This window comes from Streptomyces sp. NPDC039480, from assembly GCF_055597165.1.
Genome location: NZ_JBVITX010000009.1, coordinates 283,834 through 396,634, shown reverse-complemented (window position 1 = coordinate 396,634; position 112,801 = coordinate 283,834). Strand labels below are relative to the sequence as shown.

Here is a 112,801-nt window from a genome sequence, read left to right as displayed (position 1 = left end):
CCGCAGCATGATGTTGCGGTGCATGCGCTCGCGGCGCAGGTCCAGGAAGCGGTACTCCAGGCGCCGCTCCTCGTTCACGCCGTCCTCGGCGTTGATCGTGAAGGGGAGGGGGCCCGCGGCGCCGAGCACCTCGACCTCGCTCGCCTCGATCTCGATCTCGCCGGTGGGCAGCTCCGGGTTCACGTTGTCGGCGCCGCGCGAGACGACCTTGCCGTCGACGCGGACGACCGTCTCCTTGGAGAGCTTGTCGAGCGTCTCGGCGGCGGGCGTGCCCGGACGGGCCACCAGCTGCGTGATGCCGTAGTGATCGCGGAGATCGATGAAGAGAATGCCGCCCAGGTCTCGGCGATTGTGCAGCCAGCCGCTCAGCCGGACGTCGGTGCCGACGTCAGAGGCGCGGAGCTCGCCGCAGGTGTGGGACCTGTACCGATGCATCGTCGTTCATCCAGTCTTCGCGAATAGGGGAGAGAGCAGACCCTCACAAGGCTACCGCCCGGCCGAGGATCGGTTTCCGGATATCTCCGGGGGCCACCCGCCCGGGGGCAGGTTGCCGCCGGGTTCGGTGGCGCCTTGCCTGTACATCTTCCTAAAGTGGGTCAATGCGCACCGACGATCCCCTTCTGCAGGTGGGGGATGAATCCCTGCCACCCGTACGGGACGTCCTGGCCGCCATCGCGACCGGCCTTTGGCGCTGGGACAACGCATCCGGGACCGTCACGCTCGACGCCGAGGCGGCCCGGCTCCTCGGTCTGCCCGCACGCGCCCAGACCCTGTCGGAGGCGGGCGTACGCTCCCGCTTCCACCCCGTCGACTGGAACGAGATCTACGGAACCGTCCAGCTCGCCGTCGCCGAGGGCACCCTCGCCGAGGCCCGGCTGCGGATCATGGACGAGACGGGGCGCCGGGTCCTGCGCACCGTGCGCAGCCGCTCCAAGCCCGTCATGCACGGGGCGACCGAGGCGTACGAACTGGTCGGCACCCTGCAAGAGGTGACCGAGCCCGCGCCGGGCACCGCCGCCCGCACCCCCGTCACCGGCGACTGGCGCCGCTCCCGCGAGGCGTTCCTGCTGGACGCGGGGCGGGCGCTCGCCGAGGCGCGCTCCACGGAAGAGGTGCTGCGGGTTGCCGCCGGGCTCTCCATGCCGGGGTTCTCGCCGGACGGGCTCGCGGTCTTCGGGGTGGAGGGCGAGCGGCTGACGATCATCGGGCACCACGGGCACCAGCCCGGCGACGACGGGCCCTTCTCGGCGATGCCGCTGGACACCGACTATCCGGCCGCGGAGGTGGTGCGCACCGGCCGCGCCGTCTACCTCTCCTCCCCGGAGGACTACCGCAGGCGCTATCCCGCCTCCTGGCCGCTGGCCAGCCGCTTCGAGCGGCAGTCGTGGGCGTTCCTGCCGCTGACCGTCGCGGGCCGCACGATGGGCGCGTGGATGGCCGCGTTCACGTATCCGGTGTCGTTCACGCCGGACGAGCGGTCCGTCCTGACGACGGTGGCGCGGATGCTGGCGCAGGCCCTGTCGCGGGCCGGGGTCGCGGAGTCCGAGCGGGAGCTCACGGAGGGCCTGCAGCGCTCCATGCTGCCGATGCTCGGCCCGCAGATCCCGGGGATGAGCGTGGCGGCCCGCTATGTGCCGACCGGCGGCGGGCTTCAGGTGGGCGGCGACTGGTACGACATGATTCCGCTGCCCAGCGGCCGTATCGCCTTCGTCATCGGCGACGTGCAGGGGCACGATGTGCGCGCGGCGGGTCTGATGGGGCAGTTGCGGATCGCCCTGCGCGCGTATGCCTCGGAGGGGCACCGGCCGGACGCCGTCCTCTCGCGGGCGACGCGCTTCCTGTCGGGGATCACCGAGTCCATCACCTTCGGGTCCAGCGGCACGGGCGCCGACACGGCCACGGAGTACGACCCGCGCTTCGCGACCTGCCTGTACGTGGAGGCCGACCCGGCGACCGGCGTCCTGGAGATGGCCCGCGCCGGGCATCCCGAGCCCGCGATACGCATGGGTGACGGAACGGTTCTGCAGCGGCCCACCGCGGGTGGGCTGCCGCTCGGCATCGACCCGGACGCCGACTATCCGACGACCCGGCTCGTCCTGGAGCCCGGCGAGACCATGCTGATCTGCACCGACGGCCTCATCGAGACCGGGGGCCACGACCTGGACAGCGGCTGGTCGCGGATCCGGTCGATCCTGGAGGAGTACCCGGGCGAGGACGCGGGCGAGGGCGAGTCCGGCGGCCTGGAGCAGCTCGCCGACTCGCTCGTGCAGGCCGTGCACGGGCCGTCGTCGCATCACACGACGGGTCCGCTCGCCGATCGCCGCGAGGACGACATAGCGATACTGCTGCTGAGCCGCACGAGCCGGCCCGAGCAGCGCACGGATGCGCGTCGGACGGTCCTGACCATCGCCCAGGCCGAGCCGGAGCGCATCGCGGGGGCCCGCAGGCATCTGCGGGACCTGCTGCACGACTGGGCGGACGACGACCAGGTCGACTCGGCGGTCCTGATGGTCTCCGAGATGCTCACGAATGTGCTCGTGCACACGGATGGGGACGCCCTGATGGTCGCCGAGGTCACCGGGGAGCCGGGGGGTCGGCGGTTGCGGGCGGAGGTGGCGGACGGCAGCGATGATCTGCCGCATAAGCGGCAGCCGGGGGAGCTTGCGTCTTCGGGGCGTGGGCTTGTTCTGATGGAGTTGCTCGCGGGGGCGTGGGGGGTGGATCCGCGGGGCGACGGGAAGAGTATTTGGTTCGAGCTTTATGAGGGGGAGGGGGAGGGTGGGGTGGGGTAGCGGTGTCGTTGTTGGGTGCGGCGTCGTTGGGGGTGTTCGCGCAGTTCCCCGCGCCCCTGAACCGGCGCCGTTGTTGCCTGCGGCACCGCTGTGGTTGCTCGCGCAGTTCCCCGCGCCCCTGAAACAGCGCCGTTGCTGCCTGCGGCACCGCTGTGGTTGCTCGCGCAGTTCCCCGCGCCCCTGAAACAGCGCCGTTGTTAGCTGCGGCGGCGCTGTGGGTGTTCGCGCAGTTCCCCGCGCCCCTTGCGGGGCGCTATGGCGTGGCGGTGTAGGTGCCTCGCAGTTCTGAGGCGATTCCGAAAGCTGCGGCCGTCAGGGGGACCGCCAGGAGCATGCCCAGGATGCCGGCGACCGAGGCTCCTGCTGTGATTGCCAGCATTACTACCGCCGGGTGCATCTGGACCGTGCGGCTCTGGATCATGGGCTGGAGGATGTGGCCTTCGAGGACCTGGACCGCCAGGACCACGCCGAGTGCCCATAGAGCGATCACGACACCCCGGTCGGCCAGGGCGACCAGGACGGCGACGGCGCCGGACAGGAACGCCCCGAGGTAGGGGATGTAGGCGCCGACGAAGACGAGTGCGCCGAGGCCCAATGCGCCGGGGACGCCGAGGATCAGCAGGCCGACGGTGATGCAGATGGCGTCGATGAACGCGATGATCGTCGTGCCGCGCATGAAGCCCTCGATGGCCTCGAAGGCGCGGCGGGCCATGGCCTCGATGATGCCGGCGGTATTGCCGGGGGCGAGAGTGCGCAGCGTGGTCATCGCGCGGTCGGAGTCCCGCAGGAAGAAGAAGACGAGCAGCAGGGCGAGGACGGCCATCGCCATCATCTCGCCGACCGTGCTGATGCCGCTGATCACCCCGGACGCGGCGGTCCCGCCGAACTTCCCGAAGAGCTCCTTGGCGTTGGACGCCATGTCGTCGAGCGAGGTGCCCGCCGCCCCGAAGTACTTGGACAGGTCGGTCGCGGCCTGCTTGAGCGAGGCGATGATCTGGTCGCCGCTGTCGATCAGCGCCTTGACCACGATGTAGGTGGCCCCGCCGACGACGGCGACGACGGCCGCGCAGGTCAGCCCGGCGGCGAGCGACCGCTGGACCTTCATCCTGAGCAGGCGCCGGTAGAGCGGCCCGAGGAGCGCGGTGCCGAGGAGCGCGAGGAGGACGGGTGTCACGGCCGTCTTGAACGTGACGCAGAGCCAGATCCCCACGGCCGCCACGCCGGTGACGAGGAGGACGACGACGCACCAGGCGGCGGTGCGGCGCGCGGGCTCGGGCAGGAGGGTGCTCACCCCTCCTACCCGAACACGGCGTCACCGGCCGCGCGAGTTATGTACGGCCAGGGACGGGACCTACATGCCGTGCACTGCGGGGACGGAGCCCAGCCGGCCCCTCTGGAAGTCCTCGAAGGCCTGCTGCAGCTCGGCCTGACTGTTCATCACGAACGGTCCGTAGTGAGCCATCGGCTCCCGGATCGGCTGCCCGCCGAGCAGCACGATCTCCAGGTCGGGGGCGTGCGCGTCCTGCTTCTCGTCCGCGCGGACGGTCAGCGAGGACCCGGCGCCGAAGACCGCGGTCTGCCCCATGTGGACCGGGCGGCGCTCGGCACCAACTGTGCCGCGCCCGGCGAGGACGTACGCGAGTCCGTTGAAGCCCTCGCGCCAGGGCAGCGTCACCTCGGCGCCGGGCCGCACGGTCGCGTGGATCATCGTGATCGGCGTGTGCGTGATGCCGGGACCCTCGTGCCCGTCGAGCTCACCGGCGATGACGCGGAGCAGCGCGCCGCCGTCGGGCGTGGAGAGCAGCTGGACCTGGCCGCCGCGGATGTCCTGGTAGCGGGGGTCCATCATCTTGTCCTTGGCCGGCAGGTTCACCCACAGCTGGAGGCCGTGGAAGAGACCGCCGGACATGACGAGCTCCTCGGGCGGCGCCTCGATGTGCAGGAGGCCGCTGCCGGCCGTCATCCACTGGGTGTCGCCGTTGCGGATGGTGCCGCCGCCACCGTTGGAGTCCTGGTGCACAAACGTTCCGTCGATCAGGTACGTGACCGTCTCGAAGCCGCGGTGCGGGTGCCAGGGCGTGCCCTTCGGCTCACCCGCCTCGTACTCCACCTCGCCCATCTGGTCCATCATGATGAACGGGTCGAGGTACTTGTAGTTGATCCCCGCGAAGGCCCGGCGCACCGGGAACCCCTCGCCCTCGAAGCCGCTCGGCGCCGTGGTCACGGCGAGCACGGGGCGCGGCGTCGCGTCGGCGGGCGCCACCACTCGGGGCAGGGTCAGCGGGTTCTCGACAGTCACTGCAGGCATGGTCGGTACCTCCTCGTTCACTGACTTTAGTTGAACGTAGAACTTTCTGCCACTCACAACGAACGGAGCCCGGAGGGCATTCCCTCCGGGCTCCGGTGCTGGCCAGAAACGATCTACGGACTACCCGTACATACGGCGCATCGCGAAGTCGACCATCTGCTCCACGGCCTTCGCGTCGAAGACCATGCGGTGCTCGCCCTCCATGTCGAGGACGAAGCCGTACCCGGTCGGGAGCAGGTCGATGACCTCCGCGCCGGTGATGACGAAGTACTTGGAGTCCTTGCCCGCGTACCTGCGCAGCTCCTTGAGGGAGGTGAACATCGGGATCACGGGCTGCTGGGTGTTGTGCAGGGCGAGGAAGCCGGGGTTGTCACCGCGCGGGCAGTAGACCTTCGACGTGGCGAAGATCTGCTGGAAGTCCTCGGCGGACATCGACCCCGTCGTGAAGGCCCGCACGGCGTCCGCGAGGGACGGCGGCGAGGGCTCGGGGTAGAGCGGAGGCTGCTGGCCGTAGCCACCGCCGGGCATGCCCTGCATCTGCTGCGGCGGCGGCTGCGCGCCCGGCGGGGCGTACTGCTGCTGGGCGCCGGGATTCTGGTCGTAGCCGTACATGCGCGTAAGCGTACTGAGTCACGGACATCACAGATGGCCGCTTAGGGGTTGCGTCTTATTACCGACGGGTAGCATCATCGTAGCTACTTGCTGGTATTCATCCACTTTCCTGCTTACGGAGCCTTCGCCATGGGCCACTACAAGTCGAATCTCCGCGACATCGAGTTCAACCTCTTCGAGGTGCTCGGCCGCGACAAGCTGTACGGCACCGGCCCGTTCGCGGAGATGGACGTCGACACCGCCAAGAGCATCCTCGACGAGCTCCGCCGCCTCGCGGAGAACGAGTTGGCCGAGTCCTTCGAGGACGCCGACCGCAACCCGCCGGTCTTCGACCCGGCGACGAACACCGCGCCCGTCCCGGCGTCCTTCAAGAAGAGCTACCAGGCCTTCATGGACTCCGAGTACTGGCGCCTCGGCCTGCCCGAGGAGATCGGCGGCACGACCTCCCCGCGCTCCCTGATCTGGGCGTACGCGGAGCTGCTGCTCGGCTCGAACCCGGCGGTCTGGATGTACTCGTCCGGTCCCGCGTTCGCCGGCATCCTGCACGCCGAGGGCAACGAGGCGCAGAAGAAGATCGCGCAGATCGCCGTCGAGAAGCAGTGGGGCTCGACGATGGTCCTGACCGAGCCGGACGCCGGTTCGGACGTGGGCGCGGGCCGCACGAAGGCCGTGCAGCAGGAGGACGGCTCCTGGCACATCGAGGGCGTGAAGCGCTTCATCACGTCCGGTGAGCACGACATGTCGGAGAACATCCTCCACTACGTCCTCGCCCGCCCCGAGGGCGCGGGCCCCGGCACCAAGGGCCTCTCCCTCTTCCTCGTACCGAAGTACGAGTTCGACTGGGAGACCGGCGAGCTGGGCGAGCGCAACGGCGTCTACGCCACGAACGTCGAGCACAAGATGGGCCTCAAGGCGTCCAACACGTGCGAGATGACGTTCGGCGACCAGCACCCCGCCAAGGGCTGGCTGATCGGCGACAAGCACGACGGCATCCGCCAGATGTTCATGATCATCGAGTTCGCCCGCATGATGGTCGGCACGAAGGCCATCGCGACGCTCTCGACGGGCTACCTGAACGCCCTTGAGTACGCCAAGGAGCGCGTCCAGGGCCCCGACCTGGCCCAGTTCATGGACAAGACGGCCCCCAAGGTCACCATCACGCACCACCCGGACGTCCGCCGCTCGCTGATGACGCAGAAGGCGTACGCGGAGGGCATGCGCGCCCTGGTCCTGCACACCGCGGCCGTCCAGGACGAGATCCAGGTCAAGGAGGCGGCGGGCGAGGACGCGTCTTCGCTGATCGCCCTGAACGACCTGCTCCTGCCCATAGTGAAGGGCTACGGCTCCGAGAAGTCGTACGAGCTGCTGGCCCAGTCGCTCCAGACGTTCGGCGGCTCGGGGTACCTCCAGGAGTACCCGATCGAGCAGTACATCCGGGACGCCAAGATCGACACCCTCTACGAGGGCACCACGGCGATCCAGGGCCAGGACTACTTCTTCCGGAAGATCGTCCGCAACCAGGGCGCCGCGCTGAACGGCCTCGCCGAGGAGATCAAGAAGTTCCTCGCGGTCGGCACGGGCGGCGAGACGCTGGCCGGCGCCCGCGAGGAGCTGGCCAAGGCCGCCGTCGAGCTGGAGGCCATCGTCGGCGTCATGCTGACCGACCTCGCGGCCACGGAGAAGGACGTGAAGTCCATCTACAAGGTGGGCCTGAACACGACCCGCCTCCTGATGGTCTCGGGCGACGTAGTCGTCGGCTACCTGCTGCTTCGGGGCGCCGCAGTGGCCGCCGAGAAGCTGGCCACGGCCTCCGCGAAGGACAAGACCTTCTACGAGGGCAAGATCGCGGCCGCGAAGTTCTTCGCCACGAACGTCCTCCCGACCGTCGCCACGGAGCGGAAGCTCGCCGAGGGCGTGGAGCTGGACCTGATGGAGCTGGACGAGGCGGCGTTCTAGTTCGACCTGCTTCGACCAGACTTCTCTCGCACGTCAGCGCGATGCCGCCACCTGATCCTTTCGGGTGGCGGCATCGCCGTATGGGCTGGGTACGCTGAGTAAGTGGCCGAGGATCCCGTCCATGGGAGGAACCATGACCGCCGAGGCATTGCCCGACTCGCAGCACCGGCAGCCGGAAGGTTCCAGCCGTCGGCAGCCGAGCCGTTCCAAATGGCCGGTCCCGCCCCCGGACGGCTACACCGTGGACGACTTCTTCGCACTTGACGACCTCCCGCCGCACACCGAGCTGATCGACGGGAGCCTGGTCTTCGTGAGTCCGCAGCGCGATTTCCACACGCTGGTGATGTACCTGCTGGAGCACGGCCTGCGTCGCAGCCTCCCGGAACATCTGCGGGCGCGCCGCGAGATGGCCGTGGTGCTGGGAAAACGCAACGCTCCTGAACCTGACCTCGTCCTGGTCAAGGCGGAGGCCGTCAAGAGCCGTCGGTCGACCCGTTTCGCAGCAGCGGACGTGGTCCTTGCCGTTGAGGTCGTCTCCCCCGACTCCGAAGACCGCGACCGCGACACCAAACCGCACAAATACGCCGCAGCAGGCATTCCTCACTTCTGGCGCGTGGAGATGGAGGGCGAAGACGATCTGCCCGCCGTCTACACATACCAGCACGACACCGTGACCGGGGCGTACCTCTCCACCGGCGTTCATCACGACCGCCTCAAGCTGTCCGTCCCGTACGACATCGACATCGACCTCACCGAGATCGACCGCCTCTGATCGCCCCGCCACCCGAGTGGCGACGCCATTAGGCTGGCTGGCATGCGCACACCCTCCGGGCCCTTCGACCGTGGCCACACCGAAGACCTCATGACCTTCCTCGCGGCGAGCCCCACGCCGTACCACGCCGTGGCGAGCGCCGCCGAGCGGCTGGAGAAGGCCGGTTTCCGGCAGGTCGAGGAGACCGAAGCCTGGGACGGCACGACCGGCGGGAAGTACGTCCTGCGGGGCGGCGCCATCGTCGCCTGGTACGTCCCCGAGGGTGCCGCCGCGCACACCCCCTTCCGGATCGTCGGCGCCCACACCGACTCCCCGAACCTGCGCGTGAAGCCGCAGCCCGACGCCGGCGCCCACGGCTGGCGGCAGGTCGCCGTGGAGATCTACGGCGGCCCGCTCCTCAACTCCTGGCTCGACCGGGACCTCGGCCTCGCCGGACGCCTCTCGCTGCGCGACGGCACCACTCGGCTCGTGAACATCGACCGGCCCCTCCTTCGCGTGCCCCAACTGGCCATCCACATGGACCGGTCCGTGCACACCGAGGGGCTCAAGCTCGACAAGCAGAAGCACATGCAGCCCATCTGGGGACTCGGCGACGACGTCCACGAGGGCGACCTGATCCGCTTCCTGGAGGACGAGACCGGGCTCGGCGAGGGCGACGTCACCGGCTGGGACCTCATGACGTACGCCGTCGAGGCGCCCGCCTTCCTCGGCCGCGACCGCGAACTGCTCGCGGGCCCCCGCATGGACAACCTCCTGTCCGTGCACTCCGCAACCGCCGCCCTCACCGCCGTCGCCGCCCAGGACGAGCTGCCGTACATCCCCGTCCTCGCCGCCTTCGACCACGAGGAGAACGGCTCGCAGTCCGACACCGGCGCCGACGGCCCGCTGCTCGGCAGCGTCCTGGAGCGGTCCGTGTTCGCGCGCGGCGGTTCGTACGAGGACCGGGCGCGGGCCTTCGCCGGCACCGTCTGCCTCTCCTCCGACACCGGCCACGCCGTCCACCCCAACTACGCGGAGCGGCACGACCCGACGCACCACCCCCGCGCCAACGGCGGCCCGATCCTCAAGGTGAACGTCAACAACCGCTACGCCACGGACGGTTCGGGCCGCGCCGTGTTCGCCGCCGCGTGCGAGAAGGCGGGCGTCCCCTTCCAGTCGTTCGTCTCCAACAACGCGATGCCGTGCGGCACCACCATCGGCCCGATCACCGCCGCCCGGCACGGCATCAAGACCGTCGACATCGGCGTCGCGATCCTCTCCATGCACAGCGTGCGCGAGCTGTGCGGCGCGGACGACCCGCACATGCTGGCCAACGCGCTGGTGGCGTTCCTGGAAGGCTGACCTTCCGAATGGCTGTGTGGCTGCAACGCACCCGGGTACACGGTGACTTCGTAGCCACTACAGCAGGGAGGCGGTCCTCATGGGCCTGGGCGGATGCATCATTCTGATCGCCGCGGGTGCCATCCTCACGTTCGCGACCGACTGGGAGATGGAGGGGGTCAACCTCACCGTCGCCGGAGTCATCATGATGGCCGTGGGGCTCATCGGTGTCGCCGTCTTCACCAGCATCGCCCGGCGCAGGCGGGCGGTCGTCCCGCCGGTCGCGCCCACCACCACCGTGGTCGACCCGGAGCAGCAGCACCGCGGCTACTGACATGTCCGCTCTGCGGCGATTCGGGGTAGTCATGGCGCCATGAGACTTCTCGTGCGCGACCGTGTCTTCGGCATCGGTGACGACTACTGGATCGAGGACGACAGGGGCCGCAAGGTCTTCCTCGTCGACGGCAAGGCGATGCGCCTGCGTGACACCTTCGAGCTGAAGGACACGCAGGGCAGAGTCCTCATCGACATCCACGCCAAGATGCTCGCCCTGCGCGACACGATGGTCATCGAGCGGGCCGGCGAGCCGCTCGCCACGGTGAAGCGCAAGCGCCTGTCACTGCTGCGCAACCACTACCGCGTCGAACTGGTCGACGGCACCGAGCTGGACGTCAGCGGCAAGATCCTCGACCGCGAGTTCGCCATCGAGTACGAGGGTGAACTCCTCGCCGACATCTCGCGCCGGTGGTTCCGCGTCCGCGAGACGTACGGCCTCCACATCACCCGCGACGACGCCGACCCCGCACTGCTCCTGGCCGTGGCGGTCTGCGTGATCCGCCTGGCGGAGAAGGAGCGGGGCGACGACTGACTCCAGAGGCCCGCGCCCAGCCACGACGCACCCGCAGCCCCGAACAAGACGGCACCCCCCACGGCGCGTGGGTATCCGTGACTCAGAGACGACGCGGCGGCGCCTGCCCCAAAAGGCGATCCTTCAACGCCGGAAACTGCTCCCGCGTCGCCAAGACCTTCCCGAGGTCGAGATCGACGGTGAGGACCTCCTCACCACCCCCCGCCTCGGCGAGCACCTCACCCCACGGATCGACGACGACACTGTGCCCGGCCTGCGGCACCCCCGCATGCGTCCCACCCGTACCGCACGCCAGGACGTACACCTGGTCCTCGACCGCCCGCGCCCGCGCGAACAGCAGCCAGTGCTCCCGCCGCCGCTCCGGCCACCCCGCCGGCACCACGAACATCTCGGCGCCCGCGTCGACCAGCCCCCGGAAGAGCTCGGGAAAGCGCAGGTCGTAGCAGGTCGCGAGGCCCAGCGTGGCGTCCGGCGTGCGGACCGTCACCAGCTCCGAGCCGGCCCCCATCAGGACGGCCTCGCCCTTGTCGAAGCCGAAGCGGTGGATCTTCCGGTAGGCGGCGGCGAGCTCACCGGCCGGGGAGAAGACGAGGGAGGTGTTGTAGAGCGGTCCTTCCGGGTCCCGCTCGGGGATCGAGCCCGCGTGCAGCCAGACGCCCGCGTCGCTCGCCGCCTTCGACATGGCCTCGTACGTCGGGCCCTCCAGCGGCTCCGCCTCGCTCGCGAAGGACTCGTAGGCGAAGGCGCCCGTGGTCCACAGTTCGGGGAGGACGACGAGGTCCGGACGCTCCCGGTCGGCGACCTCACGTACCAGCGAAGCGACCCGCGCCCGGCGGGAATTGACCGGTTCGCCCTCGTCTACGGCGATCTGGATGAGAGAGGCGCGCACACTACCACCGTCCTGGCATTCGAGCTGTCAATGCAGGCCTACGATCGTCACACGAAAGCACTGCCGGGGTGCCCGTGGGCAGCGTAACTTAGCTGACCAGACACCCACCGCCCGCGTACGACCGTCGAGGGGTCCCGTGAGTCTCCATCCCAGCCTGCAAACCTACGCCGACGCCTGGACGCATTCCGTGGAAGCGATATCCGAGCTGGTGGCGCCGCTCGCCGAGGGAGAGTGGAACTGGGCCACCCCCTGCCCCGGCTGGTCGGTGCGCGACATCGTCTCCCATGTCATAGGCCTCGACTGCGAGATGCTGGGCGACCCCCGTCCGATCCACACCCTGCCCCGGGACCTGTTCCACGTGCAGACCGAGGGCCAGCGGTACATGGAGATGCAGGTCGACGTGCGGCGCCACCACACCGCGCCGGAGATGACCTCCGAGCTGGAGTACACGATCATCCGCCGCACGCGCCAGCTGCGGAACGAGTCGCGGGACCCGAGCACCAAGATCCGCGGCCCGCTCGGCTCCGAGCAGACCCTCGAACTGGCCATGCGGCTGCGCGCGTTCGACGTGTGGGTGCACGAGCAGGATCTGCGCACCACGCTGCGCAAGCCGGGCAACCTCGACTCCCCCGGTGCGTACGTCGCCCGGGACATGCTCCTCCTGGGGCTCCCCAAGGTCGTCGCGAAGAAGGCGGGCGCGCCCGCGAACTCGGCGGTCGTCTTCGACGTGAGCGGGCCCGTCGAGTTCCTGCGCACGGTCCGCGTGGACGCCGAGGGCAAGGGCACCGTCGACGGCGCCCCCTCGCTCGGCCCGCTCGCCACCTTCGGCCTCGACTGGGAGACGTACTTCAGGCTGGCCTGCGGGCGCGTGTCGTACGCGGCGGTCGCCGACCGGATCAAGGTCGAGGGCGACCACGAACTGGCTGACGCCATCCTGCGGGACTTCGCGGTCACGCCGTGACCGGTTCGCCCCCTGCTTCACGCCGGGACGTGCACGGCCTCGACCCGGCTGGCGACGAGCTGTTCCTGCTCCCTGCGCACCGCCCGCGACTTGAGCCGCAGGATCTGGCAGAGCCCGAACGCCTCCAGCACGAACACCGCGGAGAACGCGATCCGGTAGTTGTCGCCGGTCGCGTCGAGCAGTACGCCGATCGCGAGCAGCGTCGTCATGGAGGCGACGAACCCGCCCATGTTGGTGATGCCCGACGCCGTGCCCTGCCGCTCCGGCGGGTTCGCGGGCCGCGCGAAGTCGAAGCCGATCATGGAGGCGGGGCCGCAGGCGCCGAGGACCGCGCACAGGACGATCAGCAGCCACATCGGGGCGTGGTCGCCCGGGTAGACGAGCGTGGCGCCCCAGGCGGCCGCCGTCGTCCCGATGGTGCCGAGCGCCAGCGGGAGGCGCGCGGCGTGGTGCCGGGCCACGATCTGGCCGTAGACGAGGCCGATGACCATGTTGGACAGCACGACGAGCGTGAGCAGTTCACCGGCCGCCGCCCGGGACAGGCCCTGCGCCTCGACGAGGAACGGCAGGCCCCACAGCAGCAGGAACACCATCGCGGGGAACTGCGTGGTGAAGTGCACCCACAGGCCGAGCCGGGTGCCGGGCTCCCGCCAGGACAGGGCGATCTGCTTGCGCACGAAGGCCGCGCCGCTGTGCCGCGCCGGCTCCGGTTCGTGCCCCTCGGGATGGTCCTTCAGGAACAGCGTGAGCAGGACGAGGACGACGACACCGCAGAGCGCGCTGCCCGCGAACGCCGCGGTCCAGCCGACGGAGTGCAGCAGCCGGGCCAGGACGAGGGTCGACACGAGGTTGCCCGCCATGCCGACGAGGCCCGCGAGCTGCGCGACCATCGGGCCGCGCCGGGCCGGGAACCAGCGCGTGCCGAGCCGCAGGACGCTGATGAAGGTCAGCGCGTCGCCGCAGCCGAGCAGGGCACGGGACGCGAGCGCCATCGCGTACGAGGGGGAGAACGCGAAGCCGAGCTGGCCGATCGTGAAGAGGACCACGCCGATGGTCAGCACCTTCTTGGTGCCGAGCCGGTCGACCATGAGGCCGACGGGTATCTGCATGCCCGCGTAGACGAGCAGCTGGAGTATGGAGAAGGTCGACAGCGCCGACGCGTTGACGTGGAAGCGGTCCGCGGCGTCCAGCCCGGCGACGCCGAGCGAGGTCCGGAAGATGACGGCGACGAAGTAGACGGCCACGCCGATGGACCAGACGAGGACGGCCTTCCTGCCGCCGACGGGGTCTCCCCCAGCTCCCCCAGAGCTTGGGGAAGGGTCGCCGGGAAGGGGCTCGGGGCGGGCGGCGGAGCTCATCGGACCTCGCCCCGCGCCAGGTTCTGGAACCAGCCGACGTGCCGGGTGACCACGGCGACCGCCGCCTCCGCGTCGCCGCGGCGCAGCGCGTCGAGGATCTCCTCGTGCTCGGCGAGCGTCTTGGCGATCCGGTCGGGGTGCGAGTGCATCACGGCGACGCCCATCCGCAGCTGCCGGTCCCGCAGCTGGTCGTAGAGGCGCGACAGGATGTCGTTGCCGCCGCTGCGGACGATCTCCGCGTGGAAGCAGCGGTCGGTGACGGCGGCCTCCGCGAGCTCGCCGGCGGCGGCCTGCGTGCGCTGCCGGGCCAGGAGCTCCTCCAGGCGGCCGATCAGCCCCGCGGGCGCGGGCACCGCCTTGCGCACCGAGTGCGTCTCGACGAGCAGCCGCGTCTCGACGACGTCCGCGATCTCCTGGGCGGAGACCGGCAGGACGAGCGCGCCCTTCTTCGGGTAGAGCCGCAGCAGCCCCTCCACCTCCAGCTTCAGGAGCGCCTCGCGCACCGGGGTGCGGGAGACCCCCACGGCCTCGGCGAGCTCGCCCTCGGTGAGGAGCGTGCCGCCCTCGTAACGGCGTTCGAGGACGGCCTGCTTGACGTGCGTGTAGACCCGCTCGGCGGCGGGCGGGGGCTTGATGGAGGTGACGGAGGTCAGAGGCGTGATCGCGGCGGCCGGCATGCGCACAGCATAGATACAACAGGTATACGCCGGAATCCCCCGTCCACATGACGGGCACCCGTCACGGGAACGGTGGGTACCCGCCCCGGGATTGGTGGGCACCCGTCCCGGAACGGTGGGCACCCGCCCCGGAATTCACGGCCGTTTCGGCACATCCATCCGGCCCTCTCACTCGTCTACTGAGTGAGCGGCACCCTCATGTCAGCCGCAGCCCATGGGCATTTGGAGTACTTGACTTGAATACCGGCATTAAGGGCGTACGTCGCGCATCAGCCGTCCTCGTCACGACGAGCGCGATACTGGCCGGCGGCGCCCTCACCACCCCGGCGGCCCACGCGGCCGCACCCCCGAAGCCGTCCATCGTCGCCAAGGGCGGCTATGTGATGAACAACGGCAACGGGAAGACCCTCTTCACCAAGTCCGCCGACACCCGTCGTTCCACCGGTTCGACGACGAAGATCATGACGGCGCGTGTGGTGCTCGGCCAGCGGAACCTCAACCTGGATTCCAAGGTCAAGGTCGAGAAGGCCTACAGCGACTACATCGTCCGCAACAACTACGCCTCGTCGGCCCGCCTGATCGTCGGCGACAAGGTCACCGTCCGCCAGCTCCTGTACGGGCTGATGCTGCCGTCCGGCTGCGACGCCGCGTACGCGCTCGCGGACAAGTTCGGCAAGGGCACCACCCGTGCCGCCCGCGTGAAGAACTTCATCGGCCAGATGAACTCGACGGCCAGGTCCCTCGGCCTGTCCAACACGCACTTCGACTCGTTCGACGGCATCGGGCACGGCGCGAACTACTCGACGCCGCGCGACCTGACGAAGCTCGCGAGCAACGCGATGAAGTACTCCACGTTCCGCACGGTCGTGAAGACGAAGTCGACGACGCAGAAGGTCACCACGAAGTCCGGTGGCTACCGCAACATGTCGTGGTCGAACACGAACAACCTCCTCGGCTCCTACCGCGGCACCATCGGCGTGAAGACGGGCTCCGGCCCGGAGGCGAAGTACTGCCTCGTCTTCGCGGCGACCCGCAACGGCAAGACGGTCGTCGGCACGGTCCTGACCTCTTCCTCGCTGAACAACCGCACCGCGGACGCGAAGAAGCTCCTGGACTACGGCTTCAAGGTGGCGTGACACCACGAAGAACGTGAAGGGGCCTGCCGCGTGATCGCGGCAGGCCCCTTCTCGTGCGTCCTTACGACGTCCGTCCCTATGCCCAGGTCATGAGCCGCTTCGGCTGCTCCAGGATCGCCGCCACGTCGGCGAGCACCTTGGATCCCAGCTCCCCGTCCACCAGGCGGTGGTCGAAGGACAGCGCCAGCGTCGTCACCTGGCGGGGCTTGACCTTGCCCTTGTGGACCCACGGCTGGAGCTTGATCGCGCCGACCGCGAGGATCGCGGACTCGCCCGGATTCAGGATCGGGGTGCCCGTGTCGACGCCGAAGACGCCGACGTTCGTGATCGTCACCGTGCCGCCCTGCATGGCCGCGGGCGAGGTCTTGCCCGTCCGCGCCGTGCCGACCAACTCGCCGAGCGCCTCGGCCAGTTCGGGCAGGGTCTTCGCGTGCGCGTCCTTGATGTTCGGCACGATCAGACCGCGCGGGGTGGCCGCGGCGATGCCGAGGTTCACATAGTGCTTCTGGACGATCTCCTGATTGGCCTCGTCCCAGGCGGCGTTGATGTCGGGATTCCGCCTGATCGCGACCAGCAGGGCCTTGGAGATGAGCAGCAGCGGATTGACCCGCAGGCCGTCGAAGGCCTTGTCCTGCTTGAGCTCCTCGACCAGCTTCATGGTCCGCGTCACGTCGATCGTCACGAACTCCGTGACGTGCGGCGCCGTGAACGCCGATTCGACCATCGCCTGCGCGGTGACCTTGCGGACGCCCTTGACCGGGATACGGGTCTCGCGGGCGGCGTCGCCGCTCACCACGGGAGCGGGAGCGGCCGCGGGCGCGGGCACCGACGCCGGCGCGGCCGTCGGCGCGGGCGCCTCCGTCACCACCGGCTGCGGGGCCGGGGCCACCGCCGCGTGCACGTCCTCGCGGGTGATGATCCCGTCGGGACCGGACGGCGTGACCGTCGTCAGGTCCACGCCGAGGTCCTTGGCGAGCTTGCGGACGGGGGGCTTGGCGAGCGGCCGGGCACCGCCGTGCCCGTTCAGGGACGGTGACTGCGGTGCCGGGACGGCCGGAGCCGGATCGGCCGCAGGAGCGGCGGGCGCCTCCGTCGCGGCGGGCTTGCGGGCGCGTCGCTTGGTGGAGGACTCGGCGACCCCGTAACCGACCAGTACGGGCTTGCGGCCCTGCGGGGCGTCGGCCTCGGACTCGGCGGCCTCGGGCTCGGGGGCCCGCACCGGCTCCTGCACCGGCGTCGGCTCGGGCACCGCCGCCTGCTCGGGCGCCGCCGAGGCACCCGCGCCGCCCGACACGTCCACCGCGATGATCACCTGGCCGACGTCGACCGTGGTGCCCTCCGGGAACCGGAGCTCGCGTACGACACCGTTGAACGGAATGGGGAGCTCGACCGCGGCCTTCGCCGTCTCGACCTCGCACACCACCTGGCCGTCGGTGACGGTGTCGCCCACCGCCACGTACCACTTGAGGATCTCCGCCTCGGTGAGTCCCTCGCCCACGTCGGGCATCTTGAACTCGGCAAGAGCTGTGTCTGTCATCGTCGTCACGACCCTCTCCCCCTCAGTACGCCAGCGAGCGGTCGACGGCGTCGAGCACCCTGTCGAGGCCCGGCAGGTACTCCTCCTCGAGCCGCGCCGGCGGATACGGCGCGTGATAGCCGCCGACCCTGAGCACGGGCGCCTCCAGGTGGTAGAAGCACCGCTCGGTGATGCGCGCCGCGATCTCCGCGCCCGTGCCCAGGAAGACCGGGGCCTCGTGCACGACGACGAGCCGCCGCGTCTTCTCGACCGAGGCCTGCACGGTGTCGAAGTCGATCGGCGACATGGAGCGCAGGTCCACGACCTCCAGGGACTTGCCCTCCTCCTCGGCGGCCGCGGCCGCCTCCAGGCAGACCTTCACCATCGGGCCGTACGCCGCGAGCGTGAGGTCGCTGCCCTCGCGGGCGACGACGGCCTTGTGCAGGGGGCCGGGGAAGGCGTCCTTGTCGACCTCGCTCTTGTCCCAGTACCGCCGCTTCGGCTCGAAGAAGATCACCGGGTCGTCGCTCTGGATGGCCTGCTGCATCATCCAGTAGGCATCCGCCGAGTTCGACGGAGAGACCACCTTCAGGCCCGCCACGTGCGCGAAGAGCGCCTCGGGCGACTCGCTGTGGTGCTCGACCGCGCCGATCCCGCCGCCGTACGGAATGCGGATGACGACCGGCATCTTGATCTTGCCGAGCGCGCGGGCGTGCATCTTCGCGAGCTGGGTGACGATCTGGTCGTACGCCGGGAAGACGAAGCCGTCGAACTGGATCTCCACCACCGGGCGGTACCCGCGCAGCGCGAGGCCGATGGCAGTGCCGACGATGCCGGACTCGGCGAGCGGGGTGTCGATGACCCGCTCCTCGCCGAAGTCCTTCTGCAGCCCGTCCGTGACGCGGAAGACGCCGCCGAGCTTGCCGACGTCCTCACCCATGATGAGGACCTTCGGGTCGTTCTCCAGCGCGGTGCGCAGCGATTCGTTGATCGCCTTGGCGATGGGAAGTTTCTGGACAGCCATGGTTACTTGCCCTCCCCGCCCGCGGGGGCGTCCGCGAACGACGCCTGATAGGCGGCGAACTGGGCGCGCTCCTCGTCCACGAGCGCGTGCCCGTCCGCATAGGCGTTCTCGAAGATCGCCATCAGATCCGGATCCGGCATCGCCCGCACCACCTCTCGCACTCGCTTGCCCAACGCTTCGCTCTCGTCGTCGAGTTCCGCGAAAAATCCCTCATCCGCGTGACCTTCGGACTCGAGGTAGGCCCGCAGCCGCAGAATCGGGTCCTTGGCCTCCCAGGCCACCCGCTCGTCGTCGTTGCGGTACTTGCTCGGGTCGTCGGACGTGGTGTGCGCGCCCATGCGGTAGGTGAACGCCTCGATCAGCGCCGGGCCCTCGCCCGCGCGCGCCCGCTCCAGCGCCCACTTGGTGACCGCGAGACAGGCCAGCACGTCATTGCCGTCGACCCGCACACCGGGGAAGCCGTAGCCCTGCGCGCGCTGGTAGAGCGGCACCCGGGTCTGCTTCTCGGTGGGCTCGGAGATCGCCCACTGGTTGTTCTGGCAGAAGAACACGACCGGGGCGTTGTAGACCGCGGAGAAGGTGAACGATTCGGCCACGTCGCCCTGGCTGGAAGCGCCGTCTCCGAAGTACGCGATCACGGCCGAGTCCGCGCCGTCCTTGGCCACGCCCATCGCGTAGCCGGTGGCGTGCAGGGTCTGCGAGCCGATGACGATCGTGTACAGGTGGAAATTGTTGCTGTTCGGGTCCCAGCCGCCGTTGTTCACGCCGCGGAACATGCCGAGCAGGTTCGTCGGGTCGACCCCGCGGCACCAGGCGACCCCGTGCTCGCGGTACGTGGGGAACACGTAGTCGTCGTCGCGGGTGGCCCGGCCGGAACCGATCTGGGCGGCCTCCTGGCCGAGCAGCGAGGCCCACAGGCCCAGCTCGCCCTGGCGCTGGAGGGAGGTGGCCTCGGCGTCGAAGCGGCGGGTGAGGACCATGTCGCGGTAGAGCCCGCGCAGTTCCTCGGCGGTGATGTCGGCGACGTACGCGTCGTACACCGCGTTCTTCGCGTTCTTGACCCGCTTGCCCTCGGGCGTCAGCAGTTGTACGAGCTCGGGCTCCGTGCTTTTCTGCGGCGCGGGCTTCTTGGCGCTTGCGCGCTTGCCGCCGCTCGTCGTGCTGCGGCGCGGTTTGCGCGCGGCGGTGCTCTCCACGGTCACGTGTGCTCCTCCGTCGGTCCGGCCCCCGGGGTTACCGGGAAAGCCAGTACGGCTCGCCTGGTCCGTGCCCGCGCACGGGGTGGGTGCGACTCAGCCGGGAAACAGGCGTGACAGGTGTCCCGGCGAACGCCCTGCACAAAGCACGTTACCCAGTGCGTCCCAATTCTGTGAAACCCCATCTGACCTGCGAATTTGCTTGGATTTCCAAGTATCCGACTGCTTGGATTTCCGAGTAAATCGAGAAAGTCGGGAACACTTCCTGGTCACAGCACTGATCACAGCCTGGCAGGGGGCCGGAACACCGGCACGTTATCCCGGCCACCCCGGGCATTGGAAGGGTTCCGCCCGGGCACCCGAAGAGATCGTGTGTGAGACTGGCTCCGTGCGCGAAGACGGAAAAATTACGGTTTTCCTCCTCGACGACCATGAAGTGGTCCGCCGTGGAGTCCATGAGCTGCTCTCCGTGGAGTCCGACATCGAGGTCGTCGGCGAGGCCGGCACCGCGGCAGACGCCCTGGTCAGGATCCCCGCGACCCGGCCCGACGTGGCCGTGCTCGACGTGCGCCTGCCGGACGGCAGCGGTGTGGAGGTGTGCCGCGAGATCCGTTCGCAGAACGAGGACATCAAGTGTCTGATGCTCACCTCGTTCGCCGACGACGAGGCCCTCTTCGACGCGATCATGGCCGGTGCCTCCGGATATGTCCTCAAGGCGATCCGCGGCAATGAGCTCCTCAGCGCCGTGCGGGACGTCGCCGCCGGCAAGTCCCTGCTCGACCCCGTCGCCACGGCCCGGGTCCTGGAGCGGCTGCGCGACGGCAACAACGCCAAGGGCGACGACCGTCTCGCCAACCTCACCGACCAGGAGCGGAAGATCCTCGACCTGATCGGCGAGGGTCTGACCAACCGCGTGATCGGCGAGCGGCTGCACCTGGCCGAGAAGACGATCAAGAATTACGTCTCCAGCCTGCTGTCCAAGCTGGGCATGGAGCGCCGCTCCCAGGCGGCCGCCTATGTGGCGCGCATGCAGGCGGAGAAGCAGCACTGAGCAGGTGACCCGGCGGGTCGGACGGCTTGGCCAGGGACTTACGTCCCCGGTTCATGAGGGCGGGGTCCTCTTTTCCTGCGCCCCGCCCGTGAACCATGGTGGGGAAATGCCCACCGATGACGAGCTCGCCCTCGAACTGCTCGGCCGCACCGACTACGGCCGAGTGGCGACCAGCATGCGCGCGCTGCCCTTCCTCGCGGCGTCCCGGCACATCGTGGTGGACCGGAAGGTGCTGCTCCGCATGCACCGTGGATACGGCTACCACCAGGCCTGCGCCGGCAGCGTCGTCGCGTACGGCGCGGACAACCTCAATACGACGACCGTGCGCGACCTCCGCTGGACCGTGCAGCTCGTCGGCCTCTGCGAGGCGGTCGAGCCGACCGCGGCGGAACTGGAGCTCTTCGGCCGCGGGCCGCGCTTCGTGGACGGCGAACTCTTCGACCCGGTCTACCTGCGCATCGAGCCGCAGTTCTGCACGGTCCACACCCTGCGGGCGGGCGAGGACCGGCACCTTCAGCACGTGCTGTAGACCCCGGGCCGCCGCAGGGGGTCAGAGACCGCCGCCCCCGTTGTCGCCCCCGCCGTTCTCGGCACCCTCGTCGTCGCCCTCCGGCGGCGTCGGGTCCTGGGAGGGCTCCGTCGGGTCCTGGGTGGGCGTCGTCGGGTCCTCGGTGGGCTGCGTCGGATCCTGGGTGGGCTGCGTCGGGTCGTCGGTCGGCCGGGACGGGTTGCCCGTCGGTCCTGTCGGGTTGGTCGGCTGGTTCGTCGGCGGGTCGTAGTCCGTCTCGCCGCCGGTGCCGGTGCCCGGGTCCGCCGTCTCGTCCGACGTCTTCTCGTCCGCGCTCTTGCTCGGCTCCTTCGACTGCGACTGCTTCGTCGCGGGAGTCTTCGGCGGGTCCTTCTTCTCCTTGTTGTCGGTCGCGCTCAGCGCGAACGCGACGCCCACCGCGATCGCGATGATCGCGAGCACGACGAAGAGCAGCATCTTGCCGCGGCCGCCCCTGCCGCCGCGCGGCCCGCCGTCGAAGCCGCCGTCGTCGCCCGGCGGACGCAGCATGGGGCTCGGGATCTGCGCGGTCCCGGAGTCCGGGTGCGCCATCGCGGTGGTGCCCGCGACGCCCATGGCGGGGGTGCGGCCGCCCTCGTGCGTCTCGACGGGCCCGGTGTTCCAGGTGCCCGTGTGGCTGCCCTGCTCGTTCAGCATCTGGAGCCCGTACTGGACGAGGCCGCGCATCTCCTCGGCGGTCTGGAACCGGTCGTCCGGGTCCTTCGCGAGGGAGCGCATGACGAGCCCGTCCAGCTCCGGCGGCGCCGCGTCCGAGACCTCGGACGGCGGCACGGCCTGGTCCTGGACGTGCTGGTAGACCACGGAGAGCGGCGTCTCACCGGTGAACGGGGGCCGCAGCGCGAGCAGCTCGTAGAGGAGACAGCCGGTCGCGTACAGGTCGGACCGGTGGTCGACGGCCTTGCCGAGCGCCTGCTCGGGCGACAGGTACTGGGGCGTGCCCATGACCATGCCGGTCTGCGTCATCGTCGACTGCGCACCGTGCAGGGCGCGCGCGATGCCGAAGTCCATCACCTTCACCGCACCGGTGTTGGTGATGATCACGTTCGCGGGCTTGATGTCGCGGTGCACGATGCCGTGCTGGTGCGAATACGCCAGCGCCTCGAGCACACCCGACACGATGATCAGAGCCTGCTCCGGACCCGGCGCCTCCGCGTTGAGCAGCAGCTCGCGGATCGTCCGGCCCTCGACGATCTCCATGACGATGTACGGGACGACGCTCGGCCCGACGACGTCTTCACCGGAGTCGTACACCGCGACCACGGCGTGGTGGTTGAGACCGGCGACGGACTGCGCCTCGCGCGTGAAACGGGCCTTGGAGACCGGGTCCTCGGCGAGGTCGGAGCGGAGCAGCTTGACCGCGACCGTACGCCCGAGACGTACGTCCTCGGCGGCGAAGACCTCGGCCATGCCGCCCCGGCCGAGTCTGTGCGTCAGCCGGTACCGGCCGTCACCCACAAGCCCGCCGTTGCCCCACAATTCAGGCGCGTCTGACATACCGCCGCCAGTCGCCTCGGGGTCGGACGGGCCCTGAGCGCGCTGCGTCTGTGCCATCAGTCCTCGCCGTCGTTTCTGGTCGTGGTACTTGGTACTGAGTACGTCGCGGTACGGGGTACTCCGACGGGCCACGCTACAGCCTTCGCGCCACCCGCCGGTTCGAGGTGGACCGGACATCAAAGCCGTCCCCGGGTCCCGCGCGCAAACTTGTAACGCTTCCGAGACGCTTCTTGCGCGTACGGTCACGGAACGGGCACCGAGCTTGACGCGTCATCGTCCTCGGGCAGACTTGGCCTGGAATAGCGGTTATCGATCACCAGCCGCGGAGCCGTCCGGCGGCCGCGCCAATGGGGGACGCACGAGATGAGCAGCCAGGACGGCGCACAGGGGCGGTACGCGGGGCGTTCGCTGGCCGGTGGCCGCTACCAACTGCGCGATCTGCTCGGCGAGGGCGGCATGGCGTCGGTGCACCTCGCCTACGACACCGTGCTCGACCGCCACGTGGCGATCAAGACGCTGCACACCGAGCTCGGCCGTGAACAGTCCTTCCGCGAGCGCTTCCGCCGCGAGGCCCAGTCGGTGGCGAAGCTCACTCACACGAACATCGTGTCGGTCTTCGACACCGGTGAGGACGACCTCGACGGCACGACCATGCCGTACATCGTCATGGAGTACGTCGAGGGCAAGCCGCTCGGCTCCGTGCTCGACGCGTCCGTCACGCAGTTCGGCGCGATGCCCACCGACCAGGCTCTGAAGATCACCGCCGATGTGCTGGCCGCGCTGGAGATCAGCCACGAGATGGGCCTGGTCCACCGCGACATCAAGCCGGGCAACGTCATGATGACCAAGCGCAACGTCGTGAAGGTCATGGACTTCGGCATCGCCCGTGCCATGCAGTCCGGCGTCACCTCCATGACGCAGACCGGCATGGTCGTCGGCACCCCGCAGTACCTCTCCCCGGAGCAGGCGCTCGGCCGCGGCGTCGACGCGCGCTCCGACCTGTACTCCGTCGGCATCATGCTGTTCCAGCTGACCACCGGCCGGCTGCCGTTCGAGGCGGACTCGCCGCTGGCCATCGCGTACGCGCACGTCCAGGAGGAGCCGGTCGCCCCCTCCTCGATCAACCGTTCCCTGCCGCCCGCGGTGGACGCGATCGTCGCCCGCGCGCTGAAGAAGAACCCGAACGAGCGCTTCCCGACCGCCGAGGCCATGCGCGACGAGTGCCTGCGCGTCGCCCAGTCCTTCCAGGCGGCGGCCCCCAGCATCGTGCCGGGCGCGCAGACGTCGAGCGGCGCGGGCGTCGGTTCCGCGGTGTTCCCGCCGGTCGACGCCTCGCTGCCGCAGCAGACCGGCGGCGTCCAGACGCCGTACCAGCCGGGTCAGCCGGGACAGCAGGGGCAGTCGGGGCAGTACGGCCCGTCGACGCCGACGCCCGCGCCGACCCCGACGCCCGGTTACGGCTACCCGCAGCAGGGCGGCTACCAGACCCCCTCGCCCACCAACGCGTACGCCCCGCAGCAGGGCGCGCACACCCCGCCGCCGTACAACATCTCGCCGCAGCCGGCCACGGCGACGTCCCCGTCCTCGGGCGGCCGAGGTGGCGGCAAGCGCAAGAACATGCCGGTGATCGTCGGCTCGATCGTCGTCGCCCTCCTCGCCATCGGCGGCCTGATCACCGCCGTCTCGCTCAGCGGCGGTGACGACGGCGGCAAGGAAGCCTCCGACGACAAGTCGAAGCAGCCGGTGGCGGGGCACAAGGGCCCCAACCGGAACATGACGATGGAAACCGACGAGTGCACCGAGCCCGACGTGGGCTACAACGACGAGGAAAAGATCAAGGTCCCGGACTTCACGTTCAAGGACTGGCAGTCCGCCCTCTCGTGCCTGCAGGCGGCCGGCTGGAGCTTCGACAAGCGCAAGGTCGACGAGAACGCCTACGGCGAGGACACGATCATGCGGCAGACCCCGAAGGAAGGCACGGAGGTCGACCCGAAGGGCCTGGAGATCCAGTTCGACGTCTCGACGGGCAACCCGGCGTAGCGCGGGTTCCGCTCACTCTTCTACGCCGAGGGGCTCGGTACGCGGGATGCGTACCGAGCCCCTCGGCGTAGCTGTTCGTGCGTGTGCACCGAGCCCCTCGGCGTCACTGTTCGGACGTGCGGGCGGGTGGGCCGACTACAGGTACGGGCCTCCCGTGCGGCCCGCGATGCCGCCGCTCTCGTCCTCGTCGTCGCCGCCACCCACACCCGGCGGCAGCGCCCTGCGCATCGACTCCAGCTGGGCCCGCGCCGCCATCTGCTGCGCGAACAGCGTCGTCTGAATCCCGTGGAAGAGGCCTTCCAGCCAGCCGACCAGCTGAGCCTGCGCGATCCGCAGCTCCGCGTCGCTCGGCGTCGCCTCCTCGGTGAAGGGCAGGGAGAGCCGCTCCAGCTCCTCGACCAGCTCGGGGGCGAGGCCGTCCTCCAGCTCCTTGACCGAGCTCGCGTGGATCTCCTTGAGGCGGACCCGGCTCGCCTCGTCGAGAGGAGCCGCCCGCACCTCCTCGAGCAGCTGCTTGATCATGCTGCCGATGCGCATCACCTTGGCCGGCTGTTCGACCATCTCCGTCACCGGGACCTCGCGGGATTCGTCGTCTCCGCCACCACCGAGAGCCATTCCGTCCTGGCCCACGACCAGGACCTGGGGGCTCTCCGGCGACCGTTCGTTCCTCGGCATCTCCATGCCGCCATTCTCTCGCACGCGTACATCACACATCGGTGGTGCCCCCGTTCGGGACTGATCCACCCTCAGCCGCGGCGCAGCCGCAGCCCGAGGAAGCCGAGGCCGAGGCCGATGAGGACCAGGCCCGCGCCGAGGGGCAGGACGCGGAGGTTCGGCAGGACGGGCCCGACGGGCGGCTGTCCCGCGGGCTCGAACGCAGAGTCCCGGTGCGCCGCCGGAGTCGGCATCGGCTGCTGCGGGGGCGGGGGGATCCGGGGCGGGGTGTAGGGGCGGGGCGGCAGGTCGGGGGGCAGCGGCTGGGCCCGCCCGGGCCGCTCACGGCCCTCGCCCGGACGGCTCCCGGCACGGGACGTCTCGTCGACGCTGGTGACGGGGCGCCGGGGCGGGGCGTCGGCCGCGTACGAGACGAGGCCGGGGAAGACCGCCGCCAGGACCGCGCAGAGCGCCGCGACGAGGAGGATGGGGCGGACGGGGCGACGGATCGCCCAGGAAGCCTGCATCGAGCTGACCCCCTCCCGCTGCCGGGTCGCCGAGATCAAGGCCGGGCCGCCGAGATCAAGAAGGATCACTGCATCAGCATCAAGCGTCACATGGCGCTATGAATCCGGCATCTCGACCCGGCGACCCGGCATCTCGGCACGGCGACCCGGCGCCCCGGCATCTCGGCACGGCGACCCAGCATCTCGGCACGGCGACCGAGGGCACTTGGCCTTGCGGCCAAGGGGCTACCGGGTGAGGAGCACCTTGCCGATGTGGCTGCTCTCCTCCAGGACCCGGTGCGCCGCCGCCGCGTCGCTCATCGGCACCGTCCGGTCGACGATGGGCCGCACATGGCCCCCGCCGATCAGCGGCCACACGTGCTCCCGCACCGCCGCGACGATGGACGCCTTCTCGGCGGCCGGGCGACCGCGCAGGGAGGTCGCGGTGACGGCGCCCCGCTTGTTGAGGAGCGCGCCGATGTTCAGCTCGCCCTTGGCGCCGCCCTGCATGCCGATGATGGCGAGCCTGCCGTTGACGGCGAGGGCCTTGACGTTCCGGTCCAGGTACTTCGCGCCCATGTTGTCGAGGATGACGTCCGCGCCCGCCCCGCCCGTGGCCCGCTCGATCTCCTCGACGAAGTCCTGCTCGCGGTAGTTGATGAGGACGTCCGCCCCGAGATCACCGCAGAACGCGAGCTTCTCCTTGGTGCCCGCCGTCACGGCGACCTTCGCGCCGACGGCCTTGGCGAGCTGGATCGCCATGGTGCCGATGCCGCTGGAACCACCGTGCGCCAGCAGCGTCTCGCCCGGCCGCAGGTGGGCGATCATGAAGACGTTGGACCAGACCGTCGAGGTCACCTCGGGCAGCGCGGCCGCCGTGACGAGGTCGACGCCATCGGGCACGGGCATCAGCTGACCGGCAGGCACGACGACCCGCTCCGCGTATCCGCCGCCGGAGAGCAGCGCGCACACCTCGTCGCCGACCGCCCAGCCGGAGACGCCGGGGCCAAGCGCGGCGATCCGGCCCGAGCACTCAAGGCCGGGATACGGGGAGGCGCCGGGCGGCGGGTTGTAGAACCCCTGCCGCTGCAGCAGATCGGCGCGGTTCACAGCGCTCGCCACCACGTCGACGAGCACCTCGCCCTCACCGGGCACGGGGTCGGACACCTCGGCCCAGACGAGCGCTTCAGGACCACCGGGTTCGGGAATCGTGATCGCATACATACGGCCGAGGCTACTCGCGTCGCCCACTCCCGCATTCGGCACGCACCCGTCGGCGTCGGGGCGTGGCGGGCCGTGGCCGGTCGGTGGCAGGGCAGCGGCAGGTCGGTGGCAGTGGCTTCGGTCCGGGGCGGCCGTGGTGGCCGTGGTGGCCGTAGTGGCCATGTCAGTTCGGTGGCAGGGGCTTCAGGTCCGGGGCGACCGTCGTGCCGGGGGAGGCGCGGACGATGGTGATCAGACGGTCCGTCAACTGCAGCTTGCCGACCGCCGGATCGTCGTAACCGAGGACCCGGTGCCCGCGTACGACGCTCACCACCAGGTCGTCCGTCTCCCGCACGCTGCGGCCCACCTCGGCCTTTATCACCGGCCGCTCGACGAGATCGAGCCCGCTGCCCTGCTGGATCAGGTCCTCCATGACCATGCCCGCGCTCGGGCTGAGCACGGAGAGCCCGAGCAGCCGCCCCGCCGCACTGGCGCTGGTGATCACGGCGTCCGCGCCGGACTGGCGGAGCAGCGGCGCGTTCTCCTCCTCGCGGACCGCCGCCACGATCTTCGCCCCGCGGTTCAGCTGACGCGCGGTGAGGGCGACCAGCACCGCCGTGTCGTCGCGCTGGGTCGCGATGATGATCTGGCGGGCCCGCTGCACCTCGGCGCGGAGCAGCACGTCGCTGCGCGTCGCGTCGCCGATGACGCCCGCGTACCCCTCCGCCGTGGCCGCGTCGACGACCTTCGCGCTGGGGTCGACGACCACGATCTGGTCCGGCTTCAGGCCGGTGGCGCAGACGGTCTGGATCGCGGAGCGACCCTTCGTACCGAAGCCGACGACAACAGTGTGTTCACGCAAGTTGGACCTCCAGCGGGACAGACGCCATTCCTCGCGCGTCCGTTCCGTGAGCACTTCGAGGGTGGTGCCGACCAGGATGATCAGGAAGAGCACGCGCAGGGGCGTGATCAGGAGGATGTTGGTGAGCCGGGCACTGTCGCTGTACGGGACGATGTCGCCGTAACCGGTGGTGGAGAGCGTGACCGTCGCGTAGTACGCGGAGTCGAGGAAGTCGACGTGCTGGTCCGAGTTGTCGTGGTACCCGCTGCGGTCCATCCATACGAGGAACGTCGTCAGGGCGAGCACCAACAGCGCCATCGCGAGACGCCGGGTGACCTGCCGCAACGGCCGTACGACCGCACGCTGGGGCAGTTTGATCCGGTAGGTCGCGTGGTGCTCGTCGGGGTGACGCGCGATGGCGTCATGCCCGGGAAGTTTCACGTGAAACGCTCCTCGCCGTCGTCTACGGCTGCTTCGGCTCCGGTACGGGAGCGGGTGCCAGTTGTGGTGCCGGGCCCGTCCACTTCGACCGGCCCACCGTACAAATCGGTGTCCACACCCGTGCCCACATCCGGCACCGCCCATGGCAGGTCCAGGACCTCCAACTCCTGTCCCCTGCGCGCCCCGCCGGGCGGCACGACCGCGAGCCCGTCGGCCGCCGCGATGCCGCGCAGCATCGCCGGACCGTTGAAGTGCAGCGGCACGGCCAGGTCGCCGCGCAGCGCGACGGGGACGAGGCGGGTGTCGTACGGGTGCCCTTGGACGGCGTCGCGCACGGGCGCGGTGTACGTCGAGGGGCCGCCGCAGCCGGACACGCGCCCGGAGAGCGTGCGGAGCAGGGGCTCGGCGAGGGTCAGCAGCCCGGACACGGCGGCGAGCGGGTTCCCTGGCAGACCGACGAGGTGCTGTCCCGGCCGGATACGGGCCAGCAGCATGGGGTGCCCGGGCCGCACCGCGACCCCGTCCACGAGCAGGTCGGCACCGATGCGGCGCAGGGTGGGGTGCACGTGGTCGACCGGTCCCGACGCGGTGCCGCCCGTCGTGACGATCAGCTCGGCGGTGGACGCCGTGATCGCCCGGTGCAGGGCTTCGGCGTCGTCCCCGAGGCGCCGGACAGCGGTCACTTCGGCACCGAGGGAGTGCAGCCAGGGCGGCAGCATGGGGCCGAGCGCGTCCCGGATGAGGCCGTCGTGAGGGAGGCCCTCCGTCAGCAACTCGTCGCCCAGGACCAGGACTTCGGCGCGAGGCCTGCGGACCACCGGCAGCGTGTCGTACCCGGCGGCGGCGGCCAGGCCGAGCACGGCGGGCGTCACCAGGGCGCCGGCCGGCAGCAGGTGGTCTCCGGAGCGGCACTCCTGGCCGCGCGGACGGATGTCCTGGCCGGGGACGACCGCGCGCAGGGCGTGGAGCTTGCCCTTGTCGTCGGTCCGGCCGTGCTCGCTGCGCAGCACCGCGGTGGCGTCCTGCGGGATGCGGGCGCCCGTGGCGATGCGCACGGCCTCTCCGTCGGTGAGCGCCTCGGGGCGGCCGTGCCCGGCGAGGATGCCGTCGGCCCGGCCGTCGGCCCGTACGTGCCAGGGGCCCGGGCCCGCGACGACCCAGCCGTCCATGGCGGAGGTGTCGAAGGACGGCAGGTCCGTCAGGGCGGTGAGCGGCGCGGCGAGGATCAGACCGAGGGCCCGGCCCAGGGGGGCGGGGACGGGCTCGCTCCCGGGGCGGGGGACGGCCCGCTCGGCACGGGCGCGAGCGGCGGGCCAGGGTGTGATGTCGCGGTGTTTGGTGTCGCCGGGGGTGGTGGGGGCGGGGGTGGTGGGGTCGGCGGACCGGGAGGCGGGGGTGGATGCGGCCGACCATGGCCCTGAGGCGGACTCGGGCCTCGGGCTCGACCCTGGTCCCGGCCCCGGCCCCGGTCCTGGCCCCCGCCCCGGGGGTGACGCTGATGCCGATGCGGAGGGCGAGGCCGATGCCGGCGCAGCGGAGGCTGCCTGGGAGGCGGAGGCCGAACGGAAAGCGGCGTCGGCGTGCCCGGCGCGGTCCCCGTTCACCAGGGCAAGCGCCTCTTCGAGCTCGGCGTCCGGCGCGGGCTGCCCGGTCATCCGGCGTCCGGAGGCGTATGGGAGGGGTCGGGCTTCGCGTCCTGCCGGTCCTCGTCCGCCCAGCGGGCCGCGAGCGCCACGGCCTTGCGCGTCGCCTCGGCCACCGCCTCCGCGCCGTCGGCCGCGCCACCCGTGGCGGAGGCCCGCGCGGCCGCCTGCGCCGCCGCGTATCCGACGAGGAAGGTGGTCAGCGGTGCCGCCGGCCTGGCCACACCGTGCGCGGCGTCGCGAGCGAGGTCGAGGAGGGCGCCGGTGTCGACGTCCAGCTCGATGCCCAGCTCGTCCTTGACTGCGGAAATCCATTCATCCAACACGTTGCCATGCTCCCTGATGCGCGCCCGGGCGGTGGCGATGTCGTCCCAGGTGTCGCAGTCGAAAGCGGCGACGGGATCGGCGACCCGCGTGAGGGCGAGCCGAGCGGTGAGCCGCCGCAACGGCAGCCCGACGAGCGCACGGGTCTCCCTGTGAGGATCAGCGGCGTTCCCGGCGTGAGCGGTGTTCCCGGCCTCAGTGACGTGGGCGGCGTCAGCGGCGTTCCCGACGTGAGCGGCGTGGGCGGCGTTCCCGACGTGAGCGGCGTCAGCGGCGTCAGCGGCGTCAGCGGCGTTCCCGGCGTGAGCGGCGACAGCAGCGTGAGCGGCGTCATGTGCGATCGCCGCGATCTCCCGCCGGAGGGCGTCCCGCCGATAGGCCGCGACGAGCGGCTGGTCACGGCCGTCGGGGTCGGTGAGGACCGCCCCGTCCGCGCCGCTCTCGTCGAGGGCGGCGAGCAGGCCTCGTACGGTCTCCGCGCCCAGGAACGGCAGGTCGGCGGAGAGCACCACCACGCGCTCCGCCACGGTGTGCCGGAGCCCCGCGTCGAGCGCGGCCAGAGGGCCGCCGCCCGCGGGCTCCTCGCGCGCCCACACCACGGGCCGCCCGGTCGGCCTCGGCGCGGCCACGACGACGGTGGTCCAGGCACCGGAACAGGCGGCCAGGACACGGTCGATCAACGTCCGGCCCCCGACCCGCACCCCCGGCTTGTCCGCACCGCCGAGCCGCGCGGCGCCGCCCCCGGCGAGCACCACGGCGTCGTACGGCCCGGCCTCGGCGTACGGCCGGGCCTCGGCGTAGGGCCCGGCCTCGTTTGTGGTCACCCTCCGAGTATGGGCGCACGAAGGATCATTGACACCCCTGAAAAAAGCCCTAGGGGAAAGGCGCTTGCGTCACGCGGACGCAAGGCCTGCTCACACCGACCGCAACAACACCGCCGGCTGCTCGACACAGTCCGCCACATAGCGCAGGAACCCGCCCGCCGTACCGCCGTCGCACACCCGGTGGTCGAAGGTGAGCGACAGCTGCACCACGTGCCGAACCGCCAACTCCCCCTGGTGTACCCACGGCTTGGGCACGATCCGACCCACACCGAGCATGGCCGCCTCGGGGTGGTTGATGATCGGCGTGGAACCGTCGACCCCGAACACCCCGTAGTTGTTGAGCGTGAAGGTCCCTCCGGTGAGCTCACCGGGGGTCAGCGAGCCCGCCCGCGCGCACTCCGTGAGCCGGATCAACTCCGCGTTGATCGACTCCGTCGACCGCGACTGGGAGTGCCGCACCACGGGAACGACCAGCCCCCGCTGGGTCTGCGCGGCGAAGCCGAGGTGGATGTCGGCGAACTGCCGCACCTCCCTCGCCTCCATGTCCACCGAGGAGTTGAGCTGGGGGAAGCGGGTCAGCGCGGCGACGCTGATACGGGCGAACAACGCCAGCAGCGACACCTTCTGGCTGCCGTCGCGTTCCGTCATCGCCGCGTTCATCGCCTTGCGGGCCGCCAGCAGCTCCGTCGCGTCGGCGTCGACCCAGCAGGTCGCCTCCGGTATCTCGCGTCGGCTGCGGGCCATCTTGTCCGCGACCAGGCCCCGGATACCGGTCAGCGGGTGACGGGATTCGAGGCCCGCCTTAAGCGGCTCCTCACCTGCCTCCACCTGGCGGCGCGCCTCGGCCCGCTTCGCGCGGATCTGCTCGTCGTCCTCACGGACCGCCGCCTTGGTCACTGCGGTCCTGTTGGCGGCGATGGCCGACTCGACATCGGCCCGCGTGATCAGCCCGTCCGGGCCCGAACCCACCAGGTGCCGCAGCTCGACCCCGTTCTCCCGCGCCAACTTCCGTACGAGAGGAGAGATCACCGGAACGGGCCCGTCCGAGGGGACCGAACCTGCCGGGGAAACCGAACCGTCCAGGACCTCGACCTGGGACGGCTCAGGTGAAGCGGAGTGCACCGCCTGCACCGGCTGGACAGGCCGGACCCTCCTGCGGCGCGCCGGCGCCGCCCCCGTGCCGTACCCGACCAGCACGTTCCCCGAGGACTCCTCGGCGGCCGTCTGCAGTGCCCGCTCGGCGGGCTCCTCCGGAGCCCGGGACCCGACCGCCTCCGCCGGAGCACCCACCGCCACCGTCAACAGCGGTGCCCCTACCGGCAGTTCCACGCCCTCCTCGCCGAAGCGAGCCGTGACCACGCCTCCGTAGGGGCATGGCACCTCGACCATCGCCTTGGCCGTCTCGACCTCGACGACCGGCTGGTCCACGGCGACGACGTCACCGACCTCGACGAGCCAGCGGACGATCTCCGCCTCGGTCAGCCCTTCCCCGAGGTCGGGCAGTTTGAATTCCATACTGTTCACATCAAGAGCAGGGGCCATCAGCTTTCCGCCTCCCACTGGAGCCGCGCGACCGCGTCCAGGATCCGGTCGACACCGGGCAGATGGTGCTTCTCCAGCATGGGCGGCGGATACGGGATGTCGAAGCCCGCGACCCGCAGGACCGGCGCCTCCAGGTGGTGGAAGCACCGCTCGGTGACCCGCGCGGCGATCTCACCGCCGGGGCCGCCGAAGCCCCCCGACTCGTGCACGACGACCGCCCGACCCGTGCGCCGCACGGATGCGGCGACCGTCTCGTCGTCGAAGGGCACGAGGGAGCGCAGGTCGACCACTTCGAGGTCCCAGCCCTCGGCGCGGGCGGCCTCGGCCGCCTCCAAGCAGACGGGCACGGACGGGCCGTACGTGATGAGCGTGGCGCTGCGCCCGGTGCGCCGCACGACCGCGCGGCCTATCGGTTCAACGCTCTGCGGTGCCTCCGGGTTCCAGTCGGCCTTGGACCAGTACAGGCGCTTCGGCTCCAGGAAGACGACGGGGTCGTCGGAGGCGATGGAGGCGCGCAGCAGGCCGTAGGCGTCGGAGACCGTGGCCGGCGTGACGACATGGAGGCCCGGTGTCGCGATGTAGTACGCCTCGGAGGAATCGCTGTGGTGCTCGACGCCGCCGATGCCGCCCCCGTAGGGCACGCGGACGGTGATGGGCAGCGGCATCGCGCCGCGCGTGCGGTTCCGCATCCGCGCCACGTGGGAGATCAGCTGCTCGAAGGCGGGATACGCGAAGGCATCGAACTGCATTTCGACGACGGGCCGCAGGCCGTACATCGCCATGCCGACCGCCGTGCCGAGAATGCCCGCCTCGGCCAGCGGCGTGTCCGTGCAGCGGTCCTCGCCGAACTCCTTGGCGAGCCCGTCGGTGACCCTGAAGACACCGCCGAGCGCTCCCACGTCCTCTCCGAGGACGTGCACGGACGGGTCCGCGGCCATGGAGTCCCGCAGCGCGCGCCCGAGCGCCTGCGCCATGGTGGCCGGTTTGGTGGCGGGCCTCGCCGCGACCGTGGTCATCGCGTTTCCTCCTGGGCGTCTTCCGAGGCCACTTCCAGTTCGGCCCGCAACTGCGCCGCCTGCTCGCGCAGTTGCGTGGTCTGCTCGGCGTAGACGTGCGTGAAGAGGTCCATCGGGTCGAGCGTGGGGTCCTGGTTCATGCGTTCGCGCAGGTCGGCCGCCATGGCCTCGGCGTCGTCGCTCGTCTGCCGCTTCGTCTCGTCGTCCAGGAGTCCGCGCTCCGTCAACTCCCGCTCCAGGAGCAGGATCGGGTCGTGGTCACGCCAGGCGTCGACGTCGGTGTCCTGGCGGTAACGCGTGGCATCGTCGGCGTTCGTATGGGCTTCCATGCGGTACGTCACGGCCTCGACGAGCGTCGGACCACCGCCCCGCCGCGCGCGGGAGACCGCTTCGCTCAGGACTTCGTGCATCGCCGCCGCGTCGTTGCCGTCCACCAGGCGTCCCGGCATGCCGTACCCCACGGCCTTGTGGGCGAGGGAGGGGGCGGCGGTCTGCTTGGCGAGCGGCACGGAGATCGCGAAGCCGTTGTTCTGCACGAGGAAGACCACGGGGGCCTGCCACACCGCCGCGAAGTTCAGTGCCTCGTGGAAGTCGCCCTCACTGGTGCCGCCGTCGCCGACCATGGCGAGCGCGACGACGTCGTCGCCCTTGAGCCGGGCGGCGTGCGCGAGTCCCACGGCGTGCGGGAGCTGCGTCGCGAGAGGCGTGCTCAGGGGCGCTATGCGGTGCTCGCGCGGGTCGTACCCGGTGTGCCAGTCGCCGCGCAGCAGCGTCAGCGCGTCCGCGGGGTCGAGGCCGCGGGCGACGACGGCGAGCGTGTCCCGGTAACTGGGGAAGAGCCAGTCCCGCTCCTCCAGAACGAGCGCCGCGGCGACCTCGCACGCCTCCTGACCGGTGCTGGAGGGGTAGACCGCCAGCCTGCCCTGCTTCGTCAGGGCGGTCGCCTGGGTGTTGTAGCGACGGCCGCGCACCAGTTCCCCGTAGAGACGGCGCAGCAGCCCCGGGTCGGCCTTCTCGGCGGCCTGGGTGCCGAGGACGCGGTACGGCTCCGCATCCGGCAGCAGCGGCGCGGGGTCGGTCCTGGGCTGCCAAGCGGGGGGCGGGGCGGGCCGGTAGGCACCCCGCTGCTCCATGACCGTCATGACGGCACCTCCTGGGGAAGCGGTCTCCTCGTGGGAGTGGGCAAACGAGGCGCGCCGACGTGATGCGCCTCACCTACCGATTGTTCGGTCGACGGCACATTTTGGCTACAGGCACCTCCAGGCTGTGGACAAACGGTTCTGCACAGCCTGGGATGGACGCAGTACGTCCATGGTAGGGAGGCGGGGGGACATGGCATCTGAACGAATGGCCGACGGCCACGACGGCGCGCTCCCGGAGCCCCGCATTCCTGAACCGCGGCCCTCCGAGCGTTCCTCCGAGACCCGTGCCCCAGAGCCCCGCGTCCCCGAACCGGCGATCCCGGATCCCCGCCCCCTGGACGCCATAGACCGCGACATCCTGCAGATCCTGCACACGGACGGTCGCGCGTCGATACGTTCCGTGGCCGAGCGCGTCCATGTGTCCCGGGCCAACGCGTACGCGCGCATCAACCGCCTCATCGACGACGGCGTCATCCGGGGTTTCGGCGCGCGGATCAACCACGAGCGCGCCGGTCAGGGCGCGTCCGCGTACATCACGCTCAAGATCGTCCAGAACACTTGGCGCACGGTGCGCGAGCATCTGCGCGCGCTCCCCGGGGCCTCCCACATCGCGCTCGTCAGCGGCGACTTCGATGTCCTGCTCCTGGTGCACACGCCGGACAACCGCGCACTGCGGGAGCTGGTGCTCACCCGGCTGCAGTCCATCCCCGAAGTGCTCAGCACCCGTACGTTGCTGGTCTTCGAGGAGGACGACATGGAGCCGGACGGCTGACTCTGTCGGCGGTCGGGGCTCAGCGGTCGGCGCGCAGCCCCGCGAACGCCAACTGCACCACCGCGTCGGCGATCTGCTCGCCATTGGCGGCGCCCCGGCTCTCCGGCCGGTACCACTCCACGATGGAGTTGATCATTCCGAAGAGCAGCCTGGTGGCCAGCCGCAGGTCGCCGTCGGAGCGCAGGTCACCGTCCGCGGCGGCCTCCTTGAGCAGCTCGGCCACCTGCTGGTCGAACTCCCTGCGCCGCTCCATGGCCCACCGCTCGGTGTCCGTGTTGCCGCGCACCCGCAGCAGCAGCGTCACATAGGGCAGCTCGGCGACCAGCACCTCCACGGTGCGGCGCGTGACGTACTCCAGGCGCTCCACCGCACTGCCCACGCGCGCGTGCTCCTCGGCGAGGATGCCGAAGAGCCCGTCGAGGGCCCGGCTCACCGCACGGCGCAGCAGCTCCTCCTTGCCCGCCACGTGGTGGTAGATCGACGACTTGGAGATGCCGGCCGCCTTGGAGAGGTGCTCCATGGAGGTGCCGTCGTAGCCGCGTTCGTTGAAGACCCGGACGGCCACGCTCAGCAGCGTCTCCGGGGTGTACGTGTCCCGCCGGACGGTGGTCATGAGTACTCCTCTCGCACGGCCTGGCGCCGCAGTGCCTGGGAGGGCGCGTAACGCCCGGTGGGGTACTCGTCGTGCAGGGCGTCGAGCGCCTCGGCCACGCGGTACGTGGTGAGGCGGCCGCCCCATTCGATGGGTCCGAGCGGGTAGTTGACGCCGAGGCGCATGGCGGTGTCGATGTCCTCGGCGTCCGCCACCTCGCGCCCGACGGCGTCGAGGGCGAAGTCGACGAGCATCCACACTGTGCGGGCCACGATCATCCCCGGGGTGTGCCCGATGACGCTGACCTTCTTGCCGAGCGCCTGGAAGAGGCCGATCGCCTCCTTCAGAGATCGCTCGCTCACCCTGCTCGACGGGGCGAGGGCGATCCTCGTCGCGGTGCGGTAGTCCAGGGCGAGGTCGAAGTGGATCGTGGGCTCCGCCGCGACGTCGGCGGCCGTACCGTCGGCGAGGGCCAGCCGTGTGCCGTCAGGGAGCTCGATGAACCCTGGGTAGCTCGGCACACCCTTGCCGCGGCCGACCCGTACGCCCGCCGCCCCCATCAGGTCGATCAGCGCGTCCGCCGGGAACAGATCACCGTGCACGGCGACAGACGCCGGGGCCTTCTCCGGCGGCGCGGTGTGCGGTTCCACGCGCGGGGCGTCGTCTCCGTACGCGTACCAGCCCTGCCCGGACTTCCGCCCGAGACGGCGCGACTCGACAAGGCGGCGCTGCGCCAGCGAAGGCGTGAACTTGGGGTCCGTGTGGAAGGCCTCCCACACGGAGCGCGTGACGGCTTCGTTGACGTCCTGGCCGATGAGGTCGGTGAGCTCGAAGGGCCCCATCTTGAAGCCGCCGCACTCGCGCAGGACGGCGTCGATCGTGGCCGGGTCGGCGACCCGCTCCTCGTACAGGCGCAGCGCCTCGGCGTAGAAGGGCCGCGCGATGCGGTTGACGATGAAGCCGGGGGTGTCCGCGCAGCGCACCGGGGTCTTGCCCCAGGCCTTCGCGGTCTCGTACGCGCGCGTGGCCGCCGACTCGTCCGTCGCGAAGCCGCTGACGACCTCGACGAGGGGCAGCAGGGGCGCCGGGTTGAAGAAGTGCAGGCCGACGAAGCGGCCCGGTGCGCGCAGGGCGCCCGCGATGGCGGTCACGGAGAGGGACGAGGTGTTGGTGGCCAGCAGACAGCCCTCGGCGACGACGTCCTCGAGGTCTTGGAAGAGCCGCTGCTTGACGTCCAGTTGCTCCAGGACCGCCTCGACGACGAGGCCGCAGTCGGCGAGCTCCGCGAGGCTCTCGGCGGGAACGAGCCTGGCACCGGCCGCGGCACGGTCCTCGGCCGTGAGCCGGCCCTTCTCGACGAGCCGGTCCAGACGGGCCCCGATCGCCTCGGCAGCCGCCTGAGCGCGGTCGGGCACGGCGTCGTACAGCCGCACGGGGTGGCCCGCGACCAGGGCGACCTGAGCGATGCCCTGCCCCATGGTTCCGGTACCGACCACGGCAACGGCGCTGCTGAGCTCGAGTGCTGTCATGCTCGCGATCCTCCCGCACGGCCCGTCGGCCGCAGGGTTCGGGGGTGGCCGCGAAGAAGTTGTCCACAGGTTCGGCGGACCCCCTTGTCCCGACCGATCGTTCGGTTACTCTAGCTCTGTCAGAGCGTTCCTGCCCACCGTCCCTGCCCAGCTCGCCAGCTCGACGAAGAGCTGCCCGAGGAGGAGTTGGTCCCGTCATGGCCGCCGAAGTCACCGCGCACCAGCTGATCGCCAAGCACCGGCCCACCCTCGACCAGGCGCTGGAGACCATCCGCACGCGTGCGTACTGGTCCCCCCACCCCGAGCACCCGAAGGCGTACGGGGACGGCAGCCTGAGCCTCCCCGAAGGAAAGGCCGCCTTCGACGCCCTCCAGGGCACCCGCTTCGACCTCGACCAGCCCGGCACGGACGACTGGGTGGGCGGGGAAGTCTCTCCGTACGGCCCGGAGTTGGGGATCACCTATCCCCACCCGGACATCGACACCCTGCTCCCCGCCATGCGTGCCGGAATGCGCGCCTGGCGCGACGCGGGCGCGGAAGTGCGCGCGATGGTCTGCCTGGAGATCCTGTCGCGCATCAGCGCCCGTACGCACGAGTTCGCGCACGCGGTCATGCACACCAGCGGCCAGGCCTTCATGATGGCCTTCCAGGCGGGCGGCCCGCACGCCCAGGACCGCGGCCTCGAAGCAGTCGCTTATGCGTACGTCGAGCAGACCCGCACCCCCGACGCCGCCGAGTGGACCAAGCCCCAGGGCAAGCGCGACCCGATCGCGCTGAACAAGCGGTTCACGCCCGTCGCCCGCGGCATCTCGCTCATGATCGGCTGCAACACCTTCCCGACGTGGAACGGCTATCCGGGCCTCTTCGCCTCGCTCGCCACCGGCAACCCCGTCCTGGTCAAGCCCCACCCGCGCGCGGTGCTGCCCCTGGCGCTCACCGTGCGGATCGCCCGCGAGGTCCTCGCCGAGTCGGGCTTCGACCCGAACCTCGTCTGTCTGGCCGTCGAGCGACCCGGTGAGGGCATCGCCAAGACACTCGCCGTGCGCCCCGAAATCAAGATCATCGACTACACGGGATCGACGTCGTTCGGCGACTGGCTGGAGGCCAACGCCCGCCAGGCGCAGGTCTACACGGAAAAGGCCGGGGTCAACACGGTCGTCGTCGAGTCGACCGACAACTACAAGGGAATGCTGGCCAACCTCGCCTTCTCCCTGTCCCTGTACAGCGGCCAGATGTGCACCACCCCGCAGAACCTGCTCATCCCGCGCGACGGCATCGAGACGGACGCCGGCCCCAAGTCGTACGACGACGTGGTGGCGGACATCGCCTCCTCGGTGACCGGCCTCCTCGGCGACGACGCCCGGGCGAACGGCGTCCTCGGCGCGCTGGTCAACCCCGACGTGAAGGCGCGCCTGGAAGCAGCCGCAGGCCTCGGCGAGGTCGCTCTCCCCTCACGGGAGATCGTCAACCCCGAGTTCCCGGACGCCGTGGTGCGTACGCCCGTGATCGTCAAGCTGGACGGCGCCAAGCCGGACGCCGAGGCTGCCTACCTGAGCGAGTGCTTCGGACCGGTCTCCTTCGCGGTCGCCGTCGACTCCGCGACGGACGCGGTGGAGCTGCTGCGCCGCACGGTGCGCGACAAGGGAGCGATGACCGTCGGGGCGTACACGACGTCGGAGGAGATCTCCGCCGCCGTGGAGGAGACCTGCCTCGAAGAGTGCGCCCAGCTGTCCCTGAACCTCACGGGCGGCGTCTATGTGAACCAGACAGCGGCGTTCTCGGACTTCCACGGCTCGGGCGGCAACCCCGCGGCGAACGCCACGCTGTGCGACGGCGCGTTCGTCGCCAACCGCTTCCGGGTGGTGGAGATCCGCAAGGACGCGTGACGCATGGCATGCGATGCGTGAGCGCGTGACGCGTGAGCTCTGACGCGTGGCGGGTTCAGGCCTCCGGCCCAGGAGGCCTGCCCGCCGACCAGTGGAAGAGCGCCATGCCGACGCTCGTCGCCAGGTTGTAGCTGGAGACCTGGGGGCGCATCGGCAGGGACACCAGCTGATCCGCGCGCTCCCGCAGTGCGGCCGACAGGCCGCTGCGCTCGGACCCGAAGGCGAGCACGGCGTCGTCCGGAAGCTTCAGCCCCCTGATGTCCACGCCCTCCGCGTCGAGCGCGAACACCGGGCCCGGCGGCAGCTCGGCCACGTCCACGCGCTCCACGGCGGTCGCGAAGTGCAGACCCGCACCGCCCCGCACGACCGTGGGGTGCCAGGGGTCGAGCGTGCCGGTCGTGACGACGCCGGTCGCCCCGAACCCCGCGGCGAGCCGGATCACTGCGCCCGCGTTGCCCAGATTGCGCGGGTCGTCGAGCACGACGACCGGCGTCGGCCTGGGCGTACGCCCCAGTGTTTCGAGGTTCTCCGCCCGGGAGGGGCGCACCGCCAGGGCGGCCACCGCCGTGGGATGCAGCCGCGGCACGAGGGCGCGCAGCCGCTCGTCCGGGACCTGCGCAAGGAGCGCGTCGAGCGCGTCCTTCACGTCCGGCGCCAGCTCGTCGGCGAGCGCCAGGACGGCGGTCCGGTCACTGGTCAGCGCGACCGGTACGCGCGCGCCGAAGCGCAGCGCATGCTTGATCGCGTGGAAACCGTCGAGCAACACGGAGTTGTCGGCGAGCCCATGCCAAGCGCGTACGGCGCCGTCGGGGTCCACCCCATCCGTCCTGTTCATGGAGTGAAGCCTACGCGCGCGTGCTCGGTGGGCTCCTCGCCCCGCTTCCCGCCCTGGGAGCGCGGATCCGGCACGGCATCCTTGAGAGACCTGCCGGATCCGACAGACCTGACAGCCCGCAGACGGGAAACCACCCCTCCACGCGCGCGTGCCGCCCAACCGCCCAGCCGCCGCAGGAACGACGTCGGCAGGAACACCGCGTCGGCCGCGATCATCGCGAGCGAGAAGAACGGCAGCCCCAGGACGACCGCGATCACCGCGTGTTCGACGATCATGACCGCCAGCAGGACGTTCTTGACCCGGCGGTTGAAGAGGGTGAAGGGGAAGGCCACCTGCACGGCGACCGTCCCGTACGTCACCAGCAGCACCATGATGCCGCTGGAGGAGAGCACTTCGGAGAGGGCGGGCCACGGGGAGAAGTAGTCGAGGTTCAGCGGGTAGTAGACGGCCGTGCCGTCCTGCCAGCGGCTGCCCTGGATCTTGTACCAGCCGGCCGTCGCATAGATCAGACAGGCCTCGACCATGATCACCAGAAGCCCCGCGTTGTGGGCCAGATTCGCCACGACGTCGAGGAGCTTGCGCAGCTCGCTCCGCGGAGCCCGCTGCCCCACGGCCCACCACAGGCCGTGCACCAGCCACATCCCCCAGAAGAACAGCAGCCACCCGCCGCTGAGCTCCCCCATGAACGTCACGGTCGACAGCCCGAGCCCGAAGACCCACCACAGAGCGGCCCCCACCCGGTCGACCGGCACGGTCGCGTCCTCCGCGTCCTCCGCGGCCGCCACGCGCGCGCGTGCACGTACGCGTGCCGCACGCCGCGCGTCCAGCGACCAGACCTGGCCGCACCGGGTGAAGACCAAGTAGGTGGCCATCAGGTGGATGACGTTGTCGCCGCCGTCCCCCATGAAGATGCTGCGGTTCTGCAGCGACAGGACGCCGACCATGAAGAGCACGGACATCGCGCGCGTGTGCCAGCCGAGCAGCAGCAGGGCGCTGCCGACGACCGCCAGCGCGTAGACGATCTCGAACCAGACCTGCCCGCCCGACCACATCAGGGCGGTGAAGGCGCCGTTGCTCGCGATGAGCTGCTGCGCCATGTCCCAGCTCCAGGGGCCGTCGGGCCCGTACAGCTCATGACGGTGGGGGAGTTCGCGCAGCAGGAAGAACAGCCAGGTGGCGGCGAACCCGATGCGGATCACAGCGGTCTGGTACGGACCGAGGGCGAACCCGGTCACCTTGTCGATGCCCAGCGTCTTGCTGCGGCCCAGCGTCTTGCCGTGGCTCACGGTCGGTGGGCGTTCGAAGCGGATCACCGGTTCATCCCCTCCGCATGCGCACGCACGCGGTCCCGCTCATCGGCGGGCTGAGGGGCGTCGGCGAGCGGAAGATCATCGGGCTTCACCGACCACCAGGGGAGCACCCGGTAGGCCGGTTTGAGGGAGACCTTCTCGTCGCTCCACTTCGGCGGCCGCACGTTGGTGGTCTTCGAGCGCAGTTGCACGCGCGCTATCTCGTCGCCCTTGCCGCCCGGCTCCTCCCGGTCGAGCCGCATGTACGCGATGCGGCGGATGTAGCGCTCGGAGAGCTGGCCCCGCAGGCCGACGGGACGATTCTGCGAGTCGTGCGAGCCCACATAGAAGTCCCAGGCCCGTCGGAGTTCGTTCTGCTGCGTGTGACTGGGCAACAGGCTTCCGTCGATGCCGGCGCCGTCCTCGGCGGAGAGTTCGTACCAGTCCGTGGTCCGTACGCCCCCTTCGGCCGTACGGAGCTCGGCGCGGGCCTGCACCGCGACGTTCTGCTGCAACGGGTTGGGCGCGAACAGCTTCCAGTTCTGCTCGAACTCGGGGTAGATCCACTCGTCGATCACGTCCCCGTGCTGCTTGGTGAGCGTGTTCGACGGTGCGACGTGGAGGAAGAGCATCCCTATGTGGACGCAGGCGGCCACCGCGACGACCACCAGGGCACACGCGGCGGCGATCTGATACCCGAGCCTGAGTCCGGCGATCCCGGGCTCGGCCGATTCCGGCTCGGGCTCGGCCGATTCCGGCTCGGGCTCGCCGGGCCCGGCGGCCTCGCCGCCCGGACCCTTGTCGTACCCGTCCATTCCGCCCCGTTCCCCGTTCCCGCACCGAACCCTGCCGCCGGAACGGTACTCAGGCCCGACCGTCACGCACAGCGTCCGTGAAGTTATCCACAGGGTTGACACCTTATGGCGGAGGGCCGCACCATTGAATTCAACGAACCGAACGATCGGTCGGGCGGTTCGCTCAGGGTCGAGGGGGCCGAGAGATGCCGACAGCAGCCGCACACCAGGCGGCGGGGACGGAGCCGGACAAGGCCGTGCCCGCCGCGGACTCCACCGCGCGCACGGCGGAGCACCAGGCCGCCTTCGACGCGGCGGTCGCCGCCGACGAGCGCATCGAGCCACGCGACTGGATGCCGGACGCCTATCGCGCGTCCCTGGTCCGCCAGATCGCCCAGCACGCGCACTCCGAGATCATCGGCATGCAGCCGGAGGCCAACTGGATCACGCGCGCCCCCTCCCTGCGGCGCAAGGCGATCCTCATGGCCAAGGTGCAGGACGAGGCCGGCCACGGCCTGTATCTGTACAGCGCGGCCGAAACCCTCGGCACCAGCCGCGACGAGCTGCTCGACAAACTGCACTCCGGCCGCCAGAAGTACTCGTCGATCTTCAACTACCCCACGCTGACCTGGGCGGACGTCGGCGCGATCGGCTGGCTCGTGGACGGCGCCGCGATCACCAACCAGGTCCCCCTGTGCCGCTGTTCGTACGGTCCGTACGCACGCGCGATGGTCCGCGTCTGCAAGGAGGAATCCTTCCACCAGCGCCAGGGTTACGAGTCGTTGCTCGCCCTCAGCCGCGGCACCCAGGCCCAGCACGACATGGCGCAGGACGCGGTGAACCGCTGGTGGTGGCCCTCCCTGATGATGTTCGGCCCGCCCGACGACGAGTCCTCGCACTCCGAGCAGTCCATGACGTGGAAGATCAAGCGCCACTCGAACGACGAGCTGCGCCAGCGCTTCGTGGACATCTGCGTCCCCCAGGCCGAATCGCTCGGCCTGACACTCCCCGACCCGGACCTCGTGTGGAACGACTCCCGGGGGCACTACGACTTCGGCCCCATCGACTGGACCGAGTTCTGGGACGTCCTCAAGGGCAACGGCCCCTGCAACGACCAGCGCATCACCCAGCGCCGGCGCGCACACGAAGAAGGCGCCTGGGTCAGGCAAGCCGCCGCGGCGTACGCCGAGAAGCAGGCGCCCGGCAAGCAGGGCACCACCCACCACACCCCCGGCACGCCCGGCGACCCCGCACAGCACGGAGAGGCGACAGCATGAGCAGCTCGACCGACTGGCCACTGTGGGAGGTGTTCGTCCGCTCCCGTCGCGGCCTCTCCCACACCCACGCGGGCAGCCTGCACGCGCCGGACGCCGAGATGGCCCTGCGCAACGCCCGCGACCTGTACACCCGCAGGAGCGAAGGCGTCTCCATCTGGGTCGTGCCGTCCACCGAGATCACCGCCTCCTCGCCGGATGAGAAGGACTCCTTCTTCGAACCGGCCGGTGACAAGCCCTACCGCCATCCGACGTTCTACGAGATCCCGGAAGGGGTGAAGCACCTGTGACCGCCACCCCGACCCCCGCCCCCACCGCGGCCGACGCCAACGCCGACACCGCAGCCGCGCCCCTCCCCCCCCTGGCCCTCGGCGACGACGCACTCGTGCTCTCCCACCGTCTGGGGGAGTGGGCAGGACACGCACCGGTCCTCGAAGAGGAGGTCGCCCTGGCGAACATCGCCCTCGACCTGCTCGGCCAGGCCCGCATCCTGCTCTCCACCGTCGGCGACGAGGACGAGTTGGCGTACCTCCGCGAGGAGCGCGCCTTCCGCAACCTCCAACTGGTCGAACAGCCGAACGGCGACTTCGCGCACACCATCGCCCGCCAGCTCTACTTCTCCACCTATCAAACCCTGCTGTACGGCCAGTTGGCCGCGGGAGACGGCGAGTTCGCCCCCTTGGCCGCGAAGGCCGTCAAGGAAGTGGCCTATCACCAGGACCATGCCGAGCAGTGGACCCTGCGGCTCGGCGACGGCACACAGGAGAGCCACGAGCGCATGCAGCGCGGTCTCGACGCGCTGTGGCGGTTCACCGGCGAGATGTTCCAGCCGGTCCCCGGCCTGGACGCCGACTGGCAGACAATGCGGGACAGCTGGACCACCTCGGTGACGGCGGTCATCGAGCGGGCGACCCTGACCGTGCCCGCAGGACCCCAGTCCGGCGCGTGGACGGCGGGCGCCGGCCGGCAGGGCCTGCACACCGAGCCGTTCGGCCGGATGCTCGCCGAAATGCAGCACCTGCACCGCAGCCACCCGGGGGCGTCATGGTGACGACCGCGCCCACCGCGCTGGAGGCGGAGCTCCTGGCCCTCGCGGGCTCGGTGCCCGACCCCGAGCTGCCCGTGCTGACGCTGGGCGAGCTGGGCGTGGTGCGCGGCGTCCGGATCCTCGCCCCCGGCAAGGTCGCCGTCGAGCTGACCCCCACGTACACGGGCTGCCCGGCGATAGAGGCCATGTCCGCCGACATCGAGCAGGTGCTGCGCGACCGGGGCATGGTCGACGTCGCGGTGCGGACGGTCCTGTCCCCCGCCTGGTCGACGGACGACATCAGCGCCGAGGGCCGCCGCAAGCTCGCCGAGTTCGGCATAGCGCCCCCGCGCTCCCACACGGCGGACGGCCCCGTCCCCCTGAGCCTGTCGATCCGCTGCCCGCACTGCGGCTCGACCGACACCGAACTGCTCAGCCGCTTCTCCTCCACGGCCTGCAAGGCACTGCGCCGCTGCGTCTCCTGCCGCGAACCCTTCGACCACTTCAAGGAGTTGTGATGGCCCGCTTCCACCCGCTCCGGGTCGCGGCGGTCGACCGGCTCACCGACGACTCCGTGACGCTGACATTCGCCGTGCCGCCACCGCTCCGCGAGGAGTACCGCTTCGCGCCCGGCCAGCACCTCGCCATCCGCCGCTTCGTCGACGGCACGGAGATCCGGCGTACGTACTCGATCTGCTCCTCCGCCCCGCCCCCCGAGTCCCCGGCGGGCCCCGCCGCCCTGCGCGTCGGAGTGCGCCTCGTCGAGGACGGCGCCTTCTCCACGTACGCCTTCAAGGAAGTCGCCATCGGCGACGAGCTGGAGGTCATGACCCCGGCCGGCCGCTTCACCCTCGATCCCGCCCCGGGCCGCTATGCGGCGGTCGTCGGCGGCAGCGGCATCACCCCGGTGCTCTCGATCGTCACGACGCTCCTGGAGCGCGAGCCGAAGGCGGACTTCTGCCTCATACGCAGCGATCGCACCGCCGCCTCGACGATGTTCCTCGAAGAGGTCGCCGACCTGAAGGACCGCTGGCCCGACCGGTTCCAGCTGGTGACCGTGCTCTCCCGGGAGGAGCAGCAGGCGGGTCTCGGTTCCGGACGGCTCGACGAGGAGCGGCTGTCGACGCTTCTGCCCGCGCTGTTGCCGGTGTCGGACATCGAGGGATGGTTCCTGTGCGGGCCGTTCGGACTGGTGCAGGGGGCGGGGCGGACGCTGCGCGGCCTCGGCGTCCCGCGCAGCCGCATACACGAAGAGATCTTCCACGTGGACGACGCGGGCGTACCCACCACACCCCCGGTCCCGGCGCCCGCGCACAGCACGATGACAGCGACCCTCGACGGCCGCTCGGGCACCTGGCCCGTGCTGGAAGGCGAAACCCTCCTCGAAACGGTGCTGCGCAACCGTGCCGACGCGCCCTACGCCTGCAAGGGCGGGGTCTGCGGCACATGCCGGGCGTTCTGTGTCTCCGGCGAAGTGCGGATGGACCGTAACTTCGCGTTGGAGCCGGAAGAGACGGAGGCCGGTTATGTGCTGGCCTGCCAGTCCCGTCCGGCGACGGACACGGTGGAGCTGGACTTCGACCGCTGACCCTGCCTGCCCTGGCGTGAACCGGGTCGGCCCAGGCCCGCACACGCTGTCGCACAGTGCCTCGCCGCGATGCCCCGCCGCGCCTGTTCCCTTCCGATAGAACCTGTTCTATCTTGACGGCCCGTCAGATACAGGGTCGGCCGGGGCACGGGAGGACGGACAGTGGACTTCACCTTCACCGAGGAACAGCAGGCCGTGGTCGAGGCGGCGAAGGCCCTCTTCGCCGACGTCGTGCCGGACGGAGTGCAGAGCCCCGCCCGCACCCCCGGCGCCGTCGCGGAGGACTTCGACCGCGCTCTGTGGTCCCGGCTCGCCGACGCCGATCTCCTGGGCGTGCTCATCGACTCCGAGCACGGCGGCGTGGGCCTGGACCCCATCGCCCTGTGCCTGGTCCTGCGCGAGTCCGCGAAGGTACTGGCACGGGTGCCGCTCCTGGAGAGCAGCGCCGCCGCGTCCGCCGTACAGGCCCATGGCGGGACCGAGTTGAGGCGGAAAATTCTCCCTGCGGCCGCCCGTGGTGACCTCGTCCTGACGGTCGCCGCCCACGGCCGCACCGGACACGACCCGGCCGAGCTGGCCGTCACCGCGCAGCGCGACGGCGACAGCTGGGTCCTGGACGGCCTCCAGACAGGCGTGCCCTGGGTGCAGAACGCCGACCTCGTCGTCGTCCCCGCCCACACACCGGAAGGACACACCGTCCTCACGCTCGTCCCCCGCGGCCACGAGGGCCTGACCGTCGCGGAGCAGATCTCCACCAGCGGCGAACGCCTCGGCGAACTCCACCTGGAAGCCGCCCGCGTCGCCGCCTCCGACGTCATCGAGGCCGACGGAGCCTGGGACCGGCTCCGTGACCTGCTTGCCACCGGGACCTGCGCGCTCGCCCTCGGCCTCGGCGAGGGCGTCCTCCGCATGACCGGCGAATACACCAGCAAGCGTGAGCAGTTCGGCCATCCCGTGGCCACGTTCCAGGCGGTGGCCGTGCAGGCCGCCGACCGCTACATCGACCTGCGCGCGATGGAGGTCACCCTCTGGCAGGCCGCCTGGCGCGTCAGCTCAAGCGCGGACAGCACCCTGCCCGTGGCGGGAGACGTGGCCGTCGCCAAGATCTGGGCCTCGGACGGCGTACGAAGGGTCGTGCAGACGGCCCAGCACCTGCACGGCGGCTTCGGCGCCGACACGGACTACCCCCTGCACCGCTATCACGCCTGGGCCAAGCAGCTGGAGCTCTCCCTCGGCCCGGCGGCGGCACACGAGGAGGCACTGGGCGACCTCCTGGCCGCCCACGCACTGGGCTGAGCACCCGGCTCGCTCACCGAAGTCCCTCAGACAACGGTGCCCGGCTGGCCCTTGTCGTCGACGACGGGGCGCCCGGCGGCCGCCCACGCCTCCATGCCGCCCGCGACGTTCACCGCGTCGATGCCCTGCTGTCCGAGGTACATGGTGACCTGGGCGGAGCGTCCGCCCGACCGGCAGATCACGTTGACCTTGCCGTCCTGCGGAGCCGCCTCGGTCAACTCGCCGTACCGGGACACGAACTCACTCATCGGAATGTGCAGCGCGCCCGCGGCGTGACCTGCCTGCCATTCCTCGTCCTCCCGGACGTCCAGCAGAAAGTCACCGCTCGCGAGGTCGTCGATGCCGACCGTGGGCACCTGAGATCCGAAAACCATGCCCCCGACGCTACCCGACAGGCAGCGCCGTCAGTCCCGCAGTCGCGCCAGCTCGGCCTCGCGCTCGGCGACCTGGGCGAGCAGCTGCTCGGCGATCTCGTCGAGCAGCGTGTCCGGGTCGTCGGGAGCGAGCCGCAGCATCCCGCCGATCGCGCTCTCCTCCAGCTCCTTGGCGAGGACCGACAGGAGCTCCTTGCGCTGGGCCAGCCATTCGAGCCTGGCGTACAGCTCCTCGCTCCGGGTCAGCCGCTGCTCCTCGGGCACCGGACCCGCGGCCCACTCCTCGGACAGCTCCCGCAGCATCACCTCGTCACCGCGGGCATAGGCGGCGTTGACGCGCGTGATGAACTCCTCGCGCCGCTGCCGCTCACCCTCCTCCTGCGCCAGGTCCGGATGCGCCTTGCGGGCCAGCTCGCGGTAGAGCTTGCGGGCCTCCTCGCCGGGACGCACCCGCTGCGGCGGCCGCACCGACTGATCGGTGAGCATCGAGGCGGCCTCGGGGTAGAGCCCCTCGCCGTCCATCCAGCCGTGGAACAGCTCCTCGACGCCGGGCATCGGCATCACCCGGGCCCGCGCCTCCTCCGCCTTGCGCCGGTCCTCGGGGTCGCCGGTGCGGGCGGCGGTGGCCTCGGCGATCTGCGCGTCGAGCTCGTCGAGCCGGGCGTACATCGGGCCGAGCTTCTGATGGTGCAGGCGGGAGAAGTTCTCCACCTCCACACGGAAGGTCTCCAGCGCGATCTCGTACTCGATCAACGCCTGCTCGGCAGCGCGCACAGCCTTCTCGAGCCGCTCCTCGGGCCGCCCCACAGAAGGACGCTCTTGAGCGCCCGGCTGTTCCTGAGCGGCAGACTGCTCCTCAGCGGCGGACTGCTCCCCGGCTGCCCCCTCCCGGGAACCCGCCTCGGCCCGCTCCTTGAGCCGCGCCTTCAGCTGGTCCTTGAGCCGCCCTTCAGGGCCCGCCTGCCGCACTCCCTCTCGGGGAGTCTCAGGAGTCTCGGGCTGCGTCGGCTCGGCTTCCGGGATCGTCACTCGTCCAGCGTAGGCCACGGGGCGCCCCGCCCATGAAACCCGCACCGCCCAGCCCTGAGCGCGCCCGCTTCACACCCCCGTCTCCGCCGCCAGCCGCCCCTCCTTGACCGCCCTCACGAGCAGCGCGTGATCCGCCTCCGTGCGGTCCGCGTACGCCGTCGCGAACCGCGCCATCGCCTCGTCCAGCTCCTCGTTCTTGCCGCAGTACCCCGCTATGAGGCGCGGGTCCGCGCTGTGCGCGTGCGCGCGGGCCAGCAGGGCGCCGGTCATACGGCCGTAGTCGTCCAGCTGGTCGGCGGCCAGCGCGGCCGGGTCGACGCTGCCCTTGCGGTTCCTGAACTGCCGTACCTGGAAAGGCAGTCCGCCGATCGTCGTCCACCCGAGCAAGAAGTCGCTCACGACCTGCATCCGCTTCTGCCCGAGCACCACCCGGTGCCCTTCGTGCATGGTCTCCGGAGCCTTGAACCCGGCCGCCGGCAGATGCGGCAGCAGGGCGGAAGGCCTCGCCTCCTTGACCTGCAGCACCAGCGGCTCGCCCCGGTGGTCCAGCAGCAGCACCACATACGAGCGGAGCCCGACACTGCCCGTGCCGACGACGCGGAACGCCACGTCCTGGATCGCGTACCGCGCGAGCAGCGGCAGCCTGTCCTCGGTCAGCGTGTCCAGATACTCCCCGAGTGAGGCGGCCACCGAGGCGGCCTCCGCGTCCGGCACACGCCGCAGTACGGGCGGAGCGTCGACGAACCGCCGCCCCTCGGAGCCGTCACTGCCCTCGACGGGCTCCGTCGCCTTCGCCGCGAAGCGGGCGCTCGTGTTCTGCCGGGCCTTCTCGGAGACCCGCTCCAAGGTGCCGAGGAGATCACGCGCGTCCGTGTGCGAGACCAGCTCCTCGTCCGCGATGGCGTTCCACGCGTCGAGGACGGGGAGCTTGGCGAGGAGCCGCATCGTGCGGCGGTAGGCCCCGACGGCGTCCAGCGCCGCCTCCTCGCAGTCGTCCTCTCCCGCACCCGCTTCGCGTCCCGCGAGCACCAGGGAGACGGCCAGCCGCTTGAGGTCCCACTCCCAGGGGCCGTGCACCGTCTCGTCGAAGTCGTTCAGGTCGATGACGAGACCGCCGCGCGCGTCCCCGTAGAGCCCGAAGTTCGCCGCGTGCGCGTCGCCGCATATCTGCGCGCCGATACCGGACAGCGGGGTGCGCGCGAGGTCGTACGCCATGAGTCCCGCGGAGCCCCGCAGGAACGCTAAGGGCGAGGCGGCCATCCTGCCGACCCGGATCGGCGTGAGCTCGGGGAGCCGGCTGCGACTGGACTCCTCCACGGCGGCCACGGGGTCCGGCCGCCCGCCGTCCACCGCGAACTCCGCGTGCGCGGAGCGGGGCACCTGCCGGCGGAGCGCCTTGCCCTCTGCCTTCGGCGACCCTTGCGCGGGCCACTCGGCGAAGCCCGCCACTCGCGGCAGCCGCTCACTCCGCCGCCCCGGCCGCTCACGCTGCCCCGACGACCCCTGCCCCTGCGACTCCCGCTCCCGCTGCCCGGGAACCTTCCCGTCGAGCTCCACCACGCCCATCGCCCCCGCCGGCTGTCGGCCAATCCCAGATCCGGCCTCGACCGTACCGCCGCTCGCCGAACGCCGTGAGGGCCTGTGGATAACTTCGGTGACATACATCACCGCACCACGCCACGCCCGCGACATAGGCCTCATTCGCCCGCGACATACGCCTCAAAGGCACAAAAAAGAAGCGGCCCCCTTCCGGACTTTCGTCCGGAGGAGGACCGCTTCCTCGTGGTGCGCGAGGGGGGAGTTGAACCCCCACGCCCTTGCGGGCACTGGAACCTGAATCCAGCGCGTCTGCCTATTCCGCCACCCGCGCATGGGTGTTGTCTTTGGGTCTCTCACTGTGTGGTGCGAGCGCCTGCCGACATCCAGAAGATTAGCACGCTGCAGCGGGTGGATTCACATCCGTTCGGGGCGGGCACCTGGCCTCAGAAGCTTCGCCCCGGCCCCGGCCGGGTCCCACCCGCCCCTCGGGCCGAATCAGTCGCGCCCCGCACCCAGGCCACGTCTTCACCCGCCCCGGCCGCGCTCGCCGAGGTCCACAGCCAGGTGCGGGACACTGGCTTTGGGCCCCCTCTACGATCCGTTGTAAAAGGAGGCTCGAGCAGACGTCCCGAGCAGCTGCCCGTACGGGGTTCCCGGGGCCACAGATCAGGGTCCCGTCAGGGGTCCTGCGAGGATCCTTGGACGCCGGCGCGGGCATGCCTTGTGAGAGGCGACACTCGTCGACTGGGCGGACAGGGGGAACCAGCCGATTTCCCGGCGCGTGGATACGATCAGTAAGCAGTACCAGGATGACTACGACGGAGGAGGTGCCCCATGGGAGTCCTGAAGAAGTTCGAGCAGCGACTCGAAGGTCTGGTCAACGGCACCTTCGCCAAGGTGTTCAAGTCCGAGGTCCAGCCTGTCGAGATCGCCGGCGCACTCCAGCGGGAGTGCGACAACAACGCGACGATCTGGAACCGCGAGCGGACCGTCGTCCCCAATGACTTCATCGTGGAGCTCAGCGCCCCCGACTTCGAGCGCCTGAGTCCGTACTCGGGCCAGCTCGGCGACGAGCTCTCCAGCATGGTGCGCGACTACGCGAAGCAGCAGCGCTACAGCTTCATGGGCCCCATCAAGGTCCACCTGGAGAAGGCCGAGGACCTCGATACCGGTCTCTACCGCGTGCGCAGCCGCACACTCGCCTCCAGCAGCTCCCAGGGGCCCGAGCCCGCCTCGGCGGGCCCCGGCGGCCTGACGGCCCCCGGCCGTGGCGCGGGCGGCGGTGCGGGCGCGGCCGGCGGTTACGGCTACCCGCAGCCCCCCTCAGGAGCTCCCGGCGGCGCGCCTCCCATGCCTGCCGCTCCACCGCCGGGCGCGGGTCGCCCCGGTGGCCAGTCCCCGGCTCCGACCAGGCCCCCGGGCCCCGGTGCCGGACCACTTCCGGGCGCCCAGGTGCGGCGCTGGATCGAGATCAACGGCAATCGCCATCAGATCTCCCGCCCGACGCTGGTGCTGGGACGCAGCACCGACGCCGATGTGCGGATCGACGACCCCGGCGTATCCCGTCGGCACTGTGAGATCCGGACCGGAACGCCCTCGACGATCCAGGATCTCGGGTCTACCAACGGCATCGTGGTAGACGGGCAGCACACCACCCGCGCTACGCTCCGCGACGGCTCGCGGATCGTCGTGGGTCAAACCACCATCGTTTACCGGCAAGCCGAAGGGTGAAGCGGGGGCAATGTCAGAGCTGACCCTGACGGTCATGCGGCTAGGTTTTCTAGCTGTTCTGTGGCTGTTCGTGATCGTGGCCGTCCAGGTCATCCGCAGCGACCTGTTCGGAACGCGCGTCACACAGCGCGGTTCGCGGCGGGAGCGGCCCCAGCAGGCCGCCCGCCAGCAACAGGCCGCACCTCCTCAGCAGCGCCAGCAGCAGAGCGGTGGAGGCCGCCAGCGGCGCGGCGCCCCCAGCAAGCTCGTCGTCTCCGAGGGCATCCTCGCCGGGACGACGGTCGCGCTGCAGGGGCAGACCATCACGCTCGGCCGGGCGCACGACTCCACCATCGTCCTGGACGACGACTACGCCTCCAGCAGGCATGCCAGGATCTACCCGGACCGTGACGGCCAGTGGATCGTCGAGGATCTCGGGTCCACCAACGGCACGTATCTCGACCGGACCCGACTCACCACCCCGACGCCCGTTCCGCTGGGCGCGCCGATCCGCATCGGCAAGACCGTCATCGAGCTGCGGAAGTAGTACTACGTCATGACAGAGCGCGAGCGGAGCGAGCGAGCCGGAACGGCTGTCCAGGCACTGGACGCCGGCGCGCTCCCGACCGGAGGGTGGGCACCGTGCGGATGTACCCGGAGCCGACGGGCGAGGTGCGCATGAGTCTGTCTTTGCGCTTCGCCGCCGGATCGCACAAAGGCATGATCCGGGAGGGGAACGAGGACTCCGGTTACGCCGGCCCGCGTCTCCTCGCGATCGCCGACGGCATGGGGGGCCAGGCCGCGGGCGAGGTGGCGAGCTCCGAGGTCATCTCGACGCTCGTCACCCTCGACGACGACGTGCCGGGCTCGGACATCCTGACGTCCCTGGGCACCGCCGTGCAGCGGGCCAACGACCAGCTGCGCATGATGGTCGAGGAGGACCCCCAGCTCGAGGGCATGGGGACCACCCTGACCGCCCTCCTGTGGACCGGCCAGCGCCTCGGTCTCGTCCACGTCGGCGACTCGCGCGCGTACCTCCTGCGGGACGGCGTCCTCACGCAGATCACCCAGGACCACACCTGGGTGCAGCGCCTCGTCGACGAGGGCCGCATCACCGAGGAAGAGGCCACCACCCACCCGCAGAGGTCCCTCCTCATGCGCGCGCTGGGCAGCGGCGACCACGTCGAGCCCGACCTGTCGATCCGGGAAGTCCGCGCCGGTGACCGGTATTTGATCTGCTCGGACGGTCTCTCCGGAGTCGTATCGCACCAGACCATGGAGGACACCCTCGCGTCCTACCAAGGTCCGCAGGAGACCGTGCAGGAGCTCATCCAGCTCGCACTGCGCGGCGGCGGCCCCGACAACATCACGGTGATCATCGCCGACGTCCTGGACATCGACAGCGGTGACACCCTCGCGGGCCAGCTGTCCGACACCCCCGTGGTCGTCGGCGCGGTCGCCGAGAACCAGCTCCAGGCGCAGGACGACGGCGCCATGCAGACCCCCGCGGGACGGGCCTCCGGACTCGGCCGCCCGGTCCCGCCGCAGGCCCCTCACGGGCAGGGTGGCGGCTTCGGCCCGCCCGGCAGCGGCGACACCACGGGGTACGTGCCCGAGGGCAGCTTCGGGGCGTACGACGACGATGACTTCGTGAAGCCCGGCGGCGGCCGCAAGTGGCTCAAAAGATCGCTCTACGGAGCGCTCGCGCTCGCCGTCATCGGCGGCGGTCTCTACGGCGGCTACCGCTGGACGCAGACCCAGTACTACGTGGGCACGAAGGACGAGCACATCGCCCTGTACCGCGGCATCGACCAGGACCTGGCCTGGGTCAGCCTGTCGAAGGTCGAGAAGGACCACCCCGAGATCGAACTCAAGTACCTGCCGCCGTACCAGCGCAAGCAGGTCGAGGGGACGATCCCCGAGGACAATCTCGACGCCGCCCAGAGCAAGATCGAGGAGCTCGGCGTGCAGGCTTCCGCCTGCAAGAAGGACGCCGAGCGCCGCGAGGTCGAGCGCGAGAACAACGCGAAGACCGGCGAAGGTGAAGCGGGCGGCGCGACCGGACTGCGCAAGGCGCCGACCCCGGACCCGACCACGCCCGGCCAGATCACCGAGAACGACCAGAACGACAAGAACAGCACCACCGACAAGAACAAGTCCAAGACCGCACCGACTCCCACACCCGGCCCCAGCCTCTCCGAGGATGAGCAGAAGCTGGTCCCGCTGTGCGGTAAGCAGTAAGCAGCCGTTGGGGGCCTCTGCACGCCATGAGCAGTACTACACACACGTCGACGATCGGCGCGATCGGAGCGCCGAGCAGGCGCAACACCGAGCTCGCGCTGCTCGCGTTCGCGGTCGTCATCCCGCTGTTCGCCTACATCAACGTAGGCCTGGCGCTCGACGGCAAGCTGCCGTCCGGCATGCTCGGCTACGGCCTCGGGCTCGGGCTCCTCGCCGCGGTCGGCCACATCGTGGTCCGCCGTTTCGCGGCCTACGCCGACCCGCTGCTGCTGCCGCTCGGCACGCTGCTCAACGGCCTCGGTCTGGTCGTCATCTGGCGCCTGGACCAGTCCGAGAAACTGCAGCGCCTGGCCAAGCTCGCCACGGGCACGTTCAACCCGTCGGCGCCGAAGCAGCTGATGTTCTCGGCCATCGGCATCGCGCTCTTCGTGGGCGTGCTGATGCTGCTCAAGGACCACCGCGTCCTGCAGCGGTACACGTACATCTCCATGGTGACCGCGCTCTTCCTGCTGCTCCTGCCGCTCGTGCCCGGCCTCGGCCGGAATGTGTTCGGCGCCAAGATCTGGATCAGCGTCGCCGGGTTCTCCATCCAGCCCGGTGAGTTCGCGAAGATCGTCATCGCCATCTTCTTCGCCGGCTATCTCATGGTGAAGCGTGACGCGCTCGCCCTGGCCAGCCGCCGCTTCATGGGCCTGTACCTGCCACGCGGACGCGACCTCGGCCCGATCGTCGTCGTCTGGGCGATGTCCATCCTGATCCTGGTCTTCGAGACCGACCTCGGTACGTCGCTGCTGTTCTTCGGCATGTTCGTCGTGATGCTCTACGTCGCCACGGAGCGCACCAGCTGGATCGTGTTCGGTCTGCTGATGTCCGCGGTCGGTGCGGTCGGCGTGGCCACCTTCGAGCCGCACGTGCAGCAGCGCGTGGACGCCTGGCTGAACCCGTTCGCCCCCGAGACGCTGGCGCAGACGGATCAGATCGCCCAGTCCCTGATGGCGTTCGGCTCCGGCGGTGTCCTCGGCACCGGCCTCGGTCAGGGCAACTCCGACCTCATCGGCTTCGCCGCCAACTCCGACTTCATCCTCGCCACCTTCGGCGAGGAGCTGGGTCTGGCCGGCGTCATGGCCATCCTGCTGATCTACGGCCTGATCGTGGAGCGCGGCGTCCGCACGGCGCTCGCCGCCCGCGACCCGTTCGGCAAGCTCCTCGCGATCGGCCTCTCCGGAGCCTTCGCCATCCAGGTCTTCGTCGTCTCCGGCGGTGTCATGGGTCTCATCCCGCTGACCGGTATGACCATGCCCTTCCTCGCGAACGGCGGTTCGTCCGTGATCGCCAACTGGGCCCTGATCGGCATCCTCATCCGGATCAGCGACACCGCGCGCCGCCCGGCCCCGTCCCCCGCCCCGAACCCCGACGCCGAGATGACCCAGGTGGTCCGACCGTGAACAAGCCCCTGCGCCGGATCGCGATCTTCTGCGGGCTGCTCATCCTCGCCCTGCTCGCCCGGGACAACTGGCTCCAGTACGTCCAGGCCGATTCGCTGGCCAAGCATGAGAAGAACCGCCGCGTCACCATCGAGCGCTACTCCCAGCCGCGCGGCGACATCATCGTCGACGGCAAGCCCATCACCGGCTCCAAGGCCACTCCCGACAGTGACCTGAAGTACAAGCGCACCTGGAAGGACGGGCCCATGTGGGCCCCCGTCACCGGTTACTCCTCGCAGCGCATCGGCGCCAGCCAGCTGGAGAGCATCGACGACGGCATCCTCACCGGCAACGACGACCGGCTCTTCTTCCGCCGCACGCTCGACATGCTGACCGGCGAGAAGAAGGAGGGCGGCAATGTCGTCACGACCCTCAACTCCGCCGCGCAGAAGGCCGCGTACGACGGTCTGAAGGGCCGTGGCAAGGGCGCCGTCGCCGCGATCGACCCGTCGACGGGCGCGATCCTGGCGCTGGCCTCCACGCCCTCGTACGACCCGGGTGACTTCGCGGGCAACACCAACGAAGAGGCCAAGAAGTTCATCAGCCTCGACAAGGACAAGGACAAGCCGCTGGTCAACCGCGCGCTGCGCGAGACCTACCCGCCCGGCTCCACCTTCAAGGTGGTCACGGCGGCGGCCGCCCTGGAGCACGGCCTGTACGACGGCATCGACGAGAAGACGGACTCGCCGCTGCCGTGGACGATGCCGAACACCACGACCCCGCTGAAGAACGAGAACAACATCCCCTGCAAGAACGTCTCGCTGCGTGAGGCGCTGCGCATCTCCTGCAACACCGTCTTCGGCAAGATCGGTTCCGATCTCGGCAAGGACAAGATGCTGGAGACGGCCAAGAAGTTCGGCTTCAACTCCGAGCAGTTCGTCCCGGTCCGGTCGAACGCCTCCAACTTCCCCGAGGAGATGGACAAGCCGCAGACCGCGCTGTCCTCCATCGGCCAGTTCGAGACGGCCACGACGCCTTTGCAGATGGCCATGGTCACCGCGGCGATCGCCAACGACGGCACCCTCATGGAGCCGTACATGGTCAGCGAGCTGCAGGCGCGCAACCTCGACGTCATCGAGAAGCACTCGCCCAAGGAGATGAGCGAGCCGCTCTCGAAGGAGAACGCCCAGAAGCTCCAGGAAATGATGGAGACGGTCGTCAAGACGGGCACCGGAACCAAGGCGCAGATCCCCGGCGTCACTGTCGGAGGCAAGACGGGTACGGCGCAGCACGGCGTCGCCAACAGCGAGAACCCGTACGCCTGGTTCATCTCGTACGCGAAGACGGACTCCGGTTCGCCGGTCGCCGTCGCCGTGGTGGTCGAGGACAGCGATGCCGACCGCGGAGACATCTCCGGTGGTGGCCTCGCGGCGCCCATCGCCAAGGACGTGATGAAGGCAGTCATCGACAGCAAGAAGTGACCCCCGTCACGACCCCTCCACATCGGTGCACGTTGCGGTACCGGTCCGGTATCGGGTGACGGTCGCGGCCGGGTCACGCAAGTGGAGCCGGGTACCGTATGCCCGGACAGCACACCGCCGGACCACACAACGGTGCGGTCGGGACCGACGGAGAGGGCTGGAATAGCTATGGAAGAGCCGCGTCGCCTCGGCGGCCGGTACGAGCTGGGCCAGGTGCTCGGCCGTGGTGGGATGGCGGAGGTCTACCTCGCGCACGACACCCGCCTCGGTCGCACCGTGGCGGTGAAGACGCTGCGAGTCGACCTCGCCCGCGACCCGTCGTTCCAGGCCCGGTTCCGCCGTGAGGCCCAGTCTGCCGCCTCGCTCAACCACCCGGCGATCGTCGCGGTCTACGACACCGGCGAGGACTACGTGGACGGGGTCTCCATCCCGTACATCGTGATGGAGTACGTCGACGGTTCCACCCTGCGCGAGCTCCTGCACTCCGGCCGCAAGCTGCTGCCCGAGCGGGCCATGGAGATGACGATCGGCATCCTCCAGGCCCTGGAGTACTCGCACCGCAACGGCATCGTGCACCGCGACATCAAGCCGGCGAACGTCATGCTGACGCGCAACGGCCAGGTCAAGGTCATGGACTTCGGCATCGCCCGCGCCATGGGCGAGTCCGGCATGACCATGACGCAGACCGCCGCGGTCATCGGCACGGCCCAGTACCTCTCGCCGGAGCAGGCCAAGGGCGAGCAGGTCGACGCCCGTTCGGACCTCTACTCCACCGGCTGTCTCCTCTACGAGCTGCTCACGGTCCGGCCGCCCTTCGTGGGCGACTCCCCGGTCGCGGTGGCCTATCAGCACGTGCGGGAGGAGCCGCAGGCCCCGAGCGTCTTCGACAACGAGATCACGCCCGAGATGGACGCGATCGTCCTCAAGGCGCTCACGAAGGACCCGGACTACCGCTACCAGTCGGCCGACGAGATGCGCGCCGACATCGAGGCCTGCCTCGACGGCCAGCCCGTCGCGGCCACCGCCGCCATGGGCGCGGTCGGCTACGGCGGGGCCGACGGCTACGGAGCCGACCAGCAGACCGCGATGCTCCGCCCGCAGAACGGCGGCGGCCAGACGTCGATGATGCCGCCGGTCAACCCGGACGACGGCTACGACGAGGGCCGCGGCCGCCGCCAGAAGAAGAGCAACACGTCGACGTGGCTGCTCGTCATCGCCGGCATCCTGGTCCTGGTCGGCGCGATCCTCATCGGCAAGTACACGTTCGGCGGGGACGGCGGCGGCGACGGGACCATCAAGGCCCCGAAGCTCATCGGCGAGACCGAGGCCGAGGCGAAGCGGTCCGCGAAGAACGTCGGCCTCGAGTTGGAGGTCGGCGACCGCAAGGCGTGCGCGAAGTACCCGAAGGGTGAGATCTGTTCGCAGGACCCGGGGGTGAACGCCGACGTCAAGAAGGGCGACACCATCACGGTGACCGTCTCGACGGGCACGCCGAAGATCATCGTTCCGGACGTCCAGGGCCTGAGCTACGAAGAAGCCAAGAGCCAGCTCGAGGGCAAGGGCTTCACGAACGTCAAGAGGGAACTGCAGGAGTCCGAGCGGTCCGCAGGCACGGTCATCGGCCAGGACCCGAAGGGCGACAGCAAGGCGGAGAAGAGCGAGACCATCACGCTCACCGTCGCCCAGGAGAAGAAGCTGGTCAGCGTCCCCGACGTGACCGGCCTCGACTACTCGGAAGCCGAGAAGCGGATCAAGGAGAGCGGCTTCACGGCCGCCCGCCTGGACGTCGCCAGTGAGGACGTCGACGAGGGCAAGGTCATCAAGACCACGCCCGCCGCCGGCACGCAGGCCGAGCCCGGCTCCACGGTCAACGTCCAGGTCGCCAAGGAGGCCGAGGAGGCCACCGTGCCGCCCCTGACCGGCCAGAAGCTGAAGGACGCCCGCAAGGCCATCGAGGACGCGGGGCTGACGGTCGGCTCCATCACGGGGCCGCAGGACGACGACGCCCTCGTGGTCCTCTCCACGCCGAACGCCGGTGAGAAGGCGGAGCCGGGCACCGCGGTCAACCTGACCACCGCGGGCGGCGGCGGAGGCAACGGAAACGGTGACAACGGCGGCGGGGACGGTGGGTTCGGCGACATCATCGGCGGCATGTCCGACCGGGACAACCGCGACCACCGTGGCCAGCGGGACGAGTGGGGCGATCCCTTCAGGGACTGACCCCGGCTGAGCCGAGAAGCAGTACGAAGGAGCCCCGGTACCGATCAGCGGTACCGGGGCTCCTTCGTGTGCGCGGGAGGGATTCTGCGTCTGCGCGGGACGGGGCTACTTCAGCTCCGCCGGCGGCGTCCGCTTGCTGTCGACCTTCTCGACCCGCTCCAACTCGCCCCACACGACGTACCGATGGCGTGACGTGTACACCGGCGTGCAGGTCGTCAGCGTGATGTAGCGGCCCGCCTTCTTCCGACCCGACTCCTTCGGGATCGGGTCGAGGACCTTCACGTTGTACTTCGAGGTCTCGGGCAGCGTCGCGTACACCTTGTAGACGTACCACTTGTCCCGGGACTCGAAGACGATCGCGTCGCCCTTCTTGATCTTGTCGATCTTGTGGAACTTCGCGCCGTGGCCGTCGCGGTGCGCGGCCAGCGAGAAGTTGCCCTTCTTGTCCTGGGGAAGGGCCGACTTGACCGGCTTCTTGTAGTAACCCGCGATGCCGTCGTTGAGCAGCTTGCTGTCGGTGCCCGCCTTGACGAGGATCTCACCATCGCCCATCGCGGGTACGTGGAGGAAGCCGATGCCGTCCTTGGTGTCGAGGCCACCCGGACCACGGCCCTCCGCCCAGTGGTCGCGCACCTGGTTGCCCTGCCGGTGCGCCTCGCGGTCCGCAATGACGTTCGTCCACCAGAGCGAGTAGGCGACGAACAGGCCGAGCACGAGGCCCGCGGTGATGAGGAGTTCGCCGAAGACGCTGACCGCCGTGGCGATCGGGCCGCGGCCGCGCCGCCGTGGTGCGGGAGCGGGAGAGGAGGCCGGCGCCTCGGCCTGCTTCTCGTCGTCGGTCGTGGCTGCCACTGGATCTGCCCCGTTCTCACCGTTCTAGTTCACGAGCGCGCTCGGTTTTCCCTTGTCGCGCGGCCGTTCCTCGACCATCTTGCCCCAGACGATCATTCGATACTTACTCGTGAATTCCGGGGTACAGGTGGTCAGTGTGATGTACCGGCCGGGTTTGGTGAAGCCCGAACCCGGCGGGACGGGCCCGATCACGCTCGTGTTGCTGGGCACGGTCTGCGGCAGGATGCTCGCCATCTTGTAGACGAAGTACTTGTCCTGCGTCTCCACGACGATGGGGTCGCCCGGCTCGAGCCGGTTGATGTAGCGGAACGGCTCACCGTGCGTGTTGCGGTGGCCGGCCACCGCGAAGTTGCCCGTCTTGGCGTCCGGCATCGCGGTCTTGGTCGCGCCCTCGTTGTAGTGCCCGACCATGCCGCGGTCGAGGACCTTCTGCTTGTCGATGCCCTCGGCGACCGGCACGACGACGTCGAGCCGCGGAATGTGCAGCAGCGCGAAGCCCTGCCCCGGTTCAAAGGTGCCGGGCTTGCCCTCGCCCTTGGCCCAGCTTTCCTGGAGGTCGTGTTTGGCGCCGTCCGCCTGCTGTTGGGCACGGATGTTCGTCCACCACAGCTGGTACGTCACGAAGAGGAGCATCAGGACGCCGACGGTGATGAAGACCTCGCCGAGCCCCCGGCTGATCACCGCTCCCGGTGACGGCCTGCGGGCACGCTCCGCGCGGCGGGCCTCGACGCGCGTGAGCGGTGCGCCCGGGCGGGGCTCCACGGGGCGCGGGGCCCCCTTCTTGGCGGCCTTGCGGCGGGCGGCCCTGCCCTCTGTGGGGAGGCCGGGGCCCGGTGGTTCCACTATTCGTCGCGTGTCGGCGGTCCGCAGCCCGATCGTCTCGTCGTCCCGGACCGGCTCGTACGGGGGCGGCGTGGGATCCGCGGGCGCGCTGCGGAACCACGGAGACGGGTGCTCCCCCGGGGGCTGATACGAGCCTCCGGAGGAGCCGCGCTCGGGGCCCGGCGCCGTCACGCCGTGGCCCTGCCCACCACCGGGGCGAGCCCGCTCGATCGGGCGACGGCGCCGGTGTCGCCGCACTCCGCCAGCCAGTTGGCGAGCATGAGGTGGCCGTGCTCGGTGAGGACCGACTCGGGATGGAACTGCACGCCTTCGACGGCGTGGTCACGGTGGCGCAGACCCATGATGATGCCGTCCTCCGTACGCGCGGTGACCTCCAGCTCCGCCGGTACGGTGGCGGGCTCGGCGGCCAACGAGTGGTAGCGGGTCGCCGTGAACGGGGACGGCAGGCCCGCGAAGACGCCCTTGCCCTCGTGGCGGACGGACGAGGTCTTGCCGTGCAGGAGCTCCGGGGCGCGGTCCACCACGCCGCCGTACGCCACCGCCATGGACTGCATGCCGAGGCAGACCCCGAAGACGGGCACGCCTGTGGCGGCGCAGTGCCGCACCATCTCGACGCAGACGCCCGCCTGTTCCGGAGTGCCGGGGCCCGGCGACAGCAGGACGCCGTCGAACCCGTCCTGCGCGTGCCGCAGCTCGACCTCGTCGTTGCGCAGCACCTCGCACTCGGCACCCAGCTGATAGAGGTACTGGACGAGGTTGAAGACGAAGCTGTCGTAGTTGTCGACCACGAGAATGCGGCTGCGGCTGCGGGCGCCGCCGGCGGTGCTCACTGGCCGTCCACGGTGACGTCGTTGAAGGGCAGCAGCGGCTCCGCCCACGGGAAGACGTACTGGAACAGCACATAGACCACCGCGAGGACGAGCACCAGGGAAATCAGTGCCCTCATCCATACGTTTCCCGGCAGATGCCGCCAGATCCAGCCGTACATGCCGTCCCTTCCGTCGCGTACGACCCGGCCTCCCGCGCCGTACCGCACCAGACTAACGGCGCAGTGCCTCCGGTTTCCCTGCCTCCACGGGCTGGGTCGCGTCCAGATGCGCCCAGGCGATCAGCCGGTGGCTGTGGCCCCACTCCGGTTCACAGGTCGTAAGCGTGAGGTAACGGCCCGGGCCGTCATAGCCGGACTTGCGCGGCACGGGGTCGATCACGTCGATGTCGCCGGGGAGCGTCTTGTACGGCTTCTTGTCGATGCGGTACGTGAACCAGGTCGCGCCGTCGGTCAGGACGACGGCGTCACCGGGGCGCAGCTTCGGGAAGTCCTTGAAGGGGTCGCCGTAGGTGCGGCGGTGGCCCGCCACGGCGAAGTTGCCCTTCTGGCCGAGGCGGGCGGTGGAGGCGTAGTGGCCGAGGCCCTTCTTGAGGACGTCGGTGCCGGTGCCGTGGAGCACGGGCTTGTTCCACGTGAAACCGAAGCGCGGGATGTACATGACGGCGAAGGCCTTGCCGTTCCTGTAGGGGCCGGGTGCCTGCGGCGAGGTCTCGGTCGGCTTTTCGTCCGTCCCCGTCGAGACCGCACCCTGCGCCCACCGGTCCTGCAGCTCGTCGATCTGGCTGTCCATGGCGTTGTCGGCCTTCACGCCGGTCCAAAATAGGACGTAAGCGACAAAGAGCACGATCAACGTGCCGACGGTGATGCACAGTTCGCTGAACGTCCTGACCATCACCCGCACGGACACAGGACCCCCCAGAGGCGGCTATTCCACGGTCAATCCGCAGTCATCCCGCGGTCATTCCACCGGCTTCGCGTGGTGGAGATCCACTGTGCCCGAGTAACCGGGAAGAGTCACCGCTCCGTCGTCATCCACTTTCCAGCCGAGGCCGTAGGCGTTGACGTACAGCATGTAGTTCTGGATCTCGGGGGACGCCGAGAGGGCGGTCCTGAGCTTGTCGGGGTCGCCGACGGCGGTCACCTTGTACGGCGGGGAGTAGACGCGGCCCTGGAGGATCAGGGTGTTGCCGACGCAGCGCACGGCGCTGGTGGAGATCAGGCGCTGGTCCATGACCTTGATGCCTTCGGCGCCGCCCTGCCAGAGCGCGTTGACCACGGCCTGGAGGTCCTGCTGGTGGATGACCAGGTCGTTGGGCTGCGGCTCGGGGTAGCCGGGGAGCTTGGCGGTGGCGTTGGGCGGGGCGTCGGCGAGGGTGACGGTGATCGCCTTGCCGCTGAGCTTCTTGGTGCCGGCGTTCTCCTCGAGCGCCTTGAGCCGGGCGCTGTCCGCCTTGGTGCCGCCGCCGTCGCGTTCGGCGAGCGATTCGACGTCGTCGCGGAGGGCGCCGTTGGACTCGTCGAGCTTGCCGTTCTTGTGGCTGCGTTCCTGAATGAGGTCGGAGAGTTTCAGCAGGGAGGCGTCGGTACGGATGTTGGTGCCCTTGGCCGTGTTGAAACTGGTGAAGAAGATCAGCCCGGCGAGTGCGAAAACAGCACCCGTAAGCACCCGAACCGGACGCCATCGGGGGCGACGACCGGCACCTTTGTGAGGGTCGGCAGAATTGCTCAACGTACCCTTATCTCCTTCAGCGCCTTGGAAGCACTACGCTAACGGACGCCCGGGGGAGGCTTCAGCTCCTTAGTAGTGCCCCGCCAGGCGCCAGACCACAGTTACCTGCGCGGCCACGCAGCGCATCGACAGGAGAGACCCTCGTGCCGAAGTCACGTATCCGCAAGAAGGCAGACGACTACACTCCGCCGCCCGCCAAGAAGGCGACGACCATCAAGCTGACGAATCGCAGCTGGGTGGCTCCGGTGATGCTCGCGATGTTCCTCATCGGGCTCGCCTGGATCGTCGTCTTCTACGTCACGGACGGCAAGCTGCCGATCGACCCGCTGGGCAACTGGAACATCGTGGTCGGCTTCGGCTTCATCGCGGCCGGCTTCGGCGTCTCCACCCAGTGGAAGTAACCCGCCGGAAGCAAGTCCTGCCCTGAGTTATCCACAGCGCTATCCACATGAGTGGAAAAAGGCTGAAGATCTGTGGATAACCCTCAGCCGGTTGACGCCGGTGTGACTGACCCACCGGGTCTCTCTCCTCGCGTGCCCCTTGTCCTTCCTGGGAAAACCCAGGTCAGTGACAAGGGGCACGGTTGTTCCCCACGGCATGCACAAGATCCGGCACACGCTGTGGACAACCCGGTACGTCAGGTGAGCTCCGCGGTCCGAACGAGGACCATGACCACCGTCGCGACGAGCACCAGCGCACAGCTGCCGTACTGGATGAGGCTCCGCCGCTCGCGGGGCGCGTGGACCATCGCGTAACCGACGATGACGCCCCCGACGAGCCCGCCGACGTGGGCCTGCCAGGCGATGTTGGGCCACCAGAAGGTGATCACCATGTTGATCGCCAGGAGAGCGAGGACCGGCCGCATGTCGTAGTTCAGGCGCCGCATCAGGATGGCGGTCGCGCCGAACAGACCGAAGATCGCTCCGGACGCCCCCACCGAGGGCCGGAACGGCTCTTCGAGGAGATACGTCAGCGCGCTGCCCGCGAGGCCCGAGACCACGTAGAGCGTGAGGTAGCGAACGCGGCCGAGGGCGGCTTCGAGCGGGCCGCCGATCCACCACAGGCTGAGCATGTTGAAGGCGATGTGCATGACGCTGCTGTGCAGGAACATCGCCGTCACGAGGCGGTACCACTGCCCCTCGGCGACGCCCTCGACCGTGCCGAACTCCGGCACGAAGGCCCGCCCCAGCAGATCGAAGCGGTCGGTGAAGCGATCCCCGACAGCGAGCTGCACCAGGAACAGGGCGAGATTCAGCCCGACCAGGATCTTGGTGACCAGGCGCGGGTCGGCGGTGACCGCGCCGCCCGCGACCGTACGCGGCTGGGTGGCCGTCGGCGCGTGACCGGTGCCGGAGCCGGTGCGGACGCATTCGGGGCACTGGAAGCCGACCGAGGCGCTGATCATGCACTCGGGACAGATGGGGCGCTCGCAGCGCGTGCAGCTGATGCCGGTCTCACGGTCCGGATGCCGGTAGCAGCCGGGGAGGCCCGACGCACCCTGTGGCTCCTGCGGGCTGCCTGGCGCCTGGTCCATGGGGTCCCCTCAATCTCCGTACGAAGGCACTGTGACGGCACATGTGGCAACGCGCCGCCCCGCCCTTCCTTACGGATGAGCGGGGCGGTTTGGTTCCCTCGCGAATACGCGCGGTACGCGTGGGTCAGGCGTCGCGGGTCTCGATGACCACGGACTCGATGACCACGTCGTTGACCGGGCGGTCGGTGCGCGGGTTGGTCTGGGCGGCCGCGATGGTGTCCACGACCTTCTTGCTGGCGTCGTTGGTGACCTCGCCGAAGATCGTGTGCTTGCGGGTGAGCCACGCCGTCGGCGCGACAGTCACGAAGAACTGCGAGCCGTTGGTGCCCGGGCCGGCGTTGGCCATCGCCAGCAGGTAGGGCTTGTCGAAGGCGAGGTCGGGGTGGAACTCGTCCTCGAACTCGTAACCCGGACCGCCCGTGCCGTTGCCCAGCGGGTCACCGCCCTGGATCATGAAGCCGCTGATCACGCGGTGGAAGACCGTGCCGTCGTACAGACGGTCCGTCGTTTCCTTGCCGGTCTGCGGGTGAACCCACTTGCGCTCGCCCTGAGCGAGCTCAACAAAGTTCTTGACCGTCTTGGGCGCGTGATTCGGCAGAAGCCGGACCTCGATGTCGCCCTGGTTGGTCTTCAGGGTGGCGTAAAGCTGCTCAGCCACGATCTGCCTTCCGTTGTCTTCTGTGACACCCCGATCCTCGCACGGACCGGATTGGGACGAGTAGCCACCGACTGGGCGCGCGCCGAAGCGATCCATGGCATTGTCGGCCGAGAACTCTTGTTGCACCAATTAGATCGAATTGAACGGAACAGAGATTGGCCGGCGTCAGCTCCCGTGACCCGGATGCCCGCCCTCGCATGCCTTGGAACGATCCGGAAGGCATGATCGCTGAAAGGGTGGAAAGGTGACATACCTATACGCCACCGAGGAGGAGGATCCCGTGACCCGCATCGACAGCGTGCGCGCCGCGACCGGCTCTGCCAAGGACAGCGTGCGTCACGCCGCGGACGCGGTGGCGCCTTACGCCGACACGGCCAAGGACCGGGCCACCCACTACGCCCACGAAGCGCGCGTACGGCTCGCACCCAAGGTGTCCCTTGCCGCCCAGCAGGCCGCTGAGCAAGCCCGTGTCCAGTACAGCGCCCACGTCGCCCCCCGCGTCGAGCAGGCCCGCACGCATGTGCCGCCCAAGGTCGACCACGCCGCGCACGAAGCCGCCGTCCGCACCCGCAAGGCTGCCCGCCAGGCCGCCGACTACTCCAGGCCCCGTATCGAGCAGGCGGTCGCCGTCGCACAGCCCGTGCGCGACGAAGCCGCGTCCCGTGGCACGGCGGCGCTCGCCGCGCTGCGCGGGCAGGTCTCCGCGAAGGAGATCCAGCGCCTGGCCCGCAAGCACCAGCGTCGCGCCAGGGCAGGCCGTCTCGCCAAGAGGCTCGCCGTGGTCGGCATCCTCGCGGGCGGCGCGGTGGCCGCCTGGAAGTGGTGGGACAAGCAGGCCAACCCCGACTGGCTGGTCGAGCCGCCCGCGGCCACGGAGGTCCCTGACAGCACGCCGCTGACCTCCGTCGACGGCAGCGCTCAGGCCGCCCTGGACCCGGAGGTGCAGGCCAAGCAGGCCGAGGCGGAGGCCGACACCAAGGACGGGGACAAGCGGAGCTGACGCCGCGGCCCCGTACACGGTGAGACGCCGTGGGGCGGGGGCCGTCCGGCCTCCCGCCCCGCCGGTGTTTCACGTGAAACAACGCCACGGAGCCGCACTCCGACCCCCTCCGCCCCGCGCCACCCGCGCCGTCGCGGGTTGGTGCCCGCCGAATCGGGAACTGCACCTGGCATGGCTGCGAACGAAAGCTTGAACCACGACGAGGCCCCCGTACTGGAGGCCCTGGAGCGGTACCACGAAGCCGACGAGCTCGCCTTCACGCCGCCCGGCCACAAGCAGGCCCGCGGCGCGGACCCACGGGTCACCAAGGTGCTCGGAGAAGCGGTGTTCCTCGGAGACGTGCTCGCCAGCGGCGGGCTCGACGACCGGCTGAGCCGCCAGCAGATCCTGGAGCGCGCCCAGCGGTTGATGGCCGACGCCGTGCACGCCGAGCACACCTACTTCTCCACGTGCGGCAGCTCCCTGTCGGTCAAGGCGGCCATGCTGACGGTGACCGCGCCGCACCGCCGTCTCCTGGTCGGCCGTGACGCCCACAAGTCCGTCATCGCGGGCCTGATCCTGTCGGGTGTCGAGCCGGTCTGGGTGAGCCCCGCCTGGGACCCCGAGCGTCACCTCGCCCACCCGCCGACGGCCGAGTCGTTCGAGAAAGCCTTCGAGGCCCACCCCGACGCCGACGGCGCCCTGGTCACCAGCCCTACGCCCTACGGCTCCACCGCCGATCTGAACGGCATCGCCGACGTGTGCCACCGGCGCGGCAAGCCCCTCATCGTCGACGAGGCCTGGGGCGCCCACCTGCCCTTCCACGACGAGCTGCCGACCTGGGCGATGGACGCGGGCGCCGACATCTGCGTCACCAGCGTCCACAAGATGGGCAGCGGCCTGGAACAGGGCTCGGTCTTCCACCTCCAGGGCGACCTCATCGACCCCGCCGTCCTCGCTTCCCGGGCCGACCTGCTGGGCACCACCAGCCCCTCCGTCCTGCTCTACGCGGGCCTTGACGGCTGGCGCCGCCAGATGGTCCAGCAGGGCGAGCGGCTCCTCGACGACGCCCTCCGGCTGGCCGCCGACACCCGTGCGGCGATCAATGACATCGACGGCCTGCACGTCGACGGCGCCCAGGACTACTGCGGTCCCGGCCGGGCGGCCGACCTCGACCCCCTGCCCATCGTGATCGACCTCTCCGCGCTGGGGACCACCGGTTACCGCGCCGCCGACTGGCTGCGCACCCGGCACCACATCGACATGCACCTCTTCGACCACCGCAGGATCAGCGCCCAGCTCACCTACGCCGACGACGAGTCCTCCGTCGCGCGCCTCCTGGACGCGCTGCGTGACCTTTCCCGGCACGCCGCCGACCTGACCGACGCACCCGGGGTAGACATCCCCGACCCCGGTGAGCTGCGGATGGAACAGGCATCGCTGCCGCGCGACGCGTACTTCGCGCACCTCGAGGACGTGCCCGTGGAGGAGGCGAAGGGACGCATCGCCGCAGAGATGATCACGCCGTACCCGCCCGGGATCCCCGTGGTCCTGCCAGGCGAGCGCCTGACGGAGCCCGTCCTGAACTACCTGCGCTCGGGCGTACGAGCAGGGATGAACCTCCCGGACGCCGCCGACAGCTCGCTGACCACCGTCCGCGTCACCGCCTGACCATGGGCACGGACCAGGACATCTCGGCCTTCACCGGGCTCACGAACCCTTCCTTGTACGTGGTCACCGCGGTGGCGGACGGGCAGCGCGCGGGCTGCCTGGTCGGCTTCGCGAGCCAGTGCTCACTTCAGCCGGCCCGTTTCGCCGTGTGGCTCTCCAAGGCCAACCACACCTACCGTCTCGCCCGGTCGGCACGCACTCTCGCGGTCCACCTGCTGTCCCGGGACCGGCACGACCTCGCGGAGCGGTTCGGTTCCCTCTGCAGCGACCGGACGGACAAGTTCTCCGACCTGGACTGGCACGAGGGACCGGAAGGGACCGTGATCCTGTCCGACGCCCTCGCCTGGTTCGTCGGACGTGTCCACGACCGATTCGACGGGGGCGACCACGTCGCTTTCGTACTCGACCCGATCGCCGCCCGCACCACGGCCGACACCGACGAACAGCCGCCGCCCCCGTTCGCCCTGGACGACGCGAGCGACATCACCGCCGGCCACCCGGCCTGACGCCCACCCCGACCCGCCCCACCCCGTACGCAAAAAGCCCCTCTGACCAGTGTTTCCACAGGTCAGAGGGGCTTTTCGGATGTGGAGCCTAGGGGAGTCGAACCCGAAATTGTTACCTTCCTGACCTGCGGAAACGCCGGAGAATCGGACATTAAGCCCCGTTTCCATCCTCCTGCGTCCTGCTCCATCCCCCTCGATCAGGCTCCCGTGCTGACGTGTCAGCACGGGCCTGCGGGTCGTTGCCGAAGGGAATCTGGTCCGCCTCCCAACCTGCCCATCCCCTTGCTGCACATGGGAGTTAGGCACTCTCAGGATATCCTCGCAGGTGCAAAGCCCCTGGGCGTGAAACGCGGCCCTCTCGCCGACGTCAGTTCCCGTCGAAAGCGCCATCCGTTGCCCCGTCCGGTCCCTACCTCCGCGCAGGCCGTTCGCGACCGCTGCACCGTCAGGTTAGGGCGCGGGCGACGAGGAGCGCCGACGATCAGGCGCGTTCGGCGCTGAAGTCGTGAGCTGGGCTGCCGCGCCACTCCACCCACCGTCGATCGTCCAAAACGGTCTCAGGGTCGGCGATGCCAGCGCCTTCGAGGAACACGACCAGGTCGCGGTCGCTGTAGGCGACGCCAAGGACCTCGTCCCGGCCGTTCCCGTGCACGGTGACCCTCCGACCACCCGCACTGGTGGGCCGGTGCACGACAATCGGTGCGTTGGTCACGCCTCCCAGCGTGCCCCCGGCTGTTCCGCGGGGCGAGTCGGCCGGGCAGTCAGATGATCTCGGGGCAAGCCCTACGGCGCATCGCCATAGAGGGGCGGAAAGGGAGCTATCTCCCCGTCCGTGTGCACGGTCGTTCTATGCCGCAGCGCTTGAGGCCGCCCGGCTGCGCGGAGCGAGGGTCTGCCCCATCGCCCTCTCGATCGAGATCCGGATGACCACCCGCTCTGGATCGGGTGCCGGCGTGCGCCCGTATCGCTCTCCGTAACGGGCGACGGCGTCCTCGACTGCTGCGGCGTCCGTGCAGACTTCGGCCACTCCTTCGAGAGTTGCCCACCGGCCGCCGTCCACTTGGCACACCGCAACTCGGGCCGCACTACCGCCTGCAAGGACGTTAGCGACCTTCCGGCTAGATTTGCGAGTGATAACTCGCGCCACCCCAGCGGCGGCATCAACCGTCACGCCGACGGGCACAACGTGCGGGCGGCCATCGGGACGCAGAGTGGTCAATGTGCACAGATGGTACTCGCTCCAAAACGCAAGGTAGTCATCCGGCTGGCTCAGTATCGCGTTCGGCATGCCTGAAAGCGTAAAGGCGCCGCTTGTCCGAACTGCCCCAGAGTGACCATGGCCACACCCGCCCTGAGCAGCCGATTAGCCCTTTTCGATGCCCTATGTCGCAAGTCCCTCGACGGGAAAAGTCTCGGATTGATAACGGACTTGCCCTCGCATTCTCGACCTTGAAGCGTCCACGCCAGAACCGAAAATGCCAGCTCAAACCGCATGCCGAAGAAGAGGCCCGGCCGATTTGGCGCGTTTTGCCGGATCGGGGCTACCTGCTAGCTACACGGATCGGCCCTACTTTTTAGGCCACGTCTTGTCTGAGCTGTCACGTACTGTCCAAAGAGGTTCCCGGAGGTTCCGTTCAGGCAGCTCTCCGGGGGCTTCTTGGTGCGTTCGCGTAAGTGACATCCGAGTGGGCGAGTCGATGTGCAGACCAGGCATCCGAGCCTGCTTGACGGCTTGGTGGAGCACTCAGAGATGTTCGACTGCGGTCGTTTCCGGCACCGGGAACTGGACGCCATCGACACGGGCGCGATGCCGCCCGGGCTCGGGGGAGCAATCACTGCCGGTTGAAGGGGATTACTTAATGTGGTCAGAAGGTCGAGACGCGGCGGAGTCGAGGGTGCCTGCGCAGGGCGGGGCCAATCGTGGTCGCCTTGGGCGCTGGCGCACGGCCGCGAATCGGACCGTGGAGGGGGATCTGCACCGCCTGATTCGGCGTGAGCTGCAAGCCCTCGGGGTTACTCCCCCGCTCGACGTCGAAAAGCTCTGTCAGGCGCTCAGTCGACGGCGCGGGCGCCCCCTGTACCTCCGAGAGGCACCGCTGAAGAAGCCCGGGCCCTCGGGCGTCTGGGCTGAGTACGAGGACTACGACGTGATCCTCTACCAGCGGGAAACGACGCGGCTGCATCAAGAGCACATCATCCTGCATGAGGTGGGTCATATCCTCGTAGCGGAGCATGAAGAAGCTTCGGCGAAACCCGCAGGGGCGACGACGGCCGCCGCACCGATGGACGACGCCGACGCGGGGGCAGCGGTCTCTGTTGAGGGTTGGGCCACTCTGTTGCCGGTGTTCGAGCCCGAGGCGATCAAGCGCGTTGCCCATCGGTGCTCGTACGACGACGACGAGGAGTGCTCCGTCGAACTGGTCGCCACCATCGTCCTGGAATGGTCATCCCTGCTGGACGACGCCACCCCGCTCTCGGACGACCCGTCCCTTCGCCGTGTGGAAGCAGCTCTCAGTGACCGGCGAGGATGGCTGTAACCCGTGGAACTGCTACTCCTGGGGCTCGTCGCCGCCCTCGTCTGGAAGCTCTACCAGCTGAAGCGATCCCCCCATGACGCACCCCTGCGTTCTGTCACCCTCTGTCTGTTCTGCGCTGCGCTGTCGTACCCCGTAGCTATGCCCGGCGGCGCGTCCGGTGTCGACACGGTCGCCGGCCACGGGACGGCGAAGCTGATCCAGAACGTGCTGTTGCTTCTGACGGTCTACTTCCTCATGTGCTTCTACCTCTACTCCGCTGCGGACGAGATAGCGGGGCGTCGGCGAGCACGCAGGGAAGCCGTACTCGTCGGGGTCGTCGCGGTCGCGATCACCGTGGCCGCGGAGTCGGTACCGCACGAGGTCTTCGCGGGCAGTTTCAGTACGGCCGACATGACGATTCCGCAGATCGCCTTCTTCTACGGCGGCGCCGGGCTCTACCTCATGTACGCCCTGGGCATGACCTTTCGGTGGACTCGCCGCTACGCCCGCATGTCCCGACGCCCGCACTCCACCGGCCTCTGGATGACGGCGGTCGGCCTGGGGGCGATGGCCGTGGCCTGCGCCATCCGCGCCGTCATCGTCGCCGTTCGTTGGGCCAACGTGGACGTGCCCAACCCGGTCATGGCGGCCGTGGCCTTCCTCCTGGTGGCGTCCATCCTGCTGTTCGCGGCAGGCATCACGTACTCCGGAGCGCGAGCCCGGATCTCCTCCATACGGCTTTGGCTCCGGCATCGGCGTGATCACCGTCGCCTCGCCCCTCTGTGGGAGCTGCTGGCGGAGGCGTACCCCAAGAATGTGTTGAAGCCAGCGTCCCCGGCTGCGCTGGACCGATGGCGGGCCAGAGGCGTGCACAGGCGCTACCACCGCCGCATCGTGGAGATCCGTGACGGTCTGGTGGACATCAGCCCCCACCTGCTCGATGAGGACGAGGACAACGCGGTCCTCAGCATGGACCCCGCCGAGCTTGCTGCCCTGCTTCGCCGAGCCTCGGCGCGGATCGGGGAGGGCGTACCTGCACCGCGTCGCCCGTTCCCCCTCGCCATGGCTCTGGGCAGCGACCGGCAGTCGGATGTGAAACAACTGATTGCGGTGTCTGACGCTCTGCGTGATGCCGCAGGACCCGTACTGGTCAAGGAGACAAGATGTTGATCACCGGAGGACGAGTTCTTGTCGGCTCAGGGACCTACCTGGAAGACGGGGCAGTTCTCATCGAGGGCGACTCGATCACTGCTGTCGGACCGCGCGAACAGATCGTGGAGCGGGCCGGCTCCGACGTTCCCCACTTCGCATTCGACGGAACTGTTCTGCCGGGGCTGATCGACGCGCATGTCCACCTCGCCTTCGACGGCGGCCCTGATCCGGTTTCCACGCTCCAGGGCTCGACAGATGAGGTCCTGTTCGAGGACATGCGCCGTCGTGCGGAACAGCTCCTGCGCAGTGGCGTCACCACGGCCCGCGACCTCGGTGACCGGAGTGGTCTGGCGCTTCGTCTGGCTGCCGAGATCAACGATCGTCGTACGCCGGGGCCAAGGATCGTGTCCGCGGGCACACCCGCGACCACCGTGGGCGGGCATTGCTATTTCCTCGGCGGAGAGGTCTCGGGTGAAGCCGAGATCCGTGACCTCGTCCGTCGCAACCTCGCAGCGGGGGCCGGGGTCATCAAGGCCATGGTCACCGGCGGCGGCCTGACGAAGGACGGCCCCAAGAGCCACCAGTCCCAGTTCACCGCAGAGGAACTGGCCGCCCTGGTGGACGAAGCCCACAAGGCAGGTGTCCCCGTCGCGGCCCACGCGCACGGTGCCGACGGCATTACCGCGGCCGTGGAGGCCGGCGTGGACACGATCGAGCACTGCACGTGGATGACGAGTGGTGGCCTCGACTTCCGGCCGGACGTGGTGCAGCAGATCATCGACCGGGGTATCACAGTCTGCCCGGCGGTCAGCCCTCACTGGCAGATGCTCCCGCGCTTCTTCGGTGAGGAGCGCGCCGCCGCGATGTTCGATCTGGTGCGGCGGATGGCAGACGCTGGCGTACGCCTGGTGGCCGGAACGGACGCTGGAGTGCAGCGGGCGGGCTTTGACGGCCTGGTCCCGGCCCTGACGTTCTACTCCCACCTGGGCCTGGCGAGTACTTCGATCATCGACATGGCGACGTCAGAAGCAGCCACGGCCTTGGGTCTGGGCTCCACGACGGGGCGAATCGCTCCCGGCTACCGCGCGGACCTCCTCCTCGTCGACGGAGACCCGCTTTCGGACCTCGGTGCCCTGAAGGACGTCCGGGCTGTATTCGCCTCCGGCCTGCGCCACGAGCCCAACACAGCCGCAGAGTAAAAGTAGCTGTTCAGTGCCCTGTTCCGGCGACTCCTTGAGTCCCGGGGACGGGGCACTACTCGTTGGCGTCGGGGTCGGCCTTCTTCTCGAACTCGGTCGCGAGATCGTTCAAGATCGAGAGGACGTCGTCCGGCAGGCCCTCCGCGCCAAGGCCGCGGGCCCTGACTCGGCCCACCTTCCCGCTCTTGGCAGCCGACATAAGGCGCAGTCCTTCGTACACCTGGCGGGCGACAGCGTCGTCCGGCTCGAAGTACAGGCGCGTGACGCCAAAGAACTGGGCGAGACCTTCTAGAACGACCGGGGCAGGAGCTTCGGCTTCGTCGGTTCCTGTTCGAAGGGCCTCGACCCTCTCGGCCGTGGTGACCTGCGAACCCGCGTAGGTGTTCACGGCCTTCGCGATCTCCTCGTCTCCAGGCGCCGCCCCCGACGGGTACGAACGCTCCAGGAGAAGGGTGATCTTTTCAGCGAGCGTTCGGGGCGGCGTCTGGACCACCGCAGCGGCGGCAGCCTCGCCCTCCGCCTCTTCGCCCCGAGCCTTGGCCATTGACCGCTCCTGCGCTCGCTTCACCTCGTCCACGGTGACGCGATACGCCTTCGCCAGGTCAGGGAGGTACCTGTCCTTGAGGCGCCGGACGCCATTCTCCGCGCCGGCCACTGGGCCGTCGCTCTTGGTGCCGATGACTGCTGCCATCTCGTACCGGTAGAGGCCGGCGTCGCACCGCAAGTCGGTGAGGTCGGGCAAACCGTCGCGCGGGAACAACTCGTCCAACGGCTTCTTGAGCACTCCAGCCAAGGCGGGCAACTTCTCCTGGTCCGGGACGCTTGCGCCCAGCTCCCACCCCGCCACCGTCGAGTCCGCAGCCCCGAGCGCAGATGCCACATCGGACTGGGAGATCTCGGCGGCTCGACGTACCGCGCGCACACGGGCTCTATCGAAGCGTCGGGCTGGCATCAGACCTCGTTTTTTGGGCGAACCGAAGAAACATCGGAGCGTTGACTTTTTATGGGAACCGCGATAGCTTCAGTTTAGCGAAAAACGAGGGCGTTCGCACCCCCTCTGCCTTCGCTCACCTGCCGTATCCGCCTGAGGACCGGCCTGGTGGAGAGGGGAAATCGCGCACGCCTCGTGCGCTTCCTTCCCCCTCAAAACGCCATCGGCGCCCGAGAGTTCGCACCTCCCGGACGCCAGACAGCTCGTGATCCGCTGCCCCCTACAGGGCCCGCAAGATCACCAACACAGCCACTCCGTGTCCTTTCGCACGGCACTGCGGAGCGGCGTACCACATAGAGGAGTGTCGCATGTCCCCCACTGCGGACTGCAACCCGAAGCCTGGGATCGCTTCGGGACCGGCTGAACGGCTGGCTGCGCAGCTGACGTCCATGCTGCCCCCCGAGGCCGCCGTCGTACATGTCCGTCTCCAGGGCCCCCGGACCCTGTGGCCCCACCTGGGGCTCACCGCCGTGAACGAGCGTGGACATGCACTTCGCGTACCCCGAGCCAAGGCGCTGACCATCGCGCGGTGGATCATCCGCTCGTTCCCGCAGGCCGGGTGGGCAGCCTCCGGCGGCCAGACGTTCGACCTGCGGACGGCTCAGCTGCGCGGGTTGGACGCGTGATGTCGGCCCTCGCACCGGCGAACGCAGGCCCGGCCGCCCTCGGACCCACCGAATTGCAGGGGCTCGCCGCCGTGATGAATCTGCTGGCTCAAGCAGGCGGAATCGATGCTCTGCTGGGCAACCGTCACTCGGAACCTGACGATAAGCGTCTCCACATCGGATATAGCGAAGCGGCCGAACGGCTGAATATTCCGGAAAAGTGGCTGCGCGAGCGGATTTCCAGGCTGCCCCATCGGAAGTTCGGCAAGTTCGTCCAGTTCGCAGAGGAAGACCTCCGCGCGATTTCGGACATGCATTTCGTGAACCCGGGCAGCGAAGCCGAAAAGGAAGGCGCTTCGGCGTTGACTTCGCTTCAGCCTTCCAAGCGTTCGCGCAAGCGTTTCTGACCTCCTCTTGCGTTCGAGCGTTTGAAAGCGCTTGGCGCCGTGAACATCGCGAGACACACATGAGCACTGCCATATACAGTCTCATCGAGGCTGCACGTCAAGGGGATTGGTCTCCTCTTATAGAAGAGTCGAGGAAGGCCCCCGGGAAGCACTGGGCAGAAGAAGCCAGGTGCTCGAACCAGGACATCAACATCTTCGTTCCGCCTGGGGATGGGCCTCGCGAAGATGCCGAGGCCGTGAAGAACAAGCTTGGCACGTCCCTCAACAGGCCACGCAATCTCTGCGCAGCGTGCCCATTGGCCGTGGCCGCTCGATGCCTGGTCGAATCACTCAAGGACGACGACGAGTTCGGTATACGGGCTGGTCTCCTGGCATCGGAGCGGTCCCCACTGCGCGCCGCGTGGCAGCAGCGCGCGAATGAAGAGGCCGTGCAGAGTGCCCTCCAGGGCTGTACCGCGGCTCTCAGCAAGGTCGAGCGGGAAGCCGTAATCGCTCGGTTCGCGACAGACCCGTCACTTGAGCCCTCGGCTGTGGCCCGGGGACTCGGTGTCACTCACGAGTACCTGCTTAAACTCGCGCGCCGCTACCGACAGAAGTCGAAGTCCCGGCCGGCTCCGCTGTCTGCTCACAGCGTTGACGCCGCCTGACGCGCCTCCGTGAGGAAACGATTCTTCTAGCAAGGCCGCCCTTGCAATTCCGGGAGTTCTCCCCATGCCTCAGAATGATCCCGCTGCTTCGCCGTGCCTGAATCTCGGCACTGCGATCCGCGAAATAGCGCCCACGGCCGTCCTCGTGCGCATTTATCCAGTCAGCCGCTCTGTTACCCACCTCTTTGAACCGGACTTTTACCGCATGCTCATTGACCGCCGAATCGAGGACCGAGTGGCACACATGATCCGGCGCACCTTCGGTGACGCTGCCGATTGGCGCCGCGCTCATGATTTCTACCTCCCAACTGAAACGTTGTACCTGACCCCCGAACCACTCCAGAACGGGTACGTCCCAGAAGACGATCGCTCCTTTGGCCTTGCCCAGATTCGTCGTATAGCGATAGTTGGCAGGGATCACTGATGAGCGACATAGCAACCGAACTCGTCTGGTCCCGTTCCAAGTCGCGCAGGGGCTCACGTCTCGTCATGCTCGCACTCGCCCGTAAGGCCGACGACGAGGGCAGGGCCACGCTGACCTTGGACGAGATATCCAGGCTTACCAAACTCACGGCTCGCTCTATAACGAAGTGCCTTGGGGAGCTGGCGACGCTCGGCGAACTGAGCCACCAGCGCGGAGGGGGAGCATCGAACCCCAACAGTTACTCAATACTCCTGTTCAACAAGGGTGCTGCACACCCCACTGATTCAGCGAAAGAACTTCCTACTCCGCTTCCCGAAGCGCCCGGAGAGGGAACAAGGTTCCAGGAAGTATCTTCCCAAAACTCTGCCTTGACGGCTGAAAGTGGGAAGTCTCTGCACGGCGACTTGGAAGTTTCTTCCTCACGTGCACGTGGTGGTAATACTCCCTACGGGAGTATTACCACCACCAAAGAGCAAGCTAGCTTGCCCGGGGCGAGTCGAGAGAACCGGTCTACCAACCAGGACTCGGTCAAGGTGCCGGAGGGCGCCAAAGCTCTGGTAACAGCCATATCGAACGCCGGAATGCTCGTCGGCTGGCGGCTGACCGATTCGGAATGGAATCGGGTAACAGCTCTCGCGGCTCGTTGGGGAAATGACCGGCTGGTCGACATGATCGCGCGCCGGTGGAACGCCGAACGACCGCCGAAGTCGGCCCGCTACCTACTCCGCATCTGGGCGGATCTCCCCTCGCATGCCCCCGTGGCGGCACCGCAGGGAAACGTCGTTCCCCTGCGGCGACAGCCCGGTACCTGGGTGCCATTTCAGCCCTCCGAGCCCAGCGCTTACCAGAACGGATTTTGATCATGGCAGAGCCGGAACGCGTGGGCAGCGCCAGGTCAATGCGCGCCATGGAACGAATACTCGCTGCTAAAGGAATCCAGGTCGTGGCCGATACCCCCGCCAACGAGTCACCGGAACAGAACCCGGGAGACCACGATTGGCACCGCCGTGCTCGGGCCGAATACGCGCTGAACCGCTGGCGGACCGCTACCCCTCCCCGTTTCAGCGACGCTGAAGCGACGATGCCGGAAGTCATCTCCTGGGCCGATCGCGCTCTCGCGAACAACGGCGCCGCTGGCGCTCTCCTCCTCACTGGCCTCACGGGGACGGGCAAAACCCACCAGGCTTACGGAGCCCTGCGGAGGATCGCGGCCGGCGGCCCGGACCGGTACGAGCTGATTGCCGTGAACTCGGCGGACATGTACGGCAACCTGCGCCCCTCACAGGTCATGGGCGCGGCGGAACGGGAGCTGCGGCGGCTCAGCGAAGTGCAGTACCTGCTGCTGGATGACCTCGGTACGGCGAAAACCTCGGAGTGGACCGAGGAGGTGACGTATCGGCTCATCAACTACAGGTACAACCACTGCCTCCCGACGATCATCACGTCCAACCTGCCTGCCAGGGATGAGAACGGGCCGGACCTGACCAACTTCGTCGGCGCTCGGGTGGCCAGTCGCCTGGCCGAAATGGTGACGAGCCTCGTCCCCATGATCGGTGCTGACCGGCGCCGGGGCGGGAGGGCAGCCTGATGCCCGTCCGACTTCGCGGAGCGTCCCAAGACGCCGCAGTGTTGTCCACAGCCTGTGCATACGTCGGGCCCCGTAGTCGCTATGCGAACCCGTTCAAGGTGGGTGACCGGGCTCCGTCCCTGATCGGCCCGCCGATGGACGCGGCGGAGGCCGTGGACCTCTTCGCCGCCACGCTTAGAGGCCCGGTGGGCCGCTGCTACGCCGCCCGGTACGCCCGAGCACTGCGCGGCCTCGACCTCATGTGCACGTGTCCTCTCGACGTGCCGTGCCACGCCGATGTTCTTCTTCGCCTCGCCAACGACTCCGGCGACGGCAACACGATCCGCACCCGCTATGCCCTGGAAGGCCCCCGATGAGTCACCCGATCATGTTCGCTGCGGCCAAGCGCCTCACGACCGCCGAAGAACGGCGCACGGCCGCTCGGGAGAATGCCTTCCGCACCTGGGGCCCGAGGTCCATCACGGCGGCGTCGAAGTACGCGCGCCGCCTCCTGGGCGACGAGGCGGTCACCCTCGACTGGGAGGTCCTGGGGCTCCTGTCCTTCGAAGAACACCTGCAAGCCCTCGCTTCGCTCGACACCGTGGGCGGCCAGCACCTGGAGCTGTACTACACCGACCAAGGTGGCACGGAGCGCATCGTGCTGCGGGTGTCGTGCGTGAGCTGCCCGAGTCAGCACGTGCACGAAGTGACGTCCCTGGAACAGCTCGGACATCTGCTATCCCAGACCCCGGCCTGGCAGTCCATCAACCCGCGTGACGGAGGCAACCTCTGATGTCTCACGCGCACATAACGTCGACGGTGGGCGAACGGCAGGGCGTCTACAACCTCCGCGGGATGACCGCCTGGGACCGCTCCGCGATCATCCTGCTCGGCGCGGCCGGCTTCGCGTTCTCCTACGACGCGCTGCGGCAGATCGCCATTGCGATCCACGCACGGGAGACCCTGAGCTACCTGTTCCCCGTGTTCATCGACGGGTTCATCGCGTACGGCGTCCGGGCGATCGTGCTCCTTCGCCACGAGCGCTTCAGCGCTCGTCTTTACGCCTGGGTTCTCTTCCTCGCGGCCACCGGAGCGAGTCTCGGCGCGAACGCCCTGCACGCCATTACGCTGAACCACGGTCCGCAGGCCGGACGGTCCGCACTGCACCTCACGGACAGCGTCGTCGGCGTGCTGTCGACTCTCGCACCGCTGGCACTGGCAGGCTCCGTACACCTCTACATCCTGATGGCGCGGACCGCCGAAATATCGGTCCGGGACGACACAGGCAGCGGTCCGGGACCGGTCCCCCGAGACCTCTCACCACTCGACAGCTCCGCTGCCCAACCGGAGCTCCGTCCGCTGGAAGCAACGGCGAGGGTGGCCACGCGAACCATCACAGCTCGTCCGTCCGCAGCGGACGACTCTGCCGACACCCGCGTAGACCTGCGGAAACACGAGGCCCCCCAGACCGCGGAGCCGCCTACGGACGAGCCAAGTAGCCATTCGTCCGCAGGTGCGGACGGCGCACGGACGGAGCCGGACCGGACGGACGGACCGCCTGCCACGGTCGCGGACCGCGGGGCGGCCACGACGAACCCGGCGACGGCCGAACCCTCCGCCCCGGCGACGGTCCGCCCCCCTGCGGACGGCGAAAAGTCCCCCGTCCGGGACGGCTCCGACATCCCGGACGACCGGGAGGCCGAGGACGAGTGGCTGGAGGACCTGTTGCCGATCGCACGGGCCGCTTCCGAGAAGGCCGGACGGATCAGTCGTGACGCCGTGAAAGCGGCCGTCCGCGCACACCAGCCGCTCGGCAACGACCGCATGGGCGTACTGCTGGCGCGGCTGAAGGAAGAGGAGGACGAGGCCGCGAAGACACCCGCCGCTGCCTCCAGCGCCCTCTGGTGATCTCATCTCATAGGCGCCCCACGGCCTTTGCGGTTTCTCGCCGTAGAGGCCGTGGACGGCTCGCTTGATCAGGAAGGAATGGCCATGTGGCGACGTCGACAAGGGACGGTTGAAGACGCGGTTCGATCCGACGCTGTGCAAGCAGCGTCCACGCTCGCGCTGCACCTCCAGAACGGTGGTGACTTGGCGCCGATGCGGGTGGACGACCTTCCCCTCGCGGACGGGGAAATCGCCCTTGCGGACGTGACATGCTCGGTCGCCCGCTTCTACGGAACCGACATCGTCGAGCCACGGCCGGCTGGCTACTTCGAGAATCACCCGGCCTTCGGCCGACGCTGGGTGCCCAACCGTCGGCTCGACGCCCGGCGGCTGCGTGAGGCTGAGGCGAGATCTGTGCCGCAGTGGCGCGATCACACGACAGCTCGGGTCGTGCTGACCTCCGCGGGAGTTCGACTCAAGCCGTTCGGGTCGCCTGCCTGGCTGCCGTTCGACCACGCCCTTCTGTCCGAGGTCACCACAGGGCTGCCTGAAGTCGTTCTCTCGTACACCGTGTGCGCGCCGCTGCTCCTCGCCGGGCCGCCCGCGCCATGGCTCGGCGTAGCGATCGCGCATCTGCGCGGCACCACCGCATAGAAACCAAGCCGCCGGAAATCCTCCCCACCCCGGAAGTCGGAACCTAATTCCTAGAATTAGGTTCCGACTTTTTTCTTGATTCGAGTTGTCCGCGAACCCCTGCAAGGATTCAGGCACGGCCAACGCCGCAAGGCACTCCTTGACCAATGGAGACCTATTTACCGGCCGCCCTTTAACCACGCGAGGGGTTGATGACCTTGATATGAGAGACAGCTTCAGTCGCGAACTCGGCTGTGTCAGAGCTGACCGCGACGCAAACGCGCTCGGAGATCAGTGCCGCTCGCACATCTCTAAGTTCCTCGGATAGGACCGCGAGGACCCCGGCCTTATCCTCCAATTCTCCGGCAGAAGCCGGTAATAGCCGCAGGAGTCCCCCCTCCTGCGAAGGGGTGTTGCGGTCCCTCCCCGCCCATACGGGACCGCAACACCCGCCCCCACGATCCCTTCTGCGGGGTCTGCCGAATCGTCGGCGCCACTGCCCTCTGTCCTCGTCAGGCGGAGTTTCCTGCTTTCACAGACGGACACGCACGGCAGTTTCGGCCACCCATCAAACCGATTTCCGCAAGGAGCATTTCCGTGCCTACCACCCGATTTTTGAAGCGCTCCATGCCCATCGCGGTCGGTGCTGCGCTCGCCGTCGCCGCCATGTCTGCCGCCCCGGCCTCCGCAAGCTCCGGGTGGTGGGCCTCCAAGGGCCACGGCGCTGAGGGCTTCTACAACCACGTCGACCGCTCGGTCACCGCATGTGACACCAAGACGGACGGCTACAAGGCGGCGGTGCAGATCCTCGCGAACGACGGCCGGGTGCTCCAAACCGTCACCGACAGCTACAACGACGGCCGTTGCTCCTGGAAGAGGCCGACTCTCTTCGATGGCACGCACAAGATCAGGGTCTGCGTGAAGAAGGGCAAGGCACGCCCCGTGAAGTGCGGCGCCGCCCACACATTCGCTGTCTGACCCTCCCCCCTCCTGCGCACGATTGTGGTTCCCGCATGTCCCGATCCAGCCGTTTCATACCTATATCCACCGCATTGGGGATAGCCAGCTCCCTGGCCGTCCTGTCGACCGGCTGTTCCAGCTCGACAGACCACCCGCCCAAGGCCGCGGCCACACAGCCGCGCTCCGTCTCGGCAGGCATAACAGACACGGCCTCGCCGAGCGCGGCAAGCCCCGCGCCGCCGCCAAGTGCCTCCATCCCGAAGGACATCGAACGCAAAGCGCGGGCCTTCACCACGGCCTACGCCGAGCACGACGCACGCGACGGCAAAGACAAGTCGTACGCCGACGCTGGCGCTCGGGCGGCCCGGCTCGCAGCAGGTGAACTGGTGGGCATTCTCGGCCAGAAGCGGCCGAGCCAGAACACCGCGTGGGCGGCGCTTCGTGCCGAAGAGGCACGGCAGTCGGTCAAGATCACCTCGGTAGTGGTCCCCGACGGCGCACCGGCCGTGACGAAGTCCTCCGCTCTCGTTCGCGTGGGCTACACCCTCACGACGACCCCGCAGTCCGGGCACGCGCGCCGCAGCAACGAACAGCTCGCCCTCCGCCTGGAGCACACCTCCGAGGGCTGGCGCGTCACCGCCCTGCCCTGGGCGTGACGGGGCAGCAATGAACAAGGGCACACAGGCCGGCCTGGGACTCATCACCGCTGCGCTCGTTTCGGGTACTGCCCTGCTGACCACGTTCGGCGGAGCGGATAGCGCCTCCGCACAGCAATCCGGCCCGGGCGGCGGCATCACGACGGACGCCCCCGTTCCTGGTTGGGTTCGCGGACTCATCAACAAGCACGCAGGTGAGTGCCCCCAGGTGACGGCTTCACTCCTGGCAGCTCAGCTCTACACCGAGAGCAACTTCAACTCCGACGCCAAGTCGCCTGTTGGCGCCCTCGGAATCGCACAATTCATGCCCGGGACCTGGGCTGATCACGGCGTGGACGGCGACGGAGACGGGGTCAAGGACATCCGCAACCCCGCCGATGCCATCGCTGCCCAAGCGAAGTACGACTGCACCCTTGCCAAAGAGGTCAAGAACGTGCCAGGCGACTCCACGGACAACATGCTCGCCGCGTACAACGCTGGCGGCGGCGCCGTGATCAAGTACGGAGGCGTCCCGCCGTACTCCGAAACGCGCGACTACGTGCGGAGCATCCGCAAATTGGCCGCGAAGTGGGCCAACGCAGTCCAGCCGGACGCTCCGGCCGGCAAGGGGGCTGCTCGCGCGATCTCCGCCGCGAAGACGGCCCTGGGGACTTGGTACCGATGGGGCGGCAGCTGCGTCATGCCGTACGAGGGTCTGGGCGGGTGCGACTGCTCGTCGCTCACCAAAATGGCCTGGGCCGCATCGGGCGTGAACCTCCCCAGGACCACCTACGACCAGGTGCACGCCGGTGCCGCCGTCAAAAGCGTTTCCCAACTACGCCCTGGCGACCTGCTGTTCAGCGTTCCCGGGAGCGCTGGCCCCGAGCACGTCGGCATGTACATCGGCGACGGCCAGGTCATCGACGCCCCGCACACAGGCGCACAGGTGCGGATCAAGCCGCTCAGCTACTGGAAGCCACAGATCATCGCGATGCGGCACGTCGGCTAATCGCCATAAACCACCTCATTCACCACTTAAACCGCTAAGGGACTGACCATGCACAACCTTCTGTCTGCCGCTGCCGATCCTTCCCTGCACACGACCCTCGCCGCCGGGGCCGATGTCGTCTCGGGCGTTAAGCCTGACTGGGGCCCCTTCTCGAAGCTCGGCGGCACGGCGAAGGTGATTCTTGGCGTCGTCGCGGCCGTCGTCCTCGTCGTCGGCAGTGGCGCCTTTTTGGCAGGCGTCGGGAAGTCCAAGGGCTGGTTCGGCGAAGGTCACAGCACGATGGACAGCTCGCGCGGCAAGGGCATGATGGTCGGCGGTCTGACGGCGGTCTTCCTCGTGGCGAGCTTCGGCACCATCTTCGCCATCACGTACGCCATGGGTGTGTGACCCATGGCATCCCGATTCCGGAGGAGGAACGATTCCTCCGCGACGGCGGCCGGAGCACGCAAGCCGTCGGCGAAACTCTGGGGCATCGCCGCCGGTGGGGCGGCGGTCGTCACCGCGGCCGGGGTGATCGTCAGCCTCGCCACGGGCAATCCGCCCGCCTCTGCCCCCGCCGCGTCAGCGCCCGCGCACTCAGCACCGCAGACGAGCGGAAAGGGCGTTCGTGAGGTGCATGGTGTCCCCGTGGGCTACCCGCACACGGAGGCCGGCGCCAAGGCGGCTGCGGCGAACTTCGTTACGGTAAGCGGCAGTTCCAAGTTCCTCATGGACAAGGAAACTCGACACCGCGCTGTGTCGGTCATGGCGGCCGAGGATGCTGCCGGTGCAGCGACGAAGAAGGCCGACCGCGCTGCGGCTCAAGCAGTCAGCGCGCTTCGGGGGGACAACCCGAAGACCTCGGCTAAGCGGGCCATCGCCCGTACTGGTGTCCTCTCGGCTCACGTCCTGGGCTTCGACGCTCACGGGGCGATGGTCCGGCTATGGACGACGACGGTCCGCGGCAGCACTGGCGGGCATGCGACTCCGAAGGCCGACTTCCAGTCGGTGACGGTCACGCTGACCTGGGAGTCGAACGACTGGAAAATTAAGGACAGTTCGAGCTCAACCGGCCTGGTGGCTCCGATCGACGCCAAGCAGGCGTCCAACGTCGCGAGCGACTTCTCCGACTACGTACCGACCGCTGCAGAAGACCCCGTCCTGAGCGGCGCGGCCGATCAAGATGGCTTCCCCGCGCCGTACGGACACGACGAGCACGGGGCCCGCGCCGCCGCTGTCAGCGCCACCATGCTTTACGGCGACCCTAGGTTCTTCACCGTTGAGGACTGGCGGCATCGGATGCTGAAGGCCACGGCAGCACCGAGCGTTCTGCACTCGGTCACCTCGGAGGCCGATTCGACGGCCCGCCTGGTCATGGAGAACCGCGGGGTCGGTACCGACGGCAAGACTGCCGATGGCACCGAACTGATCACGCGGACGGCAGCGCTCGCCACCCGCACGATCTCCTACTCCGAACAGGCCGCGAGCATCGAGGTATGGACCGCATCGGTGGGCGGGATGGCAGGAAAGGACGAGACACAGCGCCCGCAGGTCGCCTTCCTCCGGATGACCGTGGACCTCATCCGGGACGACGGCACTTGGAAGACCACCGCCGTCACGCCGTCCGAACCGCTCGTACCGTCACCGCCCGCTATGCAGGAGGCCGACCCGGCTGAGGGCTTCGCAGACGTGGGAGGTGCCAGCAATGCGCCTGCGACTGCGTGACGACGCCCCTGGCCTCCTGACCATCGAGCGGGGCACCCCGGGCCGCTGGCGGCGCCGCATCCAGACGGTAGCCATGATCAATGTGGTCATCGGGTTCCTCTTCATCCCGTCCGCGGTCGCCAACCCGTTCTGCCACATCCCGATGGTGTGCGAGGCCAAGGCAGCGATCGACTTCGTCAAGGACCCGCTGGGCTTCCTGCTTCAGAAGTTGACCGAGGCCAACCTTTGGTTCTTGCGCAAGATGCTGGAGCTGATCCAGAACACGACGAAGATCGACCTCACGTCGGCTGGCTTCCTGAAGCAGTACGCCATCATTTTCGCGGCCTCCAGCCTGCTCACCGTGGGCCTGTGGCTGATCGCCGTGGCCAAGCGGGCGGTCCGCGGGGTCGCCGTGACCACTGCGGTCTCCGAGGCGATCGGGTTCCTGCTCCTCCAGTTCGTAGTCAACGCGATGACGCCGGGCGCGATTGCGCTGCTCATGAAGGCCATTGACGAAGTCACCGCCATCTTTGAGCCCTACGCGACCTCGAACTTCAAGCCCTTCCTGGAGAACATCCTCAAGGTGATGGCAGCGAAGCCCTCGGAGGGCGTGGGGCAGCTGCTGGTCGTCAACCTGATCATGATGCTCGGCGCTCTGCTGATGTGGATCGAGCTGCTGATTCGCGGCGCGGCGATCTACGTGGCCGTCGCGCTCGGCCCCATCGTGAACGCCGGGCTGGTGGATCGAGATCTGTGGAACAAGAGCAAGAAGTGGTTCGGTGGCATCTTCGCGATCGGGCTGAGCAAACCCGTACTCTTCGCGCTGCTCGGCCTCGGCGGCGCAGTCCTCAGCGACTCCACGGGCAACATGTCTGACGCGGTCTCCAAGACGCTGATCGGTGCGTTGATCCTCCTCCTCGCTGTCTTCGCGAGCGCCACGCTGTACAAGTGGGTGCCCGCCTTCGGCGACGAGATGGCCCAGCTGCACCACGACCGGAAGACAGCCCAGTCCTCCGGCCCGGCCGCCGCGATCGACGGTCCCGGCCAGCATGCGAACCGTGCGATCAACTCTCACGTACAGGACTCCTTGGTAGGCGGCAGCGCGAAGTCCGCTGGCAGCAAGGCTGCGGGAGCCAAGATGGGCGGCGGGACGGCCGTGGCCGGGCCGGTCGCCGCAGGAGCTGTCGTGGCTAAGGCTGGCGTCGACGTGGCGAAGAACAAGGCCACAAGTTCCCCCGGTATGCAGGGGGCCGACGCTGCCAACGGTGGGTCCGAGCAGCCCCAGAGCCAGCAAGGCAGCCGCGACCACGCCAGTTCATCCGGTGCGCCGGCGGCTGCTCGCGCGGAGGGAGCGACCTCCGACCCGGTCGTCAGCTCCTCTCCCGACTGGTCGGCTGCCAGCAATCACGCAGCTTCCGGACGCCCACCGGGAACCAGCGGAGCCCCGAGTACGGCAAGGCCGCCCTCGCCACAGGCGCCCACTCCGTCGGCGCCCGCCCCGACGCCGCCGCCTCCCGCGCCGACGCCACCGCCTCCCTCCCCTTCTTCTGCATCAGGAACTACCTCGGGCTCCGGGCCCTCGGTCACGCCTCCGCCGCCGTCAAGGCCGTCGGGCGGGCAGGCACCCGGACGGCCGACCCCCAGCAAGGATCAGTGACTGACCCATGTCGACTCGTACGTATCAGTTCGGAAAGCACCGCCCCACGGGGCTGGTGGGCCGCCGCGACCTCGGCGAACAGGTCGTTCTCGGTGGCGGTGCGGCTACCGGCATCCTGTTCGGCTACCTCTTCAGCGGCGTGACGGCCGTCGCCGCGACGTGCCTCGTCGTGCCGGTCCTGCTCGCCCTCGCCATCGTGTACGCCCCGTACCGGCCGAAGGGCACGTCGCAGCGGCGCACGTTCTACCGCTGGTGGCGAATCAACCGTTACCGCCGCAAGGCGCTCCGCCGTACCGGCGGCGTGTGGGTGTCCCCGGCTTTCGAGTCTGGTGTCGGCCGCGACGGCACTCCGCCGGACTCGGCTCTGGCAGAGCCGGAAGGCGTCACAGGCATGACCTGGGTACCGGTCACCGTCCGCGGACAGAAGGCCGTCGTGGTCCTCCAGCCGGAGGCCCGCTGTGTCACGGCCACCCTGGAGATCGCCTCTCCGGGCCTGGGCGGCAAGGAAGTCGGGGAACAGGTCGTCGCCCTGGAGCGGTGGGGCGAACTCCTCGACGCCTTCGGCAACGTCGAGGAGCACCCGGTCAAGCGGATTCAGGTCCTGGCCCGGCAGATGAAGTCCGACCCCTACGCCCATCAGCGGTTCATCTCCCAGCGCGACGAGTCGGCGGCGACGGCCGACGCTCCGCAGTGGCTGAAGGATTCGTACGACGTACTGGCCAACGCCGTGTCGACCTCGGCGGAGGAGCACCGCTACTACATCACCATCCACGCGAATTTCACCCGCGACCTGGCGGCTGAAGGCGCGGCCCGTGGCACCGGTGACGAAGGGGTCGCCGCCGCGATGGCCGCGTACCTGGAAGAGCTGTGGTCCCGGGCGGAGGACGCCGACCTTTCGGTGATCGCGCCCCTGGATGAGGGCCGGATGACCGCGTTCATCCGCAACAGCTACGACCCCGACCATGCCATCTGGGACACCGACCTCCCGCAGGCGCACGCGTTCCCCCGCAACGTCGACGTCCGCAACGGGGCTCACGTCGCCACGCGCGCCGCAGGCTCCACCGACAGTTGGTTCCACGCGACGGCCGCCGTCGTCGGGTGGCCCACCACGCCCGTTGGGCCCGACTTCCTGTCGCCCTTGCTGATCGGGATGCCGGATGTAATCCGAACGATCTCGATCACCCAGCAGCTGGAGCCGAACGACAAGGCTGTGGAACGGATGCTCGCGGAAGACACGAACAACCAGGCCGAAATGCACCGGGACCGTCAGCGCGGCAAGAACATCGATCCCCGCGACCAGATTGCGGCGAGCGCCACCGGATCGCGGGGCATGGCACTGGCCTCGTCGGGCGCGGCAGGCTCCGCCGTCGTCGGCTACATCACCATCTCCTCACGCAGCGCCGAGGAGCTGGAGCGCACGAAGCGCACGACCGCTTCTCGTGCACGCAACGCCCATCTCCGGATCGAATGGCTCGACCTCGAACACGCGCGGGCCTTCGCGACGACCCTCCCGCTGGCCGGAGGCATCAAGTGACTGACCTGCTCGACCTCGCTCCGCTGTCCCCGATGCACGAAACGGCACGCCGCCCGCTCTATACGGAGACGACCACCAGCCAGGCCCTGTACCTGCCCATCGCACCGCCGACCCTCGGGACCGCGGGCGCGATCATCGGCCGGGAGCTGTATTCAGGGAAGGCGTTCATCTACTGCCCGTTCTCGGCGTTCGGTGACGGTCTGCCCGGCGGGAACATGATCGTGATGGGCGATACCGGTCGGGGGAAGTCGGCGCTCACCAAGACCTACACCGCGCGACAGATCCGTCTCGGCCGTCAGGTGGTGGTGCTCGACACCAAGGAGCAGAAGGAGCGGGAAGAAGGGGAGTGGGCGGCGCTCGGCCGCTCGCTGACCGGCAAGGCCCCGGTGAAGTTCGCCCCGGGCGGTGGTCGAGGTGCCTCGTGCATCAACCCGATGGACCCGGCCATCGCGGGCAAGCGGCAGATCGAGCTGGTACGGACGATTGTCGAACTCGGGCTCGGCAAGCCCTTGGACGAGTTCGCCGGCTCCGCTCTGCGCATCGCTATCCGCCGGGCTCACCAGCGGGCGGGCGCTCTCGGGCGCACGCCTGTCCTGGCGGATGTCGCCGCCGCGCTCCGCTCGCCGGAGGAGTCCGACGCCACGGCCAAGCAGCGGACGCAGGATGAACTCCTTGGTGACGGCCTGGAAGCGTCCTACGTGCTGGACCGTCTCTGCGGAAGCGAGGAGGACGCGACCGGCGACCTCACCGGCATGCTCGATGGTCCGACCAGCCTCGGCGTGGATCTCGACGCAGACATGATCGTCTTCGACCTGACGAAGGTCCCGTCCGGCGGCGTCGCCATGACGATCCTCGTCGCCGTCATCAGCGTCTTCCTGGAAGAGGTCTGGCTGCGCCCGCTGTGCGAGTGCGGGACGGAGCCGAGTCAGCACGAACGCGTTGTGGTCGATGCGAACTCTGGCGCCTGGGAGCTCGGGCCGAACCCGGAAGCGAGCTGCCGCCGCTACACCCAGCGCAAGCGCATCCTGGTCTGCGAGGAGGCTTGGCACATCCTCGGGACTCCCCAGCTTGCCAGCCTGCTGGAGAAGTTCCTGAAGTTCGCTCGTGGCTACGGGCTGAGCTGCATCTTCATCGTCCACCACCTGTCGGACATCGACGACAGCCCGGAGACGCAAGCGGCACTGAAGATGGCCGACACCATCGTCATCTACTCGCAGAAGAAATCCGAGGCAGAAGCCACAGTGTCCCGGCTGGGACTGCCGTCCTGGACAGCCGAGCACATCATGCGCCTGCGGCGCGGGATCGCGCTGTGGAAGGTCGGAGAGGTCATCTATCCCGGCGTCCAACACCTTCTGGTCGAAGCCGAGCAGCACCTGTGCTTCTCCTCCGGCTCCATGACCGACCTCACCAGCACCTCCCCGGACACCGAATGAGCAGCTACCGCCACCTCGCCACCGCCAACCCCTTCCACACAGATTCGGAGCGCGCCCCCTCCATGACCATCACCACCGACGAGACCACGCTCCGAGCCGACGAGCACGCGGTGCGACAGGACATTGACCAGTTGCACGCCGATACCCTCGAACTCGCCCGTCGCACGAAGGCACTGGCCACCGTGCTGGACCACGGCGACTACTCGGCCGCCGGTGGCCGCGTCCGTACAGCCGTCACCCACATCTGGCGAGCGGCGGAAGACCTCCACAGTGCCTTTCACACGGCTCCGCCGCGCTGTGCTGGGCCCGAGGCGTCGATGTCCCGGCTCTGTGGCCGGCGGATGCGCTACCTCGCGGCCCGGGTCGCGCGGAGGCCCGAGTAGTGGACCTCGTGCCAAGCGGGATCTCCCTGCCCCTGTACGCCTTCACCGGCCTGTGCGCGGTGGCCCTGGTCACCCTCTGGATTCTGTCGAACCGGGGCCGTCGTAACGCCGGGTTCGCCGCCAAGTCCCAGCTCAAGCGCCAGATGTCGGCCAAGGCGGTGCTGAAGGCCACGGAGATCCGTCCTTCCCTCACCGGCGGTGGAGACCAACCCGCCCGTAAATCAGCGGTACGCCTCGCGAAGGACCGCTCCGCCGGTTCCTGAAGCCCCTCGCCCACATCGTTCCGGAGCACGTCATGCGCCACCCCTTTAACCCTCACGACTTCGGCTACTCGCTGGGGACCTCGCAACGCCCGAAAGGCGTAGAGCTGTGGTCTCGTGCGGACAAGGCATGCCGGGTCATTGGCCCCATGGGCAGCGGGAAGACTCTGCGGTTCTTCGGCCCGACCATCCGCAACTGGGCCGGTCCAGTCCTCGCCACATCGACGAAGCCCGACCTGGTCGAACTGACCCTCGATGCTCGGCGGCGTGACGGCCGCCCGGTCTTGGTCTTCGACCCGCAGAACATCGCTCCCTCCCTCCCGAAGTTCCGTTGGACGCCGATTACCGGCGCTTCCGAAACGGAGGTCGCGATGATGAGGGCCAAAGCGTTCGTCGCCGGTTCTCGGACCCCCGGCTCCGCGGCACAGTCCAGCGAGGGCAGCGCCTTCTACAAGGGGCAGGCGTCCAAGATCCTCGCCGCGTTCTTCCACGCCGCCGCTCTCGACGGTGCAAACCTGGACTGGGTACTGAAGTGGGCCCGCAAGCTGACCGACCCCGCACCGCTCGGCATCCTCAACGCCCACCCCGGCGCCGGCCCCGGCTGGGCCGACATGCTCCGAACCGCCACCACAGGCGACAGCCGTACCGTCGGCAACACAGCCAGCACCCTCGATGCGGCCCTCGAACCCCTCATGCACCAGTCGGTGATCCGTGCTCTGCAAGGAGACGGAGAGGACCCGACGGACTTCCACGAGTTCCTTGAGGCAGAAGGCACCATCTACCTGCTCGGCAAAGATTCGGAAGTGAACAGCGTCGCCCCGCTGACCACGGCGATAGCCGAGGACCTGCTAGACCTCGCGGAGGCTCACGCGATCGCGTCCCCGGCGGGACGCCTCGACCCGACGCTCTTGGCCGCGCTGGATGAGGCACCGAACATCGCACCGATCCCCAGCCTTCGTCAACGCGTCGCTGACGGGCGGGGACGAGGCATCACGGTGATCTACGGCCTTCAGGGATGGGCGTCGGCCCGTGCCCGCTTCGGCGAGGACACCGCGAACGAGCTGGCCTCGTTCACCAACCACGTCGTGGTCTTCGGTGGAGCGAAGGACCCCGTCTTCCTCAAGGACATGTCGGACCTGTGCGGCCAGGTCGAACGGGAGCGCACCACGAAGACGACAACAGGGGGAGACCGCGGGGGCCACTCGACCGCCACACACATGGCTCTGGAACCGGTCCTGCGCGGGGATGAGATCAGGGCTCTCCCCGAAGGTCACGCCCTGGTGCTCGCGGACAACCTTCCGCCTGTCGTGACCCGCCTCGACGGCATGTGGACCTGGGACTCCTGGGCCGAGATCCAAGGTCACGTCCGCGACCTGCGAGCGGCCAACGAGACGGAGCGCTCACGGCAGACCGCAGCGAAGAAGAACCAGGCGAAGGCGCACGCCGCCGCGTGGGCCGGTCGCGAGGAGGCGGCTGCGGCATGACGAATCCCCTTGCCAACTTCGGCCCCTTCCCCGAACCGCCTGCTCTGATCTTGGAATACATCGCGGAGCGAAGCGCAGAGGAGTCCGTAGTCGATGGTCCCGCTCCTTGGGATCTCGGAGCTTTGCCCGCCGAGTTGATCGCGCCGATGCCCGCTTGGCTCGACTCCGTGTGCCGCTGGCTGAACTGGACGTATGCCTGGCAGCCGCAGGACGTCATCCCTCCCTGTTGGACGAAGCACGAGGGTCTGGGGTACGAGATCGCGGCCCTGGCCTTCGCCCGGACTGACGCGTACACAGACGCGGGGTCCACCGTCATCTGGCACGAGCAGTACGACCGGTTCCTCACCCGGATGAACAAGGCCCTGGGAAAGGCTGGCGACGAGTGCCGGGTCGGACGGCACGAAGACCGTCCGGCACGCTTCCAGCTCGCTGCCTGGCCCACTCCGGCGCAGGGAGATGCCGAAGAGGAAGAACCTGCCGGGCGAGTCGAGGAGATGGCCGGATGATGACGGGCCCCGACATGGTCTTCTCGACGGACCCTCGGCATGGACTGGTGGCACGCAGCGGCTGGGAGCAGGAGGAGGCCCGAACCGTGCTCCGCGATCTCGGCTGGGAATGGGAGGCAGACCTACATGCGCTCGTCCCACCGGATGACGTGCCGGAGGCCGATGCCGGTATTCAGGCAGTGGAGGAACTACACCTGCACGGGCACCGCACGGGGTATGCGGTGGGGCCTTACGGCACGATGCGGCTGACCCTGGCTCGTGCGGAGCAGGTGTTCACAAAGGTCACCGGGCAAGGCACTGCTGAGGCTCGGCCTGGCACAACCGATCAGAGTGATCAATCTGCCAGGCCGGAACCGCGGCGATCGGCATATGGCGACGTAGCAGTCTCAGAGGGGCCCGTTTCACGAGACACCCCCGAGCCGCCATCCCCCTAATGAGGGGCCGGTGAGCCGCTGATGACGCAAGCCCCAGCGTGAACCGCGGGGTTGACGCTCACCAGCGTTCGAGGAGCCTGTGGGCCCCTCGAACGCGGAGCGCGGCCTGACTCACTGGCCGGCTTCGGCGGCCAGTCTCGGCGCGATCCGTCCGCATCGAGCGGCGTACTCCTGGAGGTGACGGGCCTCAAACTGCTCGGCGTCCCAGTCCTCATGGCAGACTTCGCCGTCGGGCCAGACGTAGGCGAGCCCGCAGCCGCCGGAGGTCAGCGGTACCTCGCGGAGGTCGTACCGGTCATCCTCGAAGGCGTCGAGAATTGCTCGCTCCCTCTGGCTGAGGTCAGTGAGCAACACGCCGGGCGCCGCAGAGCCGGGAGCTGCTACGAGCCCGGGGTAGACGCGCCCCTCCAGGGCCGCTGCGCGCCACCCCGGCGCGCAGGCCGTCACGCGCTTCGGTATCCGGCCTATCAGAGCTTCGAGTACGGCATCGAACTGAAGAGTCCCGTACACGAACAGGGCCGTGGTGCCCTGCGAGAGGCGGTCCCGGCGAACGGAAGTCGCCGCGACCGGTATGGGCTGGGTGGTTGTCTGGTACATAGCCATTCCGGTCGTCACGAGCTGGGCAAGTACATGGCGTCGTAGGTCGGCGATTCAGGAGCGTGCTTAATCTCCCCCATCACCGTGTACCCCCATCGCAGGTAGGCATCGTGCGCCGGTTGGTTGTCGATGATGCAGGTAAGGGTCGTAGCGCTCTCCGCCCGCCCCGTAATGACCGTGTCGTGGATCTTCCGTCCGAGACCCTGGTTCTGGTAGTCGGGGAGAACCATCAGCTCCCGGAGCCAGAAGACCTGCCCGGCGTCGGCTAGGACCTGGAGCTGTGCCGGCCTCCGGTCGCCGAGGGATGTCCACCAGGGTTTATCGGTGGGCAGGGTGGCGCCGTGCACGAAGCCGATGATCTGACCGTCCCTGCTCGCGGTCACCGTCTCGAAGCCCTCGTTGGCGAACGCGGCCTCCAGGCGCTCGCGGAAAGAAGCGACGGAGAAGAACGGGTCGCCGATGTATGGGGGTGTGTCGTACACCTGGGCGTACACCTCGATCAGCTCATCAGTGATGGCCTTGACCGACGTCCCGTCGTACCGCTGGTACTCCGCATCCACTGGTTGCATCTCTCCTTTGCTGCATCACGCGACGACCGCGCGGATCTCTTCAAGCAGGTCCCCCACCCCGCGGGCACGGCGATGAGGAGCCAGTCCATCGTGGACGATCTTCAACTGCTGGACTGTCCGAGCGGAAGACATGCCCGCGGTCCGGATCAGCCCGATGGCCTTCCTCGTGGCATCAAGACTGTGGTCGATGTCGCCTGCCCCGATGGCAGCGGTCGCGAGTCGGCCGAGGCACATGCCCCTGTTTCGCGAGTGCGCCACGTCTTGGAGCTGTTCGGACTGCGCCAAGAGCTTTTGAGCGCGAGCAGTCTGGCCGAGGTCAAGACGGCACATTCCTTCCAGGCACACCAATTCGGCCTGGTTGAGGAAGGTGGTCCAATCGGGGTCGCGCTCGTCCGTCCCGCGCTCCCACGTCATCCAGGCCCTCTTGATCGCGGACTCGCAGTTGAAGGCGTCGCCTACTCGGGCGTGCCCCTGTGCCTCACGGATCGCCAGAAGCGCCGTGACCCGCGTTGGCGCACTCCACATGTCCGCATGCGTCTGCGCGAGCCGAGCAAAGCGGACCGCTTCCCGGCCCTTGTTCAGGTCTACGGCTTGACGGGCCATGTTGCTCAGGGTCCGGCTGGATAGCTCATCGTCTCCCGTCAGCATCGCGGCATTCAGGGCCTCGGAGAAGTACTGCCGCGCTTCAGTGTGGAAGCCGGCGTCGTAGCTGAACCAGCCAAGGCTGGTGGTGAACTTGCCCGCGAGCGCGTGCAGTTGCTGGCCGAGAGGTTCGTCGTAGATACCTCGGTCGATCATGTGGTGTACCCAGAGCAGGTGAGCCCGCGTCGGACGCCAGAGGCGATTGCCGCCGAACTGCTGGTCCTGCGCGTCCATGTCGTCCGCGGCTTCTCGCAACAGGTCGACTTCGTCCTCGGCGATCTTCCAGTCCGTGGAGCTGGCGGCGTCGGTCGTCGTCTGGGCCAGCCACGGCGGCGGGTCTTGGGCGCCCGCGGCGAGGAACGCACCCTCGGCGGTTACATGTCCGACGAGCGGGGCCGACGTCACGGTGGGTGCAGGGGAAGCGTCGGGAGGCCCTTCTCCGCGCCTTGAGCGGGTCAGCCCAAGCTCCTCGACTGGACGCTGGAAGTACAGCCCCAGGACTAACCGCGTGTCCGGGTGTGGGTACGGACGCGGCCTTGTCTCGCTCTCCCACTTCGACATCTGGCGAACGGTGAAGGTGGGGCGTTTGGAGACCCGCCCTTCGGCAGCGAGCCGTTCCGCCAAGGCGTTGAGGTCGTCCACCGCCTCCGTCTGGGTCCGGTTGCGGCTCTCGCGTAACGCTTTCATCGGGCTGCGGCTCACCGGATACCCCCTTACTGGCTGGTGTCAGCTCACCGTAGCGGTCACCCGGCGGGACGCGTGAGCTGTCGTCAGCAAAAGGGCTGGTGAGGGGAAAGAGGCGTTCAAAAGGGCGGGGGAAAGGGCGGGTAAGGGGCGGCCAAGGTTCCGGCGAAAAGACCTGTTCACTGTCTCGCTCGCCCGGTGCACTAGGTGACGACGGACGCACTGTGCGTACGGACTGCTGACCTGGAGGGCCTATGGAGACCCGCACCGTGACTGGCGAGCACGAGCGCCTGTCCGCGTGGTTCGCCGCGGCGACTCCCGCGCCGGCTGAGTCCATGGCGGCCTGGCGGCTAGCGCCCAAATTCCCCCGTCGACTCTCGACCGGCATCACCTTCGATGTCGTCCTGGCGGACCGCGCGATCGTGGAGCTGGCGTACGAAATTTTGAGCCAGTACAAGCAGACCGTCGGGCCAGCCATCCGCTTCACGAACCTGATGATGGCGGCCGTTCTCGTGCCGCCCGGCACCGCCCCCCGCTGGCACGGCCTGGTCACTGGCTCTTCCTGGCTGGACCGGAAGGCCGTTCCTGTCTGTTTCGGCCCCGGCCACGCGGTCCGCATCCCCGGGATCGCGCCGCTGGCGCAGGGTGTTCCGGTGGAGTGGCTGAAGGAGCCCAGCACGGAGTCCGCTATAGGCGACGTACCCCTGCTCACCAGCCCGGTCCAACTGGTCCGCTGCCTTGCCGAAGCGCGTTCCATCCTCACCCCCGATGACGAGCGGACCCCCCTCAGCAGGGCGGTATCCGCAGTCCGGGCGGTCCTCCGCACCCCCCAGAGGACGTGATGACAACGACTGCCGCACGGCCGCGCCGCGCCCCCCACCGCGACGCCGACCTCCTGAAGTCCACCTTCGAGATCCGGCAGCGACCGCCGGGTGAGCTTCCCGCCCCCGAAGACGGCGAGAAAGTCGGCATCATGAGGCACCTGGCCCGGGACCGCCTGGGTGGTCGCGGCTTGGCCTACGTCGCCGACGACGCGGCCCTGGTCGTCTCCGAACTGCTCACCAACGCCATCGTGCACAGCGGGGGCCAAGAGATCACGCTGATCCTCTCCTACCGAAACGGCCGTTTACGTATCGCCGTGCACGACGGAGTCCCTAATTACCGGCCCGCTCCCAAGCCACCCCGTGACACTGACGAGCATGGCCGCGGCCTCGACATCGTGAAGACGATCGCCGACGGGCGGCAGGGTGCCTGGGGCGTGAGCGACGGCGGTGCCACCATGTGGTGCGAACTGGGTCTGGCGGCGAGCCGATGATGAGTGCCGTTGCACGGTTCCAAGCTGCGCCCCACCAGCCGATGCCGGTCCGGCCCCAGGACCCCACGGTCCTGGCAAGCCCCTGGACACCACCGCTCAACGCGCAGGCCCTCCAGCAAGTGCTAAGCGAGGCACGCGGTTGGGAGCCGGTGGACTGGGATCGCGTGTTCGATGATCTGGACACGGTCCTGGGCGCTGAGGTCAGCCACCACGCTGCGGGGTCGTCGCGGCAGCACCGCATTGAAGTGGTGGTACCCGAGTACGACCACGTCGAGGAACTTGCTCAGCGTTTCCGTGGCGCCCTGATGCAACTCGTGAACCGCGGGGTGCGCGACGAGGCAGACCGCAGGCATCCAGACATCGCGAAGCTGATCGGTCATGCCCGCGCGGTCCGGTCCGAGGAGCTGCCGGGCGATCCGTGGAAGGCTCTGGGGCTGCTGCGAAGGCTGGGACAGGTCACCCTCGACCTGGTCGAGCGCTTAGAACAACTCGATGCAGAGTCGCGGGGATGGTTCGAATGCTGACCGCCGCGAGACGGCCGCGCCACGGCCTTTCCCTGTCCCTCCGCCCCGCCAAAGAAGCGTACGACTACGAGTATTTTCGTAATCGTCTCGCCGACTCTGCGGTACTCGCCGGAGCAGTCGCCGTCTGCGTGTTCCGGGCCCCTCTCCTCGCTGTACCGGTCGGTGGCCAACGTCGCGGCGGTTACATGTCCTTCGACTTGCTGTCGTTGGCGATGGAAGTCCGTCTTCTACTCGCGGACCGTCCCGGCTTTCCGAACCTGCGAGTCACCTGGTCGCCCTACCGCGACACCTGCCACACGGTCGAGTGGGGCGACCCGGCCCCCTCCTGGTGGGAGGACGACACGGTCGCCGGCCGCTTCTACGGCTACAGCGAAGACGCCATCGACGCGTTCGTACGGCGCCGCTCCCAGACCTCCACCGGACCCGAGAGGACGAGCGCCATGTGTGCGCACACCCCGCCGTGCCCTACGGCTGAGGATTCCGACAGGGACGCGGCGCGGCCCCTTGCACACTGGCCTGAGCAGGGGTGGAGCCTGCTGTGCAACGGAACGATCCTCTTTGAGGACACCGGCGAGATACTGCCCAACGGGGAGATCATCGCGCCTCACCGGGCCTTCGCGATCCCTGTGGGAGGCTCCGCGTGAGCACCACAACCGCGATCGCCCCTGTTGTCCCTTACATCACTTGCCGACGCGGTGAGGAAGCCGATGACTTCCTGAGCTTGTGCGCTGGGGCCGGCGAGGATGGCCGGTTGCGCCTTTCCTACGGGTTCGAAGTGCCCGGGGATCGTGATCTTCGCGGTGTCCTGTGGGGCCGAGTCTCGCAATCGATTGGTGACGACCGGCTTCCGGCCGGGCGCCCTCGATGGAAGCTCGTCCACCCGGCACGGCAGCGGGAGACCATGCTCTATCTGCGTTGTCAGGTGTGCGTCGAACGAGCCAGGGCCGTGTGGCACCCGCAGAAGCTCCCGGTTAAGCCCGGTGTGCTGTTCCTGGAGACCGCCGGGCATGACTTCAGCGGCGCGGTGCGGACGGCCCAGCCACCGGTCTGTGTTGAGCACGCTTACCTGGCGGGGCAGCGGTGTCCGCACTTGGTGCGTGAGGGCTACGTGGCGGTTCTGGCGAGACGCTACCGCCTGTACGGCGTGATCGGCACGCCGTATGAGTGGACCGGCCGCGAGGTCAGGGCGTTGGCTGGTGACGACGTGCCGGTTCCGTACGGCGACCCCCGGCTCAAGTGGTTCCTCGCCTCACAGCTCGTCCGCGAGCTGAGCGATTTCGACGTTGTGGACCTGAAGAACCTGGTGCCCGCCGCCTAGACCACCGCCCGGCGGCCCGGATGTGACGGGCCAGGCCGTTGGGCGGTTTACCACCCGGCGCGAGTCTTCGCCGCCGCCACATCAATTTCACCCGCCCGACCCCTCGGCACGCGACGTCGAGTAGGAGCCCAAGAGTGGATAACGTCCCCAACATGACAACCGACTCCCGGCAACTGGACGCCACAACAACGAAGTTGCGCGACACCATGGTGCAGAAGCTCATCGAGGTTGGGGCCGCCCGCAGCCCCCGCGTCGTGGCAGCGTTCCGTGCCGTCCCCCGGCACCTGGCCACTCCTGAGGTGGACGCGGCCAAGACGTACGAGGTCGAAAACGCCACCATCACCAAGACCGACGAGCACGGCGTGGACATCAGCTCAGTGTCGGCCCCCAGGGTTCAGGCCATGCAGATCGAGCAGGCCGACATCGAGCCCGGGATGACCGTGCTGGAGATCGGCTCCGGCGGTCCGAACGCCGCGTATCTCGCGGAGATGGTCGGCGACGAGGGTCACGTCGTCAGCGAGGACATCGACGCCGATGTCACTGCCCGTGCGGAGCGGTTCGTGGAGACCGCCGGGTACCGGAACATCACGGTGGTGACGGGCGACGCCGAGCACGGTGTCCCCGAACACGCGCCGTACGACCGCATCGTTGTCACCGTGCAGGCCGCCGACATCCCACCGTCCTGGATCGAACAGCTCAAGGACGGCGGCCGGCTCGTCGTGCCGCTTCGGATGCGGAGCATGACCCGCACCGTGGCGTTCGTCCGCGACGGTGACCGGCTGGTCAGCGACGGGATCGAGCAGTGCGGCTTCGTGCCGATGCGCGGCGCTGGCGAGAACCGGATGCGTCTGGCCGTTCTCCACGATGAGGAGGGCGCCGAGGTCGCTCTTCGCCTGGACGGTCACCCCGAGCCGGAGACGGAGGCGCTGCGGGACGCGCTCCGCTCCCCGCGGGTGGAGGCATGGTCTGGGGTGACCATCGGTGGCGAGGAGTCGATGGAACACCTGGATCTGTGGCTGACGACCGCCCTGGACAACCTCCCTCTCATGGCGGCCAAGCCCGGGGCGCGGGAGCGTGGCGTCGTGGCTGCGGCTTCGCCGATCGGGCTTCCGACGCTCGTGGACGGTGGCAGCTTCGCCTACCGCCGCTCCCGGCCCACCGATCAGGAGGACCGCTACGAGCTGGGCGCAATCGGTCACGGGCCCAACGGCCAGAAGGTTGCCGAGCGCCTGGTCGAAGAGATCCAGGCGTGGAACAGCGAGCACCGTAATGAGCGAGCACGCATCGAGGTCTACCCGGTGGGGACGCCCGATGACCGACTTCCCGCAGGCCGGGTGATCGACCGGCCGCATACGCGGGTCACCATCTCCTGGCCGTGACGCTACCCGCGACGCTGCCAGGTGGCACCACCAGCACGATCCGCACAGTCCACCGATCCCTCAGACCGAGGAGACAAGCGATGGCACCGCAGATCAGCACGCCCACGCCGCAGACGGCAACCCCGTTCGCGGCTGACTCCGGTTCGGACTTCGACCTGAAGATCGAGACCGTTTCGTCCCTGCCCGTCGTCGGAGCACTTCTGAACGACACCGGCGACGGCTGCACGTCCACCTGCGCGTCCGCCTGCTCGAACAGCACCTGCGGCTGATCCAGCGGCATCCCTCCGGGGTGGGTGGGGCAGGGCGCCCTGCCCCACCCACCCCGGGCACCACACCTGTAAAGGAGGCACAGCCATGTACCAAGCAGTTGACGCGAGCATGATAAGGGCATCGGTGTTCCCGCTGGTGTCCTCGCTGCCCTCCTGCCCTGCTCCCCTCGACGATCCCGCCGCCGACGCAGAGCGCTGCCGCCAGTGGATCGAGCGGGTCTGGGCCGACGGCACCTGCGCCAACGCCATCGAACTCGCCGCACCCGTTTTGGCCGCCACCATCCGCAGGGCCATCGCCGGCACCGTCCGCCGCTCACGCCTGCGGCGCATCGCGCTCTCCCTGACCCGCTACCTCCTGCGCATGCAGTTCCGGGCGACTCCCTTCGGAACGTTCGCCGGGCCCGCCCCGGTACGCCTCGGCCACAGCAGCGCCGTGCGCTGGGGAACGAAGCACGCGGCGTTTGCCCGAGCCGACGCGACGTGGTTGCACGACATCATCACCACCTTGGAGAAGGACCCCGACGTCCTGCGACACCTCCACGTCGTCGCCGACCCGACCTGCACGGTGCGGGGCGCACAGATCACCGTCGCTCACCAGCCCGGCGCCAAGGGCCCCGCGCAGACGACCCTTCGCCGGACCCGAGCGTCGGAGCTGACGCTGTCCCTGGCGCAGACGCCCACAGCCGTCGGTGAACTGGTAGCCAAGATCCAGGCGGACTACCCGGGTACTCCGGTCCAGGTGATCGAGGACATGGTGAGCAGCCTGGTCACGCACCGGGTACTGCTCACCAGCCTCCACGCGCCGATGACCGTGGATGACGCCCTTGGCCACCTCATCAACGAACTCGATGAGACCCGCCGGGCCGGTGCACCCGGCTCAGCAGTGCTGGTGAAGGCACAGGAACTGCGCCACGTTCACCAGCTCCTGCACCAGCACGACCGTGCCCACCCAGACGAACAGCGCGCCCTCCGGGCCCAGACCACCGCCGCGATGAACAGCCTCACCGGGAACACCGATCGCGCTCTCGCGGTGCACCTGCGCCCGGACTGCGGCATCGTCCTGCCCCAAGAGGTCGCCGAGGAAGCACGCCGAGCGCTGGACGTGATCACGCGCATCACCCCGTACCCGAACGGTTCCCCGGCCTGGCGCGACTACCTCACCCGGTTCCTGGAGCGCTACAGCACGGGTGTCGCCGTACCGGTACGCGACCTCACCGACCCGGACACCGGCCTCGGCTTTCCCGTCGGCTACCGCGGCACCGTCCTGTCCCGGCCTGTCCTTGCAACGACTCCCCGCGACGAACACCTCCTCGCGCTCGTCCAGGAGGCCACCCTGACCGATCGCCGCGAGATCACGCTTACCGAGGGAGACATCGACGCCCTGTCCACCAGCACGCCCGCCCAAGTCCCGGCGCACATCGAGTTCACCTTCACCGTGCTCGCCCAGTCTCAGCGTGCGCTGGATGAGGGTCGCTTCAACCTCGCCACCGTTGGCCTGTCTCTGGCGGCCGGCATCACGACCGGGCGCTTCCTGCCCCTCCTCGAACCGGCAGACCTCGACCGAGTGACCGCCGTTCACGCCGCTCTGCCCACCCTGACTGAAGGTGCGGTGCGTGCACAGGTCTCCGGTCCGCCGCTGAAGGTGCCGATCAACAACGTCAGCCGCTCTCCGCTCATCGCCTCTGAACTGCTGTCCGTCGGGGAACACAACCCCCACGCCACCCTGGATCTGGACGACCTCGGCGTCCTCACCGACGCAAGCCGCTTCTATCTCGTGTCGCTGTCCACGGGCCGGATCATCGAGCCGACCGTCATGAACGCGGTCGAGTTGTCGAGCAGTACCCACCCGTTGATCCGCTTCGTGTGCGAACTCCACCGCTCCCACACCGCCGTCCTGATGCCCTTCTTCTGGGGCGCCGCCACCCGGTTGCCGTTTCTGCCCGAAGTCCGCGTCGGCCGCACTGTTCTCTCCGCAGCCCTGTGGCGGCTGCGCCACCGCGATCTCGGCGACGGAGACGACTGGCACGAGCGGTTCAGCGCCTGGCGCCGCACGTACGGGCTGCCGCGCACCGTCTACCTCGGCGCCAGCGACCAGCGTCTCCGTCTCGACCTTGACGTGCCAGTCCACCAGGAGTTGCTTCGCGCGGAACTGCGGCAGCACGGCACGGCCGTGCTGCACGAGGCCCCGGAGGAAAGTGCCTACGGCTGGATCAATCGCGCCCACGAGGTGGCCATGACCTTCGCCTCCGACCAGCGCCCCCTCCCCGCACCCGCCGTCAGGGCCTCCACCAGCCGCGATGCGGGGCGCCTGCCGGGAGCCTCGCACTGGATGTACGTGAAGCTGTACGGCAGCGCCGCGCGCGCATCCGAGGTACTGACTGCCCACCTGCCCCGCCTCCTGCGGGAGGGATGGGAGACTCCGCCGCTCGCCTGGTTCATCCGGTACGCCGACCCTGACGCGCACCTGCGGCTGCGGCTCCGCCTCCCTGAACCGGACGCGTTCGGCTCTGCGGCACAGGCCGTCGCCCAGTGGGCCGCCGAGCTGCGTCACGAGGGTCTGATCCAGCGGGTGCAGTGGGATACCGATCATCCCGAGATTGGCCGCTACGGCACCGGCCGCGTCCTGGAGGCCGCGGAGGACTACTTCGCTGCTGACTCCACGGCCGCGCTCGCGCAGCTGTCCTTGGCCATACCCGCGGATCTCCAGCCAGCGGTCACCGGCGCTTCCTTCGTGGACATCTCCACCGGGTTCCTCGGCTCCCGCACATCCGCCTGCGCTTGGCTGACCCAGCATCTCGTGCGGAGCGACGGCGACCTCGTCCCCCGCAACGTGCAAGCTCTCGCTCTGCGCCTTTCGGAGCCGGATGTACGGACCGTCGTGACCGACCTCGACGGCGGGGCCGCTGTGGCCGACGCCTGGGAAGCGCGCAGGCGGGCGCTCGATCGCTACTGCCGAGCCCTGACCGACTGCGGCCCGGACGACACGCTGCCCTCCCTGTTGCACATGCACCACAACCGCGTCGCGGGCATCGACCGCACTGCAGAGGCGACCTGCCGCCGGATCGCGCGCGCCGCAGCTCTGTCCTGGACACTCATCCCCGAAGGAGACGAGGCGTGACCACCGCTCCGCCGGCCACCGACACCTCCACTCGTCAGTCCCTCGCGCACGGGCCCCTCGGCACGGCGATGATCAACATTGAGCGGTCCCGCCGCGGCATCGGTGACCTCGGCGTCGTGCACCGGGCTCTGGCCGAAATCGGTCCACTGATAGACGGCCCGGACGCCAATCTCTTCCTCGGTGCTCCCGCGATGACCTTCGTCCTGCACCTGGCCGCCGACGGCACCGACCGGTACGCCGGAGCACTGCACACCCTCGACGGCATCGTGGCCGAGCACACAAGGAAGCGCCTGACCGCCGCGCACGCCCGAATCGAGTCCGGGCGCCGCCCCGCCTTCGCCGAGTACGACCTGTTGCGTGGGCTGACGGGCATCGGTGCTCTGCTCCTGCGTCGCCAGCCCCATTCTCCGGAGCTGAAGGGCGTCCTGGAGTACCTGGTTCGCCTGACTCAGCCAGCCACCGCCTCGACGGGCGAACCCCTGCCCGGCTGGTGGGTCGCTCACGCTCCGGCCAGCAACAAGGAGGCCACGCCCGGCGGGCACGCGAACGCGGGTATGGCCCACGGCATCAGCGGGCCTCTCGCGCTTCTCGCCCTCTCCCTGCGCGCGGGCGTCACCGTGGAGGGGCACGAGGACGCCGTGCTTCGGATCTGCCGATGGCTCGACCAGATTCGGCAGAGCGACTACCGAGGAGCCCGCTGGCCGCGCTGGGTCAGCAGCCGAGGGCCCGCGCCCGCGCTGCCAGCTACCCCCTCGTGGTGCTATGGCACCCCGGGGCTGGCCCGGGCGCAACAACTCGCCGGCATCGTTCTTGAAGACGGCGACCGTAAGCGGATGGCCGAACGTGCTCTTCAGCACTGCTTGAGCGACCCGGATCAGCTCGACAAGATCGCAGACCGCGGCCTGTGCCACGGGTTCGGCGGCCTCCTTCGGACCACGCAGCGCGTAGCCGAAGAAGCGGAGACCCCGTCTGTCTTCGCCGAGCGGCTCGCCCTCATCAGGGACCGGTTCCTGACCGCGGAAGTCCCCGAGAAGCCGGGGTTCCTCGTCGGAAAGGCGGGGGCCTCCCTCGCCTTCCAGGACGCCGAATCGGGCACCGCACCCCAGGGGCAGTGGGACGCCTGCCTCCTGCTGACGTGAGAGATACGCCCGTGCCACACGACGCGGACCGCATCGAGGACGCCGTCCTGGCCGTCCTCGGCGGGACGCCCGTCGAAGAAGCGGCCCGCGCGGCTCACACTGCGCCCACGTACCTCTTCGAGGCGATCGAGCGATACCGGGCCGCTGGTCGAGCCGCGCTCGATGACCAGCTATCCGGGTGGCACCAGGTCAACATCCACTTCGCCGACTACCCGACTGCCGCCCGCGCCTTCCGCGCATACCTCGCGCCCGTCTTACGCGCGGGCCCCGTGGGCAAATGGTGGTTCGTACGGAAGCACCCCCACTGGCGCCTGCGCTACTACCCGGCCCCGGGTGCCACCCCCGAGGACGCCGTCATCCACGTCACCGAAGCGCTCGACAGCTCCGTTTCCTGGGGAGTGACTACGGACTGGAAGTCCGTCCGGTACGAGCCGGAGACCGTCGCCTTCGGCGGCCTCGCCGGGATAGCGCTTGCGCACGAGTTGTTCCACACCGACAGCATTGGCGTCCTCGATTACCTCCACACCATCGCTGACGATCACCAAAGGATGTGGGACGCCAAGGCGACCTCTCTCCTGGCCATGACGCTGCTGATGCGCGCCGCAGGTCTGGAGTACGGCGAACAGGGCGACGTATGGGGACAGGTTGAAGCGCGCCGTCCACTCGCCGAGGACGTGACTCCGGACCAAGTCAGCACCATGGTCGAGCCCATGCGCCGACTCCTGCTGGTCGACGCTCAGCCGCTTCTCGCCTCCGGGGAACTCGCTCCCGCACAACCGTGGATCAAGGGGTTGGAGCGCAGCGGGCGGGCCCTGTCGGACGCCGCAGCAAGCGGAAAACTCAGCCTCGGGCCGCGCGGCATCCTCGCACGCCACATCTTCTTCCACTGGAACCGAATGGGCTTCACCATCCGTCAGCAATCCATTTGGTCACGCGCCGCTCGGGAGGCCGTGCTCGGAAGCTGAGCTGCACGGGCCACGCCACGACGACGTTGACGCCGCCCCTGACCATCTGACCGCAACGTACGAGATAGGACTTGCTGTGAACGTTTCTTCGCAGCCGAGGCAATGGGTGAGCCTCGGATTGCTGCTCGGAGGGCACACTTCGAGCCACGACGTCCCTCCGCCCGTCTCCTGGCCTCCGCGCATCACTGAGACCAACGACGAGCCGGAAGCCGAGGAGATGCGCGCTGCTGGCTTCGAGCCGAAGGCGCCTTACCCCGGTGCCCGCTCGATGCCTTGGCCGAGTACGTGCGCCGACTGCGGGGCGACCCGTAAGCCGTCGCTTCAGGACGTCGCGCGGGGCGTGAGGTGCAAGCACATCCGGCGTGGGTCCGCCGCTTCCGGCGCCTGAGGCGGGCCCGGGGCCTCGGCCCTTCTTATACCGGTGGTGAGTCCTGATCGGGCTCCGGAAGAGGGTGGAGGTGCGAGACGTCCCTTTCCGTGCGACTGGCATACGAGGGCTCTGACCTCGCGGCCGTCGGATCCTGGGGTTCGTCGACGTCGACGTGCTCACGCCCACGTTGAGTTCGCAGCGCCATCTCCTTGCGGAGCCCGGATTCTCGGTATTCGGCACCGTGAGCGGTGCTCCGCGCCTTGGTTGCCTCCGCCCGGAGATTCCCGGCCGCCTGGTTGTCCCTCTCCTTTGCACGTCGCAGGAGAGCAGGCTTGTCTCGCTGCGGCATATCCGCTTCGCTCAGTACGGCTTCGTATTCGCCGACAGGCCCGGCCTGATCGGCAGCTTCGCTGAGGCGCTGGTTCATCTGCTCCAGCTCGCGCCCGGTCTCTTCGTACGTGCGCAACAACCCTTCACGATCTGCCTCGACCGCAACCCGCGCGTCCCCTCGCAGTGCCGGACGCCCGAAGCGGCCGGTGGCACTCAGCTGCTGGTCGAGTCCTTCGATCCGTTCCTGCATCCCTCGCAGAACGGCAGTACGTTCGGCGATCACGCCGTCCAAAGCCCGGACTTCGCGGACCGCCGTAGCACGGTCGGCAAAGTCCTCGTGCCGACGGTTGAGAGCGAGCACGTTCGGCCCGGTCCCAGCGGCAGCTTGCTGCTCGGCGCGGTCGGCTGCGGCCTCAGCTCGCTCGGCCGCCGTCCTGGTGGCACGCGCGGCCGTGGCCGCCTTGCGCACAGCATCGCGCAAAGCCTCGTTGCTGAGGTGAGCGTACGGGCGGTCAGCCGTTGGCGCGGGTGCCGGTGGCGTGGCCGGCTCTGCGGTCCGCTCCGTGGTGTCTGGGGTACGCCGGTCCCCAGACTCCGGCGCGTCCTGGGTGCTGTCCGCCTCGTCGGCCCCGCCGGTTCGGGGGGCGCGCGGGGTCGGCAGATCCGCTACGGCCTGGCGGACGTGGGTGGGCACCGCGTTCTTGGGGAGTTCGGTGAGGATCATGCGCTCCTCGGTGCCGCTCTCGATCTCGCGGATGAGGCCCGCGACCGCGCGGTCAAGCTGTTCCTGCTCGGTGAGCGCGTCACCGCCGCGTGCACGGTCAGCCTCGGATTCGTAGACGGACAAGGGCAGGAAGAGGTGGGACTCCTTCTTGTCGCGGCTCATCATCGTGTAGAGCGCGTTCGCCTGTGCGCCGGGGCCGTAGACCAGGGCCTCTTGGACGCTGAGGCCCTGGGACTTGTGGCCGGTGATCGCGTATCCGAGGCTGAGCCCGCCCTGTGCGATGTAGTCGGCGTCAACCCATTCGGCAACGTCACGGTGACCGTCGGCGGTCTTCTCTCGCCACTCGACCAGCACCCGGCGTTCATCGTCCACGGCCCGCACGATTCCGCGGAAGCCGTTCAGCACGTCTTCGTTCTCGCCTCGGCTCCTCTTGCCCCGGTAGTCGTTGACCCGAAGGAGGACCTGGTCCCCGACGGACAGCATCAGCTCGCCGCCACCGGGCAGCGCGTAGGCGTGCTCGGGGCCGGTGAGAGCGCCGCTCTCCTTGCGCAGTGCGCGGGCCCCGAGGTTCAGTTCCTCCACGATCTCGTTGGTGGCGGCCATCATGAGGAGCTGCTGCACAGCGGTGTGGTCGTCGGTGTGCGCGGCGCGTTTGTCGGCCCAGATGGTGAGCATCGCGGCGAGGGTGGCGTCCTTGTCCGCGAGGGCGTGTACGCGGCCGGTCCCCGCCAAGGTACGGAGTGCTTCCACGCGGTTGTCGTCGCGCCACAGTTCCAGGGCCCGACGCTCGACCATGTCCTTCTGCCGGAAGTTCTCGCTGAGGCTGAGTCCGCCGACGATGTGGTGCACGGCGGCGAAGGACCCGCCGATACCGGGCGAGTGGAGCTGCTTGGGGTCACCGATGCCGACGACCTTCGTTCCGGTTTCCGCGGCGTGGGTGAGGAGTTCGGCGATGTCGCGGTCATCGCACATGGCGGCTTCGTCCACGACCAGCACGTCAACGCCCGTCAGGCCGGGGCCGCCGTTTCGGATGCCGGTGAGCCAGGACGCGAGGGTGCGGGACTCGATGCCCGCCTCCGCCTTCAGGTTCGCGGCGGCGACGGCGGCCGTGCTCGCGCCGGCGATGACGAGACCGTGGGCCTGCCATGCCTGCCGGGCGGTGTCCATGATCGTGGTCTTGCCCGCTCCGGCGATGCCCACCACGGCGTCGATTCCGTGCCCGGCCGTGAGCAAACGTTCGAGGACGGCACGCTGTTCATCGGAGAACGCGAAGCTGCCGCCGTGCTGGGCCTCGACGGTGGACAGGGTCATGTCGACCGTGTCGCGGCTGACGACGGCAGCCTGCTCGTTGAGCCGGTTCGTGGCCTCGGTGACGATCAGCGTTTCCGCGGCCACGATGTCCGCCGTCGTGTACCGGTCGGCGTGCGTGAAGTGCTGGGCGCCCTTCGGGTTCAGCTTGACCGCGTATCCGGCGTGCCGGAGTACGGAGTTGGTGATCCGTTCGGCCTCATCGGCCCCCGCGACTCCGTACGGGAGAGCATCCAGGACGGCGGCGAGGGCGGCGGCGTGGGTGAAGTCCTTGGAGTGGCTGGTCAGGCCGGTCTTAGGGTCGAAGATCTTGGCGCACAGCTCATCCAGGCCGGGGTTCTCCTGCGTGCCGTCCTGCTCCATCGCGCTGGCGGCGATGGCGTCGGGGTCGTCACCTGCGGCGCGGCCTTCGGCCTGCCAGTAATTGCGCAGGATGTCGTCCGCGACTCCGGCGGCTTCTCCGTTCTTCGCGGCCTTGGACGCGGTGGAGGCTGCGGTGCGCTGCCGGGTGGTGGCGCTGTCGTAGTCGATGCCCAGCTTGGTCAGCAGGTCACGGACCTGGCTGTCCCTCTTACTGAAGAGGCGGATGGTCGCCTCGGGGATCGCGGCGATTTCCCAAGCGCCGGTCCGCTCTTCTCGACGGAACGACATGCCGAACTTGTCGGTCAGCTCGCGCCGGATACGGGCGTTCATGAGGGACTGGGTGGCGCGGGTGTGACGGTGAAGGTCGCGGCCCCCGCCCGCCATGGTGGACCACTTGCCGTCGGTGCCCTTGACCATGTTGGCCAGGGTGAAGTGCAGGTGGAAATGGGGGTCGCCGTACGGGGCACCGTCCACGGGCCGGGCAGCGCGGTGCACCATCATCCATCCGGAGAATCCGCTCGTCTTCATGGTCTCCGCCGCGTCACCGTCGCCGTGGTGGCCGCGCATGGCGTATGCGGTCCACCGCTCCAAAGCGCTGATGGACTCGCGGCCGGCGGAGGTGTAGATGTCCTCTACCTGGGCGGCGATCTCCTCAGGGGCGTAGGCGAGGAACGCGCTCTTGGACTTCGGGAGGTCCAAGGTGACGTCGGCGCCGAAATTGCCGACCTGTACCCGCCCTTCGAGGAGGGCGGCCTTGATCTCCTCGGCGTCCCATACGTCCTCGGGTGCAAGTCCTGCCGCCTTGGCCATGGCGACCGCTTCGCGGACGTCCATGGGCAGGTCGCGAAGTCGGCGTTCACCCTCGCCTGCGGTCTGGACGTACCGGCGCTTCATGGACGCAGCGGAGAACAGATCGCCGGGCTGTTGCCCGGTTTCGGCGGCTCGGGTTTCGACGGCACGCAAGAGTGCGCGGGCGTCCAGGTGCCCACCAGCCTCGGCGGCGACGGCCCTCTCCAGCGCGTCTTCGCCGTAGAGGTCGACAACGTCGATGCCCACGGCGTCGGCGAGTTTGATCAGGGTGGAGGCCGGGACGCGGTGCGATTCACCGAACCGCTTGAGTTGGCTTTCCATTCTGCGGAAGGCGTCCTGCTTCCGCTTGGAGTCCAGCAAGGTCACGGGGTTCACGCTGCGCTCGGCGGCGGCGCGGCGGATGGCGCGGGCCAGCGGGGCAGCGGGGAGCTTCGCGGCAGGCGCGATGGCGAGCTTGGGCTCTACGAGGGTCTGCCCGGTACGGGGGTCCTCACCGTGCATGAGGCGGCGGGCGGCCTGGAAGTGCTCGGGGTGCAGCACGCTGCCGGGAGTGATGTCGAACTCGCTGAGCCCATTGCCGATCCACACCAACGGCCGTTCGCTGGCGTCCAGGTGATAGTCCACCTGACCGTTGGCGGCCGGTCGGGGAAGCGCCTGCTCGCCGTACAGGTCGCGGGCGTCGAGACCAGCTGCGGAAGCGACTTCGACGGCGTCGAACCCGGTGAACCGCGCGGCACCATTGCTTCGGATCAGTCCGCGGGCGCGGAAGAAGGCGCGCTTGGCCTCGCGGGAACCGAGCAACGAGGCGACGGGGGCGCCCATCGTTTCGGCCTTGGCCTCGATGGCAGCTACGAGAGGAGCAGCGTCGACGGTGGTGGACTTCCCGCAGCCGTGACCGCCGGTAAGGCGGTACTCAACCTGCTCGTCGGACGGGCCGATCATGGTCGTATGCCCCATCGGCCCGCTCACCCCCCGCTCTCAATGGGTCAGATTCGGTCATCTTTGCCGATTGTATCGTCACGAAGTGACGATACCTTGGTCCCTTAAATTCAAGATCATGATCAACGGGGAGGGACTTCGGGCACTCGGAGTGGCGGCTCGATGCTGTGGATCAGGCTCCTGGAGCCTGATGTCCTGGCGGACTGTTACCTCAGTGCCTATGGGCAGCGGGGGTGTCTGCGGACATGGGCGGCGCAGTCGGGGGGTGGGTCACCTGGGACGTAGGTAGCTGCGACGGCGGCGGCGCAGAATCCGGGGCTGCCACCGGTGACGGCTACGGCCATAGGTCCGGCAGGATGCCGGTATGACGAATCGATACGGCGAGCCGATACGCACTGTGCGCGAGGCGCAATGCCCCCGCTGCAAGGCCGCGCGGGCGGAAATGCTCCACCTGCGCTTCAACGGCGATGTCGACGTGCGCCGCTGCGGCGAGTGCGGCGAAGAGTCAGAGCTGGAGATCCTTGTGTACGCCAAGCCAAGTGAGGTGACGCACCCAGGCGCAGGGTGACGTCACACGGCACACCGACATCACGCGGGGGTTCTGGGAACGGGCCAGTTTCGCGGCCCGCTGTCGGGGCGGGCGACCTGGGCCGGGGGGGCCGCCTGATGACTGGTGATGAGGAAAGGTCCCCGCTCCAGTCGTTGGAGCGGGGACCTTCCGATGTCACCGGGTGAGCTCTCGGCCCTGGTCTACGTGCTCGGGGGCCATTCGCCGAACGGCACGGGTGCCTGGCCGCGTGCTTCGCGCACGGCTTCCTCCGTACCGCACGTGGTGCAGATGAAGACCTCGCGGTCGACGGTCAGCCGGGAACGTGCGGGCCGTTCACCGAGCGGGCCGCCGCAGCGCGGACAGCGAGTGTCGGGCACGGGTCACTCCTCGGGATGTTCGCGGGCGGACTTGAGGATCAGGTTCCAGGTCGGGCGGGAGTAGGTCTTCTCCGTCTGCCCCTGGAGTGCGGGGATCAGTTCGGCGTTCTTCGCCCCGGGGTTCGCCGCGATGGCCTGCCGGGCGAGGGTCAGCCGCTCGTCTCCTTGGTACGGGTAGGCCAGTCCGCGCCGGCCCGTGGGTCGCCCGCCGGCATGACCGCGGCCCTTCCGGTCCGCGAGGTATTGCCAAAGGCGCCAGCGCTTCCACTTCGGGCGCCGCCGGGTCGGGAGCTCGTCCCAGTCGTCGGGGTCGGGCCACCCCTCCGGCGGGCTCGTCACGTAATGCGAGACGGTGGCGGAGTCGGCGAACCCGCAGACTTTCGCCGCTTCGGCCGGGCCCACCATCTCTTCGGGGTCGCCGTCGAGCTTCGGCGCGTTCTTGGTGTTGGCCGCGGCGCGCTTGCGCTGAAGCTCGTGGTGCCACTTCACCCAGACGTCGCCGTCCCAATGCATGACGCCGTCGATGATCTCCGCGACAGGCGGGTGTCCGTTGTTCTCCCGGTCGGTCCAGAGGTTCTGAAGCGTCGGTTCGCTGATGCCGTGGACCCTGCGCAGGTCCGCGCGTGAGTAGAGCGTGCGTCCGGTCTTGGGGGACACGGTCGTCTCCTGTTCTTGGTCGGGGTCGTGCCCGCTCGGCGCGGTCACTGGACGTCGTCCGGGTCCGGGGCCGGCGTCCATGTACGGCTGCCCGCCGGTTCGAGCCGGGTGAGGGTGGCTATGTCGGCCAGGGGGACTGCGGCGGCCCAGTCGGCGCGGTCGGGGTGGTCGACGGGAAGGTTGAGCACGAGGTGTCGGCCGGTCGGGGGGAAGTCCTCGACGATGACGAAGCTGTCGGTGGGATCAGCGCCGATGCTGTTACCCCTCGTGAGCTGGGCGATGTCGCCGGGCTGGGGACAGTCGGGGTGTCGGTCGCATAGCATGGTGGGGTTCTTTCTGGTGAGAGAACACTGACGGCCAGCGCCTTGTTGCCCTTGTGCGCTGGCCGTCGTCTGTTGTCTGGGGTGCGTGACGCCCGGGGGGACGCACGGCCGGTCGGAGGTTGCCCGCTCCGCTGACGGCGGAGTAATTAAACCACCTTCGGGTTGAGCGGGTGGGGCCCTGATCCGGAGGACGGCGGTCATCAGAAGAGGGCTCCCTGATCTGCGAGGCGTCGGCCCCGGTCACGCGGTGGCCGGATGACACGGAGTTCGTAGCGGGGGCGTCCCGCGTGCGGCGGGAGGTGGGTCTCGCGGCGGTGCCGTCTCCAGGCGACAACGGGGGCGCCCTGGTC

At 69.1% G+C, this 112,801-nt stretch carries 111 protein-coding genes and 1 tRNA gene (2 of these 112 running past the window's edge); 65 read left to right on the top strand and 47 right to left on the bottom strand.

All coding sequences use genetic code 11. The annotated features are described in order from the left end of the window. A protein-coding gene (gene aspS, locus ACZ56E_RS28065) for an aspartate--tRNA ligase (RefSeq protein WP_471218345.1) crosses the window boundary here: on the bottom strand, window positions 1–435 show its beginning. The gene continues 1,329 nt to the left of window position 1, outside the view; the window shows 435 of its 1,764 coding nt (coding positions 1–435); the start codon lies at window positions 433–435; its stop codon lies off the left edge, out of view. A 164-nt stretch (window positions 436–599) separates the two neighbouring features. On the opposite strand from aspS, the gene ACZ56E_RS28060 reads away from it, so the two are divergent. Then, complete coding sequence (locus ACZ56E_RS28060; protein WP_471218343.1) at window positions 600–2,792, top strand: ATP-binding SpoIIE family protein phosphatase; 2,193 nt, start codon at window positions 600–602, stop codon at window positions 2,790–2,792. 253 nt (window positions 2,793–3,045) lie between these two features. Here the strand turns inward: ACZ56E_RS28060 and ACZ56E_RS28055 are convergent, their stop codons facing one another. From ACZ56E_RS28055 to ACZ56E_RS28045, 3 genes are all read right to left on the bottom strand, one after another. Continuing rightward, a complete protein-coding gene (locus ACZ56E_RS28055) occupies window positions 3,046–4,083 on the bottom strand; it encodes an AI-2E family transporter (protein ID WP_471218341.1) in 1,038 nt (345 codons plus the stop codon). A gap of 60 nt (window positions 4,084–4,143) precedes the next feature. After that, entirely contained in the window at window positions 4,144–5,100 is a 957-nt protein-coding gene (locus tag ACZ56E_RS28050) for a pirin family protein (RefSeq protein ID WP_471218340.1), read from the bottom strand. A gap of 120 nt (window positions 5,101–5,220) precedes the next feature. Continuing rightward, complete coding sequence (locus ACZ56E_RS28045; RefSeq protein ID WP_127913024.1) at window positions 5,221–5,712, bottom strand: SseB family protein; 492 nt, start codon at window positions 5,710–5,712, stop codon at window positions 5,221–5,223. A 129-nt stretch (window positions 5,713–5,841) separates the two neighbouring features. On the opposite strand from ACZ56E_RS28045, the gene ACZ56E_RS28040 reads away from it, so the two are divergent. From ACZ56E_RS28040 to ACZ56E_RS28020, 5 genes are all read left to right on the top strand, one after another. Next, on the top strand, window positions 5,842–7,668 hold the full coding sequence (locus ACZ56E_RS28040) for an acyl-CoA dehydrogenase (RefSeq protein WP_471218409.1): 1,827 nt from the start codon (window positions 5,842–5,844) through the stop codon (window positions 7,666–7,668). Between the two features lie 121 nt (window positions 7,669–7,789). Continuing rightward, complete coding sequence (locus tag ACZ56E_RS28035; protein WP_398301974.1) at window positions 7,790–8,440, top strand: Uma2 family endonuclease; 651 nt, start codon at window positions 7,790–7,792, stop codon at window positions 8,438–8,440. A 42-nt stretch (window positions 8,441–8,482) separates the two neighbouring features. Then, a complete protein-coding gene (locus tag ACZ56E_RS28030) occupies window positions 8,483–9,781 on the top strand; it encodes a M18 family aminopeptidase (protein ID WP_471218338.1) in 1,299 nt (432 codons plus the stop codon). 79 nt (window positions 9,782–9,860) lie between these two features. Further along, window positions 9,861–10,094, top strand: coding sequence for a DUF6458 family protein (locus ACZ56E_RS28025; RefSeq protein ID WP_468607398.1), 234 nt, complete (start codon window positions 9,861–9,863; stop codon window positions 10,092–10,094). 39 nt (window positions 10,095–10,133) lie between these two features. After that, window positions 10,134–10,628 (top strand): LURP-one-related/scramblase family protein, encoded by a 495-nt coding sequence (locus ACZ56E_RS28020; RefSeq protein WP_471218336.1) that lies wholly within the window; start codon window positions 10,134–10,136, stop codon window positions 10,626–10,628. 82 nt (window positions 10,629–10,710) lie between these two features. Here ACZ56E_RS28020 and ACZ56E_RS28015 read toward each other — a convergent pair whose 3' ends face one another. Further along, on the bottom strand, window positions 10,711–11,517 hold the full coding sequence (locus tag ACZ56E_RS28015; RefSeq protein WP_471218335.1) for a carbon-nitrogen family hydrolase: 807 nt from the start codon (window positions 11,515–11,517) through the stop codon (window positions 10,711–10,713). A 136-nt stretch (window positions 11,518–11,653) separates the two neighbouring features. Here ACZ56E_RS28015 and ACZ56E_RS28010 point away from each other — a divergent pair, with 136 nt between their 5' ends. Next, complete coding sequence (locus tag ACZ56E_RS28010; RefSeq protein WP_468607392.1) at window positions 11,654–12,478, top strand: maleylpyruvate isomerase family mycothiol-dependent enzyme; 825 nt, start codon at window positions 11,654–11,656, stop codon at window positions 12,476–12,478. A 17-nt stretch (window positions 12,479–12,495) separates the two neighbouring features. Here ACZ56E_RS28010 and ACZ56E_RS28005 read toward each other — a convergent pair whose 3' ends face one another. Further along, a complete protein-coding gene (locus ACZ56E_RS28005) occupies window positions 12,496–13,836 on the bottom strand; it encodes an MFS transporter (protein ID WP_471218333.1) in 1,341 nt (446 codons plus the stop codon). Beyond that, window positions 13,833–14,513 carry a GntR family transcriptional regulator gene (locus tag ACZ56E_RS28000; protein WP_471218331.1) on the bottom strand — a complete coding sequence of 227 codons (681 nt, stop codon included), beginning with the start codon at window positions 14,511–14,513 and terminating at the stop codon, window positions 13,833–13,835. The genes ACZ56E_RS28005 and ACZ56E_RS28000 overlap by 4 nt, the downstream gene beginning before the upstream one ends. Before the next feature lie 236 nt (window positions 14,514–14,749). Between ACZ56E_RS28000 and ACZ56E_RS27995 the strand changes: the two genes are divergently transcribed. Beyond that, window positions 14,750–15,649 carry a D-alanyl-D-alanine carboxypeptidase family protein gene (locus ACZ56E_RS27995; protein WP_468607386.1) on the top strand — a complete coding sequence of 300 codons (900 nt, stop codon included), beginning with the start codon at window positions 14,750–14,752 and terminating at the stop codon, window positions 15,647–15,649. A gap of 76 nt (window positions 15,650–15,725) precedes the next feature. On the opposite strand, the gene ACZ56E_RS27990 is transcribed toward ACZ56E_RS27995, so the two are convergent. From ACZ56E_RS27990 to pdhA (ACZ56E_RS27980), 3 genes are read right to left on the bottom strand one after another with little or no spacing between them, the layout of a single operon-like run. Continuing rightward, window positions 15,726–17,195 (bottom strand): dihydrolipoamide acetyltransferase family protein, encoded by a 1,470-nt coding sequence (locus ACZ56E_RS27990; protein WP_471218329.1) that lies wholly within the window; start codon window positions 17,193–17,195, stop codon window positions 15,726–15,728. Between the two features lie 13 nt (window positions 17,196–17,208). Then, window positions 17,209–18,189, bottom strand: a complete 981-nt coding sequence (locus ACZ56E_RS27985) for an alpha-ketoacid dehydrogenase subunit beta (RefSeq protein ID WP_468607382.1) — start codon at window positions 18,187–18,189, stop codon at window positions 17,209–17,211. A gap of 2 nt (window positions 18,190–18,191) precedes the next feature. Further along, entirely contained in the window at window positions 18,192–19,391 is a 1,200-nt protein-coding gene (pdhA, locus tag ACZ56E_RS27980; protein WP_471218327.1) for a pyruvate dehydrogenase (acetyl-transferring) E1 component subunit alpha, read from the bottom strand. A gap of 382 nt (window positions 19,392–19,773) precedes the next feature. On the opposite strand from pdhA (ACZ56E_RS27980), the gene ACZ56E_RS27975 reads away from it, so the two are divergent. Both ACZ56E_RS27975 and ACZ56E_RS27970 read left to right on the top strand, forming a co-directional pair. Then, the gene (locus tag ACZ56E_RS27975; RefSeq protein WP_468607378.1) at window positions 19,774–20,436 is read left to right on the top strand and encodes a response regulator; all 663 of its coding nucleotides are present in this window, start codon (window positions 19,774–19,776) and stop codon (window positions 20,434–20,436) included. A gap of 106 nt (window positions 20,437–20,542) precedes the next feature. Further along, window positions 20,543–20,965, top strand: a complete 423-nt coding sequence (locus ACZ56E_RS27970) for a pyridoxamine 5'-phosphate oxidase family protein (protein WP_471218326.1) — start codon at window positions 20,543–20,545, stop codon at window positions 20,963–20,965. A 21-nt stretch (window positions 20,966–20,986) separates the two neighbouring features. Here ACZ56E_RS27970 and ACZ56E_RS27965 read toward each other — a convergent pair whose 3' ends face one another. Then, window positions 20,987–22,555 (bottom strand): protein kinase domain-containing protein, encoded by a 1,569-nt coding sequence (locus ACZ56E_RS27965; protein ID WP_471218324.1) that lies wholly within the window; start codon window positions 22,553–22,555, stop codon window positions 20,987–20,989. A gap of 306 nt (window positions 22,556–22,861) precedes the next feature. Between ACZ56E_RS27965 and ACZ56E_RS27960 the strand changes: the two genes are divergently transcribed. Next, the gene (locus ACZ56E_RS27960; RefSeq protein WP_471218322.1) at window positions 22,862–24,538 is read left to right on the top strand and encodes a protein kinase domain-containing protein; all 1,677 of its coding nucleotides are present in this window, start codon (window positions 22,862–22,864) and stop codon (window positions 24,536–24,538) included. 135 nt (window positions 24,539–24,673) lie between these two features. Here ACZ56E_RS27960 and ACZ56E_RS27955 read toward each other — a convergent pair whose 3' ends face one another. The 9 genes from ACZ56E_RS27955 to pdhA (ACZ56E_RS27915) form a co-directional block, all read right to left on the bottom strand. Continuing rightward, window positions 24,674–25,219 (bottom strand): bacterial proteasome activator family protein, encoded by a 546-nt coding sequence (locus ACZ56E_RS27955; RefSeq protein WP_362988142.1) that lies wholly within the window; start codon window positions 25,217–25,219, stop codon window positions 24,674–24,676. Window positions 25,220–25,284: 65 nt separating this feature from the next. Further along, window positions 25,285–25,788 carry a hypothetical protein gene (locus ACZ56E_RS27950; protein ID WP_471218320.1) on the bottom strand — a complete coding sequence of 168 codons (504 nt, stop codon included), beginning with the start codon at window positions 25,786–25,788 and terminating at the stop codon, window positions 25,285–25,287. Window positions 25,789–25,944: 156 nt separating this feature from the next. Then, window positions 25,945–26,922 (bottom strand): NAD(P)H-quinone oxidoreductase, encoded by a 978-nt coding sequence (locus ACZ56E_RS27945; RefSeq protein WP_471218318.1) that lies wholly within the window; start codon window positions 26,920–26,922, stop codon window positions 25,945–25,947. A gap of 163 nt (window positions 26,923–27,085) precedes the next feature. Then, the gene (locus tag ACZ56E_RS27940) at window positions 27,086–28,183 is read right to left on the bottom strand and encodes a potassium channel family protein (RefSeq protein ID WP_471218316.1); all 1,098 of its coding nucleotides are present in this window, start codon (window positions 28,181–28,183) and stop codon (window positions 27,086–27,088) included. After that, window positions 28,180–29,838: a molybdopterin molybdotransferase MoeA gene (locus tag ACZ56E_RS27935; RefSeq protein ID WP_471218315.1), complete on the bottom strand. Its 1,659-nt coding sequence runs from the start codon at window positions 29,836–29,838 to the stop codon at window positions 28,180–28,182. The genes ACZ56E_RS27940 and ACZ56E_RS27935 overlap by 4 nt, the downstream gene beginning before the upstream one ends. Beyond that, window positions 29,835–30,902, bottom strand: a complete 1,068-nt coding sequence (locus tag ACZ56E_RS27930; protein ID WP_471218408.1) for an NTP transferase domain-containing protein — start codon at window positions 30,900–30,902, stop codon at window positions 29,835–29,837. The genes ACZ56E_RS27935 and ACZ56E_RS27930 overlap by 4 nt, the downstream gene beginning before the upstream one ends. Before the next feature lie 162 nt (window positions 30,903–31,064). Then, window positions 31,065–32,489 (bottom strand): dihydrolipoamide acetyltransferase family protein, encoded by a 1,425-nt coding sequence (locus ACZ56E_RS27925; RefSeq protein WP_471218314.1) that lies wholly within the window; start codon window positions 32,487–32,489, stop codon window positions 31,065–31,067. Between the two features lie 26 nt (window positions 32,490–32,515). Further along, window positions 32,516–33,532, bottom strand: a complete 1,017-nt coding sequence (locus tag ACZ56E_RS27920) for an alpha-ketoacid dehydrogenase subunit beta (protein WP_471218312.1) — start codon at window positions 33,530–33,532, stop codon at window positions 32,516–32,518. Then, window positions 33,529–34,674: a pyruvate dehydrogenase (acetyl-transferring) E1 component subunit alpha gene (gene pdhA / locus ACZ56E_RS27915; RefSeq protein ID WP_471218310.1), complete on the bottom strand. Its 1,146-nt coding sequence runs from the start codon at window positions 34,672–34,674 to the stop codon at window positions 33,529–33,531. Before pdhA (ACZ56E_RS27915) ends, ACZ56E_RS27920 begins: the two co-directional genes overlap by 4 nt. 190 nt (window positions 34,675–34,864) lie before the next feature. Here pdhA (ACZ56E_RS27915) and ACZ56E_RS27910 point away from each other — a divergent pair, with 190 nt between their 5' ends. Beyond that, a complete protein-coding gene (locus ACZ56E_RS27910) occupies window positions 34,865–35,446 on the top strand; it encodes an Lrp/AsnC family transcriptional regulator (protein WP_471218308.1) in 582 nt (193 codons plus the stop codon). 19 nt (window positions 35,447–35,465) lie between these two features. Here ACZ56E_RS27910 and ACZ56E_RS27905 read toward each other — a convergent pair whose 3' ends face one another. Both ACZ56E_RS27905 and ACZ56E_RS27900 read right to left on the bottom strand, forming a co-directional pair. Further along, window positions 35,466–36,059, bottom strand: a complete 594-nt coding sequence (locus tag ACZ56E_RS27905) for a TetR/AcrR family transcriptional regulator (RefSeq protein ID WP_468607353.1) — start codon at window positions 36,057–36,059, stop codon at window positions 35,466–35,468. Further along, window positions 36,056–37,567 (bottom strand): 3-hydroxyacyl-CoA dehydrogenase, encoded by a 1,512-nt coding sequence (locus ACZ56E_RS27900; RefSeq protein ID WP_471218306.1) that lies wholly within the window; start codon window positions 37,565–37,567, stop codon window positions 36,056–36,058. Before ACZ56E_RS27900 ends, ACZ56E_RS27905 begins: the two co-directional genes overlap by 4 nt. Before the next feature lie 197 nt (window positions 37,568–37,764). Here ACZ56E_RS27900 and paaN point away from each other — a divergent pair, with 197 nt between their 5' ends. Then, window positions 37,765–39,453, top strand: a complete 1,689-nt coding sequence (gene paaN / locus ACZ56E_RS27895) for a phenylacetic acid degradation protein PaaN (RefSeq protein WP_471218304.1) — start codon at window positions 37,765–37,767, stop codon at window positions 39,451–39,453. Window positions 39,454–39,508: 55 nt separating this feature from the next. On the opposite strand, the gene ACZ56E_RS27890 is transcribed toward paaN, so the two are convergent. From ACZ56E_RS27890 to ACZ56E_RS27880, 3 genes are read right to left on the bottom strand one after another with little or no spacing between them, the layout of a single operon-like run. After that, window positions 39,509–40,288, bottom strand: coding sequence for a TrmH family RNA methyltransferase (locus ACZ56E_RS27890; protein ID WP_471218303.1), 780 nt, complete (start codon window positions 40,286–40,288; stop codon window positions 39,509–39,511). After that, window positions 40,285–41,556 carry an HTTM domain-containing protein gene (locus ACZ56E_RS27885; protein ID WP_471218407.1) on the bottom strand — a complete coding sequence of 424 codons (1,272 nt, stop codon included), beginning with the start codon at window positions 41,554–41,556 and terminating at the stop codon, window positions 40,285–40,287. The genes ACZ56E_RS27890 and ACZ56E_RS27885 overlap by 4 nt, the downstream gene beginning before the upstream one ends. A gap of 41 nt (window positions 41,557–41,597) precedes the next feature. Next, on the bottom strand, window positions 41,598–42,392 hold the full coding sequence (locus ACZ56E_RS27880) for a DUF5819 family protein (RefSeq protein ID WP_471218301.1): 795 nt from the start codon (window positions 42,390–42,392) through the stop codon (window positions 41,598–41,600). Window positions 42,393–42,577: 185 nt separating this feature from the next. Here ACZ56E_RS27880 and paaA point away from each other — a divergent pair, with 185 nt between their 5' ends. The 6 genes from paaA to ACZ56E_RS27850 all read left to right on the top strand — a co-directional run bounded on the left by paaA (window position 42,578) and on the right by ACZ56E_RS27850 (window position 47,556). Further along, window positions 42,578–43,648, top strand: coding sequence for a 1,2-phenylacetyl-CoA epoxidase subunit PaaA (gene paaA, locus ACZ56E_RS27875; RefSeq protein WP_471218299.1), 1,071 nt, complete (start codon window positions 42,578–42,580; stop codon window positions 43,646–43,648). Beyond that, a complete protein-coding gene (paaB, locus tag ACZ56E_RS27870) occupies window positions 43,645–43,935 on the top strand; it encodes a 1,2-phenylacetyl-CoA epoxidase subunit PaaB (protein ID WP_030972485.1) in 291 nt (96 codons plus the stop codon). Before paaA ends, paaB begins: the two co-directional genes overlap by 4 nt. A 71-nt stretch (window positions 43,936–44,006) precedes the next feature. Continuing rightward, window positions 44,007–44,696 carry a 1,2-phenylacetyl-CoA epoxidase subunit PaaC gene (paaC, locus tag ACZ56E_RS27865; RefSeq protein ID WP_471218405.1) on the top strand — a complete coding sequence of 230 codons (690 nt, stop codon included), beginning with the start codon at window positions 44,007–44,009 and terminating at the stop codon, window positions 44,694–44,696. Continuing rightward, window positions 44,690–45,190: a 1,2-phenylacetyl-CoA epoxidase subunit PaaD gene (gene paaD, locus ACZ56E_RS27860; protein ID WP_471218298.1), complete on the top strand. Its 501-nt coding sequence runs from the start codon at window positions 44,690–44,692 to the stop codon at window positions 45,188–45,190. Before paaC ends, paaD begins: the two co-directional genes overlap by 7 nt. Then, window positions 45,190–46,260: a 2Fe-2S iron-sulfur cluster-binding protein gene (locus ACZ56E_RS27855; protein WP_471218297.1), complete on the top strand. Its 1,071-nt coding sequence runs from the start codon at window positions 45,190–45,192 to the stop codon at window positions 46,258–46,260. The genes paaD and ACZ56E_RS27855 overlap by 1 nt, the downstream gene beginning before the upstream one ends. Before the next feature lie 162 nt (window positions 46,261–46,422). Continuing rightward, window positions 46,423–47,556: an acyl-CoA dehydrogenase family protein gene (locus tag ACZ56E_RS27850; protein ID WP_471218295.1), complete on the top strand. Its 1,134-nt coding sequence runs from the start codon at window positions 46,423–46,425 to the stop codon at window positions 47,554–47,556. Window positions 47,557–47,582: 26 nt separating this feature from the next. Here the strand turns inward: ACZ56E_RS27850 and ACZ56E_RS27845 are convergent, their stop codons facing one another. The 4 genes from ACZ56E_RS27845 to ACZ56E_RS27830 all read right to left on the bottom strand — a co-directional run bounded on the left by ACZ56E_RS27845 (window position 47,583) and on the right by ACZ56E_RS27830 (window position 50,829). Further along, window positions 47,583–47,912, bottom strand: coding sequence for a rhodanese-like domain-containing protein (locus tag ACZ56E_RS27845; RefSeq protein WP_471218403.1), 330 nt, complete (start codon window positions 47,910–47,912; stop codon window positions 47,583–47,585). Between the two features lie 48 nt (window positions 47,913–47,960). Continuing rightward, a complete protein-coding gene (locus ACZ56E_RS27840; RefSeq protein ID WP_471218294.1) occupies window positions 47,961–48,959 on the bottom strand; it encodes a hypothetical protein in 999 nt (332 codons plus the stop codon). A 69-nt stretch (window positions 48,960–49,028) separates the two neighbouring features. Next, the gene (locus ACZ56E_RS27835; RefSeq protein WP_471218293.1) at window positions 49,029–50,525 is read right to left on the bottom strand and encodes a DUF2252 domain-containing protein; all 1,497 of its coding nucleotides are present in this window, start codon (window positions 50,523–50,525) and stop codon (window positions 49,029–49,031) included. Between the two features lie 217 nt (window positions 50,526–50,742). Beyond that, window positions 50,743–50,829 (bottom strand) — tRNA-Leu (locus tag ACZ56E_RS27830). 503 nt (window positions 50,830–51,332) lie between these two features. Between ACZ56E_RS27830 and ACZ56E_RS27825 the strand changes: the two genes are divergently transcribed. From ACZ56E_RS27825 to pknB, 6 genes are all read left to right on the top strand, one after another. Next, the gene (locus ACZ56E_RS27825) at window positions 51,333–52,229 is read left to right on the top strand and encodes an FhaA domain-containing protein (RefSeq protein WP_471218291.1); all 897 of its coding nucleotides are present in this window, start codon (window positions 51,333–51,335) and stop codon (window positions 52,227–52,229) included. A 10-nt stretch (window positions 52,230–52,239) separates the two neighbouring features. Further along, window positions 52,240–52,755: an FHA domain-containing protein FhaB/FipA gene (locus tag ACZ56E_RS27820; RefSeq protein WP_362988186.1), complete on the top strand. Its 516-nt coding sequence runs from the start codon at window positions 52,240–52,242 to the stop codon at window positions 52,753–52,755. A gap of 131 nt (window positions 52,756–52,886) precedes the next feature. Then, window positions 52,887–54,449, top strand: a complete 1,563-nt coding sequence (locus ACZ56E_RS27815; RefSeq protein WP_468607325.1) for a Stp1/IreP family PP2C-type Ser/Thr phosphatase — start codon at window positions 52,887–52,889, stop codon at window positions 54,447–54,449. 26 nt (window positions 54,450–54,475) lie between these two features. Further along, window positions 54,476–55,894 (top strand): FtsW/RodA/SpoVE family cell cycle protein, encoded by a 1,419-nt coding sequence (locus tag ACZ56E_RS27810; protein WP_471218289.1) that lies wholly within the window; start codon window positions 54,476–54,478, stop codon window positions 55,892–55,894. Beyond that, window positions 55,891–57,354: a peptidoglycan D,D-transpeptidase FtsI family protein gene (locus ACZ56E_RS27805; protein ID WP_468607321.1), complete on the top strand. Its 1,464-nt coding sequence runs from the start codon at window positions 55,891–55,893 to the stop codon at window positions 57,352–57,354. The genes ACZ56E_RS27810 and ACZ56E_RS27805 overlap by 4 nt, the downstream gene beginning before the upstream one ends. Before the next feature lie 168 nt (window positions 57,355–57,522). Beyond that, a complete protein-coding gene (gene pknB / locus ACZ56E_RS27800; RefSeq protein ID WP_471218287.1) occupies window positions 57,523–59,574 on the top strand; it encodes a Stk1 family PASTA domain-containing Ser/Thr kinase in 2,052 nt (683 codons plus the stop codon). A 105-nt stretch (window positions 59,575–59,679) separates the two neighbouring features. Here pknB and ACZ56E_RS27795 read toward each other — a convergent pair whose 3' ends face one another. The 5 genes from ACZ56E_RS27795 to ACZ56E_RS27775 form a co-directional block, all read right to left on the bottom strand. Then, window positions 59,680–60,426 carry a class E sortase gene (locus ACZ56E_RS27795; protein WP_471218285.1) on the bottom strand — a complete coding sequence of 249 codons (747 nt, stop codon included), beginning with the start codon at window positions 60,424–60,426 and terminating at the stop codon, window positions 59,680–59,682. A 24-nt stretch (window positions 60,427–60,450) separates the two neighbouring features. Then, window positions 60,451–61,440, bottom strand: a complete 990-nt coding sequence (locus ACZ56E_RS27790) for a class E sortase (RefSeq protein ID WP_471218283.1) — start codon at window positions 61,438–61,440, stop codon at window positions 60,451–60,453. Continuing rightward, a complete protein-coding gene (locus ACZ56E_RS27785) occupies window positions 61,437–62,099 on the bottom strand; it encodes an aminodeoxychorismate/anthranilate synthase component II (RefSeq protein WP_471218280.1) in 663 nt (220 codons plus the stop codon). The genes ACZ56E_RS27790 and ACZ56E_RS27785 overlap by 4 nt, the downstream gene beginning before the upstream one ends. A gap of 210 nt (window positions 62,100–62,309) precedes the next feature. Continuing rightward, window positions 62,310–62,999 (bottom strand): class E sortase, encoded by a 690-nt coding sequence (locus ACZ56E_RS27780; protein ID WP_471218401.1) that lies wholly within the window; start codon window positions 62,997–62,999, stop codon window positions 62,310–62,312. 57 nt (window positions 63,000–63,056) lie between these two features. Beyond that, a complete protein-coding gene (locus tag ACZ56E_RS27775) occupies window positions 63,057–63,827 on the bottom strand; it encodes a DUF881 domain-containing protein (RefSeq protein ID WP_471218278.1) in 771 nt (256 codons plus the stop codon). A 143-nt stretch (window positions 63,828–63,970) separates the two neighbouring features. Here ACZ56E_RS27775 and crgA point away from each other — a divergent pair, with 143 nt between their 5' ends. Beyond that, window positions 63,971–64,228, top strand: a complete 258-nt coding sequence (gene crgA / locus ACZ56E_RS27770; RefSeq protein WP_268772337.1) for a cell division protein CrgA — start codon at window positions 63,971–63,973, stop codon at window positions 64,226–64,228. Window positions 64,229–64,464: 236 nt separating this feature from the next. Here crgA and ACZ56E_RS27765 read toward each other — a convergent pair whose 3' ends face one another. Both ACZ56E_RS27765 and ACZ56E_RS27760 read right to left on the bottom strand, forming a co-directional pair. After that, window positions 64,465–65,361: a rhomboid family intramembrane serine protease gene (locus ACZ56E_RS27765; RefSeq protein WP_471218275.1), complete on the bottom strand. Its 897-nt coding sequence runs from the start codon at window positions 65,359–65,361 to the stop codon at window positions 64,465–64,467. 124 nt (window positions 65,362–65,485) lie between these two features. Further along, on the bottom strand, window positions 65,486–66,019 hold the full coding sequence (locus ACZ56E_RS27760) for a peptidylprolyl isomerase (protein ID WP_471218273.1): 534 nt from the start codon (window positions 66,017–66,019) through the stop codon (window positions 65,486–65,488). Window positions 66,020–66,299: 280 nt separating this feature from the next. On the opposite strand from ACZ56E_RS27760, the gene ACZ56E_RS27755 reads away from it, so the two are divergent. From ACZ56E_RS27755 to ACZ56E_RS27745, 3 genes are all read left to right on the top strand, one after another. After that, complete coding sequence (locus ACZ56E_RS27755; RefSeq protein WP_471218399.1) at window positions 66,300–67,019, top strand: DUF5324 family protein; 720 nt, start codon at window positions 66,300–66,302, stop codon at window positions 67,017–67,019. A gap of 171 nt (window positions 67,020–67,190) precedes the next feature. Then, on the top strand, window positions 67,191–68,669 hold the full coding sequence (locus tag ACZ56E_RS27750) for an aminotransferase class I/II-fold pyridoxal phosphate-dependent enzyme (RefSeq protein WP_471218271.1): 1,479 nt from the start codon (window positions 67,191–67,193) through the stop codon (window positions 68,667–68,669). Window positions 68,670–68,671: 2 nt separating this feature from the next. Then, window positions 68,672–69,175 carry a flavin reductase family protein gene (locus tag ACZ56E_RS27745; protein ID WP_471218269.1) on the top strand — a complete coding sequence of 168 codons (504 nt, stop codon included), beginning with the start codon at window positions 68,672–68,674 and terminating at the stop codon, window positions 69,173–69,175. A 481-nt stretch (window positions 69,176–69,656) separates the two neighbouring features. Here ACZ56E_RS27745 and ACZ56E_RS27740 read toward each other — a convergent pair whose 3' ends face one another. Together ACZ56E_RS27740 and ACZ56E_RS27735 are read right to left on the bottom strand one after the other, a co-directional pair. Further along, window positions 69,657–69,887 (bottom strand): hypothetical protein, encoded by a 231-nt coding sequence (locus ACZ56E_RS27740; protein ID WP_471218267.1) that lies wholly within the window; start codon window positions 69,885–69,887, stop codon window positions 69,657–69,659. Window positions 69,888–70,022: 135 nt separating this feature from the next. After that, on the bottom strand, window positions 70,023–70,463 hold the full coding sequence (locus ACZ56E_RS27735; RefSeq protein WP_471218265.1) for a pyridoxamine 5'-phosphate oxidase family protein: 441 nt from the start codon (window positions 70,461–70,463) through the stop codon (window positions 70,023–70,025). A 673-nt stretch (window positions 70,464–71,136) separates the two neighbouring features. Here ACZ56E_RS27735 and ACZ56E_RS27730 point away from each other — a divergent pair. Genes ACZ56E_RS27730 through ACZ56E_RS27720 form a run of 3 tightly spaced genes read left to right on the top strand, consistent with a single transcriptional unit; the run spans window position 71,137 to window position 74,042 of the window. Beyond that, on the top strand, window positions 71,137–71,712 hold the full coding sequence (locus ACZ56E_RS27730; RefSeq protein WP_471218264.1) for a hypothetical protein: 576 nt from the start codon (window positions 71,137–71,139) through the stop codon (window positions 71,710–71,712). Between the two features lie 3 nt (window positions 71,713–71,715). Beyond that, window positions 71,716–72,861, top strand: coding sequence for an MAB_1171c family putative transporter (locus ACZ56E_RS27725; RefSeq protein ID WP_471218263.1), 1,146 nt, complete (start codon window positions 71,716–71,718; stop codon window positions 72,859–72,861). Continuing rightward, complete coding sequence (locus tag ACZ56E_RS27720) at window positions 72,855–74,042, top strand: amidohydrolase family protein (protein WP_471218261.1); 1,188 nt, start codon at window positions 72,855–72,857, stop codon at window positions 74,040–74,042. Before ACZ56E_RS27725 ends, ACZ56E_RS27720 begins: the two co-directional genes overlap by 7 nt. Before the next feature lie 55 nt (window positions 74,043–74,097). Here the strand turns inward: ACZ56E_RS27720 and ACZ56E_RS27715 are convergent, their stop codons facing one another. Continuing rightward, entirely contained in the window at window positions 74,098–74,964 is an 867-nt protein-coding gene (locus ACZ56E_RS27715) for a helix-turn-helix transcriptional regulator (RefSeq protein WP_471218259.1), read from the bottom strand. Window positions 74,965–75,341: 377 nt separating this feature from the next. Here ACZ56E_RS27715 and ACZ56E_RS27710 point away from each other — a divergent pair, with 377 nt between their 5' ends. The 22 genes from ACZ56E_RS27710 (at window position 75,342) to ACZ56E_RS27605 (ending at window position 92,747) form a co-directional block, all read left to right on the top strand. Next, window positions 75,342–75,659: a transcriptional regulator gene (locus ACZ56E_RS27710; protein ID WP_471218258.1), complete on the top strand. Its 318-nt coding sequence runs from the start codon at window positions 75,342–75,344 to the stop codon at window positions 75,657–75,659. Then, window positions 75,659–76,045 (top strand): hypothetical protein, encoded by a 387-nt coding sequence (locus ACZ56E_RS27705; protein WP_471218397.1) that lies wholly within the window; start codon window positions 75,659–75,661, stop codon window positions 76,043–76,045. The genes ACZ56E_RS27710 and ACZ56E_RS27705 overlap by 1 nt, the downstream gene beginning before the upstream one ends. Before the next feature lie 59 nt (window positions 76,046–76,104). Continuing rightward, window positions 76,105–76,692 (top strand): WhiB family transcriptional regulator, encoded by a 588-nt coding sequence (locus ACZ56E_RS27700; RefSeq protein WP_471218257.1) that lies wholly within the window; start codon window positions 76,105–76,107, stop codon window positions 76,690–76,692. 64 nt (window positions 76,693–76,756) lie between these two features. Continuing rightward, entirely contained in the window at window positions 76,757–77,116 is a 360-nt protein-coding gene (locus ACZ56E_RS27695) for a hypothetical protein (protein ID WP_471218255.1), read from the top strand. Next, complete coding sequence (locus tag ACZ56E_RS27690; RefSeq protein ID WP_471218253.1) at window positions 77,116–77,976, top strand: hypothetical protein; 861 nt, start codon at window positions 77,116–77,118, stop codon at window positions 77,974–77,976. Before ACZ56E_RS27695 ends, ACZ56E_RS27690 begins: the two co-directional genes overlap by 1 nt. Window positions 77,977–77,978: 2 nt before the next feature. Beyond that, a complete protein-coding gene (locus ACZ56E_RS27685) occupies window positions 77,979–78,704 on the top strand; it encodes an ATP-binding protein (protein WP_471218251.1) in 726 nt (241 codons plus the stop codon). Then, window positions 78,704–79,060, top strand: coding sequence for a DUF4326 domain-containing protein (locus tag ACZ56E_RS27680; RefSeq protein WP_471218250.1), 357 nt, complete (start codon window positions 78,704–78,706; stop codon window positions 79,058–79,060). The genes ACZ56E_RS27685 and ACZ56E_RS27680 overlap by 1 nt, the downstream gene beginning before the upstream one ends. Then, a complete protein-coding gene (locus ACZ56E_RS27675) occupies window positions 79,057–79,476 on the top strand; it encodes a DUF6195 family protein (protein WP_471218248.1) in 420 nt (139 codons plus the stop codon). The genes ACZ56E_RS27680 and ACZ56E_RS27675 overlap by 4 nt, the downstream gene beginning before the upstream one ends. Then, the gene (locus ACZ56E_RS27670; protein ID WP_471218246.1) at window positions 79,476–80,591 is read left to right on the top strand and encodes a DUF2637 domain-containing protein; all 1,116 of its coding nucleotides are present in this window, start codon (window positions 79,476–79,478) and stop codon (window positions 80,589–80,591) included. Before ACZ56E_RS27675 ends, ACZ56E_RS27670 begins: the two co-directional genes overlap by 1 nt. A 51-nt stretch (window positions 80,592–80,642) precedes the next feature. After that, window positions 80,643–81,224, top strand: a complete 582-nt coding sequence (locus ACZ56E_RS27665) for a hypothetical protein (protein ID WP_471218244.1) — start codon at window positions 80,643–80,645, stop codon at window positions 81,222–81,224. Window positions 81,225–81,800: 576 nt separating this feature from the next. Further along, window positions 81,801–82,181, top strand: coding sequence for a hypothetical protein (locus tag ACZ56E_RS27660; protein ID WP_469924229.1), 381 nt, complete (start codon window positions 81,801–81,803; stop codon window positions 82,179–82,181). Window positions 82,182–82,216: 35 nt separating this feature from the next. Continuing rightward, a complete protein-coding gene (locus ACZ56E_RS27655) occupies window positions 82,217–82,819 on the top strand; it encodes a hypothetical protein (RefSeq protein WP_471218242.1) in 603 nt (200 codons plus the stop codon). Window positions 82,820–82,829: 10 nt separating this feature from the next. Then, window positions 82,830–83,807 carry a bifunctional lytic transglycosylase/C40 family peptidase gene (locus ACZ56E_RS27650; RefSeq protein WP_471218240.1) on the top strand — a complete coding sequence of 326 codons (978 nt, stop codon included), beginning with the start codon at window positions 82,830–82,832 and terminating at the stop codon, window positions 83,805–83,807. Window positions 83,808–83,855: 48 nt separating this feature from the next. Continuing rightward, window positions 83,856–84,194 (top strand): hypothetical protein, encoded by a 339-nt coding sequence (locus tag ACZ56E_RS27645; protein ID WP_469924232.1) that lies wholly within the window; start codon window positions 83,856–83,858, stop codon window positions 84,192–84,194. Between the two features lie 3 nt (window positions 84,195–84,197). Further along, complete coding sequence (locus tag ACZ56E_RS27640; protein ID WP_471218238.1) at window positions 84,198–85,511, top strand: DUF8175 domain-containg protein; 1,314 nt, start codon at window positions 84,198–84,200, stop codon at window positions 85,509–85,511. After that, a complete protein-coding gene (locus ACZ56E_RS27635) occupies window positions 85,492–87,147 on the top strand; it encodes a hypothetical protein (protein ID WP_471218236.1) in 1,656 nt (551 codons plus the stop codon). Before ACZ56E_RS27640 ends, ACZ56E_RS27635 begins: the two co-directional genes overlap by 20 nt. 7 nt (window positions 87,148–87,154) lie before the next feature. Further along, complete coding sequence (locus ACZ56E_RS27630; protein ID WP_471218234.1) at window positions 87,155–88,681, top strand: SCO6880 family protein; 1,527 nt, start codon at window positions 87,155–87,157, stop codon at window positions 88,679–88,681. Then, window positions 88,678–90,114 (top strand): ATP/GTP-binding protein, encoded by a 1,437-nt coding sequence (locus ACZ56E_RS27625; RefSeq protein ID WP_471218232.1) that lies wholly within the window; start codon window positions 88,678–88,680, stop codon window positions 90,112–90,114. The genes ACZ56E_RS27630 and ACZ56E_RS27625 overlap by 4 nt, the downstream gene beginning before the upstream one ends. Next, window positions 90,111–90,497 (top strand): DUF6238 family protein, encoded by a 387-nt coding sequence (locus ACZ56E_RS27620; RefSeq protein WP_471218230.1) that lies wholly within the window; start codon window positions 90,111–90,113, stop codon window positions 90,495–90,497. The genes ACZ56E_RS27625 and ACZ56E_RS27620 overlap by 4 nt, the downstream gene beginning before the upstream one ends. Next, window positions 90,497–90,760: a hypothetical protein gene (locus tag ACZ56E_RS27615; RefSeq protein WP_471218228.1), complete on the top strand. Its 264-nt coding sequence runs from the start codon at window positions 90,497–90,499 to the stop codon at window positions 90,758–90,760. The genes ACZ56E_RS27620 and ACZ56E_RS27615 overlap by 1 nt, the downstream gene beginning before the upstream one ends. Window positions 90,761–90,906: 146 nt before the next feature. Further along, on the top strand, window positions 90,907–92,241 hold the full coding sequence (locus ACZ56E_RS27610) for a type IV secretory system conjugative DNA transfer family protein (protein ID WP_469924239.1): 1,335 nt from the start codon (window positions 90,907–90,909) through the stop codon (window positions 92,239–92,241). After that, entirely contained in the window at window positions 92,238–92,747 is a 510-nt protein-coding gene (locus ACZ56E_RS27605; protein ID WP_471218226.1) for a hypothetical protein, read from the top strand. The genes ACZ56E_RS27610 and ACZ56E_RS27605 overlap by 4 nt, the downstream gene beginning before the upstream one ends. 545 nt (window positions 92,748–93,292) lie before the next feature. Here ACZ56E_RS27605 and ACZ56E_RS27600 read toward each other — a convergent pair. Genes ACZ56E_RS27600 through ACZ56E_RS27590 form a run of 3 tightly spaced genes read right to left on the bottom strand, consistent with a single transcriptional unit; the run spans window position 93,293 to window position 95,691 of the window. Next, the gene (locus ACZ56E_RS27600; RefSeq protein ID WP_471218224.1) at window positions 93,293–93,796 is read right to left on the bottom strand and encodes a gamma-glutamylcyclotransferase family protein; all 504 of its coding nucleotides are present in this window, start codon (window positions 93,794–93,796) and stop codon (window positions 93,293–93,295) included. Further along, entirely contained in the window at window positions 93,793–94,338 is a 546-nt protein-coding gene (locus tag ACZ56E_RS27595) for a GNAT family N-acetyltransferase (protein WP_471218222.1), read from the bottom strand. The genes ACZ56E_RS27600 and ACZ56E_RS27595 overlap by 4 nt, the downstream gene beginning before the upstream one ends. A gap of 24 nt (window positions 94,339–94,362) precedes the next feature. After that, the gene (locus tag ACZ56E_RS27590; protein ID WP_471218220.1) at window positions 94,363–95,691 is read right to left on the bottom strand and encodes a hypothetical protein; all 1,329 of its coding nucleotides are present in this window, start codon (window positions 95,689–95,691) and stop codon (window positions 94,363–94,365) included. A 236-nt stretch (window positions 95,692–95,927) separates the two neighbouring features. On the opposite strand from ACZ56E_RS27590, the gene ACZ56E_RS27585 reads away from it, so the two are divergent. From ACZ56E_RS27585 to ACZ56E_RS27540, 10 genes are all read left to right on the top strand, one after another. Then, window positions 95,928–96,515, top strand: coding sequence for a hypothetical protein (locus ACZ56E_RS27585; protein ID WP_471218218.1), 588 nt, complete (start codon window positions 95,928–95,930; stop codon window positions 96,513–96,515). Then, complete coding sequence (locus tag ACZ56E_RS27580; protein ID WP_471218216.1) at window positions 96,515–96,988, top strand: ATP-binding protein; 474 nt, start codon at window positions 96,515–96,517, stop codon at window positions 96,986–96,988. Before ACZ56E_RS27585 ends, ACZ56E_RS27580 begins: the two co-directional genes overlap by 1 nt. A gap of 164 nt (window positions 96,989–97,152) precedes the next feature. Beyond that, window positions 97,153–97,512 carry a DUF6415 family natural product biosynthesis protein gene (locus ACZ56E_RS27575; protein WP_471218214.1) on the top strand — a complete coding sequence of 120 codons (360 nt, stop codon included), beginning with the start codon at window positions 97,153–97,155 and terminating at the stop codon, window positions 97,510–97,512. Continuing rightward, window positions 97,497–98,156, top strand: a complete 660-nt coding sequence (locus ACZ56E_RS27570) for a DUF6302 family protein (RefSeq protein ID WP_471218213.1) — start codon at window positions 97,497–97,499, stop codon at window positions 98,154–98,156. The genes ACZ56E_RS27575 and ACZ56E_RS27570 overlap by 16 nt, the downstream gene beginning before the upstream one ends. Further along, the gene (locus tag ACZ56E_RS27565) at window positions 98,153–98,830 is read left to right on the top strand and encodes a hypothetical protein (RefSeq protein WP_471218211.1); all 678 of its coding nucleotides are present in this window, start codon (window positions 98,153–98,155) and stop codon (window positions 98,828–98,830) included. Before ACZ56E_RS27570 ends, ACZ56E_RS27565 begins: the two co-directional genes overlap by 4 nt. Before the next feature lie 152 nt (window positions 98,831–98,982). Then, a complete protein-coding gene (gene fxlM / locus ACZ56E_RS27560) occupies window positions 98,983–100,209 on the top strand; it encodes a methyltransferase, FxLD system (RefSeq protein WP_471218209.1) in 1,227 nt (408 codons plus the stop codon). Window positions 100,210–100,289: 80 nt separating this feature from the next. Continuing rightward, window positions 100,290–100,478, top strand: a complete 189-nt coding sequence (locus ACZ56E_RS27555) for an FxLD family lanthipeptide (RefSeq protein ID WP_471218208.1) — start codon at window positions 100,290–100,292, stop codon at window positions 100,476–100,478. 85 nt (window positions 100,479–100,563) lie between these two features. Beyond that, entirely contained in the window at window positions 100,564–103,596 is a 3,033-nt protein-coding gene (locus ACZ56E_RS27550; protein ID WP_471218206.1) for a lantibiotic dehydratase, read from the top strand. After that, a complete protein-coding gene (locus tag ACZ56E_RS27545; RefSeq protein WP_471218204.1) occupies window positions 103,593–104,735 on the top strand; it encodes a lanthionine synthetase C family protein in 1,143 nt (380 codons plus the stop codon). Before ACZ56E_RS27550 ends, ACZ56E_RS27545 begins: the two co-directional genes overlap by 4 nt. Window positions 104,736–104,746: 11 nt before the next feature. Beyond that, window positions 104,747–105,700: a thiopeptide-type bacteriocin biosynthesis protein gene (locus tag ACZ56E_RS27540; RefSeq protein ID WP_471218202.1), complete on the top strand. Its 954-nt coding sequence runs from the start codon at window positions 104,747–104,749 to the stop codon at window positions 105,698–105,700. A gap of 413 nt (window positions 105,701–106,113) precedes the next feature. Here the strand turns inward: ACZ56E_RS27540 and mobF are convergent, their stop codons facing one another. Continuing rightward, window positions 106,114–110,562: a MobF family relaxase gene (gene mobF / locus ACZ56E_RS27535; RefSeq protein WP_471218200.1), complete on the bottom strand. Its 4,449-nt coding sequence runs from the start codon at window positions 110,560–110,562 to the stop codon at window positions 106,114–106,116. 346 nt (window positions 110,563–110,908) lie between these two features. Here mobF and ACZ56E_RS27530 point away from each other — a divergent pair, with 346 nt between their 5' ends. Continuing rightward, on the top strand, window positions 110,909–111,112 hold the full coding sequence (locus tag ACZ56E_RS27530) for a hypothetical protein (RefSeq protein WP_471218199.1): 204 nt from the start codon (window positions 110,909–110,911) through the stop codon (window positions 111,110–111,112). Between the two features lie 182 nt (window positions 111,113–111,294). On the opposite strand, the gene ACZ56E_RS27525 is transcribed toward ACZ56E_RS27530, so the two are convergent. The 4 genes from ACZ56E_RS27525 to ACZ56E_RS27510 all read right to left on the bottom strand — a co-directional run. Next, complete coding sequence (locus ACZ56E_RS27525; RefSeq protein WP_471218197.1) at window positions 111,295–111,471, bottom strand: hypothetical protein; 177 nt, start codon at window positions 111,469–111,471, stop codon at window positions 111,295–111,297. A 3-nt stretch (window positions 111,472–111,474) separates the two neighbouring features. Further along, on the bottom strand, window positions 111,475–112,128 hold the full coding sequence (locus tag ACZ56E_RS27520; protein ID WP_471218196.1) for a hypothetical protein: 654 nt from the start codon (window positions 112,126–112,128) through the stop codon (window positions 111,475–111,477). A gap of 44 nt (window positions 112,129–112,172) precedes the next feature. Further along, complete coding sequence (locus tag ACZ56E_RS27515) at window positions 112,173–112,451, bottom strand: DUF6211 family protein (protein ID WP_469927147.1); 279 nt, start codon at window positions 112,449–112,451, stop codon at window positions 112,173–112,175. A 200-nt stretch (window positions 112,452–112,651) separates the two neighbouring features. Further along, window positions 112,652–112,801, bottom strand: the final stretch of a protein-coding gene (locus ACZ56E_RS27510; protein ID WP_471218194.1) for a DUF6349 family protein. It continues 459 nt past the right edge of the window; 150 of the gene's 609 nt are visible here — the last part of the coding sequence; the start codon falls outside the window, past its right edge; the stop codon is at window positions 112,652–112,654.

Excerpts from the sequence above, each read along its gene's own strand:
- ACZ56E_RS28060 (WP_471218343.1), top strand. The coding sequence starts at position 600 with ATGCGCACCGACGATCCCCTTCTGCAGGTGGGGGATGAATCCCTGCCA.
- ACZ56E_RS28050 (WP_471218340.1), bottom strand. The coding sequence starts at position 5,100 with ATGCCTGCAGTGACTGTCGAGAACCCGCTGACCCTGCCCCGAGTGGTG.
- ACZ56E_RS28045 (WP_127913024.1), bottom strand. The coding sequence starts at position 5,712 with ATGTACGGCTACGACCAGAATCCCGGCGCCCAGCAGCAGTACGCCCCG.
- ACZ56E_RS28040 (WP_471218409.1), top strand. The coding sequence starts at position 5,842 with ATGGGCCACTACAAGTCGAATCTCCGCGACATCGAGTTCAACCTCTTC.
- ACZ56E_RS28035 (WP_398301974.1), top strand. The coding sequence starts at position 7,790 with ATGGGAGGAACCATGACCGCCGAGGCATTGCCCGACTCGCAGCACCGG.
- ACZ56E_RS28030 (WP_471218338.1), top strand. The coding sequence starts at position 8,483 with ATGCGCACACCCTCCGGGCCCTTCGACCGTGGCCACACCGAAGACCTC.
- ACZ56E_RS28025 (WP_468607398.1), top strand. The coding sequence starts at position 9,861 with ATGGGCCTGGGCGGATGCATCATTCTGATCGCCGCGGGTGCCATCCTC.
- ACZ56E_RS28020 (WP_471218336.1), top strand. The coding sequence starts at position 10,134 with ATGAGACTTCTCGTGCGCGACCGTGTCTTCGGCATCGGTGACGACTAC.
- ACZ56E_RS28005 (WP_471218333.1), bottom strand. The coding sequence starts at position 13,836 with ATGAGCTCCGCCGCCCGCCCCGAGCCCCTTCCCGGCGACCCTTCCCCA.
- ACZ56E_RS28000 (WP_471218331.1), bottom strand. The coding sequence starts at position 14,513 with ATGCCGGCCGCCGCGATCACGCCTCTGACCTCCGTCACCTCCATCAAG.
- ACZ56E_RS27985 (WP_468607382.1), bottom strand. The coding sequence starts at position 18,189 with ATGGCTGTCCAGAAACTTCCCATCGCCAAGGCGATCAACGAATCGCTG.
- ACZ56E_RS27970 (WP_471218326.1), top strand. The coding sequence starts at position 20,543 with ATGCCCACCGATGACGAGCTCGCCCTCGAACTGCTCGGCCGCACCGAC.
- ACZ56E_RS27965 (WP_471218324.1), bottom strand. The coding sequence starts at position 22,555 with ATGGCACAGACGCAGCGCGCTCAGGGCCCGTCCGACCCCGAGGCGACT.
- ACZ56E_RS27960 (WP_471218322.1), top strand. The coding sequence starts at position 22,862 with ATGAGCAGCCAGGACGGCGCACAGGGGCGGTACGCGGGGCGTTCGCTG.
- ACZ56E_RS27955 (WP_362988142.1), bottom strand. The coding sequence starts at position 25,219 with ATGGAGATGCCGAGGAACGAACGGTCGCCGGAGAGCCCCCAGGTCCTG.
- ACZ56E_RS27945 (WP_471218318.1), bottom strand. The coding sequence starts at position 26,922 with ATGTATGCGATCACGATTCCCGAACCCGGTGGTCCTGAAGCGCTCGTC.
- ACZ56E_RS27935 (WP_471218315.1), bottom strand. The coding sequence starts at position 29,838 with ATGACCGGGCAGCCCGCGCCGGACGCCGAGCTCGAAGAGGCGCTTGCC.
- ACZ56E_RS27925 (WP_471218314.1), bottom strand. The coding sequence starts at position 32,489 with ATGGAATTCAAACTGCCCGACCTCGGGGAAGGGCTGACCGAGGCGGAG.
- ACZ56E_RS27920 (WP_471218312.1), bottom strand. The coding sequence starts at position 33,532 with ATGACCACGGTCGCGGCGAGGCCCGCCACCAAACCGGCCACCATGGCG.
- pdhA (WP_471218310.1), bottom strand. The coding sequence starts at position 34,674 with ATGACGGTCATGGAGCAGCGGGGTGCCTACCGGCCCGCCCCGCCCCCC.
- ACZ56E_RS27910 (WP_471218308.1), top strand. The coding sequence starts at position 34,865 with ATGGCATCTGAACGAATGGCCGACGGCCACGACGGCGCGCTCCCGGAG.
- ACZ56E_RS27905 (WP_468607353.1), bottom strand. The coding sequence starts at position 36,059 with ATGACCACCGTCCGGCGGGACACGTACACCCCGGAGACGCTGCTGAGC.
- ACZ56E_RS27900 (WP_471218306.1), bottom strand. The coding sequence starts at position 37,567 with ATGACAGCACTCGAGCTCAGCAGCGCCGTTGCCGTGGTCGGTACCGGA.
- paaN (WP_471218304.1), top strand. The coding sequence starts at position 37,765 with ATGGCCGCCGAAGTCACCGCGCACCAGCTGATCGCCAAGCACCGGCCC.
- ACZ56E_RS27890 (WP_471218303.1), bottom strand. The coding sequence starts at position 40,288 with ATGAACAGGACGGATGGGGTGGACCCCGACGGCGCCGTACGCGCTTGG.
- ACZ56E_RS27880 (WP_471218301.1), bottom strand. The coding sequence starts at position 42,392 with ATGGACGGGTACGACAAGGGTCCGGGCGGCGAGGCCGCCGGGCCCGGC.
- paaA (WP_471218299.1), top strand. The coding sequence starts at position 42,578 with ATGCCGACAGCAGCCGCACACCAGGCGGCGGGGACGGAGCCGGACAAG.
- paaB (WP_030972485.1), top strand. The coding sequence starts at position 43,645 with ATGAGCAGCTCGACCGACTGGCCACTGTGGGAGGTGTTCGTCCGCTCC.
- paaD (WP_471218298.1), top strand. The coding sequence starts at position 44,690 with ATGGTGACGACCGCGCCCACCGCGCTGGAGGCGGAGCTCCTGGCCCTC.
- ACZ56E_RS27855 (WP_471218297.1), top strand. The coding sequence starts at position 45,190 with ATGGCCCGCTTCCACCCGCTCCGGGTCGCGGCGGTCGACCGGCTCACC.
- ACZ56E_RS27835 (WP_471218293.1), bottom strand. The coding sequence starts at position 50,525 with ATGGGCGTGGTGGAGCTCGACGGGAAGGTTCCCGGGCAGCGGGAGCGG.
- ACZ56E_RS27825 (WP_471218291.1), top strand. The coding sequence starts at position 51,333 with ATGGGAGTCCTGAAGAAGTTCGAGCAGCGACTCGAAGGTCTGGTCAAC.
- ACZ56E_RS27820 (WP_362988186.1), top strand. The coding sequence starts at position 52,240 with ATGTCAGAGCTGACCCTGACGGTCATGCGGCTAGGTTTTCTAGCTGTT.
- ACZ56E_RS27815 (WP_468607325.1), top strand. The coding sequence starts at position 52,887 with ATGAGTCTGTCTTTGCGCTTCGCCGCCGGATCGCACAAAGGCATGATC.
- ACZ56E_RS27810 (WP_471218289.1), top strand. The coding sequence starts at position 54,476 with ATGAGCAGTACTACACACACGTCGACGATCGGCGCGATCGGAGCGCCG.
- pknB (WP_471218287.1), top strand. The coding sequence starts at position 57,523 with ATGGAAGAGCCGCGTCGCCTCGGCGGCCGGTACGAGCTGGGCCAGGTG.
- ACZ56E_RS27765 (WP_471218275.1), bottom strand. The coding sequence starts at position 65,361 with ATGGACCAGGCGCCAGGCAGCCCGCAGGAGCCACAGGGTGCGTCGGGC.
- ACZ56E_RS27750 (WP_471218271.1), top strand. The coding sequence starts at position 67,191 with ATGGCTGCGAACGAAAGCTTGAACCACGACGAGGCCCCCGTACTGGAG.
- ACZ56E_RS27745 (WP_471218269.1), top strand. The coding sequence starts at position 68,672 with ATGGGCACGGACCAGGACATCTCGGCCTTCACCGGGCTCACGAACCCT.
- ACZ56E_RS27735 (WP_471218265.1), bottom strand. The coding sequence starts at position 70,463 with ATGCCGAACGCGATACTGAGCCAGCCGGATGACTACCTTGCGTTTTGG.
- ACZ56E_RS27720 (WP_471218261.1), top strand. The coding sequence starts at position 72,855 with ATGTTGATCACCGGAGGACGAGTTCTTGTCGGCTCAGGGACCTACCTG.
- ACZ56E_RS27710 (WP_471218258.1), top strand. The coding sequence starts at position 75,342 with ATGTCCCCCACTGCGGACTGCAACCCGAAGCCTGGGATCGCTTCGGGA.
- ACZ56E_RS27705 (WP_471218397.1), top strand. The coding sequence starts at position 75,659 with ATGTCGGCCCTCGCACCGGCGAACGCAGGCCCGGCCGCCCTCGGACCC.
- ACZ56E_RS27700 (WP_471218257.1), top strand. The coding sequence starts at position 76,105 with ATGAGCACTGCCATATACAGTCTCATCGAGGCTGCACGTCAAGGGGAT.
- ACZ56E_RS27695 (WP_471218255.1), top strand. The coding sequence starts at position 76,757 with ATGCCTCAGAATGATCCCGCTGCTTCGCCGTGCCTGAATCTCGGCACT.
- ACZ56E_RS27690 (WP_471218253.1), top strand. The coding sequence starts at position 77,116 with ATGAGCGACATAGCAACCGAACTCGTCTGGTCCCGTTCCAAGTCGCGC.
- ACZ56E_RS27685 (WP_471218251.1), top strand. The coding sequence starts at position 77,979 with ATGGCAGAGCCGGAACGCGTGGGCAGCGCCAGGTCAATGCGCGCCATG.
- ACZ56E_RS27680 (WP_471218250.1), top strand. The coding sequence starts at position 78,704 with ATGCCCGTCCGACTTCGCGGAGCGTCCCAAGACGCCGCAGTGTTGTCC.
- ACZ56E_RS27675 (WP_471218248.1), top strand. The coding sequence starts at position 79,057 with ATGAGTCACCCGATCATGTTCGCTGCGGCCAAGCGCCTCACGACCGCC.
- ACZ56E_RS27670 (WP_471218246.1), top strand. The coding sequence starts at position 79,476 with ATGTCTCACGCGCACATAACGTCGACGGTGGGCGAACGGCAGGGCGTC.
- ACZ56E_RS27655 (WP_471218242.1), top strand. The coding sequence starts at position 82,217 with ATGTCCCGATCCAGCCGTTTCATACCTATATCCACCGCATTGGGGATA.
- ACZ56E_RS27650 (WP_471218240.1), top strand. The coding sequence starts at position 82,830 with ATGAACAAGGGCACACAGGCCGGCCTGGGACTCATCACCGCTGCGCTC.
- ACZ56E_RS27645 (WP_469924232.1), top strand. The coding sequence starts at position 83,856 with ATGCACAACCTTCTGTCTGCCGCTGCCGATCCTTCCCTGCACACGACC.
- ACZ56E_RS27640 (WP_471218238.1), top strand. The coding sequence starts at position 84,198 with ATGGCATCCCGATTCCGGAGGAGGAACGATTCCTCCGCGACGGCGGCC.
- ACZ56E_RS27635 (WP_471218236.1), top strand. The coding sequence starts at position 85,492 with ATGCGCCTGCGACTGCGTGACGACGCCCCTGGCCTCCTGACCATCGAG.
- ACZ56E_RS27630 (WP_471218234.1), top strand. The coding sequence starts at position 87,155 with ATGTCGACTCGTACGTATCAGTTCGGAAAGCACCGCCCCACGGGGCTG.
- ACZ56E_RS27620 (WP_471218230.1), top strand. The coding sequence starts at position 90,111 with ATGAGCAGCTACCGCCACCTCGCCACCGCCAACCCCTTCCACACAGAT.
- ACZ56E_RS27610 (WP_469924239.1), top strand. The coding sequence starts at position 90,907 with ATGGGCAGCGGGAAGACTCTGCGGTTCTTCGGCCCGACCATCCGCAAC.
- ACZ56E_RS27605 (WP_471218226.1), top strand. The coding sequence starts at position 92,238 with ATGACGAATCCCCTTGCCAACTTCGGCCCCTTCCCCGAACCGCCTGCT.
- ACZ56E_RS27585 (WP_471218218.1), top strand. The coding sequence starts at position 95,928 with ATGGAGACCCGCACCGTGACTGGCGAGCACGAGCGCCTGTCCGCGTGG.
- ACZ56E_RS27580 (WP_471218216.1), top strand. The coding sequence starts at position 96,515 with ATGACAACGACTGCCGCACGGCCGCGCCGCGCCCCCCACCGCGACGCC.
- ACZ56E_RS27570 (WP_471218213.1), top strand. The coding sequence starts at position 97,497 with ATGGTTCGAATGCTGACCGCCGCGAGACGGCCGCGCCACGGCCTTTCC.
- fxlM (WP_471218209.1), top strand. The coding sequence starts at position 98,983 with ATGACAACCGACTCCCGGCAACTGGACGCCACAACAACGAAGTTGCGC.
- ACZ56E_RS27555 (WP_471218208.1), top strand. The coding sequence starts at position 100,290 with ATGGCACCGCAGATCAGCACGCCCACGCCGCAGACGGCAACCCCGTTC.
- ACZ56E_RS27550 (WP_471218206.1), top strand. The coding sequence starts at position 100,564 with ATGTACCAAGCAGTTGACGCGAGCATGATAAGGGCATCGGTGTTCCCG.
- mobF (WP_471218200.1), bottom strand. The coding sequence starts at position 110,562 with ATGGGGCATACGACCATGATCGGCCCGTCCGACGAGCAGGTTGAGTAC.
- ACZ56E_RS27530 (WP_471218199.1), top strand. The coding sequence starts at position 110,909 with ATGACGAATCGATACGGCGAGCCGATACGCACTGTGCGCGAGGCGCAA.
- ACZ56E_RS27515 (WP_469927147.1), bottom strand. The coding sequence starts at position 112,451 with ATGCTATGCGACCGACACCCCGACTGTCCCCAGCCCGGCGACATCGCC.